Genomic DNA, 115,343 nt, shown 5'->3' with positions numbered 1-115,343 from the left:
GGCAGAGCGGGCGATCGCACGCTGCGTTGATTCAGAAACTCTGGCTTTAGAATGCCCAACTGCTGGCTCTCAGTAACGCCCGCAAGTCTAGTCAAAATTGCGGAGATTGCCAGGATTTGCTTCGGCTTTGATGCATCTTGGCGTGCTTAAAACCGGGACGATATTGCCCCTCAATCCGGTTTCAGTCCAGCCGTTGGAAGTTTCTGCAACGCATACTTGGCGTGGCAAATGTTACCACCTCATCCCGGATGGGCACACTGGATTGGGGCGCAGCCTCAGCCCGCCCCTAGCACATCACCCCTGCAAAAGCAGCCATGACGATTGCGTATCTGGTGAATCAATATCCCAAGGTCAGCCACAGCTTTATCCGGCGAGAGATCCTGGCGCTGGAGGCGGCTGGCACGCCCGTTGCTCGCTTTTCGGTGCGCTCCTGTAGCGGCGAACTGGTCGATCCTGGTGACCAGGCAGAGCTACACAAAACTCAGGTGATCTTGTCGCGGGGTGTTTCTGGCTTGCTGACCGGATTAATTCAAACGGCGTTGGCTCACCCCGGACAGTTTCTAAAAGCACTTGCCTTTACGCTAAAGATTAGTCGTCGGGGTCAGCGCGGGCTGGCTCATCATCTGGCTTACCTAGCAGAAGCCTGCATTTTGCGACGCGAGTTTGAGATCCAGGGAATTACGCATGTCCATGCTCATTTTGGTACGAACTCCACAACCGTAGCCATGTTGTGTCACGCGCTGGGCGGGCCGACCTATAGCTTTACGGTGCATGGCCCCGAAGAATTTGACCGACCAGAGGCGCTGCTGCTACCCGAAAAGATCCGGCGGGCGGCAGCGGTAGTGGCGATCAGCGCCTTTGGCAAAAGTCAGCTCATGCGCTGGTGTGAGGCTGCCGACTGGCGCAAGATTCAGGTGGTTCACTGCGGCGTAGATGAAGAATTTCTCACTCAGGCGGCGACCCCGGTTCCCGAAACGCAGCGGTTGGTCTGCGTGGGGCGACTGAGTGAGCAAAAGGGACACCTGCTGTTGCTGGAGGCGATCGCCCCCCTGGCGGCCGAGGGTATTCCCTTCAAGCTCGTGCTGGTGGGCGATGGCGAACTGCGTCCCCAGGTAGAGGCGGCCATTGCTCAGTATGGTCTGGAGTCTTACGTCGAGATTACGGGCTGGGCCAGCAGCGCAGAGGTGCGGCAGCAGCTTCAGACTGCCCGTGCGCTGGTGCTGCCCAGCTTTGCAGAAGGGCTGCCCGTCGTGCTGATGGAGGCGCTGGCGCTGGCGCGTCCGGTTGTCAGTACCTACGTAGCGGGGATTCCCGAACTGGTGGAGCCGGGGCGATCGGGCTGGCTGGTGCCGCCGGGTGCGGTAGAAGACCTGACGGCGGCGCTACGGGAGGTGCTGCAAGCAGACACAAAGACGCTCAGCGCGATGGGACATCATGGGCGATCGCGCGTGGTTCAGCAGCACAACGCCGCCACCGAAGCTCGTAAGCTGGCCGCCCTATTCCAGCAGATTGAAGCCGAAGCGCGATTGTCTGAGGCGATCGCCCTACCTGACCTGTCCCAACCGATCCCCGAAGGCTAGGCATTGCCTGTGGTTGCTCCTATGCTGTCTGCCCCAACCTCATCTGCTGCCTTCGCTCAACAGCATCTAGCCTGCTTGGAACGCGACCAAACGTCTCTCTGCCCCTTCTCATGGAATTCGCATGGCCTCTTCTGCCTCTCTCAACCGACTAGCCCTCAGCGGCGTGATCTGGACTATTGCAGGCTACGGAGCCAGCCAGGTCATGCGCTTTGGCGGCAACCTGATCCTGACGCGGCTGCTGTTGCCGGAATATTTCGGACTGATGGCGCTGGTGAATATTCCCATCATCGGGCTGCAACTGTTTTCCGATGTGGGCATCATTCCCAGCATTGTGCAAAACAAGCGCGGCGACGAACCCGCGTTTTACAACACGGCCTGGACGCTGCAAATTGTTCGGGGCTTTGGGCTATGGCTGTTTTGTCTGGCGATCGCTTATCCCACGGCCCAGTTCTACAACGAGCCGCGCCTGCTCTGGCTAATTCCCGTCGTCGGGCTGACCACGATTCTCAATGGGTTTGAGTCCACCGCCGTTGCCACCCTGCGTCGCCACGTTGACCTCGCCAAAACCATCAAATTTGACGCGCTAATGCAGGCGGCCTCCCTAATTTTCATGATTATCTGGGCCGGATTCAGCCCGACGATCTGGGCGCTGGTGGGCGGCAACCTGGTGGCGGCAGCCCTGCGAACGGCTCGAAGCTTCTGGCTGATTCCGGGCTATCGCAACCAACTGTGCTGGGACAAAGACTCGCTGCGAGATCTCTTTAGTTTTGGCCGCTGGATCTTTATCTCTACCGCGCTGACCTTTCTGGCAACCCAGGCTGATCGTCTGATTCTGGGTAAATACATCTCCATCACCATGCTGGGGATTTACACCATTGCCTTTACCCTGTCGGACATTCCCCGGCAGGTGATTGGTGCATTGGGAACCAAGGTGATTTTTCCCGTGGTGTCGCGCACGGCAGATCTGCCCCGGCCTGAACTGCGGGCCAAGATTTTGAAAAAGCGCTGGCTGCTGCTGATGGGGTCGGCGCTGCTGCTGTCGGGCGTGGTGGGCTTTGGCGATTTATTCATCCTGACGCTGTATGACAACCGCTATCGGGATGCCGCGTGGATGGTGCCTGTGATGTCCTTTGGGCTATGGCACACGCTGCTGTATAGCACCATGAACCCCTGCCTGCTGAGCGTGGGCAAATCAGTTTACGGCGCTTGGGGTAATCTGCTGCGGTTTGGGGCGATCGCCCTTGGGATTCCCTATGGGTTTGATGCGGCGGGGCTATGGGGTGGCGTGCTGGCCATCACCTTTAGCGATTTGCCGATGTATGGCGTGGTGCTATACGGACTGGAAAAAGAGCGGCTGGGCTGCTGGCGGCAGGATGTGCAGGCGACGGCCGTGTTTTTGGGACTGCTGGCGGCGGTGCTGGGGCTGCGGCTGGCGCTGGGTTGGGGGCTGCCTGCCTTTGGCGGATCGGTGTAAATCCTGAGGAGCGATCGCCATGAGTCCAACAGTTGCCCTGGTGATGTACGGCTGGATTCCCATCGTGCTGTACCTGTTCACGCGCTATTCCCCCCCGCGGGCCGTCATCATCAGTTTTGTAATCGCGTGGCTATTCCTGCCGCAGGCGGCCATCGTGCTGCCCAGCATTCCCGACTACACCAAAATGTCGGCGACTTGCTATGGCATTTTGCTGGCAGTGTTTGTGTTCGACTCAGGACGATTTAGCACCTTCAAACCCGGCTGGATCGACGGACTGATGGCGCTGTATTGCATCAGTCCATTTGTCTCGTCAATGGCCAATGGGCTGGGGGCCTACGACGGCGTTTCCAGCAGCCTGGAGCAGGTCGTGAGTTGGGGGCTACCCTACTTTTTTGGGCGATTGTACCTGAGTAACCTGGCGGGCATGAAGCACTTGGCGATCGCCATCTTTGCGGGTGGCCTAACCTATATTCCCTTCACCCTCTACGAATCGCGCTTTAGCCCCCAACTTCACCGGATGGTCTACGGCTATCACGCCCGCGCCGACTTTTCTCAAACCATGCGGATGGGCGGCTATCGCCCTACGGTGTTTATGTCCCACGGGCTAGCGGTGGGAGCCTGGATGATGGCGGCGGCGCTAGTGGGCATCTGGCTCTGGAAAAGCGGCGTGCTGAAAAAGTATTGGGATCAGCCGATGAAAACGCTGGTGCCCGTCATGGTGGTCAGCTTTCTCAACTGCCGATCGACGGGAGCCTACCTACTGCTGGTGTTTGGCCTGATCATCCTATTTCTGGGCAGCAAGCTGAAAACCTACATTCCGCTCATCTTCCTGGTCGTGTTCATCGGCACGTACCTCTACATGGGCGCAACGGGCTACATCACGCCCGATCGCCGCGACAGCATCGAAGAATTTGTCACCAAGACGCTGAATGCGGAACGCGCTCAATCGCTGATCTTCCGGTTGGAAAACGAGGAACTGCTGAGCGAGAAAGCCCGCCAGCGGCCTGTGTTTGGCTGGGGCGGCTGGGGGCGGGCCCGCGTCTACGATGACTACGGCAAAGACATTTCTGTGACGGACAGCCTGTGGATCATTGCCTTTGGGAATCAGGGCGCGTTTGGGCTGATCACGCTGTTCAGCACCATGATCGTCCCGTCGTTTCTGCTGTGCGTCAGTCGCTACCCGCCAAAAGTTTGGGCCCACCCGCTGGCGGCTCCTGCGGTCTGCGTGGCAGTCGTCACGATTCTGTTTGCGCTGGACTGTGTGCTAAACGCCATGCCCAATCCTATTTTCACCCTCTCTAGCGGCGGCATTGCGGGGCTGGTGCTGAAACCGGAGCCGCTGCGAAAACGAGTGCCCAAACGCAAACCCGCGGGGCGATCGCTCCCTCGTCGAAGGCAGAGCATACCGCTCGCTTCACCCTAGATTTGGGAACGCTAATTGAAAGACTTGCGATGTGCTGCGACTCACTTTTTTGCTGCTCCTGAGGTTATTTTCATGCAAAAGATGATGCCATCATCTCTGCGCGTTTTGTACGCGGCTGGGCCCGGTAACGTGATTGGTACGTATCAGCACTGGAGCCAGCAAAAAGATGACCCATCGCAGGTGTCTGTGACGTACTCCGGACAGTTCTTTGAAGTCTGTCGCGAACTCAATGCGAATGCTTATGTGATTTCTTCGTGTCGAGATAAACGAACGCTTCGGGATGGCGCATTTATCCTAGAACATCGACCCATTCCCTTTCGGAAGGCAACGGGGCTGCTCTACCACGCAGGGCAGATTTGGTATGGGCTGCGGCTGGCGATTACAGCTGTGCGGTTCCGCGCTGATGTGGCGGTTGTGGCTGATGGCACCACCCACTGGTTTATGCTGTCGCTGCTGCCCCGGCTGGGGGTGCAGGTAATCCCATCGCTGCACTGTGTCCTGTGGCGCAAGTTTTTGCCCATGCGAAAACTTGAAAAGACCGCGCTCAGGTGGGGAAAACGCTTGTTTCAGCGGGATTGTCGCGCAATTTTGGCGATTTCTGATGATATCGCTGAGCAGGTCGCCATGATCACCCATCGTCAGCATCGCACCATCTCCATCTTTACCCCTGTTTATCGGCGGGAACAGTTTGCCCTGCTGAAGCCGCCTGACGAAGCGCGATCGCCCTTCCGCGTGCTGTTTGCGGGACGCATCGAGCCAGAAAAGGGCGTGTTTGACCTGCTGGACATCGCCAAGCAAACGCGCAGCCTCAGCCCCAATATCGTATTCGACCTGTGCGGCGATGGCTCGGCGCTGGATGCCCTGAGACAGGCAGCGGCCACAGCGGGATTGGCGGATTCCTTTATCTGCCACGGCCACTGCGACCAGTCCGCTATGCGGCGGCGCTACGAAGCATCCCATGCCGTCATCGTGCCCACCCGCACCGACTTTGTGGAGGGCTTTAACAAAGTGGTGGTGGAAGGGGTGCTGGCGGGTCGTCCGGTGGTCACGTCCGCTGCCTGCCCTGCCCTGTCTGCTGTGCGCGAGGCGGTGGTCGAAGTGCCGCCAAACGATATCGCAGCCTACGCCGAGGCGCTGGTGACGCTGATGGGCGATCGCGCTTTCTATCAGCAAAAGCAGCAAGCCTGCCTCAAGCTGCAAGACCGTTTCTATGACCCCAAGCGCGGCTGGGCTGCCCGATTGAAAACGCTGCTGCTGACTTGCAAATCGCAAAACTATGGTGCGAGTGCGCTGCAACCCGAATATCGCGAAACCTGACCGCAGTCCTGGGAATCGAATCCGAACAGCGCAAATCCAGAACCAAAGCACACTAAAGCACATTACGGAGCAACCCTATGTCATCTGTCGCCCATTTGCCTGACACGCCACCGGACACGCTACCGAACACGTCTTTGCCGGATAGAACCCCGGACATCACCCCGGATATCACCTTTGTCTGCTGCGTCGAGTCGGGCTGGCTGGAAACCCAGACCGTGCGGATGGTAGAGAGCCTGCGGCGCTGGGGCGGGGCCTTTGCCGATGCGCCCGTGGTGGCAGTCACGCCCCGCTTTGGGCCGCCGCTGTCGGGCAAGACGCTGCGGGCGTTTGACCGCCTGGGTGTGGAATACCTGCGTTTTCGCGCCCCCAATCCCTACGCCTGGAAAAGCTTTTTGAACAAGCACTACGCGATGGCGGCGGTTGAGGAACGCTGCACCACGGAGTTTCTGGGCTGGTTGGATAGCGACCTGCTGATTTTGGGCGAACCCGACCAGCTCCGCCTGTCCGACGACGAAGACTTTGCCGCCTGCGCCCCCGACAAAAACATCGGCACATCGGGCCCGGACGACCCGTTTGAACCCTACTGGCGCGAAGCTTGCAAGGTAGCAGGGCTGGAGCTATCCGATTTGCCGTGGGTGGTGACGGAGCGCGAGGGCATCAAAATCCGCCTGTACTGGAACAGCGGCGTGTTTGTCTATCGCCGCGCCACGGGCTTTTCCAAAGTCCACCTGGACACGACGCTGAAGCTGCTGGATGCTCACATTGCCTCCGCCAAGGCGGGCGTGTATTTCACCCAGCACACCCTGGGCATGACGATGGTGAAGATGGGCCTGCGCTGGCGATCGCTCCCCCATTCACACAATTACGGCATGGGCACCAAAACCCATGCCCAGTGGTATGACCCCGAAAAGCTGCGGCAAGCCAAGATCTTGCACTATCACGATGCGATGTGGATGCCGTTTTGGGACACGTTTCTGCAATGCCTGAACGACACGCATCCCGATGTAGGAACCTGGCTGGCAGCGCAGGGGCCCCTGGTCAACAGCGCCCCGCCCCAGTGGAAACTGCTGAGCAGGGGGCTAAATCGGCTACGCCAGCAAAAGGCCGCCGAATATCAAAAGCTCTGTACCGTGATTTGACGGATGAGTGGATTGATACCGTGATTTTAGCCGCTGTGTGATTTAATCTCAGTGGATCGAAAAGGACGGGTTCCGGTGCATTGATCGACCCATCGCTAGCCCAAAGCAACCCAGTTGTGCGCGTTTTTGATCAACCCCTATGACTCAATCTTTACCCCTGACCCCAGCGACCCGCCTGCTGGTGGTGATTGTGAACTATCGAACGCCCGACCTGACCATCGACACGCTGCGATCGCTCGTCCCCGAAATTCAGGCCATGCCCGATACCCGCGTGGTGGTGACCGATAACCTCTCGTCAGATGACTCGGTCACAAAAATCGGAGGGGCGATCGCCGCTGAGGGCTGGGACTCTTGGTGTACCTTTATGCCCCTCCCCAAAAACGGTGGCTTTGCCTATGGCAACAATGCGGCGATTCGGCCAGCGCTGCAATCAGAACACCCGCCAGACTATGTGCTGCTGCTCAACCCAGATACCATCGTTCGTCCGCGGGCACTGCAAGTGCTGGTGCAGTTCATGGACGAGCATCCCAGCGTGGGGATTGCGGGCAGTCGGCTAGAAGATCCAGACGGTACGCCCCAGCGCTCGGCCTTCCGGTTCCACACCCTGCTGAGCGAAATCGACAGCGGGCTGCGGCTGGGCGCGGTCAGCCAACTGCTAAACCGCTGGACCGTTGCGCCGCCTGTCTCAGACGAGACGTTTCAAACCGATTGGGTCGCTGGAGCCAGCATGATCATCCGCCGCGAGGTCTTCGATGCCGTCGGGCTAATGGATGAAGAATATTTCATGTACTACGAAGAGATGGACTTTTGCCTGCAAGCCTATCGCGCCGGGTGGCCCTGCTGGTATGTGCCAGAGAGCCACGTCGTGCATCTGGTGGGGCAAAGCTCCGGCGTGACCAACCAAAAGCAAGCGCCCAAGCGTCGCCCGCAGTATTGGTTCGATTCCCGCCGCCGCTATTTCGTGAAAAACCACGGCTGGCTCTATGCCGCTGCCACCGATGCCGTATGGGCCAGCACTTTTGCTCTCTGGCGGCTGCGGCGCGTCCTCCAGCAAAAGCCCGATGCCGACCCGCCCAATTTCCTGTCTGATTTCATCGCCAACAGCGTGTTTTTGAAGGGCGCAGATATTAAGCCCGCCCGCTGTTCCTGAGATGGCTTCGGCGGAAAGTCTGGCTGGGTTTTTCAGGTAGCGTTGAAAAATAGCGTTAAAGCGCTAGTCCCCCAAAAAAACTCTTTGAAGGGCTACTGCATACACACAAGTCTTCTACGCTTGAGCGGCGATGTGTTGATCCCCCCTGACCCCCCTTGAACGATCCCCCTTAACCCCCCTTGAACAAGGGGGGAACTGAATCTCTCCTAACCCCCTTTAAATAAGGGGGGAACCGAACCTGGAGTGCCCCGAAGCAAGGAGAACTGGCTTGGAAGTCCCCCTTATTAAGGGAGATTTAGGGGGATCTTTCAGAGCCTGACGCAAAAAGATGGTGTACATAGTCGCTTGCTAAGGAGGGAGTCGAGCCGCCCGATCACAGTCCCCCTGATGAAGGGAGATTTAAGGGAGATCAAACGCCGACTTCCTAAGCCGACTGCCTAAACAGAACCCTCACTGCATACCCTAACCCCAAATTTCATCTATGGTTGCTCATCCCGACCCCTCTATCCCCTCGATAATGTCTGCTGCTTCGGATGATGCGCCGCTGTCGCTGTGGCAGCAGATCAAAGAAGACTGGATCGCCCACGGCCGCGACTGGACGAAGCCGGGATTTCGCGCAGTGGCAGTGCATCGCTTTGGCGTGTGGCGCATGAGCATCAAGCCGAAGCTGCTGCGGGCCCCCTTCAGCATTCTCTACCGGGCCATGTTTCGCCATGTTCGCAATGTCTACGGGATCGAACTGCCTTATACGGTGCAGCTTGGGCGGCGCGTGATTATTGAACACCAAAGCGCAATCGTGATTCATGGGCAGACGGTGATCGGCGACGACAGCGTGATTCGTCAGGGCGTGACGATGGGCAACCGCTATCTCGATCGCCCCACCGAAGCGCCCCGCCTCGGCAAGCGGGTGAACGTTGGCGCGGGGGCGAAGATTCTGGGTGCGGTGACGCTGGGCGACGATGCTAATGTGGGCGCAAACGCCGTGGTGTTGAAGGACGTACCCGCAGGCAAGACGGCGGTGGGCATTCCTGCCAAGATTATCGACTAGCGGGGGCAAGGGCTAGCGGGGGCAAGGGCTTGGCAGCCAAGTAAGGGACGGGCTGGTGCAACGGCGATCGCCCCTAGTCTGATAGGCTTGAGGGAATTGTTTTAGGGCTTCGGGGGCCGCTGAGCCGTGCCATCGTCTGATCTGGAAGAAAAATCTTCACTGCTGCCGCTCCAGCGCGTTTTGGGCAGCTTGCGGCACTATCCCTGGCTGACATTGGGCGGGCTGCTGAGTGCGCTGCTGCTGATTGCGGCCTACGCAGCAACACCGCAACTCTTCCGCTGGGCCATTGACCAAGGGGTCGCGCAGCGCAATCTGCGCGTGGTGCTGTACGGGGCGGGTGGGCTGGTGGCGGCGGCGATCGCCCGGGGCGTGTTCAACTTTGGGCAAAGTTTCTGTGCCGAGGCGCTGTCGCAGGGGGTCGCCTACGATCTGCGGAACCGTATTTTTCAGAAAATTCAAAACCTCAGCTTTAGCTACCACGACCAAGCGCAGACCTCGCAACTGCTGACGCGAGTGACCAGCGACATCGAGCAGGTGCGGACGTTTCTCAGCACCAGCCTGATTCAGGTGATCAGCGGCGTGGTGACGCTGGTGGCGATCGCCATCATTCTGCTGATTATGAACTGGGAACTGGCGCTGATCACGCTGACGGTCGTGCCCGCGAGTAGCTGGCTGATGGCGCGGTTTTTGCGGCAAAACAGCAGCCTATTTCGCCAAGTGCAGGAACAGTTGAGCAATCTAAACGCCGTGCTGCAAGAGAACCTGATCGGCGTGCGCGTAGTCAAGGCGTTTGTACGCGAGGACGTGGAAACGGAGCGCTATTCCCACCTGAATCAAGACCTGGTGGCGGCGAACCTGAAAACAGTGCGGTCAATTCGCAACACGTTTCCGTTTATCTTTTTGCTGAGCAACCTGGTGACAGTGGCAGTGATCGGCTATGGCGGCGCGGCTGTGATTGGCGGCCGTTTTTCGGTAGGCGAACTGGTAGCGTTTAACTCCTACCTGCTGCTGATTTTGCAGCCGATTTTGCTGATTGGCTTTGCGGCCCCGGCGATCGCCCAGGCAGCGGCTTCGGCAGAGCGCGTGTATGAAGTAGTGGATGCTGAAATCGAAATTCGCGATCGCCCCAAAGCGGTTCCGTTTGTCACCTGCGGCGGCCGCATCACGTTTGAGAATGTGTCGTTCCGCTATCCCGGCTCTAGCACGCCCGCCCTCCGCCATGTGTCTTTCGAGACCCGGCCCAACGAGCTAATCGCCATCCTGGGCATGACCGGATCGGGCAAAAGCACCGTGGTTAACCTAATTCCCCGATTTTACGACGTGACAGACGGAGCCGTGCGGATTGATGGGCGGGATGTGCGCGATTTCACGCTGCAAAGCCTGCGATCGCGCATCGGCATCGTGTTTCAGGAAACGACGCTGTTCTCCGGCACAATCTTGTCCAACATCACCTACGCCAAGCCCCACGCCACCCTAGAAGAGGCGATCGCCGTGGCAAAAACAGCGCAAATTCACGACTTTATCATTAGCTTGCCGGAGGGCTATCACACCCTCGTCGGGGAACGGGGCGTGGGGCTATCAGGCGGGCAAAAGCAGCGATTGGCGATCGCCCGCACACTGCTGACCGACTACAACATCCTAATCCTGGACGACAGCACCTCGGCCGTGGATGCCAAGACCAGCGCCGAGATTCAAGCCGCCCTCGACGACCTGATGCGCCGCCGCACCTGCACCTCCTTCGTAGTAGCCCAGCGCATCAGCACTGTCCGCACTGCCGATCGCATTCTGGTGATGGACAAGGGGCGACTGGTGGCCCAGGGCACCCACGAGGAACTGCTGAAAACCAGTCCGCTTTACGGCGTGATTTTGGAATCCCAGGTGAAGAAATCCGTCGTAGCCTCCGCCTAAACTGCCCATCTCAACTATCTTGTCCAATGCTTTTGCCCCGCCCCCCGTCCTGACACCCAGATCAATCCCAGATCAATTCTTACAGCGCTTCTCACAAGCGCCAATGCCCGGAGACCTCATCAACGCCTAGTCTGGCAATCCCCAATCCAAAATCCAAAATCCCCAATCCAAAATCCGAAATCCCCAATCCAAAATCCAAAATCCCCAATCCAAAATCTCCAACCTGTCTCCAAATGGGCATCAGCGGGTAAATTGGGAGGGCAGATAGTCGTTTGGAGCCGCGACGGATAATCGCGAAGCCGAATTGCAAGACTGGGAGGACAGGGAGCGATGGAACCACTCAACGCCGCACAGCGCAGGGCATGTTTTCAACAGGCGGGCGATCGCGCTGGGGTTCATGCGCCGCTGCTGGCGGCCCTCCACGCGGTGCATCAGGCTCCAACCCTGAGCGATGGTGAAGTCGGCCTCGGCATCTCGCCTGCCAACCAGGTGGCGCTGACAGAGGTAGAAACGCTACCTGGACAGGCGCAGGTCGTCGCCAGCACGGTTCGCAGCATCACCGATCGCCTGATTGCTCAGGGCTGGCAAAGCGCTGACCTGTGGGACGTGGATCGGGGGCGCTATGGCGATCGCTTTTTGACCGCCTTGGCGGAGGGCTATTTGCCGCCGCCCAACGACACCCACGCCGCCCAGCTCGAACCCTGCGACGGCGGGGCGCTGCTGCGGGCCTATGTCCAAAGGGTGGAAGCAGACCATCTGGCGGCGGGTTTGCCGTCTAACCTGGCGTTTGTGGATGGGGCGCTGCTGAATTTCCTGGAACAAGTGCCTGCAACCTATCGCGGGCTAAGCCACGAGCGAGACGGACTGCTGGAGGCAGTGCGACTCTGGCGGAAGTTGGACAGCCAATCAGCCGCCATTCACTCGCTCTTGCCCCGTGGGTCAACCTCTGAGCCAGACGCGCTGCCTGCTACGGACCGCCTGGACATCGCCTTGCAAGACCTGAGCCGCCGCCTGCCGCTCAACTACGCGGGCTATCCCCATCAGCGGGAGGCGCTGCTGCGGCTGGTGCAGTGCTGGCGACAGTTGCCCAGCCGAGAAGCGGCGATCGCCTCTCTAGAAAAGAAAGATCCCCTTTCCCCAGATTTGACCACGCTAGACCCGGCGCTGATGGCTTTTGTGCAGCGGCTTCCGGCGCATTACCTGGGCAAAGGGGAACAGCGCAATGCCCTGACGGAAACCTTTCGCCTATGGCAAGGCCTGGATTCGCGCACGACAGCCGTGCGGACGCTGGGTGTAGATCCAGAATCCTTGATGAGCGCCAGCCCCGCTGCGTTGCTGGATGCTGCTCGCCAGCTTGATCAGCAGCTTCTGCGATTTGTCCAGCGGATTCCCGCTGCCTATCGCCAAACCGACGCTCAGCGCGTGGCCCTGCTGCATCTGGTGCAGACCTGGCGGGGGCTGGAGACAGGCGAGACCACCGTGCGATCGCTCGTGGATGACCTGCGGCAGTTGCAATCGGCACGTCCCGGCTCTCCAGACGCAACGCCTGCACCCGTACCCGACCTGCTGCCCGTGCTGCAAACCGAGTGGACGCTAGACACGATTCAACTGCACGGGGCGATCGCCCCTGGCGGACGGCTGACCTGGGCGGAGGCGACCCAAGGCGGGCTGTACCTGCCGAAAAATCTGGCGGCGATGCGGGCGATCGTGCAGTTGGCGACGGCGATGGAACAGGTGGCCACGCGATTAGGGCGATCGCCCCATATCATCGCATGGCACTGTTCTCCAGAGGCAGCCAGAGCCTTGCCTGGCCCCAGTCCAGAGCAGCATACGCTTGGCAGTGCCCTGCTGTTCTACTGCGACGGTCTTACCGGGCAGCAGATTTACTGGACGCTCGATCCCTGGTGGACAGGTGGGCTAGGGCGGTTTACCCAATATCCAGCGCTGGTCTACCTAGAGAGCAGGGGGGCGATCGCCAGCCCAGAGCCAGATCACCGCGTCCGCTGGGTTTACTAGAATCAAGCGCTTCTAGAGTTAAGCGTTTCTAAATTAGGCTTTTCTAAATGCCCAGCATCAGGCATTTCCAGTCAACAGCACCAGCCAAAGTCAATCAGACGCTCAGGACGCTTTGGTGGACTTGGTGCTGCGCGTGGTGGATGCCGCTTTTTGGGTTGTGGACTTGGCAGGGGTGGATTTTGCTGCCGTTTTTTTGGCGGGCGCTGGTTCGGTTGGCGTTACCTCAGCTTCGGCCTCCGCCGTCGATTTAGCAGATTTGGTTGTCTTCTTCGCAGCGGCCGCCTTAGTTGTGCTGGATTGAGCCGTGCTGGATTTAGTTGTACTGGATTTAGCCGTGCTGGATTGAGCCGTGCCAGCCTTTGCGCGGGTTGTTTTGGTGGTTTTGGTCGCTGTCTTGGTGCCCGAAGTCTTCGTGCCTGCGTCGCCAGTTTTGCTGGAACGGCGCGAGGTTTTCTTGGTGGCGGCTTTTTCTGCCAGCGCTTTCAGGGCCGCTTCCATGCTGATGGACTCGGCTTTTTCGCCTTCAGGCAGGGAGGCGTTAAGTTTGCCGTGCTTGATGTAAACGCCGTAGGGGCCGTTGTAGAGGTTCACGGGTTCGCCGTCTTCCGGGTGGGGGCCTAATTCTCGAATCGGAGCCGCGGCCCGTCCGCGTCCGCGCCCTGCCTTCGGTTCTGCCAGCAGTTCCAGCGCTCGCTCCAGGGTAATCGTCAGCACGTCGTCGTCGCCTTTGATCGAGCGGTAGTCCTTGCCGTTTTTGCCCTGGTCGTGGACGATGTAGGGCCCAAAGCGACCCAAGTTCGCCTGAATCTTGCAGCCCGTTTCCGGGTGCATCCCCAGTAAACGCGGCAGCGCCAGCAGGTTCACCGCCTGCTCCAACGTTACATCTTGGGGCTGCACGCCTTTGGGCAGCGAGGCGCGCTTGGGCTTGGGGTTTTCATCCGTTACATCGCCAAGCTGCACATAGGGGCCGTAGGCTCCGATCAGCACGTAAATCGGTTCGCCCGTTTCGGGGTGAAATCCAAGCTTGTCCGGCCCTTCGGTTTTTTGACGCAGCAGCACTTCGACCCGCTCGGCATCCAGGTCAGACGGCGTAAAGTCTTGGGGAATGGTAGCTTTAACCGGCCCCTCCTCGGTTTCGGTTTCGATATAGGCTCCGTAGCGGCCAATGCGGACTTTGGCATCCAGCCCCTCCAGATCCACGCTGCGGGCTTCGGCAGGGTCGATCTGGCTCTCGCGCTGCTTCACCTGCCCGTCTAGCCCGGTTTCGCCCAGGTAAAACTGTTGGAGATAGGGCAGCCAGTCGGCTTCGCCCGTGGAAATGTCGTCTAGCGTGCGCTCCATGCGAGCGGTAAAGCTGGTATCTACCAGGTCGGGAAAGTGCTTTTCGAGCAGGCTGGTGACGGCAAAGGCAGTGAAAGTGGGCACGAGACTGTTGTTCACCATTTGGGCGTAGCCCCGGTCGATGATGGTGCCGATGATGCTGGCGTAGGTGCTGGGGCGACCGATGCCTTCGCTTTCCAGCGTTTTCACTAGGGACGCTTCGGTGTAGCGGGCGGGCGGCTGGGTTTCGTGGGCGATCGCCTCCAACTCCTGACAATTTGGATGGTCGCCCTCCCGCAGCACAGGCAGGATCACTTCCTGGTTTTCGATTGCCGCATCGGGATCGTCCGATCCTTCCACGTAGGCCCGGAAAAAGCCGGGAAAGTCAATGCGTTTGCCCGTAGCGCGGAATCCCGCATCTTCTGCCTGGATCTGCACGGTGATATTCGTCTGGCGAACTTCTGCCATCTGGGTGGCCACCGTGCGCTTCCAGATCAGGTCATAAAGCTGAAACTCGCGCCCGCTCAGGCCCGTTTCCTGGGGCGTGCGGAAGGTGCTACCTGCGGGACGGATGGCTTCGTGGGCTTCCTGTGCGCCCTTGCTCTTGGTGGAATAGCGGCGCGGTTCGGGGCTGAGGTATTCGCTGCCATACATCTGTTGAACGCAGCTTCGAGCGGCGGCGATCGCCTGTTGCGACAGATTCACCGAGTCGGTTCGCATGTAGGTGATATAGCCCTGTTCATAAAGGCTCTGAGCCACGCGCATCGTATCACGGGCCGACAGGCGCAGCTTTCGGTTGGCCTCCTGTTGCAGCGTCGAGGTGGTGAAGGGCGGCGAGGGCTTGCGTGTCGAAGACCGCTCTTCTAGTCCTGTGACAGTCCAGGTTGCCGACTGGAGGCGATCGTGCAACGCCTGGGCCTCTGCCTCACCCAGCAGCAGCACATCGCGTCCGGCGATGATTTGTCCCGTCGATTCGTCAAAATCTGCCCCCGTGGCAATGCGGCAGCCACCCAGGGTCACCAGTTTCGACTCAAAGCTGCTGCCGTCTTTCTCCAGCGTCGCCTTCAGATCCCAGTAAGACCCTTTGCGAAAAGCGCGGCGCTGCCGTTCGCGGTTGACCAATAGGCGTACTGCAACCGACTGAACTCGCCCTGCCGATAGACCCCAGGCAATTTTTTTCCACAGCAAGGGCGACAGCGTGTAGCCCACCAGCCGATCTAGAATGCGCCGAGTTTCCTGGGCATGAACCAGTTGCTCATCCACATCGCGGCAGTTTTGCAGGGCCTCGCGGATGGCTTCCTCGGTGATTTCGTGGAACACCATGCGCTTCGTGGGCACCTTGGGCTGGAGCAGTTGCAGCAGGTGCCAGCTAATGCTTTCTCCCTCGCGGTCTTCGTCCGTCGCCAGGATTAGCTCGTCGGCCTGTTTTAGAGCCTCTTTCAGAGCCTTGACGACTTTCTTCTTGTCCTGCGGCACGATGTAGAGCGGCTCAAAATCTGCGTCTACGTTGACCCCAAGTTTTGCCCACTCTTCGCCCTTGACCGAAGCGGGAATGTCGCTCGCCGACTGGGGCAAATCTCGCACATGGCCCATCGATGCCTCGACCCGATAGCCCGGCGGCAGGTAGTTGCGGATGGTTTTCGCTTTGGTGGGGGATTCGACAATGACGAGAGTTGACATGGATCTCAGTCGTGCTAAGAAAAAGGACGCAGATGGAGAACGTATCGGTAACGCTTCGATCTGGTGGGGGACGGGCGAGGACGAGACAGATAGGCGATTACAGACAGGCGATTACAGTCTGTTTGACTGATGCCTGTTCTCTACTTATAGACCATAGCCTTGAAAAGTAGGGAATCTCAAATCGTAAGGATTTTACAAGAAGGAAATCTTTTGGGGGCTATTAGGAGAAACAACGGGGATTATCGGCCGAGCCGCACGTAGCGCACAGATTTGCGCGGTATGATCCATTAGAAATGGAAGGAAATGGAACGAGCCTGACCTGCAATGCAGGCGGTTAAAAAGCAGTTTGCCCACAGAAAGCGGATTCGGCAACCACGTTTGAACGTTTTTTCGGTTTGAACTTTTCGGTTTGAACGTTTTGTCGAGTGTTTCGTTCAAGCGCTTTTGTCTAAACTGCCCATGATTCTGATAAGGTCGTCTTGTTCCGTCACGTTTTCAACTTTGCGCCGTTTACGCTAGACCCCCTATGGACTTTTCCACGCTTGTCGGCCAGCTTAATGCCGGAACCATTCTGCCGGAAGGGATTGTGATTGCCACGCTGATGGTGGTGCTGATCGGAGACTTGATTGTGGGGCGATCGTCGGCTCGATGGACTCCCTATGTGGCGATCGCCGGACTGTTGGCGGCCGTTGTGGCGCTGGTGCCGCAGTGGGATATCGCCGAACCCGTTTCGTTTCTGGGGAGCTTTAGCGGAGACACCCTGAGCGTCGTGTTTCGCGGCATCATTGCCCTGTCGGCGGCGCTGACGATCCTGATGTCGGTGCGCTACGTAGAGCAATCGGGCACATCGCTGGCCGAGTTCATCGTGATTTTGCTCACGGCGACGCTGGGCGGCATGTTCCTCTCTGGGGCCGATGAACTGGTGATGGTGTTTGTGTCGCTGGAGACGCTGAGTATCTCGTCTTACCTGCTGACGGGCTATATGAAGCGCGACCCCCGCTCCAACGAGGCGGCGCTGAAGTATCTGCTGATTGGCGCGGCCAGTTCCGCCATTTTCCTCTATGGCTCGTCGCTGCTGTATGGGCTGTCGGGTGGGGAAACGCGACTGGGGGCGATCGCCACCAACGTTGCGATCGCCGGGCTAGAAGACTCCATTGGCATTGTGATCGCCTTGGTGTTTGTGATTGCGGGCATTGCCTTCAAGATTGCCGCTGTTCCCTTTCACCAATGGACCCCAGACGTGTACGAGGGGTCACCAACGCCCGTAGTCGCGTTTTTGTCAGTGGGTTCAAAGGCAGCGGGCTTCGCTTTGGCGATTCGCCTGCTGGTAACGGCCTTTCCTGCTGTTTCCGATCAGTGGCAGTTTGTGCTGACCGCCCTGGCAATTCTCAGCATGGTGCTTGGCAACGTGGTAGCTCTGGCACAGACCAGCATGAAGCGACTGCTGGCCTATTCCTCGATTGGTCAGGCCGGCTTTGTGATGATCGGGCTGCTCGTGGGTACTCAGGCCGGCTATTCCAGCATGGTGTTCTACCTGCTGGTGTACCTGTTCATGAACCTGGGCGCGTTTTCCTGCATCATCCTGTTTGCGCTGCGGACGGGCACAGACGAAATTACCGAGTACAGCGGTCTGTACCAAAAAGACCCGCTGCTGACGCTGGCGCTGAGCATTTGTCTGCTGTCTCTGGGGGGCATTCCGCCGCTGGCAGGCTTCTTTGGCAAGATTTATCTATTCTGGGCAGGCTGGCAGGCTGGGGCCTATGCGCTGGTGCTGGTCGGCCTGGTGACGAGCGTGATCTCCATCTACTACTACATCCGCGTGGTGAAGATGATGGTGGTGAAGGAGCCGGATGAAATGTCTGAGTCGGTAAAGAACTATCCGCCAATCCGCTGGACGCTGCCAGGAATGCGCCCGCTCCAGGTAGGCATCGTCACGGCGCTAATCTTCACCTCGCTGGCGGGCATTCTGTCCAATCCGCTGTTTACGCTGGCGAATGACTCGGTTGACCGCACGCCGATGCTGCAACCCGCGCTACGGGTTGAACGGGCCCTGATGGCGATCGCCCATCCAAATCCTGTGGAGTAGGGCTGCGTCCGCACTCCGATGGAAGGGGAAGCGCGAAAGAGGAACAAGGAAGAAGGAAGAGCGAAGAGCGAAGAATGAAAAGTGGGTGGCTGATCGCTTGGCGATTGGCCACCTGCTTTTTGTGGTTACGGTTTTTCGGTTACGGTTTTGCGATCGCAGTGCGAGACCGCACAAGATCTGCAAAATACAAAAATTACACCAGGAAAATCACACGACGGTCAGGTCGCCCTGCACATCCAGCCGCTTAAAGTTGCCCAGCGTTAGGTAGCGTTCGGTCAGCGTTTCGGCGATCGCCGGGGTCACCCAGCCGATCTGCTTGAGCAGGTGAACCGCGACGGCATACTTGGCCCGCTTGGCTCCGTCCATCACCTTGATCGCCAGCCCCATGCCTTCGCCCACGCGACCAATGCACTGAATCCCCTCTGCACCCGACTTGCTCACCAGCGCCCCTTCCGACAAGCGCATCACTTCTGTATCAAATTCGCCCTCGCCTGCCACCAGAATGGGGTGATGGGTCATCGCTCGCACAATGCGTTCCAGATCCAGGCTGCTGCCCGACGCAAGCTGGGCAAACAGCGTCGCCATCTGCCCCAGTTGCATAAAGTAGGTGGGTGCGCCGCAATCGTCGTGGGCGGAGATAAATTCCGCCGCAGGCATCCGCAGCAGTTCTGATACCTTGGACAGGATCAGCGTCTGCACCGGGTGGTTGCGCTGCAGATAGTCGGAGGTGGGATAGCCAAGCTGGCGGCAGACTGCTAACATGCCCGCATGTTTACCAGAGCAGTTATGCTCTAGCGGGCTACGCTTGCCATCGGGAATGGGGCATTGCAACATTGACGGGTCAACGTCGCAACGCCAAAGAATGTTGAATACCTGACGCACCTGCTCAATCGTGCCGCGATGGGAACTGCACATAATCGCCAGATCGCGATCGCTCAACCCAAAGCGCTCCAGCGTGCCCGTGCTGGTCACTGCCATCGCCTGAAACGGCTTGAGCGACGATCGCACAAAGGAAGCCGTCTCCGCACTGCCCGCGACGGACAGCACGCGACCACGATTGTCTGCGACTGCCGCCTGCACCAGGTGCCGCGACTCGATAATGCCCTCTCGCAGCAGCCGAACTTCTAGCTCTGCGGTCTGTACTCGTTTTCCCCTAGTCATTCCTGGCCTTAGCCATTTCCAGTAAATAAAGTCCAGCGTCTTCCGCCTCTAGGACTGTGACACACTGCGTCCACCAGCGCAATAGAAACGCCATGATGTGTCATGAGATGGCTTGACAGCAGGTGTGGTGGACGGCAGATGTTTTGGATCGAGGCGATGCCAGTCAACGATTCTCGCGAGGGAGTCACGTCAACGAGCTACGATGCGAAAGAATGCCCCAGATAATGCTACTAAGAACCAGCAATAGCCCAAAGATGGCAAACGTGCGCCAGAGCCGCTTCATAATAGGCTGAATTTGGTAGCTCACGATCAGGCGATCGCGCTGCAACACCTCTTCGGGCTTCGTCCAGGTCTGTCCGTCATACCAGCCCGATTCTTCATAGAACACGGTTTCCTTGGAAAGGCGATCGCGCACATACCACCAGCCCAGCGTCAGCCGCACTAGCGCCAGCAGCGGAATCACGCAAGCCCCTACCGCCGCGCTCAGGGCAAACAGCGCTGGATATTTCGCGGGCGGAAAGCTGACCGCCGCCACAGGCCCAGACACCGCCCAACTCAAGCTCCAGAGAATCAGAATCGGCTTGATGTAGTGCCAGAGGTCGAGCGTCGCCCAGCGAAAAAACCAGGACTCCTGCAAGTCCTGAAACTCATTGATGGGTTGCTGCTCGGAGGGAACCGGGCAGACGGGCAGAGAGGATTTCATGGGCAACAGTTGGGCTGCATCCTAGCGCGAGGTGGGAAACGGTGAACGAAGTGCGCTGACTTCTCGCGTCATCCGCACTGAGTCTGGTTCCAAATCGGATTCTGAAAACAATCCTGAATGCAGTCTACTGTAATCCACGAATCTGGTGTAGCTAGGAGCAGACAGAAGGCAGGAGGCGGTGCCAAAAGTCACGCTGCACAGGGCTTTTGTGATTTCCAGGCTCCTCGCTACCTTGTTTAACCCCAGCCGCCTAGGACAGAGGGCACTCGACCCAGCGAGATTCTAGTTAAATGCTCCGGACTGAAAGACGCGGGTCAAATGCCCCTTCTCAAGGCCGGCCGTCAAACGCTCCCCTAGCCTTTTGCAGAGGGGCTTGCGCTTTGCAGTGCCGCAAAAGACAGCCGCTCGGCGTGTCCCCAAAACGCTTCCAGGTTGTAGAACTCGCGGTCTTTTTCAAGGAAGATGTGGGCAATCACATCGCCGTAGTCGATGAGTACCCAATTGCCTTCGGCTTGCCCCTCGATTCGCACGGGCACTCGCTGGAGTTTTTCCTTCACCGTTTGCTCAATGCTGTTGGCGATCGCCCTCACCTGCACATGCGAAAAGCCCGTCACCAGCACAAAATAATCTGCCAGGTAAGACACATCAGCCACCTTCAGCAGCACAATGTCGCCGCCTTTGCGGTCGTCGGCGGCCTGGGCGATCGCCAGCGCTAGGTCATCGCTGCTGGAGTCGGTTTCGAGGGTGAGGTGAGGGGCGGATGCATCGGCAGCCAACCGAGTAGAAAGCAGGGCCTCTAGCGGAGATTCATGGGTCATCAAATGTTCAGTACCTCTAGGTTTGATAGGACAGGGTTTGATAGAACCGGGTTTGATAGAACCGGGGATTCAAGACTGGCTAAATCGAGATTGCAGGCAGGATAGCAAAAAAACAAAGTTTTGCATTGTGTGATGAACAACGAAGCAGCGGGCAAAAAATCAAGTTGCGGTAAATCTTGGAACCGATCAAGTTGCAGGGCGATATGCCTCGGCAGCGGGGCTGCGCCATCGCCCCGAATCTGCCTGGAGAAACCAGTTTCGGGTTTGCAGGGCGCGGGGATGAATTAAATGTCCAGCGTCCAGCAGGTGTTTGAAGGTATAGTCGCAGGTCATCCAAACTGCTTGCGTTAAATTTTGCTGACTCACGGTTCGCAGATGACGCAGTTCGTCGGTGTTGCCGCGACCCGGTTCTAGCGTGTCTGCCAAAAACACAACACAGCTAAGGGCGCTCATGCCGGGACGACCGAGAGTATGGTTGGCGATCGCCGCCAACACGTCGGCATCGGTCACGCCAAATTCTCGCTGCGCCACGATCGCCCCCACGTCGGCATGGAGCAGGTGGGGATTGGCTTCATCTACCGGATCGAGCGGCAGCCCCGCCTCGTCCGCAATGCTCAGCAGCGTTTGGGGTTTGAAGTATTTCGCCAAATCATGCAGCAGTGCTGCCAGGGCTGCCCGCTGTGGATCGAGATTATGAACATGGGCCAGGGCGATCGCCATCTGCTCGACCCCAAGCACATGCTGCACCCGCGAGGCTGGAACCTGCGCCTCTAGCCAGCTCAGGATGCGGCTCCGCAGCGTGTCGTCGTCTAAATCAACCATGCTGGATTCATGCTGCTTGAGGATGCATAGGAATGCATAGATTTGCTCACTGTCCCCTGCCAGATGAGTCACCAGATGAATCAATTGTAGCGCAGGTTACGAGATGGCTGGCTTACCGCTAGGATTGGCGACGGGCTGGCTCGGTGGAATTCGTGGGGCTGTCAGACGTTGATCCGCTGGGCATGGAACCGTTAGCGGTTGAACTGTTAGACGTTGAACTAGGTAGTGAATTAGGCACTGAACTAGGCACTGAACTGGGTGATGAACCATTGGGCAGCAGGGCGGCGGGTGGCGTGGCAGTGGGCGTAGGGGGTGGGGCGATCGCCGCTGTTCCTGGCTCTGTCAAACCGGTCAGCGAGTGGAATAGCTGTTCATAGGCGGCGATCGCCTGCTCAAAGCGATAGTGCTGGAGGGCATACTGTCGCCCTTGGTGAGCCCACGCGGCCCGCTGCGGCGCATCGTGATAGACCGAGCGCAGCATTTCTGCCAGTTGCTCTGGCTGCTCCGGCTGCACGACCGTTCCCGCCTCGCTGTGCAGCACGAGTTTTGCCAGCTCACCCTCCATCGGGGCCGAAGCCACCACTGGGCAGCCGCTGGCCAGCAGCAGTTGAAACTTCGACGGCATGTTAAAACTCACCACATTTTTGCGCTGCACCACCAGCCCTACATCGGCCGCTGCCATCAGATGGGGCAATTGTTCTCGCGGCTGAAAGTCAAAAAACTGCACGTTGTCTGCATGGCACTGCCCCGCATAGTCCTGCAACTGCTGACAGGCTTCGCGCTCGCCCACAATCGCAACGATTAAATCGGGCAAATCGCGCAGCAGCGCTGCGGCCTCAACCACCGTTTCCATGCCCTGCGTCAGAGCAATGTTGCCTGCATACAGCACGATAAATTTTTCTTGCAAGCCGTGCTGCCGGCGGAATCGGTTCTCGGCTGGCGGCATCGGGCGAATAAAGTTTACGTCTACCCAATTGGGAATACAGGTTAACTTTTGGGGCGACACGCCCTTGTTTATCAGGTTTTGAGCAAAGCCGTCGGCAATCACGGCGATCGCCGTTGCGGTGCGGTAGGCAAATCGCTCAAGCGCCTCGAACGCGCGAATGGCCAGCCGATTTTTCACAATGCCCAGCCGCACCGCCGCTTCCGGCAAGATATCCTGCACGTTTAGCACCACCGGACAGCGGTAAATCTTCCCTAACAGCGCCGCAGGCACGCTGACGGGCAGCGGCGGAGTGGTCAGCAGAATTACATCCGGTCGAAAGCCCCATAGCGCCTGCACGACGCTCGTAATCACAAAGCTGCCATCCAGCAGCACCCGCCCCAGCAGCCCCGGTCGCGGCCGAATCCAGACATAGCAGCGCTGTACTCGCACGCCGTTTTCTACCCGCGTTTGATACAGCCGTCCGCGATAGCCAGGGTAAATGCGCCGCTGCGGATAGTTGGGCATCCCCGTCACCACGCGCACCTCATGTCCTCGCTGTACTAGGCCTTCGGCTAGCTCGGTCATCAGCGGCGCAATTCCAATCGGCTCTGGAGAATAGTTGTAGGAATAGATCAGAATTCGCATGTAGCCAAAAGCGCCAGCAGAATGAGCATCCTAACGCAGAAGCCAAGGAGACTGAAAAACTGCTGTCAGGGATAAATAGCTCTCAGGGATAGATAAATCAAGGTTGCCCACGCGCTGTATTCAGGCGTGCTTTCTGGGATTCGATACAAAGATTCAATGCAGGAAGATTCAATACAGGAAAATCAAGACTGAGGCGATCGCTAAAATCAACTTGCAATCTGGCGATTTGCCTACCGCCTTAGCTCAAAGCCCCGTAAGTGTTCCGGCGATTCATATTGCACTGCCACGTCTTTTACGACCGCTGTCGGTGGCCCCTGATGGCACCAGCGAATCATTTCCTGAACGCGATCGCCCGGCCCCTCAAACACGGCCTCAACGCGCCCATCTGCTAGATTTCGCACCCAGCCGTTGATCTTGAGCAGTGTTGCCGTATCACAGGTCGAAAAGCGGTAACCTACCCCCTGCACTTTGCCCGAAATCCAGACATGGGCCCGCACCCAGTCGCCTACAGCCCTCACAGCCCTTGGTGGTTGTGCATGTGTCATTGGTTGGTTGCTCCTCATCCAAAACCCTTGTGAGTTAGCCAGGGTTGACCTGATAAAGAACTACTTCATAGAGAACTACTTCAACCCTCTGACAACGCGCTCCTGATCCCAATCCCGAACCCTCAATTGCCCTCGCGTTAGCAATTGCCATACCCCAACCTCCAACCGCTAGTTCGGGAACCCGTACACCCCAAAAAGTTGCAGAGGGGCCCACCTGCCAGGTAAATTAGCACTCAGGAGTTGAGAGTGCTAAATTCTCGACTCGATAGCAACGGCTCGATTGCAGATTGGCATAGGGCAGATGGCTTCTGCTGAGCTTACGGAGCTTGTTTCCCGATGGGCGATCGCTCTGGCAAGTGTCCGGTTCAGCCTTTCAATATGAACGGGAATGCGGAGCGCGTCAAGGGCAAAGTCCTTGCAGCAGGTCTGTCTGGTCAAACAAGCCAGCAATTGAGCAAGATTCTTTCAACCTAACTGCAACTTTATCGTCTGGAGAGACTATACGTATGGCTGCTGTGTCCTTGAGTGTTTCCACCGTTAAGCCATTGGGCGATCGCGTGTTTGTAAAGGTCAGCGCTTCCGAAGAAAAGACCGCAGGCGGCATTTTTCTGCCCGACACCGCTAAGGAAAAACCTCAAGTCGGCGAAGTGGCGCAGGTGGGCCCCGGCAAGCGCAACGACGATGGCACCCGCCAAGAGCTAGAAGTGAAGGTGGGTGACAAAGTGCTGTACTCCAAGTACGCAGGCACCGACATTAAGCTGGGCGGCGAAGAGTACGTGCTGCTGAGCGAGAAAGACATTCTGGCGATCGTTTCCTAAATTTTGGATTTTGGGTTTTGGACAGGCGGCTGCGGTTGCAAGCCGCATGTGTTCCGAGGCCTAGCCCGAAATCGAATCTGTTCAACTGTAAATTCTCAATCGCAAATCCAAAATCGAAACTATGGCTAAGCGCATCATCTACAACGAAAACGCACGTCGCGCTCTGGAAAAGGGCATCGATATTTTGGCAGAAGCCGTCGCAGTCACCCTCGGCCCCAAAGGTCGGAACGTGGTGCTAGAGAAGAAGTTTGGCGCACCCCAAATCGTCAACGACGGTGTGACCATTGCCAAGGAGATTGAGCTAGAAGACCATATCGAAAACACGGGCGTTTCTCTCATTCGTCAGGCTGCATCCAAGACCAACGATGCTGCGGGCGACGGAACGACCACTGCGACCGTGCTGGCCCATGCAATGGTGAAAGAAGGTCTGCGGAACGTGGCGGCGGGGGCCAATGCAATCTCGCTGAAGCGCGGTATCGACAAGGCTTCTGCGTTCCTGGTAGACAAGATTGCAGAACATGCTCGTCCGGTGGAAGACTCTAAGGCGATCGCCCAGGTTGGCTCTATCTCTGCGGGCAATGACGAAGAAGTTGGCGCGATGATTGCCGAAGCGATGGACAAAGTGGGTCGCGAAGGCGTGATCTCGCTGGAAGAAGGCAAGTCCATGACGACCGAACTGGAAGTCACCGAAGGGATGCGCTTCGACAAGGGCTATATCTCGCCATACTTTGCCACCGACACCGAGCGCATGGAGGCCATCCTGGATGAGCCGTTCATCCTGCTGACCGACAAGAAGATTACCCTGGTGCAGGATCTGGTGCCCGTGCTGGAGCAAGTAGCCCGCGCTGGTCGTCCGCTGCTGATCATTGCTGAGGACATCGAGAAAGAAGCCCTGGCAACGCTGGTGGTGAACCGTCTGCGGGGTGTGCTGAATGTGGCTGCGGTCAAGGCTCCTGGTTTTGGCGATCGCCGCAAGGCCATGCTGGAAGACATTGCCGTGCTGACGGGTGGCCAGGTGATCACCGAAGATGCGGGTCTGAAACTGGACAGCGTGAAGTTGGAAAGCCTGGGTAAGGCTCGCCGTGTCACCATTACCAAGGACACCACGACCATTGTCGCCGAGGGCAACGAGGCTCAGGTCAAGGCTCGCTGCGAACAAATCCGTCGTCAGATCGAAGAAACCGATTCTTCTTACGACAAAGAGAAACTGCAAGAGCGCCTAGCCAAGCTCTCTGGTGGCGTGGCTGTGGTCAAGGTCGGTGCCGCAACCGAAACCGAAATGAAGGATCGCAAGCTGCGTCTGGAAGATGCCATCAACGCAACCAAAGCTGCGGTAGAAGAAGGTATCGTTCCTGGGGGCGGCACTACGCTGGCTCACCTGGCTCCCCAATTGGAGGAGTGGGCTAAGAGCAACCTGACGGCGGAAGAGCTGACGGGTGCGCTGATTGTGGCTCGTGCCCTGTCTGCGCCGCTGAAGCGGATTGCCGAAAACGCAGGTCAGAACGGCGCGGTGATTGCTGAGCGTGTGAAGGAGAAGGACTTCAACGTGGGATACAATGCCGCTACGGACGAGTTCGTGGATATGTTCTCTGCGGGCATCGTCGACCCTGCGAAAGTGACCCGTTCTGCGCTGCAAAACGCCGCTTCGATCGCGGGCATGGTGCTGACGACCGAGTGCATCGTGGTTGACAAGCCCGAGCCCAAGGAAGCGGCTGGCGCTGGCGCTGGCGGCGGCATGGGCGGCGACTTCGACTACTAAGTTCGTTCAACGACTCAGTTCAACGGCTTAGTTCGACGAGTTAGTTGGAACATTCCCAGGCGCTACGCTGCTGGTGTAGCGCCTGGGAGCCGGACTCAGAGTTGGAGGTCAAGAACATTCAGCGAAAAGAGCGATCGTTCCAAGCGGGCGATCGCTCTTTTCTTAGTTTTCTTCTAGTTCTCCTTTAGTTCTCCTGCCATGCCCTATTCCCTTTAGTTTGGACTAATGGTGAAGAGGAAGGCAGTCAATGAGAAGCACCGACTGCCGTAAGGTCAATGAAGTACAACCAACATTGACCCCATGATTTTCAACGAACTTCAGCAATTTCGCCAAACGTTGTATGCCAGCTTGGGAAACGCCAGAGATGCCCTGTTTGATCTGATGGATGCCGTGTTAGTGAGTGCGTGCATCGTGTCGTTTGTGAGGCTATCGCAGAGTCCTGTCTTTCGTCGCCAGTGGTCGAGCACCTATGAAGCGTTGCGCGATAGCCGCCTACCCCGATCAAAGGTGCTGAAGCTGTTGGTGCAGCAGATACCGACTCAGCAGCAACCGTTGTTGGCAGGTGATGCGAGTCGGTGGAACCGTCCTGCTGCCAGGCGTTTGAAAGACCGCACCTTATCAGGCAGAACAGGACATGCCCCGATAGCCGGACAAAACTACAGTACCTTAGCCTGGATTGCTGAAGACAGGGGCAGTTGGGCATTACCATTGCGGCATGAGCGCATCACCAGCTTTGAAACACCCGCCAGTAAAGCGGCATTCCAACTCAAACAAGTGACTCGGCAGTTAGCGGTGCGTCCGTTGGCGATCTACGACCGAGGGTACGGCAATGCCAGTTTTGTCAACCAAACGGCAGGGATTGAGGCAGACTTGCTGCTGCGGGTTACATCCAATCGATGTGTCTATGGCGCGCCCCCAGCGTATCGAGGGCGAGGCGCACCTGCCAAGCATGGACATAAGATGAAACTCAATGACCCTGACACTTGGAGTGTCCCGGTCGAAACCGTTGAAGTCGATGATCCCAACTGGGGACGAGTGCGGGTCAGTCGTTGGAGTGCATACCATTTCCGCAAATCCCCCAAACGGGCAATGGAAGTGTTGCGCGTGGAGGTGCTGGAGACACAGAGCAGCACGCGACGCTTGGCTCCTTTGTGGTTAGTTTGGCTGGGTGAGCAGATGCCTCCGTTAGAAACCCTGTGGTTGCACTACCTCCGTCGCTTTGCCATTGAACACTGGTATCGCTTTGCCAAGCAGAGGCTATATTGGACACATCCCCAGTTCAGTTCTGTATCGGCAACCGAACAGTGGAGCAGCCTGATGCCGTTGCTCAGTTGGCAGTTGTGGTTAGCGCGAAAGGACTGTACTGACCACCCCTTGCCCTGGCAGGCACCGCAAGAAACGTTGACTCCGGGTCGGGTCGCACAAGCGTTTGCAGGCATTTTGGCAGCGATTGGCACCCCTGCTCCTGCGCCTAAACCTCGTGGTAAATCGCCAGGACGAGGCAAGGGGCACAAGCCAACTCCTCGTCCCTGCTATCCGATGGTCAAAAAACGAGCCTCGAAACGCAAGACATCCGAACAATCCCTGAACAGTCCGGTTGCAACAGCAGCTTAACTGCGAGCAGGATTGTATCCAATTCCTTAAGTTCAACTGTTATGAACGGTTGAGCAGATTCTTTATGGCATCCTGTTGAGCATTATTGTGATGCCAGTTAGTCCAAACTAAAGTGGGAATAATCGCCGCGCCAAAGCTGGCCGCACTGGTGGCAAAACTAATGCCGCCGGGGACGAGTTCCGCAGGCAACCGCCGGGGAACCAGCCAGATCGTCGCTGGAAAAATCGCCGCCAGCGCCAACCCAATCATCGGCAGGCTGAGCCACTGATCGGGCAATTGCCACCAGGCGAATAGCCCAATCAGCAACAGCGTCAGCGACAGGCTGATCATCCGCACGGCCCCCACCCGTCGCAAACAATAGTCCAAACCAAACCGCCCCACCGTTAGCCCCAGCCAGTAGGCCGCCACACCGTAGCCCGCGGCCATGGGGGACATGCTGCGCCCGACGGATTGCACGGTGTAGGCCCAATTGCCGATCGCCGCTTCCGTGCCCACGTAGACCAGCAGCAGTAGCCCCGTCAGCAGAACCGCCGGATGCCGCAGCGATCGCCCCAGATTTTGCGCCGCACTCGCTCCTTCGGAGGTGGCCACACCTCGAAGATGCATCGGCGGATAGCGAATCACCAACACCGCCAGCAGCGCCACAATCAGCAGCCCCACCACCCCCGTCAGCACGACATACACCTGTCGCCAGGTCATCCCCATCGCTAGCAGCGTCGTGGCGATCGCCGGGCCCGACAGCGCCCCCACGCCGTAAAACCCATGCAGCGTGCCGATCAGCGATGCGCCGCGTTCGTCCTGCACGATGTAGGTGTTTACGCCCGCGTCGATCAGCCCAATGCCCAGCCCCAGCAGCGTCCCGGCTGCCACCATCAGTCCCCACACGGGCGAGGTCGCATAAATCGCCAGCGCCAGCGTCAGCGTGCCCGCCGCCATCAGCAGCATCCGCGCCAGCCCCAGTCTGCTGCTGATCAGGCTGCTGGTAAACGCTGCAAAAATGTAGCCTGTAATCTGGCTGACGAATAGCAGCGTGACGCTGGCGGTTGTTAGGCTATATTCCTGCAAAATCGACGGCAGCAGCACCCCCAGCCCGCCCTCGGCAATGCCAATGGCAATGAAGGCATAGAAGGCGAGCGCCACCCCAATCCAGCGCGGAGATGGCTGAGAAGACAGTTGCGCCATGAGAGATCCTGAAACGAGGTCTATGCCTTGCTCTCGCGCATCTGGCGAACAAACTGCTCAAACAGATAATCGGCATCGTGGGGGCCGGGGCTGGCTTCGGGGTGATATTGCACCGAGAACATCGGCAGCGTCTTATGGCGCAGGCCAGCCACCGTGCGATCGTTCAGGTTCAGGTGGGTAATTTCTACCTCGGCATCGGGGAGCGACTCCTGGGCGATGGCAAAGCCGTGATTCTGGCTGGTAATTTCCACCTTTTGCCGCAAGCCCGCTGGCTGGTTTAGCCCGCGATGGCCAAACTTGAGCTTGAAGGACTCGCCGCCCATCGACAGACCGAGAATCTGGTGGCCCATGCAGATGCCAAAGACAGGCTTTTGGGCCTTGAGCAAGGCTTTGGTGGTTTCAATGCCGTCGGTGTTGGCGGCGGGGTCGCCCGGCCCGTTAGACAGGAAAATGCCGTCCGGGTTGTAGCTCAGGATGGTTTCGGGCGGCGTGTCGGCAGGCACAACAATCACCCGGCAGCCGTAGCTGGCCAGCCGCCGTAGAATATTGCGCTTTACGCCAAAGTCAATTGCGACCACGGTCAGCGGCTCTGGCGATTTTGCTACGCCTTCGCTAAATTCCCACTCTGGCGGGGTCGGCTCGCTCCATTCGTAAATTTCCCGCGTGGTCACGTCCTTGACCAGGTTTAGCCCGGCCATGCTGGGGGCTTCCTGCACCTGCATCAGCAATTCCGCCGGGTCGAGAATTTCGGTGGAGAGGCCGCCATTCATCGCGCCGACGGAGCGCAGCTTGCGGGTGAGGGCACGGGTGTCGATGCCGTAGATGCCCGGAATGTGGTGCTGCTTGAGGTAGTCTGGGAGGGATTGGGTGGAGCGCCAGTTGCTCGGACGGGGGCAGATATTGCGGGCGATCGCCCCCTTCACCTGAGGCCCCGCCGATTCCTCATCCTCCGGGTTCACCCCCGTATTGCCTAGTTCGGGATAGGTAAAGGTGACAATCTGCCCGCGATAGCTGGGATCAGTCAGGACTTCTTGATATCCCGTCATACCCGTGTTGAACACCACCTCGCCGATGCTGGTGCCCGCCGCGCCAAAGGAAAACCCGCGAAACACCGTGCCATCCGCCAACACCAGCAGCGCCGGGGGAGCCGTTACCAAACCCATATCCCTTCTCCCAAACAAGACCAAAATTCCAGCAAATCATACACCGGGATCATCGGTTTGTAATGGTCGTTGCCAAACTTGTTGGATTTGCTTGCTGGCCGGCTTGCTGGTCTGCATTAGGCTTTTGTGGGCGTGAGGCTGCGTCGGCAGGGCGAGTGTTCAGGTTTGCGCTGCGTCGTCGCGCTCTAGGCGCACTTCCACTTCCCGCTCCACATAGTCCCATTCCTTGCTAGCCCGCATCCGCACCAGCAGTTGATCAAACGCGGCAGTGTGTTCTGGTGCAAACTCAAACCAGGTGAGGAAGTCGAACGGTTCCCCTAGGTCGCGGCAGTGGAGCAGGCGACGGGCCACCCCCGGCAGATACTCCAGCCCGACGGCCGTATGGTGAGACTGTTCCTCAAAAATGGCACGGCGCTCGTCTTGCGCCATGTCCCACCACTGAGCCGATTTTTTAATGGGGATCAGCACAGCGGAGACGGCTTCTGCCCGGTTGAGGTCGGGCTGCACTGCACGGAGCGTATCTAGTTCATCCCGCTTGGCATAGCGGACATTGCTGGCAAAGCTGCGAAGCACCCAGGCGCTGTCGGGTGGCGGTGGGGCGATCGCCCCGTTTACAATATCAAGCCGCTTCACTGGGGCTAGGCCAGCCCCTGCGACTGGTCGAACCTCTTGCACCCGCCACAGTCCTCGCGTTCCGCCAACAAACGAGTATTGATTGCCCATAGAGTTTCCCTTTAGTTTGGACTAATGGTGAAGAGGAAGGCAGTCAATGAGAAGCACCGACTGCCGTAAGGTCAATGAAGTACAACCAACATTGACCCCATGATTTTCAACGAACTTCAGCAATTTCGCCAAACGTTGTATGCCAGCTTGGGAAACGCCAGAGATGCCCTGTTTGATCTGATGGATGCCGTGTTAGTGAGTGCGTGCATCGTGTCGTTTGTGAGGCTATCGCAGAGTCCTGTCTTTCGTCGCCAGTGGTCGAGCACCTATGAAGCGTTGCGCGATAGCCGCCTACCCCGATCAAAGGTGCTGAAGCTGTTGGTGCAGCAGATACCGACTCAGCAGCAACCGTTGTTGGCAGGTGATGCGAGTCGGTGGAACCGTCCTGCTGCCAGGCGTTTGAAAGACCGCACCTTATCAGGCAGAACAGGACATGCCCCGATAGCCGGACAAAACTACAGTACCTTAGCCTGGATTGCTGAAGACAGGGGCAGTTGGGCATTACCATTGCGGCATGAGCGCATCACCAGCTTTGAAACACCCGCCAGTAAAGCGGCATTCCAACTCAAACAAGTGACTCGGCAGTTAGCGGTGCGTCCGTTGGCGATCTACGACCGAGGGTACGGCAATGCCAGTTTTGTCAACCAAACGGCAGGGATTGAGGCAGACTTGCTGCTGCGGGTTACATCCAATCGATGTGTCTATGGCGCGCCCCCAGCGTATCGAGGGCGAGGCGCACCTGCCAAGCATGGACATAAGATGAAACTCAATGACCCTGACACTTGGAGTGTCCCGGTCGAAACCGTTGAAGTCGATGATCCCAACTGGGGACGAGTGCGGGTCAGTCGTTGGAGTGCATACCATTTCCGCAAATCCCCCAAACGGGCAATGGAAGTGTTGCGCGTGGAGGTGCTGGAGACACAGAGCAGCACGCGACGCTTGGCTCCTTTGTGGTTAGTTTGGCTGGGTGAGCAGATGCCTCCGTTAGAAACCCTGTGGTTGCACTACCTCTGTCGCTTTGCCATTGAACACTGGTATCGCTTTGCCAAGCAGAGGCTATATTGGACACATCCCCAGTTCAGTTCTGTATCGGCAACCGAACAGTGGAGCAGCCTGATGCCGTTGCTCAGTTGGCAGTTGTGGTTAGCGCGAAAGGACTGTACTGACCACCCCTTGCCCTGGCAGGCACCGCAAGAAACGTTGACTCCGGGTCGGGTCGCACAAGCGTTTGCAGGCATTTTGGCAGCGATTGGCACCCCTGCTCCTGCGCCTAAACCTCGTGGTAAATCGCCAGGACGAGGCAAGGGGCACAAGCCAACTCCTCGTCCCTGCTATCCGATGGTCAAAAAACGAGCCTCGAAACGCAAGACATCCGAACAATCCCTGAACAGTCCGGTTGCAACAGCAGCTTAACTGCGAGCAGGATTGTATCCAATTCCTTAAGTTCAACTGTTATGAACGGTTGAGCAGATTCTTTATGGCATCCTGTTGAGCATTATTGTGATGCCAGTTAGTCCAAACTAAAGCTTACAACACCTTCAGCAGATTTTTGCGATGGCGATGATAGCGGCTGGCGGCCAGGGCGATGCCCATAAAGCCCCACAGAATCATGCCCGACAGGCCCAGCATGACGCTGCTAAAAATAAACTGAAAAAACACTGCCAGCGAAATGCCCCGTGCAGTGCTGGCAAACGGGTCGGAACGGGCAGCAGAATCTTTGAACAGGCTGACGAGCAGGAAGATCACTCCCCCCAAGTAGGGCAGCGCACCCGCCCAGCCCAGCGTGAAGAAAATGTCGAGAATGGCGCTGTCCAGCACAATCATTTCCAGCTTGCCGTTGCGCTCATTCACAATCCACGTACTGCCCATGCCGCGCCCCAGTCCCCGCGTAATGGCCACGTTGAAGTCGCGGTCGTGGTTGCGAGAGCGATCGCGAAAACTCTGGTCGCGGGCGAGGTTAGAAATCGACTCGACCCGTTCGCTAATCACCTCATCAAACGGCTCCATTGCCGTCAGCGGCGTGACGCACAGCACCAGCACCAAAATCGTGACCACCAGCCGCATTTGATACTTGGGCGTGGTAGAGGCAAAGGCCGCCAGCAGCCCCGCCACCCAGCCGCCCCAGGCCGAGCGCACCATGCTGAGCAGAATAGACAGGTAGCCGCTGACGGCTGCTGGAATACCCAATACGCTGCGCTCCGAAAACAGCAGCAGCAGCCCTGCCATCATCACCACCGCAAACGGACCGGGCGAGTGCATGGTGCTCCAGACGCGGATTTCAAACGGTTCGGGCTTGCCAAAGCTGACCAGCTTGGTGCGAATTAGCCAAAAACCGTCCCACGGCGGCGCAACCATGAATTGGTAGATGCCGTACAGCCCTGTGAGCAAGACACACCAGAGAAATACACGCTGGAAATTGCTGCGGTAGCTGGGATAGTCGCGCCAGTTTGCAAACAGATGAAAGCCAAACAGAATTGGGCAAATCCAGTCTAGGAAAGAGCGAACCACGGCAAGCGGCGGATTATCGAGAATGAGTCCGATCAAAAAGGCATAGACTACACTCGCCATTGCCAGCACAAAGGGCAGTCCGCCAATTTTCGACGTGCGGGGCAGATAGCGCACCAGCGTTAGCACGCTGACAAACGTGACCAGATAGGGCGCAAGCAGAATCACGCCCTTTTCATCCCAAAAGCTGTTGTAGTCGCTGACGCGCCGCAGCAGCGGTGTGAGAAACCAGACCCACCAGGCAAACCCAACGTAGAGCAGCGGATAGCGGAAGTAGAGCAACACCGCCACCAGCAGCGCCGAGGCCGGAAAAAACAGCCGCACCAGGCTCCCTGCCCCTACCAGGGCCCCCAGCGTGGCAATGCCAAACACCCCGGCGATCGCAATCCATCCGGGTAAGGACTGACTGGCACTCGGCTGCGGACTCGAAATGACTTCCATAGGCAAAACGCAGGCAAAACGTTGGCAAAACGCAGGCAAAACGGCAGGCGGCTCACGCACCCTCACACACAGAAGACATACTCAGTCAACCCATCCAACCACCCAACCCCCAATCCAAAATCCACAATCCCCAATCCAAAATCCTTCTCTACCCTCCCATCTCCAACTCCTGCCCCCCAACCCCCGTTCCCAGACCCCGCTTTCGGCTTTTCCACCAGGTCTGAACGCCCTGCCAGCGCCCCTGCATGGCCGCCGCCCACTGACGCATGGCTAAATCGCGCTGTTGCGGAAAATAGCGCACCAACTGGGCCAGCCCAAAGGCATCCCGATGCCCCAGTAGCACGGCGTAGAGCAAGAATATCCCTCTTTGCACAGGTGGCAAGTGTTCCAGCAGCGCCAGGGTTTCGTTGTGGACGGCGTTTTGGCGGGCGATCGCGCTGAACTGGTGGCGCTGGTCTTCGTCATGCCGGGGGGCGGGGTAGTGATTGACCAGGACTGCGGGATCGTAGACCAGTCGCCAGCCGTCGCGCCGCAGCGCCAGACTAAAGGCCAGTTCAAAGTGAACCTGGGCCCCAGAGCCGCGCATCCGGGTGTCGAATCGTCGGTGGGCGATCGCCGTTCGTCGGAAGCTCATGTTCACGCCTTTGAGAATATCGACCTCTCGCGCCGCGCCCATGCACAGGTGATGGTTGCCGATGGGCCGACCAAACCATTGCAGCTTGCCCACGGTGCAGGGCCGGCCGGTCAGAGATTCGGGCAAGTGCTGGATGCGATCGCGCCCGCCCAGTCCGCCCAAGTGGGGATCGGCCAGGAAATGCTGCTCGATGCGCTGTAGCCAGTCCGGGTGGGGCGCAGCGTCGTCGTCTGTAAAGCAAACCACATCGCCCTGGGCAGCGTCCAAGCCCCGATTCATCGCCGCTACTACTCCCGGCAGAGCCACGCTCAGCGTTCGCAAATTGGGCTGCAAGTTTCGCAAGGGGAAACTCTTCTCAGACGCTAGAAAACTCCAGGTGTCGCAATCCGTCTCGCGCACCACCACGATCACCTCATCGGGCGATCGCACTTGCTCAGCCAGGGCCGCCAGACAGCGCCGCAGGTCGTCAGCGCGGCAGTAGGTGGGAATGATGACGGTAAGTTTCATGGTTGGCAGTTTGGGGATGATCAGCAGCGGCAGGGCAGCACAGCGCGTCAAACAAGTCCAAATATTGCTGCGCCATTGCGCTCCAGGTGTGGGCTTCGGCGCGGCGACGGGCCGCCTGGCCCAGTTGCGATCGCCGCGTGGAGTCGGCAATCAGCGCGTTCAGCGTTTGGGCCAGATGCTCCACGTCGTTGGGGTCGGGCAGCACCACGCCGCAGTCGGGGGTGACGATTTCTGCGCCGCCCGTGGTTGCCGCAGTCACCACTGGCAGTCCGGTGGCCATGGCTTCTAGCAGCACGAGCGAACAGGCTTCGTATCGGGATGGAAAAATGAACAGGTCGGCGGCTTGCATCAGATCCTTGAGGTCGCGGCGATAACCCAAAAAATGAACGCGATCGCCCACCCCCAAATCCTGTGCCAAGCGGGGATAGGGGCTGCCCTGCAGATCGCCCGCCACTGCCAGATGCAGCCCAGCCACCTGAGCTAGGGCGCGAAGCACAGTGTCTAGGTTTTTGCGCGGCGTTTTGATATCTCCTGCAAATAGGCCCATCGGCACGTTCCCCGGCAGTCCCCAGCGATCGCGCTCCACAGAACCCGGCACAAACTCTGTGGCATCCACTCCGTTTAGCACGACTCGAATCTTCGACGCAGGCACTCCTAGCCTCAGCAGCCCCTGCTTGACCTGCTGAGAAACCGCCACCAAAACCGTCGCCTGTTGAAATGCCTGTTTTTCCCAATGGGCATTCAGGAGGGTGTAGAGCCGCTGATACAGACCCCGCAGTCCAGGAGGGTGATTGGCGGACGATTCCCGCAGGGATTGCTTCGCGAATCGCAGCCAGTCATGGTGGACAAAATGCACCGCGTTGACCCCTGCCGGAAAATCGGTAATCGCGCCGTTGAGCTTAATCACATCGAACTCGACCGCGTGCTTTGTCAGCCAGCGCCGACTGTGCCAGGAAAACACCAAGTTTCTTAGCAACTCGGTCGGCAGCCCCTCGGACGGAATTGCCACCCAAGTCACCCCCGGATGCGGCACCAAGTCTGGCGCAACCTCGCTGGCCAGCAGCGTTACCGAATGCCCTACTGCCAGCGCGTGCTGCACAATGGCGTAGTTGACGCGCCCCTGCCCGTCTCCTGGAACCACCCGATGCGTCACAATGCAAAGTTTCACTCGCGCTGCCTCCAGCTATGCTAAAGCGGCAAATATCGGTGTTTGATGCAGCCATAGAGTTCGCCGCCGCGCCAGCAGCCTTCCATCAGCACCTTGCACAACGAAGCGCGATCGCGCAGCGAGGCAATCAGGCGAACCGGAAACAGCGCCACCGTTTTGACGATCGACTTCCAACTCAAGATTTGCGGCATTCCCTTGTTTCGATGCTTCTGATAAAGGAATGGTTCTGTATATCCAAACTTGAAGGCTCGGCGACAGACGCTCCGAATGCTGCCGCGCAGCCGAAAGTGAACGATCGCATCAGGTGCATAGCTCAGTTTGAATCCAGCCTGCTGCACGCGCCAGGAATAGTCCACATCCTGAAGCCGCAACAGCGTTTCATCAAATCCATGAACCGCATCATGAACAGCATGACGAATTCCTAAATTACACCCGCTGGCAAATTTTAGGTATCCCGACTCAAACAGCTTCAATCCATTTTCGTAGCTATAAGCCCGTACTAGCCAGGGTTCGTTGAGCCGCCAATATTCCATATACCCGCCGACCAGATCGGCTTTCTCCAGGGCAGCAGCCATCGCAGCAACCCAGCCTGCGCCCACCTCATCATCTCCATCACAAAACAGCAGAAACTCGCCCCGTGCTGCTGCCGCCGCCACGTTGCGGGCATGGGCGCTGCCACCAACCCTAGAGGCATCTACCACACGCAGATTGGGGAGGCGATCGCCAAACTGCTCTGCAATAGCCACAGTGTCGTCTGTAGACCCATTATCTGCCACGATGACTTCCCACGGCTCTGCGTACTGTTGGGCTGCCAAAGCCGCCAGTTGGGTGGCAAGAGTAGACGCATTGTTTAGGCAGGGAATGATCACGCTAACTTTCATGGGCTGGAATTCGCGAATGGGGTAGATGCTAAAAGTGAATTAGTCAGAATGGGCAAAAAAGTTGGACTCACAAGGCGCTAACGAGCGGTGTTCTTAAACGCGTCTTGAATGCTCTGAGAGATGCGGATCGACTCGACTCGATTGAGACTCAAAAAGTGATCTGAATCGTCTTCGTGCGATCGCTCCATCAGCACCAGCGAACACAGCAAGCTCAGCATCAGCGCAACCAAGGTTCTCATATTAAACAGCCGACCCCTGAGCGACTGAAATAGATGAACTCGGGCTTCAGACGGACGATTCGCCAACAGCAGCCCAATGCCCAAGGTTGTTTGGGCGTGCAGCAAAATCTTCTTGAAATGAGGTCTAAATGGACGCAGGTTGCTGTCTTGAAGAAAGCGCTGATAGCAAAAGATTTCTACTTTAGCTTTAGAAATTTTGGCTAGCCCATCTCGTCGGCCGCTCAAAAAGGTATCCGTGTTTGGATGTTCTCGATGGTAAACCAGCTTGTCGGCAAGGTAATATGCAGCCTGCCCATCTTTGCAGCACAGATAGGTAATGTAGAGGTCGTGCATCCTATCCACTTCCGATGGAATATTCGCCCAGTCGATTGACACTCTCCGAATCACAGCGCCCGCAACGCTGGGGACAGATTTGTGAACCAGACCAACCTCGACAAAGGGTTGGTAGAGTCCGCTCTGGAGGCGATCGCGCCGATAGGCTCGCGTCATCCTGCGCGTGGCAAAGGCGCTGATTTTTCCCGTCTCGTCGATGATGAACTGATCGCAGAAAGCAATCGTTGCTTCGGGGTATTGTTCCAATAGCGGAACCAGCCTCTCTAAAAAGCGATCGCTCCAGAGGTCATCATCATGCAAGAAGGCTAGATACTTGCCCCGCGCCATTTTGACAGCATTTATCGCGTTGGCAAAAAGTCCCAAGTTCTTCTCATTTCGCCAAAAACGAATTCGGGAATCATCAAAGGATTCAATGATCGCCTTCGGATCTTTGGGGCTGCAATTATCGGAAACAATAATTTCAATATTTTGATAGGTTTGCCGAACTGCACTTTGAAGCGCCGCCCGCAGAAAAGTCGGACGATTATAGGTCGGAATAATAACGCTCACGAGTGCAGTTTGATGATTCATCGGCTTACGCTTTAATCGGTTTCTTTAAGTTCCTTGTCTCTGCTTGTCCATGCCCCTGAATTTTATTAACAGCGGTTTCAAAGCCCTTTTCAAAATTCTTTTCAAAGCCGTGACCTGAACCCGTCTCAACCTTAGGATGCCTGCTGAATTTGGTAGTATTTCCAGAAGCGATCGCGCCGATCAATTAATTCTCGGTAGCCGCCTTGCTCGACAATTCTTCCCTGCTCTAGCACCACAATTTTGTCGGCTCCTGAAATTGTAGAGAGTCGATGGGCGATCGCCAGCACGGTTCGCCCTACCGAGAGTTTTTCGAGCGCTTCCTGAATCAGTCTTTCAGACACCGAATCCAGAGCGCTGGTAGCCTCGTCCAAAATCAGGATTTCTGGATTTCGTAACAACGCACGGGCGATCGCAATTCGCTGGCGCTGCCCACCCGATAGCCGAATGCCGCGATCGCCCAGCGTTGTTTCAAACCCCTCCGGCATTTCTAGAATAAACTCCAGCGCGTTTGCCAACCGTGCGGCTTCATACACTTCGCTATCGGTGGCCTGTTCAGAGCCGTAGGCAATATTGCTGCGAACAGACGCATTAAAAATGAACGTATCCTGACTCACAATCGCCAACCGATGGCGAACGGAATCGATCTCGAACTCTCGTAAATCAATCCCATCTAAAAGCACCCGCCCAGCGGTTGGGTCATAGAAGCGAGAAATCAAATCTGCCAGCGTAGATTTGCCAGAACCCGATGCCCCAACCAGGGCCGTGGTTTTGCCTTTTTCGATGCAAAGATTAATATCTTTTAACACCAGATGATCGGGGTCATAGCCGAAATCAACAGCTACAAACTCAATCCCATGAAACAATCCAGGAAAACTGCGCGTACCGTCTTCAAAAAATTGCTTGCCTTCATCGCTCAAGAGCCGCTTGATATTTTCTACAGACCCCATCATGGTGCTGAGGTGAGAAAACACACCCAGCAAGTCCTGGCTGTAGGGAACCATGCGAAACAGAATAAATAAGAACGTCAGCAAGGACGCAACGGGCATGATGCGATTGGTGAGCGCGAGGATAATCATGCCCACCAGCACAAAGGTCGCCGAAGCCTCTGCCAGCGGACGCACCAGGCAGGACAGGCGATAGACCGTTTTCCATTCTTGAACCAGTCCTGTGCTGGCCTGATAAAACCGCCGCCGTTCAAAATCTTGTGCAGAAAAGGCCTGTACAGTGCGGATTCCGTTGATGAATTCGATGGCGATGGAAGTCAGTCGTCCGCTGGCTTGAGAGGTTCTGGTACTTCGCCGCCGTACCCGTTTGTTCAGCTTAGAAAATCCGAAGGCCAGTCCACCAAAGAGGAGAATCGAAATGAGTGAAAGCTGCCAGGATAGTAAGAGAATGGCGATCGCGTACACCAGCAGCGTAAAGGCACGGGTCATCAGAAATGACATTGCCCCAAAAGCATTTCTGATCCGCTCCATTTCGCTGGTTAACACATCGACCAGTTCCCCCGATCGAGTCTGAGAAAAATAGCTGAGACGCTGCGATTGAAGCTGCTCAAACACGCGCTTGCGGAGTCGATCGATGAGGGTGACTTCACTCGTCAGCGTGTAATATTGCGCCAGATAATTAAACACGGCCCGGATGCAGGTCGCCGCCACAATCAGTCCAGACACGCGATAGATCCGCTGGGTAACTGGGGCGTTAACCCCTAATACCCAAACATCAAACCATTCAATTCCAGTCTGGACAGGCGGTGCATCCGGTGAGGTAAGACTTTGCAGAAACGCCAGCAAAAACCCCAGCCCAAACCCTTCTGTAATAGATGCCAAAAGGGCAAAGCAAACTGCGGCGATCGCCAGCCAGCGAAAGCTTTTGAACTCCCTCAAGATCAAGTGGTTTTCTTGCCAAAACCGAGTTGCTCTTAGGGGCTTGCGAACCAGTTGAAGCAGTTTGAAAAACATGGGCGTAGCAACAAAACAGCTTAGTTATCCCGGATCTCTACGCAGTCTTTATAAAGCTCCTTAACCTCCTTTGCTAGGCGGCATCTCGTCCTGCGGATTCGGCAGTTTCGCGGTTAGAAACGGACTCGGCAAACAGGGCCCCCAGTCCCGACGGGCGACCGTAGGCCACCTGAGCGCCCTTTACATCGTTGGCAATCATTCCAATCACATTCAAGCCATTGAGCGCCGTGGCTGCCTGAATCAGGCTAGACTGGGAGACGCTGTCGAGACGAGCGACGACGGCAACGCCTTCGCAAAGCGAGGCGGTTTGAATCGCATCCACCACGCCCAGCACAGCGCAGGAATCCAGAATCACTAGGTCATAGTCTTTTTCAAACGCTCTAATCCAGTCCCGCAGTTCGTCGGAACTGAGCAGGCGCACCGGATCGCTGGACAGCGGCCCCGCCGTCAGCACATCAGTATTTGCGCCGATGCTGTGCAGTAGGGGCTGCCGATCTTCTCCGCTGAGCAGGGTGGAGAGTCCCTGACGGTTGGGCAGGTTGAGCTGGTGGTGCAAGCTGGGCGATCGCAGGTTGGCATCAATCAGCAGCACCCGCTGATGCAGTCGTGCCGCACTCAGGGCCAGCCCAATCGACACCAGCGTTTTGCCTTCATTCGCCAAAGCAGACGTAATAGCGAGCGATCGCAGGGCCGACACCGGACTGCTGCGCCGCAGGCTCTTGTAGACCAGATCCATCGACTCTCGAAACAGCGGCCACTGGGCGGCTTGCAGCATGGGCAACGCAGCGGGCGATCGCCCAGACAGCGGCAACTGACCCCCCAGCGGCCAGCGCTGACCGACAATGCTGCGCGGCAGCCTTGGCACCATGCCCAGCGGCGGCAGAGCGACCGTTTCTGTCAGCTTTTCGGGCGAGTGGATGACATCATCCATCGACTCGCGCAAGAACACCGCCATTGCGCCCAAAAACAGCCCCAGCACCGTTCCCAGCAGCAGATCGGTCAGCACTCGTGGCCCCGTTTTGATGCCCTGTTCTGGCGCTTCCACCACCTGCCAGTTATAGCCACCGCGCCCAATTTCAATGGCCAACTCTTGACGCGCTTTCAAAAGCTGCTGGAGAGTTTCGCGCTTGGTAGTGATGTCGGGCTGGAGGCGGTTGTATTCGGCAATCAGTTGCGGAAACTGGTTTAGCTCGTTACGAAGCTGGGCTTCGGCCTGGGCCAGACTTTGATCGCGAGCCTGCAAGCCCACCAGGTTGGTCTGCGTGGCCACCAACTGCCCAGCCAGCCCCATTTCCACCTCGCCCATCTGAGCTTCGGTATAGAGTTTGTCTTCAGAAAGCTCAGCGCGATCGCCCAGGATGCGTCTAGCCTCTTGCTGGAGCAGCGCCCGCTCTCGGTCAAGCTGCTGCGTTAGGCTGCGGACTGTAGGCGAGCGATCGGTATAGGTCACCAACTGCTCCGCCAGCGCCAGTTCAGTTTCTTGCAGCGAGGTCAGCAAGTTGCGAAATCGCTGCGACTGGCTCAGGCGCGACGCGACGATCGCCCCCTGGGGCGTGCGGGCAAGCTGCTGCTGGAGGTCACGAAACCGCATCTGACTATCCTGGAATTCGGCCTGGATGGCGCGGCGCTGTTCGGCGATCGCATTCAGCGCCTTCGCAAACTCCGTAGCCTGCTGCTCTGGGTCGATAATGCCCTGCCCTTCGCGGAAATCTTCGAGCGATCGCTCTGCATTCGCCACCTCCTCCCGCACTGTAGGCAGTTGCTCGTCAATAAACGACAGACCGTTGCTTAGGCGGAGCTTCTGCTGCTCCAAGTTATAGGCCAGGTAGACATTTTTCATCACCTCCAGCACCCGCTGCGACTTCAGCGGATCGCCGCTGGTATAGTCCACCTGGAGAATTTTCGTCTCAATCTTGTCCTCGGTTTCCAGCACGCGGCTCACCGCCAGACCCCGCTTCAAGTCCTCCAGCCCCAAGTCAGGATACTCAGAGCGCAACGCCTCCACCGCCCGCCCCAGCAGGATGGGACTTTGCATCAGGCGAATTTGCGTGGCGTAGTCAATTTCGACTGCGGCTGGAGCCGTGAACAGGGTCTCTGGCACAGCCCCCCGCAGATTCGCCTTCTGCTCGTAGTTCGACTCCACCAAAAGCTGCATCGAACTGCGATAGGTCGCGTCCTTGCGGGCTGACAGCAAGGTTGAAACCGCCATCGTACTCAGCAGCACCCCCAGCAGCAACAGCCGCCGCCGCATCAGCGTGGCAAAAAGCTGCCCATAGCCGAGTTCCGAGTCGGCTGCTCCATTCAGTTTCGCCTCAAACATGATTCTTCATCCCGCATGAACTCAAAATCTGGAACTCCGGTAGTGACCTTTATGACGACCTTTCTGGCTGAGCTTAATCACTGAATCTAGACAAACGCCCTCAATGAACACTCTGGACGAATATTTTTGCAGCACACGCTGAAACAAAAGAACACCTTGAAACAAACCCCTTCAGCTAGGCTCATCTAGGCTCATCGAGCCAGACTCACCGAGCTAAACGCAACCGCTCGGCGATCGCACACCCCGTCGATAATTTCCCCAATCTTGTCAAAAAAGACCTTCTTGGTAAATCGACTCAGCGCGTGATCCCGAATCCTGGAATAATCCCACTGCATCCGCACCGCCTCTAGCAGCGTCGTCTCCAGCGAAGCAGCCGTCTGCTCTTGAAAGAATAACCCCGTCAGCCCTGGAATCTGCGTATCCAGCACGCCACCCGCGCCATAGGACACCACGGGCGTACCGCTGGCATTCGCCTCCACAGGCACCAGACCATAGTCTTCCAGCGCCGCCACCACCACCAGCTTCGCCCGCGCCAGCAGGCTAGCCCGCTCCTCATCGCTGACGTAGCCCAAGAACTGGATATTTCTGGCGCTCATGCTTTCCAGGCGCTTGCGATCCGGCCCCTCCCCCGACACCAGCAGCGGCCAGCCCAGCCTGCTAAACGCTTCCACGATGACATCCACCCGCTTGTAGCCCAGCAGCCGCGCCGAAGCCAGATAAAAGTCATCCTTTTTGTCCGAAAACTGAAACAGGCTGGCATCAATTGGATAATTCACCGTCACCGCCGGACGGTTGTAAAGCGCCTCAATTCGTCGAGCCACTGTGTTGGAATTGGCAATGTACAAATCTGGTTCCTGAGCATAGGCCAAGTCTGCCTTTCTCAGGATCTTAAACACCACATCGATAGCAGGATAAAACGTCTGAAAATCTCGATATTCGCGCAGATAGTTTTGCGTATCCCAAAGGAATCGAGGAACGTTATGACAAAAGCAAATGTGCTTTGCGTGGGCCCCTTTTCGCACGGCTTTTGCAAAACTGGTGCTGCTGCTCACGATCAGATCGTAATCTCGCAAATCGAGCGCTCGAAATGCTGGGTAATAAAACGGAGCCAGCAGCCTGAAATACTTCGAGGCATTGGGCATCGCCTGCAAAAGGGTGGTTCGCACTTCGCGATCGCCCAGTTCGATCGTGCGCTCCGGGTCATACAAAGACGTGTAAATATCTGCGTCTGGAAAATATCGGCATAGCAGTTCAAAAACCCGCTCTGCCCCGCCCCGCTGAGTTAGATAGTCGTGTACCAGCGCAACTTTCATGGTTAGAAACTCTGTATCTAGCTAGTTCAATATCCCAGCCATGAGCAAAACGGGAAGCATTTACATAACAGTCAAGGCATCGATAAAGCGCGGATTGTTCAACCCCAATCAGCAACCTGACCTGATTTCAATATTTTTTAAGTCGTCAAAGTTTTAGAGCACCCTTTAGATCACCATTTAGAACGCTATTGGAACCCCGATTTAGACCATTAAGGCCAACGTCATAGAACCAGCGCAGCAGGCTGTAGAACAGATGCACTTTCCAGCATTATTTCCAGCATCAATATCATTTGGTGCTAGAAGTTATGTAGACTAACCGGAACTCGCAAAAGTACGATGTCGTCGCCAACAAAGGTTCACATAATCTTCATATATAAGGGCAAGATCATGAATTTTTCATGAAGTTATCAAGAAGGCACGACTCTCTTCGGAGGTTCAAAGCCCTGAGGACAAACACTTTCAGCTTTTATCACTAGTTTTTATCTTCCGGTCTGAAGTTCATGTTTTTTTAACGGGAAACGACCGGGTATATCCGAATAATTACTGAGATCATCAGATACATCCTCAATGGCGATCGCCCCAATTTTCTAGTTTTGTACTAGTCCAATGCATAGCCCATGCAAAAGCGGCCAGGGAAAACCGTCTGCTCCCTAGCCGCTTTTTGGCACTGTTTTTTGACAGTGTTTTTGACAGTTATTCTGAGTTGCTAATCGCTACCGTTTCCTATTCAGAACATTAGGAAAAACCTGGCTATTGTCATCCGATACAGCATTTTTGGCAGCCAGAAATTCTCACATTCAAAAGTTCTCACCTTACAGTCATCACTCCCAGACAAAACATCTACAAAACCGGCTCGCAGTGAACAACCTTGCTAAGTTTAGAGCTAATTTGTAAAGGAGCCTGAAAGCCTTATTAATCAAGGATTTCCGAGAAACCGCTTTTCCTGGGCAAACATGACCTCAAAGCCACACATGCCAAGAGTTTCAGGCTTCTTAAGATTTGCTTCATAAATTAGCTCTTAGAATGGTCTCTCTAGGCAAAGTAATTGCCGACTGACAATACTCCTGCCTGGGCATCGCCCGCACTCAAGGCGATCGCTGTAACGTTGATCAGCAAATCACGACCAGCAGAAAAGCCCGCTTGATTATCGTTCACCGAAAGATAAGTACGGTTTCGCCATTCAAAGAAGACCGCTTGGTTTGCCAGGGGTCGCTGATTGCCTCGTCGGGCCAGGTTTTTGTCGAGGTATGCGGCTTGGACTGCTGCTTCGAGCGATCGCCCAGTTTTCACCCCGGCATTAAACAACCTGCGGGATCGCTGTTTGCGTCAACAGGCTGCTGGAACGAGTCTGTCAGCAAAGTTGCTGCCCCCGTCTAGTGCCTTTTCTGATTGCGTTGTTGCATTCCAAAAGAGTTTGTATGCACACCAGACTTCTGTTAAAATGAAGCTTCGGCATCTTGGAGAGATGGCTGAGTGGTCGAAAGCGGCAGATTGCTAATCTGTTGTACGGTTCGAAAGTCCGTACCGAGGGTTCGAATCCCTCTCTCTCCGTTCTAGATTTATGAACCTTGGGCATTGCTCAGAGAGGGCTGGGTCACGTCCTAGCGATCGAGCGCACTCAGCAGTTGAGCCGGTTGAAATTGCTGGAAGTGGGCGATCGCTTCTACCCGCTGAACGAAGCCTTAGCTATGTCTATTAAGCTTTTTTGCACTTTTCGTTACATTTGTTGACCGCATAAGCATTGGGCATCGTTCCGGGATAGTCTAGATCCGGCAACGGTGAAAACCGGATGCAGCATCAGTGCTGCGGATGTTTCGTCGATCATTTCCTTTACTTTTAGCAACTGTTCTTTTTCCATCATGGCAACGTCTCCCTCTCCCGAAGCGACTTCTCCGTCTCCCAGTTCCGTCTCTACGAACGCTGCGGTTAATGTAATGCCCCCTGCGGATTCGCGGGAGCGTGTCAGCACAGCGCTGAAGGCGCTGCAAGACAGCATCTGTCAGGGACTAGAGGCACTAGACGGCGAGGGCAAGTTTCAGGAAGATGGCTGGGTGCGCGAAGAGGGCGGCGGCGGGCGATCGCGCGTGCTGAAGGGCGGTCGTGTGTTTGAGCAGGGCGGTGTGAATTTCTCAGAAGTGTGGGGCAAGGATCTGCCCCCATCGATTTTGGTGCAGCGCCCAGAAGCGGCGGGGCACGGCTTCTATGCCACGGGCACGTCGATGGTGCTGCATCCCCGCAACCCCTACATTCCTACGGTTCACCTCAACTACCGCTACTTTGAGGCGGGCCCAGTGTGGTGGTTTGGCGGCGGCATTGACCTCACGCCCTACTATCCCACCCGCGAAGATGCCGCCCATTTCCACAAAACCATCAAAGCGGCGTGCGATCGCCATAACCCGCACTATTACCCCGCCTTTAAGCGCTGGTGCGACGAGTACTTCTACCTCAAGCATCGCGGTGAAACGCGCGGTGTGGGCGGCATTTTCTTCGACTATCAAGACACGCAGGGCATCCTCTATCCCATTTCCTATCCCGGCTCCCACAGCGACACCCCCGCAGCCGACTACAGCAAGCAGGTCGGCCCCGTGCAGGGACGCACCTGGGAAGACCTATTTGCCTTTGTGCAGGACTGTGGCAACGCCTTTTTGCCCGCCTATGTGCCCATCGCCGAACGGCATCAGCATGACGAGTATGGCGATCGCGAACGGAATTTCCAGCTTTATCGGCGCGGGCGCTACGTCGAATTCAACCTGGTCTACGACCGGGGCACGATTTTTGGACTACAAACCAACGGCCGCACCGAATCAATCCTCATGTCGCTGCCGCCGCTAGTGCGCTGGGAATATAACTACAAGCCGGAACCGGGCACACCCGAAGCAGAGCTATACGAGGTGTTTCTGAAGCCGCAGGACTGGGCTGAGTGGAACGGTTAGGGCATCAAAAGCTGAGCATCTCCGGGTCGTGGCTCTAGCGGCAGGGGCTGAGTGGAGCCACGACCAACGGGGGGCGCGTTCTGCTGGGGAGTTTCGGCGGACATGCTAGAGGGTGTCAACTGGGGCGGCGGATTTAGCACGCTGGGGTTAAAAAAGGCAACGAGCGTGTTCACCAATGCGTCGCGCTGGGCGCGGGTGAACTGGTTGACCACGGCGGTGTCTGCCTCTAGAGGATTGGTAGTGAGATTAATGGCCCCAGGATAGGAGCCGGGAACCATCGGCTCGTTGATGCCCAGGTAATCCGCGAGGGTCAACTTCCAGTCAAACCGGGAGATGGGCGATCGCCCTTTAATCAGCGTGTGGTATCGGATCATCCGGCTGAGGAAGGTATCTTCGGGATCGACGGCTCCCGTGCGCTGAGAGATGTAATTATTTTCGAGCGGTATCTCTGGCAGGCGGCGATAGATCTCCTCCGCCACGCGGCTGGGAATGGGAACGCCATACTGCTGGGCGATCGCCCGTTGTGCCCCCAGCGGCGAGTTGGCATAGCGGGTCTGGGTTGGCGCAATCAGCCCCATCGCCAGCAACATGCCTGCCGCAATCAGCAGTGCGGCAATTAACCGAGAGAGCAGCCGAATCCGGGTTTGTCGGCGTGAGCGCGATCGCATGGTCTCCCCTCCACATTCCTTCCAACTGAGCTTACGCTATTCACCAATAATTTCTGGTTGAGTTAGCTCGTCCGACATTTCAATAATGGCGCGAATCACGGGCTTCATCTTGGGATCATCCAGGCTGTCAAACTCCTCGAAGCGGCGGCGCTGAGCGCGGTTGGCCACCTGAACTGTGATGCGATAGCGATTGGAAGCCGCGTTGATGAGATCCTCAGCCCGACGCATTAAATGGCTGGAATCAAAATGAGACCGTTTCATAGCTGCCAATCCTTAGAACGAGTAAACAGAACAAGTAAACAAGTCAACTAAATCAAGTCAACGCGCAAACCAACTGACGTACTCCAGTGTAGCCAATCGAGTCGCGGTTGATGCCGACCATCAAACCAAAGTTGCGCTGAGAGTAGCGCAAGGCTCATCAATCCATCGCTCTATGGGCACTCTGTTGGCAAAGGTATTGAATTCAACCACTGGGCAATCACTGGGCAATCACTGGGCAATCACTGGGCAAAACCTCTGGATCTCTGGATTAAGCTGGATTAGCTGGATCAACGTGATAGAGCAAAATCTCTGGACAAAATCGGAGCAGGCATAGTTTCGGAACCTAACCGCATGTTAAAATATGCACCAATTATGAGATCTGTGTTGGAGAGGTTATTTCACTCATGGAAGCGGCTCTGTTACTCGCAAAACTGCCCGAAGCCTACGCAATTTTCGACCCCCTGGTAGATGTGCTGCCGATTATTCCCGTGTTCTTCTTTTTGCTGGCGTTTGTGTGGCAAGCCGCCGTGGGCTTCCGCTAAGCTGCTTTGCCTAAGCTGCTTTACCGAGGTTTTGATTTTCTCAGGTTCTTTGAAGGGGGTGGGGACAGGTTGGTTCCCGCCTTTTTTCATGCCTTTCATGCCGTAGTTTTTTGTGTCCTGAGGGTCTGCCCCAGTTAGCTGATTCGCCCAGTCCACCCGATTCGTTTACACAAGGAACTTTCTAATCCACATCATCCGCTAGTGGTCGCCTGCCAGTAGCCTGCCAAGGGGACTTTGCTTCTGTATGCCAGTTTTGAGCGCCCAACGTCTGAGAAAAGTCTATCGAGACAAGAAGATAGAAGTGCCCGCCGTGCGAGACGTATCGCTGGTGCTGAGTGCGGGCGAGGTGCTGGCGTTTCTGGGCCCCAACGGGGCAGGCAAAACCACCACCATCAAGATGATTGCGGGGCTGATTTTGCCCGATGCGGGCCAGGTGCAAATCGTTGGGCGCGATCCGCACCGAGACAGTCGGGCGCTGCGATCGCTCGGCGCAGTGCTGGAAGGAAACCGCAACCTCTACTGGCGCTTGACCTGTGAGGAAAACCTGGAATACTTTGGCGTGCTGCGGGGGTTATCGCGACGGGTGGCGCATCAGCGAGGAAAGGCGCTGCTGGAGCGGTTTGGGCTGACGGAAAAGCGCAAAACCGTGGTGCAAGCTTTGTCGCGGGGGATGCAGCAAAAGCTGGCGATCGCCGTTTCGCTGATCCACGACCCGCAACTGCTGCTGCTGGACGAGCCGACCTTAGGGCTGGATGTTGAGGCGACGCAGGCGGTGAAGGCACTGGTGCGAGAGATCGCTGCCGAAGGCCGCGCCATCCTGCTGACCACGCACCAGCTTGACATTGCCGAAGAATTGTCCGATCGCGTTGCCATTATCCGTCAGGGTGAAATTGTGGCGGAGGAAGCCACCCCTGAGCTAATCCGTCAGTTTTCTGGCTCTGCCTACCATATTGAATTGGAGAGTCCGCTCACGGGCGATCGCCTGCAAAAGATAGACGCGCTGGGGGTTTTAGTGCAGGGTTGCACCCTCACCGTCCCCGATTCGTCCCTGCTGTATCCAGTTCTGGACATCCTCAACCCCCTGCCCCTGCTGAGCATCACCCGAGACGAAGCCAGCCTCACCGATATTTTTCTCAAGCTCACCCGCCTCAAAGCTTGAGCAGGAACTGCATACGAACTCTGCATACAAACTCCGCATACGAACTCTGCACGCTATTGCTGCACAGCAACACCGCAGCAGAAAAATGTGGGGCACGTCCTGACCTGCTCCATCTCCGGTATTTCCTGTAGAAATGATGCGAACCAAAGTCGCAATTCTTACTCGAAAGGGGCTGAACTGCTTTCAGTTAAGGGGATACACGCGCCCTCACTGTTACATCCCAACTCAGCTTTCATTAATTCTTTATGCCGCCCCTACAGATATCTTTAGCATTCATCCCGCATAACAGTATTGGAGACTGTTGAAGCATAGAAGACCGTTGGAGCCATTTCCAAATCCCCCGGTTCCAAAGGCGGCAACTGATGCCAATCGAGCCAATCGAAACCAATCGAGCCAATCGAAGCCAATCGAGCCAATCGAAGCCAATCGCAGTTGTCAATTGCAGTCAATGCAATTGCGGTAAGTGCAGTAAGTGCAAAAGTCAGAATCATGCGGAAGCTCGTAAACCCTAATCAGGCAACCTTCTAGCCCTGCTCGCCCCAGCATGACAGCGAAAGTTCCCTGACCCTCTAGCGTCTGAACCCCCAAAATCCCGTTTTGCTATGACTATTTCCGTGCTAATTCCCCCGGTACAAGCCATCTCATCCCCCATCCCGCTAACAGACCTGGCGCTGCTGCATCGGTCGCTCCAGCCTCAGCTTGAAGCAGTGATTCAGACGGCAATGCTCCAAGGAGACTTTGTGTTGGGTGGGGCGCTGCTCGACTTTGAAATCGCCTTTGCCCGCGCCTGTGGCAGTGAGCATGGCGTTGGGGTCGGCTCTGGGACGGATGCGATCACCCTGGGGCTGCGGGCCTGCGGCATCGGGCAGGGCGATGAGGTGTTGCTGCCTGCAAATACCTTTGTGGCGACGCTGATCGGCGTGCTGCAATCGGGCGCAACCCCGGTGCTGGTGGACTGCGAACCTGATACCGCACTGATAGATCTGGTGGCCGCCGAAAAGGCGATTACGCCCCGCACACGGGCCATCATCCCGGTTCACCTCTACGGGCAAATGGTGTCGCCTCGTCAGTTGCTCGATTTGTCTAGCACCTACGACCTGATGATTTTTGAAGACGCAGCCCAGGCGCATCTGGCGGAGCGCGAAGGCTATCGTGCGGGTTCCGTTGGCATGGCGGCTGCCTTTAGCTTTTATCCCAGCAAGAACCTGGGGGCGCTGGGCGATGGCGGCATGGTGGTAACGCGGGAAGCGCAGATTGCCGAACGGCTGCGATCGCTCCGCAACTATGGCGCACCCTGCAAGCACTACCACACCGAGTTTGGCGTAAACAGCCGCCTAGACACGCTGCAAGCCGCTGTGCTGGGCGTGAAGCTGCCCCACCTGCCCCACTGGAACCGCGATCGCCTGCGGATTGCCCAGCGCTACGACGAACTGTTGGCCCCCCTCCAGTTTGCGGGAATCCAGCCCATCACCAATGTCAGCGGCGGCGGCCACGCCTATCATCTCTACGTGGTGTGTGTAACCAATGCCTGCCCTCTAGAGCGAGTTGCTTTACAAGCTGCGCTAGAGTCTCGCCGCGTCAGCACAGGCATCCACTATCCCGTACCCTGCCATTTACAGCCCGCCTTCCGCTATCTGGGCTATAAACTGGGAGATTTTCCCAATGCCGAGCGGCTGAGCCATCAGGTGCTATCGCTGCCGATTTACCCCGGCATGACAGACGCTCAGATTCAGCGCGTCGTCGGGGCGATCGAGGCGGCGGTGAGTGCGCCGTTTTCGGTGTCGTGCTGAATCATGGTGGGATGAGACGTGGGATGCGGGAGTGATTGGATCGTCGGGGCACTGGGACGTTGGAGCGTTTTAGTAGTTTCAGTAGTTTCAGTAGTTTAAACAGTGGAATGCTAGAGTAAACTTCTAAACCTCGTCCTTTCCCGCATCCCTGCATCACCTCCCGCACGGGCACTACCATGCATCCTCGCTATTCTGGCTCTGGCATCTGGCGATCGCCCTCTCGATTTCGAGGCTGGCTGCTGCTGGGGCTGCTGGGGCTGCTCTACGGGCCGCTGCTGCTGCACTGGGCAGAGGGCTGGCTGAACAAGACCATCAGCATTGAGCATGAATACTATAGCTGCGGGCTGCTGGGGCTGCCGCTGGCGGCGTGGCTGGGGTGGCAGCGGCAAGGCGACTGGGAGACGCTGCCGGAACAGCGCATGGGCTGGGCGCACGGCCTGGGGCTGGGGCTACTGCTGCTGGGGCTACGGCTCTATCTTCACCCTGTTGCCGAAGCAGTGAACCTGTCGCTGCCGCTGGTGCTGACGGGGCTATGCCTCTGGCTCAAAGGTGCGGCGGGGCTGCGGCTGATGGCGTTTCCGCTGCTGCTGGTGGCGCTGGCCACGCCGACGGCATTTCCCTATCTGCTGACCCCCTACATCCTGCCCTTGCAACAGTTGATTGCGATCGCCGCTGGGTTTATGCTGCTCCAAATGGGCATGGATGTGTGCGTGGATCAGGTGTATGTGTATGTGAACAATCAGGTGGTGGAAATTGCGCCCTACTGCGCGGGGCTGAAGCTCCTGTTTACTGGGCTATACGCGGGGCTGATCCTGCTCTACGCGGCCGAGGGCTGGCGATTTACGAGGCAATCCTTACGGGAATCGCGCTTCAAGGCGGCCCTGTTTCTGCTGGGGATTGTGGGACTGACGGCGATCGCCAATATCTTGCGAAACACAATGCTGGCCTACCTGCACGGCACCGAACAAAAACTCGCCTTCGACTGGCTGCACGAAGGCTGGGGCGGTGACCTCTATTCTGCACTGACGCTGGGCGGGCTGCTGTGGGTTTGGCGCGGGGTCGAGTGGCTGGGCGATCGCTGGCAGCCTGCCCCAGTAGACCAGACTCCTCTCGCTGAAGGGCCTCGTTCAGAACCGCTGCTGCCGCGCCGTTAGGAGAAATCGCCGTGAAATCAATCCCCGCGAAACCCACCCTATCCCGCCCGTGGCGCGGCTGGGTGGCGCTGCTGCTGGTGGCGATCGCCCTGGCCGCTGCCCTCCCCGGCTACTTTGGCAAGCCGTGGCCCTGGACACAGCCGCCCCAAATGGCGCATCTGGAGCAAGTGCAGGCATTGCGGCAAAGCGGGCTGGGCCTTGCCGGGTGGCAAACCGAGAGCCGCGAGGAGATTCGCATCGGCGTGCGGCGCTGGTCAATGCAGACGATAGTGCGGGAACCGTCTGGCCCTTTAGCCACACCATCGAGCGAGTCTCCTGCATCTGCAATTCTGCTGCTGCGATCGCCCATGCGGTCGGCCGATGCCCCCGAAATCGATTGGGTCAGCTTTAGCGGCGAGTTTGGGCTGCGGGTCGATTCGCGGCGAAACTTGCGCTTTTCTGTCAACGCTTCTGATGGCCAGCCCATTCTGGTCAATACTCGATTTTCGCGCCACTGGAACGCCGAGCAGACCTACGCCGTCGTGCAATGGTATGCCTGGCCGACAGGCGGCAGCGCCGATCCGGGGCGATGGTTTTGGGCCGACCAGCGAATGCAGTGGACGCAGCAACAGCGGATGCCCTGGGTGGCGATCGCCCTGCTGCTGCCGATGGAGCCGCTGGGCAACCTGGAGGAATCCCACGCCGATGCCGAGTTATTGGCAAAGGCCGTACAATCAGCACTGATGGCGGGTGCATTTCGATGAAGATAGAGTCATAGGACTTACGCAGTCGGACGATTGCGAGAAATCGTCCAAAATTCAGAAACCTTATTGCAAATGCGTAGTCCTGAGTCAAACTGTAGTCAAATCCAGCCAATACTAGCCAGGATCGGCTGTGTGTCTCGATCTGGATTGGGTGGAGTTTATCCTGCGTGTTTATGACCGCTCCCGCGACGTGTTTCCCCTGGGCGATCGCCCGTTTGCCTGGCTGGTCTGGTCTGCCCCTGATCTTGCTGACCATCTGGGGCGCTTCTGTCTGGGGCGCTTCTGCGACCGCGCAAACCGTAGACATCCCGGTGCCGCCGCCCTCGCTCGATCGGCTTGATATCAAAAAAGACCCGCCGCCGCCCAACAGCCCGCCGCCCGCCGCTCGTACTCGTCCGCCTGCCCGCCCCACGCCCCTTGCCGATTTCAACCGCTATCGACTGGGGCCCGGCGACTCAATTTTTGTAAACGTGCTGCGGTTTCCCGACCTCAGCTTTCAGGGCACGCTCGACCTAGAAGGAAACCTGCTGGTGCCGCTGGTGGGGTCGCTGCGGCTAGACGGACAAACTCTCAACAGCGCCCGCTTACAGATTCAGCAGGAACTCAACCGCTTTGTGGTGAATCCGCAGGTAGACGTGATTTTGGTCGCGCAGCGGCCCGTGCGGGTGACGGTGCTGGGAGAAGTGTTTCGGCCGGGCTATTACCCCATGGAAAGCCCACAACTCTCTACCGCGCTGCTGGCATCAGGCGGCACGACGCGCCAAGCCGACCTGCGGCGCGTGACCATTCGCCGCACTGCCCCAACGGGAGCAGCCCTAGAGCGAACCTTCGATCTGTATACGCCCCTGCGCGACTCGACTGCGCTGCCCGCTGTGCGCCTCAGCGATGGCGACACCGTTATCGTACCTGCCCTCACCGCTGCCAACCGAGACGGCTACGACCCCGACCTGACCGCCCGCTCTACCCTCGCCCAGCCGCAGATCAACATCCGCGTGCTGAACTATTCCAACAGCCTGGGGGGCCGCGGCGGCGGACGGGCGATCGCCAACATTACCCTACCCAACGGGAGTGATTTCCTCGATGCGATCGCCGCCATTGGCCCCAACCCCGACACCGCCGACCTGCGCGACATCGCCCTGATTCGCTACGACCCCGACCAGGGCCGCGCCATCCGCCTTGACTTCAACGCCCGCCGGGCCCTACGCGGCGACCCCGAAGAAAACCCCCGTCTCCAGCACAATGATGTAATCATCATCGGGCGCAACCTGATCAGCCGCGTCACCTATGCACTGAATGTCTTCACCCAGCCCTTCCGCGATGTGCTGGGCTTCCTGCTGTTTTTCGACCGACTCACCGAAGCTTCGGAAAGCCTGTTTGAGCCATAATTCAGCCTAAGACTTCCGTAAGATGCGTTACGGTGGGTATATAAAATTGAACGTCCAATTTCTGCAAAATGCAGCCAGGGTCAGCATCCCTTCCTCCCTAAGTCTCTATAGTGTACATGCAAGTCTTCTATGTTTGAGTGGCAATGCTTTGATCCCCCCTAGCCCCCCTTGTTCAAGGGGGGATCGAACCCAGAGTGACCCGCAGCAGAGAGAACTGGATCGAAAGTCCCCCTTTAATAAGGGGGATTTAGGGGGTCGAAAGTCCCCCTTATTAAAGGGGATTTAGGGGGATCGTTCAGAGCTTGACGCAAACAATCGAGGCGTATACACAGTAGACCCAAGCCTAGAATGATGGGCAGCGTCGTCTCCCTGTCCCCCTTCGCCTGAGTTAGTCCCGCCGCAATCCGCAATCCCCTCAATGGTTTCCCCTCTAATCAAGCGATATCTCGTAGCGCTAGACCGCCACAAGTGGGCCGGGCTGACAGGGTTTGCGCTGGTGATGGGGCTATCGGGCGTGGCTGCACTCCAGCCCGCCCCGCCGACCAGCTACATCTCGCGGGGGATGCTGGGCTATGCCGCGCCGCCCGTCACCGTTAGCCAGACCAACACCGCCCTCCAGCAGCAGGCCCAGGTGATGACGGCAGAAACGCTGCTGTCGGACTTTGTAGTAGAAACCGCAGTGCAGCAGCTTGCCACCCAACAGGTGAGGACAGATGCTTTTATCATTCGACGCAACGCCGCGGTAGTCGTTAATCCCCGCCCCGAAGGAGAAAATCGCAATCGGAATGCGGAGGAAGTGGGGCTGCGGGTGCTGGTGCAGTATCGCGACCCAGACAATCGCGTAGCCCAGGCAACGGTGGTGGCACTGATGCAGGCAATGGTAGATCAGAGCCGCCTGTTTAACCGCCAGCAAATCCAGCAAATCATCGACAACCTGAATCGGCTGTTGCCTGTGGTGACGCAGGAGTTGCGGCTGGCGGAGCGTGACCTGGAAGAATATGTGCGCGTCGAAGGGCCTGCAATTCAAGCCGCGCAGGACGGTCAACTGGTGGGCGCAATTACCGCTAGCCAGCAGCAGCAGCGCCAGATCCGGCTGAATCTAGAGGCGATCGCCGCTCAGATCCGCAGCCTAGAATCGCGCTTGGGACTTTCCGCCGACCAGGCCTATACCTCCGCCGCCCTCAGCGCCGACCCCATCATTGCCGACCTGCGGGCCAAGATTTACCAAAACGAGCTACAAACTCAGTTGCTCTCGCGCAACCTGCGCCCCGAACATCCCACCATGCTGGACTTGAAGCACCAGCAGCAGTCCTTCGAGGCGCTGTTGCAGCAGCGGGTGACCGAAGTGATCGGTGGCAACCAGCTTGCTGCACCCCTCGCTAGCCTGTCCACGATCCGCCAAGGCAGCAGCCTCGACCCTGCCCGCCAGCAGTTGGCCAATACGCTGGTCAACCTGCAAACCGAACGAGAATCCCTCCAGCAGCAGCTTGAAGCCCTCCGCGCCGCCGAGCAGGAACTCCGCCAGGAATATACTGCCGTGCCCAACCGTCAGGTGGAGCAATCGCGGCTGGAGCAGCAGGTCGTGCTGAAGCGAAACTTCTACGACCAGATCCAGGCAAAGCTGGCGGACGTGCGGCTGGCGGCGGAGGAAACCGTCGGCAGTCTAGTAGTCGTGCAGCCGCCTCAGACGGAGATCGCCAACGCCGAAGGGCGCAACAGTCTGGCGATTTTACTGGTGGGCGGGCTGGTGGGGCTGCTGGTGGGCAGCGGGTTAGTCATGCTGCTCGATTCGCTGGATGCCACCTTCCACACGCTGCCCGATCTGCAACTGGCGCTGCGCCAGCAGGAAGTGCCAATTTTGGGTTTACTACCTGATTTGTCCGGAGTTGCCGATACGGAGGACATGCCGCTGGTGCTGAAGGCAGATTCGCCCTACCTGGAGCCGTATGAGCGGCTGCGGGGCAATCTACGGCGGGCAGCGGGGACGGGCGGTCTGAAAGCTGTCGTGGTGACCAGTCTGCTGGGCGGCGAGGGCAAAACGGTGACGGCTTACAACCTGGCGATCGCCTCTGCCCGCGCTGGCAAGCGGACACTGCTGATTGAAGCCGATCTGCGATCGCCCTCCCAAGCCACTGCCCTGCGCGTTGCGCCAAACCCCGACAGCCAGCTAGAGCCGCTGCAACACTTCGACCGGGGTGAATTTAGCCTGGTGCCTGAGATAGAAAACCTTTACATTTTGCCAAGCCCCGGCCCCCAGCGACAGGCAGCCGCTATTCTAGAATCGGGCGAAGTCAAGCGCCTGCTCGAAGATGCCTGTGGTCGATTTGACTTGGTGGTGATCGACACGCCCCCCCTCAGCCGCCATACCGACGCGCTGCTGCTAGAGCCACACACCGACGGACTCTTGCTGGTGACCCGACCCGGCATCACAGAAGACGGCCTGCTGACCGAAGCCGTCGATCAGTTCATCGAGTCAGAAACCATCCAGTTTTTGGGCGCGGTGATCAACGGTGCAGACGTGCCTGTGCGTTCCTTCGGCCCCACAGAACCAGAGCTTGAGCCAATTGAAGATCAGCCCGACCTGTTTCCCCCGGCTGCCGCCGAGCCCGACACGCTCTCTACCCGCCTGACCCGCGCTGGAAAGCGATAGCCCCGCCGCGGTCTCAATCTCACCAATCGCCAATCTTCTCACTCCTCAATCGCTCGCCAATCCAAAATCCAAAATCTACTCGCCCCACCATTCATTCCCCTTCCTCCGGTGACTCTATGCTGAAAAGACTCTTGTTTGTGGTAATGCTCGTCTGCTGTCTGGTCTGCGTTTCCGTTGCTCCCGCCCAGGCCCAAGCCACCCTCAGCGTTGATTCTCGCGTGCATCTCAAGGGTGTCGGCCCGGTGCGCGTGGGCATGACGGTCAACGAGGCGAAGCAGGCGGCGGGCATCCCTCTAGTGCGGGCAGAAAATGCTTACAGCGAGGGGGATGCATGTTATTTTCTGAATGCTCAAGGAATTTCGGGTCTGAGCTTTATGGTTACGGATGGGCAGATTGCGCGGGTGGACGTAGGCAGAAATAGTCCAATCAAGACCCTCAGCGGCGCGGGAATTGGCAGCACCGAGGCGCAAATTCAGCAACTTTATCCGGGTCAGATCGTCTCTAATCCCCATGAGTACTTTGAAAATGGAAAGTATCTGACCTTTGTGCCAAAGGATGAGGCAGATAAGAGCTTTCGGGTGATTTTTGAAACGAATCGGGGGCGGGTGGTCGAGTATCGCGCAGGTAAGCTACCTGAGGTGCAGTATATCGAGGGCTGCGCGTAGTCGAGAGCGTCTTTGGGTCGTTGTGAGGGTCGTTGTAACTTCGGGTGATCATGTGACTTTGGGTGATCATGAAAATGATGCAGCTTAGGCAGCGTGAACGGATTCGTCGGAGTGTGGGCATGATCCTGGCATCCTGCATGGCGATCGCCCTATCCGCAGGGGCCGCCCTGGCCCAGGTCGGGCGCGTCACCATCGACGGACTTAGTGTTCGCACTGGCCCCGGCGAGAGTTATCCCATGACCAACGTGTTTCGGCGGGGCGATCGCGTCGAGGTGATTCGCCGCGATGGGGATTGGGTCTACGTGCGGGGCGATCGTGGGGCGGGCTGGGTGCAGCGTCGCCATCTGTCGGTCGAGGAGGGCAGTTCCTCTAGCAGCCGTCCGCCGTCTAGCTCAGACGTGGTCTATGAATCGCGGGGCCGCATTGAAACCCGGCGCTATCGCACGTCTGGTGTGGCGGAAATCATTCGGCTGCGCCGCGATAACGAAGTCAGCCTGCGGCTCCGCAGTTCCCGCGCTGTGCTGGAATATGTGGGAGAGGTGGGCGAAACCCTGGGGGGCGACTCGGTGCTGCGCGTTCGTTATTTCCGATCATCGGAATTGGGCGATCGCTACGTGCCGGCCCGTGGCACCTGCGACCTGCAAACCCGCGAGGACGACCGCAGCCGCGATCGCATCCGAGAAATTTACTGCGACGTGCAGCCCGACGACCGCTACAGCGAATACTGGGAATACGCCGCCAGTCGGTTTACAACACACTGATAGGACTTATGCACTTGCGATAAGCCCTTTGGGTTTTGGACAATTTCTCGCGGGTGCAGCCCGCGAGAAATTGTCCAACTGCGTAAGTCCTAACTGAGTTCGATTTCGCAAAATCGCGACTAGCGGGCAGCCAGCACAGGAGACTGCACAGCCGTTTCCAACAGCCCCTCAATACCAGACACGACGTAAATCGGTGTTTTCAGCCGTTTTTCCAGATCTGCCACCGTCGTATCGTCCAAAAACCGCGTGTCGCCATGTTTCAGCATCAGCGACGGCAGCAGCACGCCATCTCCCAGATCCCGCCCGGCTAGCGCCAGCGCCAGGTCGTGCCCTGTCAGTAGCCCCGTCACCGTGATGGACTGCCCCCAATAGTCGCTTCGCAGCGCCACCATCTCCACGGTCAGTCCGTCCACTTCGTTCAGGCGTTTGAGAATCGGCTGAAAGGCTCGCTCAACGGCATTGCCCACCACCCACACCCAGCGGCGCGGCGGACTCACAGATTTGGGCAACTGACGAGCGGCTATTTTGAACTGCTTCAGGAATTGACGAATCGACCCCACGCCGTTGCCAATCTGCGGATAGTCTTCGTAGTGGGATTCGGGCGGCAGGTCTTGTCCTGCAATCAGAAACCACTCATCTGCCAGCCACACGACGTTAGAGCCAAATTTAGCCCGGAACTCTGCTTGGAGCGCCTGCACTTGGGCGATCGCCCGACGGGCGTGTTCCGGTGTGACTGGAATTAATTCATCTTCGGCCGGGCGAAAGCGGGTCAGCCCGACGGGTACGACCGCAGCGGAGGCAAGGGCGGGAATATCGCCCGTGTGGAACGAAGCCAGATCTCGCAGTGTCTGCTCCAGATGCACGCCGTCGTTGATGCCCGGACACACAACGACCTGAGCGTGAATTTGCAGCCGATTTTTCTGGAACCAGCGCAGTTGGTCGAGAATTTGACCCGCTCGGTGATTTTTTAGCAGGCGAATGCGAACTTCTGGCTCCGTCGCGTGAACCGAGACATAAAGCGGTGACAGGCGCAGTTGGGCGATGCGATCCCACTCGCGCTGGGGCAGGTTGGTCAGCGTCAGGTAGCTGCCATAGAGAAAGCTGAGGCGATAGTCATCGTCTTTGAGGTAGAGGGTTTGCCGCATTCCGGGCGGCTGCTGGTCGATAAAACAAAAGGGGCAGCGGTTGTTGCACTGGATCAATCCGTCAAACAGAGCCGACTCAAACTCCAGCCCCAGGTCTTCGTCGTAGTCTTTTTCAATCTCAATCTGGTGCGTCTTGCCCGCAGCGTCCAGCACTTCTAGCTCCAGCACCTCATCGGCGCAGAGGAACTGATAGTCGATCAGGTCGCGGGGAGCCTGTCCGTTAATCGACACGAGGCGATCGCCCTGCTCAAACCCAATCTCTGCGGCGATCGAGTCGGGCAGCACGCGGGTAATCAGGGCAGGCTTGATGGCGGCATCGCTCATGGCAGGTTGAGAGAAGGGAGGGTTGGCGTGCAGGGGGGTTGGCAGATCAACCCCGTCTTCGATCATTCCATGATCCCTCTTATCCCATCATCCCCTGATCGCACCATCCTCTGCCGCTCCATTTGATTCACGCCCCTATTCTCGAATCAGCCCTGCTACCAGCGAGAGCAAAATCGTGGTCCCAAAGGCGAGGCGATACCAGACAAAAACCCAGGTGCTTTTGCGCTGGAGATAGCGCAGCAGCCAGGCGATCGCCAAGTAGGAAAAAATAAAGGTGGAAATAATCCCTACCAGCAGCGGCAGCAGCCGATCGACGTTGTCAAAGGCTTTGGTGGACTGATAGAGTGTGGCGATCGCCAGGGTAGGAATTCCCAGCAAAAACGAGAAGCGAGCCGCAGTCGGTCGCTGTAGCCCCAAAAACATGCCCGTCGTCAGGGTGGAGCCAGAGCGAGACACACCGGGCACCAGCGCCAGCGTTTGCCCCAATCCCACCAGCAGCCCGTCCAAAATTGATAAATTATCGAACCCGCGCTTGCGGCTGCCAATTTTCTCGGCCAAGCCCAACAGCAGAGACATCGCAATCGACACCACCGCAATCACAAGCGCACTTTCGGGGATAGCATCGCGAAACAGGTAGCCAAACACCAGTGCCGGAATCGTGCCCACAGCGATCCCCACCAGAATCTTCCACTCCTCGCGCTGCCAGTCCTTTTGCTGGAGGGCAGTCCACGCGCCGCCGAGAATCTGGCGAATGTCTTGCCAGAAGTACATCAACACAGCAATTACGCTGCCAAACTGGATTGCGTCTACGAAATACTTTTCGCCTACGGCCGACCAGCCCAAGATTTTTGTAAAAATCAGCAGATGCGCGGTGCTGCTGATGGGCAAAAATTCTGTGATCCCCTGCACCAGCCCCAGCACAATGGCCTGGAAGGTACTGGTCAAGAGACCCGGCTCCGCAGCGGCATCTGGAGCAGCAGATTGGGCGATCGCCAGCGGGGGCCAGCCCTGTGCAATGCCTGCGACTCCTTGCTGCATCCCTTGAGAAACGCCTGAGACTGTTGCAAAGGGTTCACCCTGCGTGAACACACGCCAAGCCGAAAGCAGAGGCAGGTTGATCAACTCCATGCGCTTAATCTCTAAAACTCCACCACATCTTAGCCGAGTCAAGCGCAATTCCTCGGCTTCCAGTCCCCTTGCTTGGTAAACAGGCTGTAAATCTCAGTAAATCCTTTATAAAGTCCTGGATAGAATCCTGTACGAAGTGCCAGCGCTAGGGCCATGATCGCGAGGGCTAAATCCTAGGCACTGTTTTAAAACTTTCTAGGTCATTGATTGCCCTGAGTCGATCCCCCTCCTTAAAAAGGGGGACTTCCTTAAAAAGGGGGACTTCCGGAGTGGCTCGGCTCGGTTCCCCCCTTGTTAAGGGGGGCTAGGGGGATCGAAGGATTTTAAAACACGCCCTAGCCGGACTCAATAATCTGCCTAAACCAACCCCCTGTCTACATCGCTCCAAGGCTTTCCTCAATGTGTTAAATAACGTAAACTAAATGAAAAGCATTAAGAATCGTTGGTATTAAAGTTGGTTTCCATTACACCGCGCGATCGCTCTCTTTACCTCACCGAGTCCATCGTTGAATCTACTGCCGACTCAGCCGCTGAATCAGCGATTCTGCCGGTTCGTTTGCCGTTCGTGCCTTCGGGTCTGCCTGCTGCCCTCCCCAGCGATCTTGCTGCAGAATCTCAAGTGGCAGAGCGTCAAGCAGACTACACGACTCATCTCGCAGTTTTTTCGGCATCTGTCTTTTTAGTCTCGGTTCCGGTGTTTTTCCAGGCACCGCTAGTGCAGCTATTTCCCTGGCTGAGTCTGGGGATGACACTGCTCTGGGTTGGACTGGGGCTATCGCTCTTGCGCCAGCCGACCACTAAACTTTGGGGTGACTTGCTGATTGGCTTTGCCTGGACCTGGCTTGCCGGGTCGATTTATTGGGGCTGGCTGCGCTGGGAGCCGTTTTATCATCTGCCCGTCGAGGCGCTGGGTCTGCCGTTCATCTTGCCTGGCCTCCACAGGGCAAAACACAAAATAGGGCGCTGGTTCTACCTGGGGTCACTGCTGGGAACCGCAATTACGGATCTGTATTTCTACCTGGTCGATCTGGTTCCCTATTGGCGACAATTAATGCAGTCAGACGCAAGTGCCGCCGGAACAATCCTTCAGGCAGCCCTTCATCAGATGTATACGCCCTGGGGTGGTGGCTTTGCGCTGCTGCTAGTGGGGCTGCTGGTGATGCTGGGGTTTGCGCCTTTACGGTTGCGATCGCTCCACGGGTGGAGCTTTGGAGGAGCGATTTTGAGCACTCTTTTGGTAGATGGCTTATTCTGGTTAGCGGCGACTGCTGCCTGACTGAGGATATGATTTGAGTATCCTGGGCTAACTTAGTAGTGTGGCTTTGGTAGCATTGCTAGGGTCGCATGGTTGAGTTGCAGGAGTGAGTTAGCTGATTGTCGTTGCAGGTTATGGGCGCAAATGCTGGATATTGCGAAGTTTCCAGGCAAATGGGTGTCCTGAATTGCAGCGCATCGTTGGCAGAGTGCTACAAGCCTCTCTTAAGCCTCTCTGAGAGACTTGAGGGTTTGTTGACATGGTGCAAACGGGCTAAGACCACTGGCGGTTCTCACTCAGGGTGATTTAGAGCTTCGATGGAGCCTCTACAGAGCATCTGCAAGGTTGTTTCTGGAGCGCCTCTGGCTCGGCTGGCCCTTCGCTGACACAGCGTGCCAGACTCACCAGGATGCATCTCTTTGGGAAAGATTTAGCGGTTTCTCATCTTTGTCAGTGACTGCCCAACCCATTCCCCATCTGATATTACGAACCGACGCTGGCAATCGTTACCTCTCACTTACGAACAACAACTGTTGGACGATTGGACGAGGAGACGATAACAATTTTGTGCTGCCCGATCGCTGGATTTCGCGCAACCATGCCATGCTGCAACGCATGGAGACAGGCGAGTTTTACCTGATCGATTTGGGCAGCCGCAACGGCTCGTTTGTGAACGGTCGGCGGGTGAGCGTGCCCGTAACGCTCCACAATGGCGATCGCCTCACCTTTGGGCAAACCGAGCTAGAGTTCTACTCTCCCGAACTGTCGCACCTCCATGACTCCTCGGTCGGTATCGACTCACAAGAATTTACCGCTACTGCCACCCTCCACGTCCGGCGGCTCATCTCGGTGCTGGTCGTCGATATTCGCGACTTTACGGTGATGACGCGCCAGCTAGACGAAAAAATTCTCTCAGAGGCGATCGGCACCTGGTTTCGCTGCGCGGGCGACATCATTCGCGAATATGGAAGCTGGGTCGATAAATACATCGGCGACGCGATTATGGCAGTCTGGATTCACGGGGCGCAGGGCATTACGCCCGACGAGATGGTGCGGATTGCTCGCGCCCTCAGCGCTCTGCACAAAATGACCAGCCGCCTGCATGAGCGCTATCCGCTGCCGTTTCCACTGCGGGTGGGCGCAGGGCTAAACACGGGCTATGCGATGGTGGGCAACACGGGTACGGGCGATCGCCCCGACTACACCGCCCTGGGCGACACGGTGAATGCCGCCTTCCGTCTGGAATCGTCTACCAAGCAAATTGGCATGGACGTGGCCCTGGGGGAAACGACGTATCAATACCTGGCCGGGGCGATCGCCAACCCCAATTTGTTTAAGCAATACACCGTTAGCCTCAAGGGCTACGACACGCCGACCGTCACCTATGCTGGCTCTTTCGCCGACCTGGATACGTTTTTGAAGCTGAGCAGCAAGATCTAGGGCGATACTCCCCCCAAAGTGGTAGTCTCTAATTATGAGGCTGTTAAAGCTGTGTTGTTGAGAGTTATAAAGTAGCTCTTATAGGCTGCTGGTTTATAGGCTGCTTTACAGGCTGCTGATTTGGAGAACTGTAGTTGGAAGGGATTCGACTGATGAAGCGACTGGTTGGCGTGTTGATGATTCTGGGTCTAATGCTCACCTCTTGGGGGTGGCTGGGTTCGCCTCAGACGGCGATCGCGGCCTCGCTCAGCCCCCTGTCCTTCAATCCATCGCCCGTGCTGGCAGAACAGCAATTCCGCAATGCGATGGATGACAAGCTAGCGACCGACTTTGGCAAAAAAATTGACTTGAATAACACCAACGTCCGGGCGTTCATGCAGTATCCTGGTATGTACCCGACTCTGGCCCGCATGATCCTCAAGAATGCCCCGTTTGAAAGCGTGGAAGACGTGCTGAAAATGCCGGGGCTGACCGAGGCACAAAAAGAAATTCTGAAAAACAACTTCAGCAACTTTGTTGTTAGCCCGCCGCTCGATGCGCTCGTAGAAGGGGGCGATCGCTTTAACAACGGCATTTACCGCTAGGCAGACCGCAGTTGTCCTCGTCGTCTTCTTTTTCTCGCCAGTTTGATGTCTTAGTCGTTGGCGCGGGAGCAGCCGGACTTTATACGTCGCTGTGTTTACCGACCCGCTTTCGCGTCGGACTAATCACCAAAGACGAGTTGCTCACCTCGGCTAGTGAATGGGCCCAAGGCGGCATTGCTGCGCCAATGGCGGCGGATGACTCGCCAGAGCTACACATCGAAGACACGCTGCGGGCAGGCGCAGGACTGTGCGATCGCCAAGCTGTGACCCTCATGGTGCAACAGGCTCCCGACTGTATCCGGGATCTGTTGGCTATGGGGGTTTTGTTCGATCGGCATGGGGCTGATCTGGCCATGACGCTGGAGGCGGCTCACTCGCGACGGCGGGTGCTACACGCGGCAGACACCACCGGACGGGCTGTGGTGTCTATCCTGGCGGAACAGGTGCTTCAGCGCCCAAACATCCACGTCATGAGCCAGAGCTTTGCGCTCGACCTGTGGCTAACAGAGACGGGCGATCGCTGCTTGGGTGTAGTAGCGATGGTCGAGGGGCAACTCTGTCGGCTAGCGGCTGGAGCCGTGGTCTTGGCGACAGGAGGGGGTGGCCAGGTCTTTGCCCAAACCACCAACCCCGCTCTCAGCACAGGCGACGGCGTGGCCATGGCCTGGCGGGGCGGCGCAGTGCTGCGGGATTTAGAATTTGTCCAGTTTCATCCCACGGCGCTCACAAAACCGGGTGCGCCGAGATTTTTGGTCAGCGAAGCTGTGCGCGGCGAAGGGGCACACCTAATCGATGACGAAGGACAGCGATTTGCCTTTGACTATCACCCTGAGGGCGAATTGGCTCCACGAGACGTGGTAAGCCGCGCAATCTTCAGCTATCTACAGAGTCATCATCCCGATCCGGCGCATGGGCATGTCTGGCTAGATCTGCGCCCGATTCCGCCTGAAACCATTCAGCGGCGCTTTCCCAACATTGTGCAGGTTTGTCGGCAGTGGGGAGTGGATGTGTTTCAAGCGCCCGTGCCCGTCGCGCCAGCAGCTCATTACTGGATGGGGGGCGTGCTGACCGATCTCCACAGCCAGACCTCGATTGCGGGGCTGTATGCTGTTGGGGAAACGTCCAGCACAGGGGTACACGGCGCAAATCGCCTGGCCAGCAACTCGCTCTTGGAGTGCCTGGTGTTTGGGGCGCAACTTCGGCATGTCGCACTGCCTGAAAATTGGCTAGCGGCGATCGCCCCCAATGCCCCCAGTATCCCCAATACCTTAAAAAGTTCGCCGAGCCTGGCTCCCAGCAGCGCCATTGCCGACTGGGAGTCTCAAAAATTAGCGATTCAAACCATTCGCCAAAACCTGCCGCCACTAGTCTGGCAAGCAGCAGGCATCTGTCGAGAGCAGCAGTCGCTTGAACGGGCGATCGCCCAAATTCAGGAGTGGCGGCTTCAGTTTTCTGAGATGCCGCTGAGCCAGTTCCTTAGTCGCTGCCCCGCTCACCTGGATGCCCCTGTTTCTCTCGCTAAAGCAGGACTCGCGCCTACGCAGATTAGGAACTGGGGAGAAACGCGCAATCTCTTGGACGTAGCCTATCTATTGGTGAAAAGTGCTTCCTTCAGAACTGAGAGCCGGGGAGGCCACTACCGCTCGGACTACCCCCATACAGAAAACACGAATTGGCAGGCCCATACGCTGATTCGGTCTGAGCGCTGGTGGAAAATGCCGATTAAGCTCTAGTTAGGCGCTTAGGTCAGATGCCCGCAGACTGAAATAAGGCACCGACAAGCTCTTAACCTCTTGACCCAAGGAGCTGCGCTGAAACCTCACAACGCCTTACGCCAACTCTGCATCGCCATCAAGATCAAGCTTTAGTCTACCGAGTTCCAGAGCCTTGAGAACTCTGGGGGCCGCCCTGCACGGGTGGGTCATAGGAAGAGTTTTGAGGCCGAACCAGATTTCGCATCCGACCTGTCGAGGGATTCACTGCATCAGGCGAACCCAAGCGCTGGAACTCCAGCCTACTGTCACTGAGAGTAGACCAACGCTCGACTGGGTAGGTCGTTGCAGAAGAAGCTGCTGCAAGGGAAAGCCCGACCGCCAGTAAGACTGAATTTGCAAACCTAATGGAGCTACCCATAGAACCTAGTGACAGACAGTAGATTCACGAATTACACACCACAGTATAGCTGAATATCGCAATTTTTATAAGTATATCTGCTGAAATCTTTATTCTTAATTGCTGGCTAGGGCTAATGAAAAGCCCAAAAAATAAGTGCTTGGAGGGTCAGACCCCTCATTCATGAGTAATTATAGAGTCAAGAATCATTTTATACCAACTCTGAAATACATGAGTATTTTCACGGATTAAAGGACACATCTCGTGCTACGAACTTTTGGCGATCGCCCTCGCTGGAATCCCAAAAAACTGCCTAGTCAACTAGCCAACAATGGGATGACGAGGGTTTGAAATGAGACCCCGCTATTTAGGTTAGGATTGGTGTTGATATACCCAATGGTATTCACGGCCACAGTCACCCATTTCGGATCTTCACGAAAACTTAATAGCACTTCTTATAACTTTTAACGTTTTATAGAAGCTTTTAATGTAAGTAATATCCGTTACTTAAATCCTGCCTCTGCGTACTAGCTGGTAGAAATTACTGACTGTACGTGTCTGACATAGCAATAGGAATGAGATTGGTAGATCTCCCGTAGATGCCGGACTGGCAATCCAAAATCAAAAATCGATATCACTCTATCTTCCGTGAATTTTGGAAATGAAAATCTATCCGTGGATTGACCTCACGGCTCTGCTTTTGGAGTGAATTGGAGTGAAATTAACGAAATCTGACGGTCTGAAGCGGGCTAGGGCATTGGGTCTGGGGTAGAGCGATCGCCCGGCAAAGCAACACTATCGCTGGCCGGCACATTTGCAGGCACGCTTGCAGGCAGCGCGGGCGACGTTCCCTCCGCAGGCAGCGTCAGAACGGGTTCGGAGACTGGCAGGGCAGACGGCACGACCGGAACGACCGGGGGCAGAGGCGCAGGCAAAGGCGGTGGAGTGGTGCTGGCAGATCGATCTAGCTGACGCAGCATCTCTTCCTGCTCTCGCAGCCGCAGTTCATGAACCTGTCGCCGCCAGGTATCTGCTTGAGTGCGGGCTTCTTCATGGAGCGATCGCCCCCAGGTGATCTGGTTTGCCTCGTCTATAGCCACTTCGAGCGATCGCACATCGCCCTGGCGAGCCAACTCAGCCGCACGCGCCAGCCGGGGGCGATCTTCAATCGCTTCGATTTGCTGTCGCCAGGTGTTGATCAAAGACTGGGCCTGATCATATTGCGGCGTGCCGTAAAGTACCTGCTCTGCGGCACCTACTGCGGCCCGCAAATCCTCAACTCGGCCACCCTGAGCCAACTCCTGGGCCGTCTTTAATCGTTCTGCGTCTGTCTTTGTTTGCTCAGTTTCCCACTGACGGATCAGATCGTTCAGCCCGCCTCCCTTGCTGGCTGAATTGGGCGATCGCCGCGCGGTTGCTTCACTTTCACGAGACGATTGCAGCAGCCGCATTAGCGCTTGATACTGGGTAGTTGCCCAATATTGATTGCCCACGGTTAACAGCATTCGGGCCGCAGACATGGCCGCAAACCAGTTTTCCTGATCGATCTCGGCTTCGACCTCGCTGTAAATTTTCTCAGCCTTGGCCCAAATTGCTTCCCATTCTTTGATTTTTGCTTCAGCCGTCGCATACGTAGCGACGTGAAACGGAACCCGCTTGGCGATATCGCGGGCCCGGTCGAGGGAACCTGCCTGAAACTCCGCCTCCCCCAGTCGCAGAATATCCTGAGTCCATTGCTCAATCAGGCGATCGCTCTTGTCGCGCAGCGGATCGTCTGCATTAACCTGGTTTGCCAACTGAATAGCGCGTCGCAGATCTTCAACCGTTTGTTTATTCGCTAAAATCTCAGCACAGTAAATCCGAGTAGAGCCAGAGTTGTTGCTTTGGGCCACATTCCAGCAGCGGGGCAGCACAGGCAGCACCAGCAGTTCCCGCACTGCCATCGAGCCGACCCCGACAGGCACCAGCAGCAGCAAGAGGCCAATTGCGCTCCAGACCCAAATCGAGTCTACCGCCAAACGAGCGCTATCTGGCGCGTTGGGGAGTGTGCCCGATGGCGATAGTTCGGGAGCGGACGGCTGAGGTTCGGACGGAACGGGAGCCATGAGAAAACCGTGCAGCGCCAAATCGCGTAATGGAAGATACCCGCTATTTTAACGATAAATCTTTTGTCTCATGGCGGGCTGGACGGGCTGAAACGTTTAGCTATCAAGGAGTTTCGCAATGACAACACCAACTCTGCATGTTGCTGCCCGGATTGTGGCTCAGGCGGAGCAGGATGCCGCGCTGCGCTTAGTGCTGCTGGAACTGGTGGATCAAACGCGGCGAGCGCCACTCACCGGTCGGGAGATGCCGTGCAATCTGCCCTGGCCAGGAGCGAATCGCTGCTGGCGATCGCACCTGAGATCGTGAGCTACGTCAAAATTTCAGCGTAGGCCTGGCTCAGTATCCGGCGGATTTCCCGATGCGTGCTTGCGCTCGTGCAGTTGCAGCAGGATATTGGCATGAACCTCGCGGGAGATGGGGTAGAAATAGGCCAGCCCAATGCCCAGCAGCAGCACGATGGCCGGCAGCGGACCGATCATCACGCGGATGGCGGTGAGTGCCGAGTCTGGCTGAATGGGGGTTGCTTCTCCGGCAGTGCTTTCGATAAAGCCAGCGGTATCCAGCGCCAGCCCGACCAGGAAGAGAGCGATCGCCAGCCCCATTTTTTGCAAAAACACCATAAAGCTATAGAACACGCCCTCGCGCCGCTGTCCGGTGTGCAGTTCGTCCAAATCAATCACATCGGGCACCATCGACCAAGGAATCAGGTAAGCCGTAGACACACCCATCCCGGCTAAAATTCCCAAAAAATACATCCAGCCCACCTGTCCCGGCTGAAGGAAAAACAGCCCAATTTCTGCCATCACCCACAGCACCATGCCCAGGATGTAGACCGCTTTTTTGCCCACGCGCCGCGAAATTCGCTCCCACACCAGCAGCATTGCCAACGCCGTTACCTGCACCGCCATCACGACCTGGGTGTAGACCGCGTTCGACAGACCCATCCAGTCGCGCACGAAGTAGGGAATGATGGTGACGGTGTTTTGCAGCGCCAGCCAAGAGCAAAGGTAAATACCAATCACAAACAAAAAGGGGCGATTGGCAAAGGCCACTTTGAGCTGCTGGAGGATGGGCATTTCCTGGGTGCTGGTTTCGACTGCGCCGCGAAGCTGTTGTCGCCGCGTCACATGGCCGTAAGTCCCAAACACACACCAGAAAAAGGGCAGCACCGAAATCACCGCACAAATTGCGCCGATCGCCCGATATTGCTGAGCTACGTCGTCGGGAATGGCGTTGAAAATGGCCAGCACGATTACCAGCGACAAAATGCTGCCGCCGATGGAAAAGATAAAGCGAAAACTGTTGAGGCTGGTGCGCTCGTCGTAGTCGTCGGTGAGTTCTGGAGTGAGGGCGGTGTAGGGCAGGTTGACGACGGTGTAGAAGGCGTTGAACAGCACTGAAACCGCGATGTAGTAGGCCACCAGTGCCCATAGGTTTGTGGTGGGATTGTCGGAAAAACGAGGCACAATCCACTGCAAGAAGAAGAAAATGCCGAAGGGAATCGCGCCTGCGACGATCCAGGGATAGCGGCGGCCCCAGCGGCTTTGAGTGCGATCGCTCAGAATCCCCACAATCGGATCATTCACGGCATCCCAGATTTTGCCGACCAGCAGAATACTGCCTGCGATGCCCGCCGGAATGCCCGCCACGCTGGTAAAAAACACCAGCAAAAACACCGCCAGGATATTTGCCGTGATGGCGGTTCCCAAGTCTCCGGCTCCATAGGCCAGCTTGGTGCCAAAGCTGAGGGTGTCTTCGGGAGATTTGGAAGATTTGGACAGTTTGGAGGCAGACTCGCTCATCGGCTTGAAAACCTAAAACAGGGAAAGAAAACAGAGAAGGAAAACAGGGCGCTGAGGAGATCGGGGAGAACGGGCTGGCGATCGCCCACCGTTCTTTGCAACCGCTGGTTGGACAACTGCTCTGGCAACCGTTCTAGCAACGCGGCAAGTCACCCGTCGAGGGACTGGATTTGTGCCAGTGGCTTGATTTTATCCAGCAAGTTGTAGGATGCTCATCATCTAGGGAATACGCGGCGGGCGATCGCCTGCTCTGTCGCTCGCTGTGGGGGCAGTTCTAGTATGCGGACTCCTGGTATGTAGACTCCTAGTATGTAGACTCCTGGTATACAGACTGCTGGAGTGCAGCCCCAATCTTGCAACTTGAATCCTTTTAATCCTAAGGTAATCCTGCCCGTTCGCTCGTTTTCGTCCCACTCATCCTCTGCCGTCTTTCCCATGTCAGATCTCTACGTCTCGTGGCCCGACTATCATCGCCTAATTGAACAGCTTGCCGTCAAGGTTTATGAATCCGACTGGGAATTTAACCAGATTGTTTGCATTGCCCGGGGCGGCCTGCGGGTTGGCGATTTGCTCTCGCGGGTGTTTGACCTGCCGCTGGCGATTTTGTCTACAGCTTCTTATCATGGGCCAGGAGGGCGATCGCGCGGTGCAATCACCTTTTCTCGCGACCTGGCCATGACTACGCCCAATCTGGGCAGCAATGTTCTGCTGGTGGATGATCTGGTCGATTCAGGCATCAGCCTCAAGCGCAGCGTCGAATGGCTAAATCACAACTACGGCTTCTATATTGACGAGATGCGGACTGGCGTTCTCTGGTACAAAGCCTGCTCCATCTTTCAGCCGGATTACTACGTAGACTATCTGGAAGATAACCCCTGGATTCATCAGCCCTTCGAGTATTACGAAAACACCACTGCCGAAGCACTGGCCGCAAAGCTGTCAGCCCCGGCCTAGTTCGTCCAGCGTTGGCAAGCCTCTGCGAAACCGACTCTGTAAAGCTGTGCTGTAAGGTCGCTGTAATTAGCGGTCTGTGAAAACAATCTGTGAAAGCAATCTGTAAAAACGATTTGTGAAAAAGCGCGTTACGCTCACGTTTCCCAAGCGCTCGGTTCACATGCCCGTCACCTATCGGCTGGCAAAGGATTTTAACGTGGCTGCCAACATCATCCGCGCCCAGGTCGCGCCGAATCAAATCGGGACGCTGGTGGTGGAGCTGTCGGGCGATATTGATCAGCTAGATGCGGCGCTGGACTGGCTGCGATCGCAGGATATTGGCATTTCCACCGCCAGCCGCGAAATCCTGATTGATGAAGACCTGTGCGTCCACTGCGGCCTCTGCACGGGAGTCTGCCCAACGGAAGCGTTGAGCCTCGACCCACAGACCTTCCGGCTCAATTTCGGGCGATCGCGCTGCATTGTTTGCGAACAGTGCATCCCCACCTGCCCGGTGCAGGCAATCTCCACTAACCTGTAGGTAATCTAGAGCGTGCTTTAGAGCTAATTTGTAAAGGAGCCTGAAAGCCTTGTTAATCAAGGATTTCCGAGAAACCGCTTTTCCTGGGCAAACATGACCTCAAAGCCACACATGCCAAGAGTTTCAGGCTTCTTAAGATTTGCTTCATAAATTAGCTCTTAAAACCCTTTGATCCCGCCTAGCCCCCCTTAAAAAGGGGGGAACCGGGCCGAACTACTCCGGAAGTCCCCCTTAATCTTTGATCCCCCCCTAGCCCCCCTTAAAAAGGGGGAAACCGGGCCGAACTACTCCGGAAGTCCCCCTTATTATTAAGGGGGATTTAGGGGGATCGACTCAAGGCAATCAACGACCTAGAAAGGTTTAAGACACTGCCTATTAGGTAACCTAATAGAAACGCAGTTCAGCGTTTTACCCTATTGTTCCTGCTCTGGGCCATGCTCTGGGTTTCTCTACCGCTGCTGCTGGCAGCCTACACTAGCTTTAGCTGGTTTCTCTACCAAAACACCGAAAACTGGGTCGCTTGGGCGCTGGCGGTGACCTTTGCAGTCGTGCAGGCGCTCTTACTCACGGCCTGGTCACGAGGACTGCGGCGCTTCTTCAGAAATTGGCTCCGATCTAGCCTGGGCTATTTTTCGCTAGTGCTGCTAGGAGCCATGTCGATCGCCGTCATCCTCGTTTGGTATCACGTCTTTGAATACATCCTGGTGGTAGTTGCGGCGGAGATTCTGGCACGGCTCGATTTGCAGCAGGCCAAGCTAGGCCGCTGGCAGTCCCTCGGCGTGCTGACTGCGATTTCGGTCATAGGGTTGTCCATTGGGTGGACGGCTGAAACGACGCTGCCTGCTCCCGCAAACCGACTGCTCCAGGTCTGGCCGTTGGGGAGGTAACTGTCCCCGCCAGTTCGACTACAGCCTCGGAACCGCTGCGCCAGTTCTCAGGTGCAAATCCCTCTGTAAGTCCCTTAGAAATAAACAGCAGCCCCGACGAACCCGACGAAGCTGCTGAGCGCATGAGGAGTGAACACTCTTAATCTAAGCCGGGAAACGCTCTCCCAGAGCGACGTTACGGTTTTTGATACGGGGTGGCGCGGCGCAGCAAATGCTGGGGGTTGCCCCCAGACGGATAGGAGCATCCCACTTTCGATGAAACAGTCAACTGGCGAGCTGTCCATTGAGGTAGGCACAGCGCAGACTCAACATGGCATTAACGGAGGCCGTATTCCAGCGAGCACCCGAAATTTGGAGGCGTCGCCCAATCTGTTTGACAGCCGATTCTACGGCTCCTGATCCAATAGAACAGAGTTGCTCAGCCTGGTAGAACCCATAATTCACGATGCGAGAGCGATGGGTGCTCAGATAGGCTTCAAAATTGCGGGCTTGCTTGCGCCGACAGTCGGCAAAGAGGGCCCTGGCGGCTTCCACTTGACCTTGCCATAACAGCATTTCCGCCGCTGCTAAGCGCTTGAGCGACCCACCGACTTTGTAGAGGTTTTCTTTGAGATGGTACCAATCGAGGATTTCCCAACGGGTCTCAACGGTGGTGAGTTGAGCAAACAGATTCCACACCCCAGCGTGACCATCGCCCAGACAGACCAGTGGGGAGAGCAAGCGTTGAGCGCTGAGATAATCAATCAAGCTGTCATTGTCTTGGAAGAAGGCGTTGTAATCAATCCCCTCCACCCGCACCGCTTTGTAGTCTCGCCACGGGCTATCGGACTCTAGCAGGTCACGCAGACGGACTTTGCCGCCATCAATGCTGACCTCACTGACGCCTTGTTTAGCCTCGGCAGACTCGAACGACTGACGCCCCACCAGACGTTGTTGGGTCGAGTGCCCGACCCGCATCCCGGTCAGGGCTACGATGTCATCCTCTGCATCTTGAAACGATTCGTTGGCACTTAAGCGTAGGTTGGCTTTCTCTAGGCCACCACTGAGACGGCTGTAAGCCTTTACGCCTAACCGTTCTGCCTGACTTTGACGAATCTCAAGGACCCCTACCAAACTCTTCAATCGGCGAACCCGGCCTCGGGCGGGGTAGGCTTTCTGGTTGACAAAAAAAGGGCAACTCGAGGGCTCACCTCCTCTAGCATTTGCCGTCGTACAGTCTGCTCGATGCCTTCTAGACTATCGAGCCCCTCTCGGTTGCTATTGCGATACAAAATCTCGGCGATCTCTGCTGTACAAGCTTCCAATCGCTTTTGGTCTTCAGGTGTCCTGGTGAGTCATCCCTGGGGCTACCCTCCCATTCTCACCCTTCGCACTGTTTTCGCGAAAGTGGGATGCTCCCTTTGCTTTGAAGCGAGTGATGTGCCGCGTTTCTATCAGGATTCTCCCTTGCTGTATCGATGGTTAGAGGGTTGGCTCTACGGCTGCACGATTGTTGGGAAACGTCCGTTTGGGTCAGGCGTGGCGGAGTTGATGGATTGGGAGAACAGCGCAATTGATTTTCCAAGGGGCAGCAATGCGGTTGAGTTTTTGGAATCTCTGCTAGCGGATCAGGATTTTTTACAGCAAAACTCCCTCCGAAATCACTGTGAGTGCCTCTTGCGGCACGACTGGCGCTATCGCCTTCGAGATCTGTTGGCGATCGCCAGTTTGCCTTTTCCTGCGAGGCTGGACGCAGAAATTCAAGCGCTGCAACAAAAGGGCGATCGCCTGCTGGAAGAATGCCGCATCCCGATTTATTTTTAATGATTCCATTGCTCAACTTAGAGGCTTAGATTCAAGTAGTTCTCGAATGCTTTGAAGTTCTGAGAGAATCGCCCGCAATAGCTTGTGGGTGGTGGTTTCTGCTGATTCTTGAACATGAATTGTGACTTGTTTCATTCCAAGGATATCGGCTGCAAAGCGGGCGACTTCATTGGGGTGAAACAGGATGGGATCTTCGAGCGTTTGGCGCAATTCCGGGTTGAGCCGCGATGGGTCATAGGGCGGATTTAGGGTATTTGGGTCGGTGTTGGCATAGCGATAGACCGAAGCACGGGAACGATTCAGCACTTTTTGGGCAGCTTCGACGGTCAGCAGTCCTTCGGGGGTGGTGAAAACTCGGTTGTCCATGAATTTGCAGACGAAAATTTTTAAGAATTGCGTTTGTCTTAATTTTATCCGATTCGTCTTACATTGAGTCTACATTTAAGAATAACTATCTCAATGCTAGTCTTTTGATTGGATTTATTGTCTTATTTTAAGTCTAATAAAGAGACTTATTTTCTCTTTATTGGACAAATTTTAGTAGATTTTTATTTCTCTAATTGAAAAAGCAGTTGCGTTTGTCTCTTTTTGGACAAGCACGCTCATTGTTAGACCTATAAAAAGACTTTTAATCTTAAAATGAGTCCTGAAAATGGATTTTTAGTCTCAAATTAATACTCTTTAGGGATATGACTCGACTCCGCTATTCGGATCTGACAATTGAAGTTGCAATCAAACTTCTGCGCTCTTCCGCACGGGCTGTGTTAGGGTTGAGGCGGCAAAACGCCAGAGTTTTTCACCGGAGCAGGGCGATCGCTACAACGTTATCGGTTCAGAAGACTAGCGTTGCCTGACCGCCCAACACGGGTTAAAAAATAGTCCAAATTAAGTCCAGAAAATACACTGCATCTCCAAAAGTCCTGCCAATAAAGAACTCCGTCGATTTGAGTATTTGCGTTATCCGCAGCTAGTCAAAGCGACAAATGACCTGCCGCAACAGGTACTTCAGAACTGCGCTGCAACCCATCAAGTGGGTCAACATCAATAAATCGGGCTGTAGGGTGCTGTTTTGCGTAGCTGCACCGCAAAATCTTGACCCTTTACGCTAGCGCTAACACATCCTACAAAAGGGTATCCATTTACTGTCAACGACCCTGAAGCGAGTTTCTAAAGCAAGTGAAGAATTAGCAGTCACAAAATCCTTGTTCTTAAAAGGGAGTCTTTGAAAAAAGTCTTTACCCCACTATGCAGGGAAATGTTGCATAACATTTCCACTTAAATGTCTGAAATTAAAGCTTATAGAAACCAAGTCTCTCTTTAGATAAGAGCGAACTACGTCTTCAGATGGTCTTACTCACAAGACAGATTCGATATTGTTTAGCTATGAACGAAAGGGCATTCAAAAGCCTGTTGAACTTTAGGAGATTATCTATGAACCTTCTAGCTTGGATCGTGTTGGGTCTGGTAGCCGGTGCGATCGCCAAAGCGATTTATCCGGGTCATCAAGGCGGCGGTATTTTAGGCACACTGCTGCTGGGTGTGATTGGTGCATTTGTGGGTGGTAGCCTTTACAACCTGATCACGACAGGCACTCTAGCGCTCACGGCTACCGGACTTAGCATTGGTGGTGTTTTTATTGCCGTGCTGGGCGCGATTATTGCACTGTTTGTTTACTACTCCGCGACTCGTCGGGCTGTCTAATTACAGTCCTTCGCCAGCAGCATGATTTAGGGCAACTGTTAGGATGGTTGCCTGGTTGCCTGACACAAGTCCCGAAAGCCCAGAAAATTCGTTGTCTTGGGATCGAAGCCCATAGCTCCTGAGTTGGAGCCGGAGGGCTTGGTCAGAGGAGCTTTTGGGCCAGCGTCCCCTACGAGAAATCAGGGGTTTCCAGAGATGTGTCAGGCAGTCAGGATGGTTGCCCTACGTCATTTTCTGAAATTGGTTTTTAGACACCACTTTTATAGCCGTCGATTTTGAGTGTTGAGATTTTGATTTTATTGCCCGTCAATTATATTAAGTGCCTTTACCTATTTCATTGGCAGCGCCACTGAGACAGGCTAATACAAGCTGCTCTTTTTCAGCAGTAGATATTTTGGAACAGATATTTTTTTAGGTATATCGATAGTTTTCACCCTTCTTCTTGAGCTATGTCAACCGACCTACTAATGAGCGAATTCCTTCAGCAATCTAAATCTTCTAAATCTGAAGCAGAAGCAAAAGCCGAGTCCTTAAGGCAGGAGTTGCGAGACTTTGTGCTGGATGCGGAAGATGATGTGGCGATCGCCCTGCTTGACTGACAAAACAGGTTAAAGCTGGAACGAAAGCCATGCGGGAAGCAGAGCATGATTTAGGCTGAGAAGTAACCACACAAACCAGTCAAATCAATGTCACCGACTTCCCGTCTTTATGATGCGTTGAATGATTTTCTGCGTCAATGCGACATGCAGTGGCAGGATGCTCGCCATCTGCAAACACTGTGCTGGATGATCATTGGCATGATTGGAAGCCAAAACGTTCATCTCAATGGATTTGGGGTGTATGTGAGGAGTCGCGCTCAAATGGCTCAATCCCACCAACGCCGGTTTCGCCGCTGGTTGTCGAATCGGCGGATCAATGTCGCGTCCGCTCATCATGCGCTGATTGGGCAGGCTCTGTCCAACTGGCAGACCCAACGACTCTACTTAAGCCTCGATACAACGGTCGTATGGAATTGTTTCTGCATCGTCTGGGTCGCAGTGGTGTACCGAGGAAGAACGGTTCCGGTCGCTTGGAAAGTGGTGGCGCAATCAAGCAGCACCGTCAGGTTGTGGACGATTCAACGGGTACTGCGGCAAGCGCAACGGCTGATGCCCGAGGGTGTCGCGATTGTCCTTTTGGCAGACCGAGGGTTTGCCGATGGCAAGTTGATGAAATACCTCCGGGAGAATCTGGGTTGGCATTTCCGCATCCGCATCAAACGCTCCTTCCAATTTCAGCACCAAGGGCAGTGGCGCCAGGTATCGTCGGTTCAATTGCAACCAGGACAAGCTTACTTTACGCCTGCAGTGTCGGTGGGTAGAACAAAGCCCTACGACAATGTTTACCTTGCCTTTGCCCACGACAAACTCAGCAGCGAGAATTGGACAATTGTGAGTGATGAGCCGACGAACTTGCAGACGTTTGCCCAATATCGACTGAGATTTCAGGTGGAGGAGTCGTTTTTGGATTTGAAGTCCAACGGGTTTAATCTCGAAGCCTCCAGACTCAGAGACAAGGTTGCCCTTTCCCAGTTGTGTGGGGTAATCGCCTTGACGATGCTGTTCTTAGTTCTCCAAGGGGTGCAAGTGGTCGCATCCGGCAAGCGTCGCCAAGTCGATGCTCACTGGAAGCGCGGCATGAGTTATCTCAAGCTGGGCTGGAATTGGATTCGGCTGGCTATCACTCACCAGTGGAAGATTCACGTTTATCAGTTCCTCTCCTGTTCACCTGACCCTCAACCTGCCATCGCATCAAGGCGACAACACGATGACTCCCTAAAGCGTGAATTCACTGTCCTCAGCCGTATTCCAGCTTCTTAGTTTTGTCAGTCAAGCAGGGCGATCGCCCTAGAACGCTACAGCGCTGATCAGCTCCGTCATTGGGCAGCCACAAACCTCCAGGGAATCAGCCGCACCGATTTGGCGATTGACATGTTTTTGACGGAGGGGCAGGTCAATGGGCAATCCGTGCTAGATATTTTTACTCAGAATATCTCTAATCGATCGCAGGACGATCAGGCGTTAGTCGAATCCTGGAAACGGACCTTTAACGGACTGTTTATGGTGTTGCAAGCTGAGGGCGATCGCTACGAGGTGATGAACTTTAGTTTGGACTAATGGTGAAGAGGAAGGCAGTCAATGAGAAGCACCGACTGCCGTAAGGTCAATGAAGTACAACCAACATTGACCCCATGATTTTCAACGAACTTCAGCAATTTCGCCAAACGTTGTATGCCAGCTTGGGAAACGCCAGAGATGCCCTGTTTGATCTGATGGATGCCGTGTTAGTGAGTGCGTGCATCGTGTCGTTTGTGAGGCTATCGCAGAGTCCTGTCTTTCGTCGCCAGTGGTCGAGCACCTATGAAGCGTTGCGCGATAGCCGCCTACCCCGATCAAAGGTGCTGAAGCTGTTGGTGCAGCAGATACCGACTCAGCAGCAACCGTTGTTGGCAGGTGATGCGAGTCGGTGGAACCGTCCTGCTGCCAGGCGTTTGAAAGACCGCACCTTATCAGGCAGAACAGGACATGCCCCGATAGCCGGACAAAACTACAGTACCTTAGCCTGGATTGCTGAAGACAGGGGCAGTTGGGCATTACCATTGCGGCATGAGCGCATCACCAGCTTTGAAACACCCGCCAGTAAAGCGGCATTCCAACTCAAACAAGTGACTCGGCAGTTAGCGGTGCGTCCGTTGGCGATCTACGACCGAGGGTACGGCAATGCCAGTTTTGTCAACCAAACGGCAGGGATTGAGGCAGACTTGCTGCTGCGGGTTACATCCAATCGATGTGTCTATGGCGCGCCCCCAGCGTATCGAGGGCGAGGCGCACCTGCCAAGCATGGACATAAGATGAAACTCAATGACCCTGACACTTGGAGTGTCCCGGTCGAAACCGTTGAAGTCGATGATCCCAACTGGGGACGAGTGCGGGTCAGTCGTTGGAGTGCATACCATTTCCGCAAATCCCCCAAACGGGCAATGGAAGTGTTGCGCGTGGAGGTGCTGGAGACACAGAGCAGCACGCGACGCTTGGCTCCTTTGTGGTTAGTTTGGCTGGGTGAGCAGATGCCTCCGTTAGAAACCCTGTGGTTGCACTACCTCCGTCGCTTTGCCATTGAACACTGGTATCGCTTTGCCAAGCAGAGGCTATATTGGACACATCCCCAGTTCAGTTCTGTATCGGCAACCGAACAGTGGAGCAGCCTGATGCCGTTGCTCAGTTGGCAGTTGTGGTTAGCGCGAAAGGACTGTACTGACCACCCCTTGCCCTGGCAGGCACCGCAAGAAACGTTGACTCCGGGTCGGGTCGCACAAGCGTTTGCAGGCATTTTGGCAGCGATTGGCACCCCTGCTCCTGCGCCTAAACCTCGTGGTAAATCGCCAGGACGAGGCAAGGGGCACAAGCCAACTCCTCGTCCCTGCTATCCGATGGTCAAAAAACGAGCCTCGAAACGCAAGACATCCGAACAATCCCTGAACAGTCCGGTTGCAACAGCAGCTTAACTGCGAGCAGGATTGTATCCAATTCCTTAAGTTCAACTGTTATGAACGGTTGAGCAGATTCTTTATGGCATCCTGTTGAGCATTATTGTGATGCCAGTTAGTCCAAACTAAAGTGATGAATTGGCTCACGGAAAAATACTACTGGGCAAAGCCAGATCGGCTCCACTCTTCAGAAGAACTTTCTCGCCTCAGCCTTGGTGAGATTGTCGTGACCCGCCTCTGGCCCGAAACACCAGATCAGTGGATATTCTCCGGCCCCTTGATGCTGCTTGGAAAATTAGGAAAACCCAAGCTCGCAGTCGCCATTGGCAACTTCAAAAACTGGTTTCCCAATCAGCTCTATGGCGACGCACCAGAGCTATTAGAAGAAGCTTGGACTTCCGTAGAGCGATATCGTCAATACTTTGTGGAATTCTTTGGAACAAATCGCATAACCCTGCCGGGGCAAGAGTTGAACAAGCAGCTCAAAGCTTATCAGGACGAAATGACTCAACGCCGCTTGGGAGAAGCAGGGATTGATGCCTCTAAATCCTTAAAAGAACTGGTCAACGAAGCAGGTCTTTCGGAAGAAGATGTGGCGGAGTCGGCAGAGCTACTAGGAGAAGAAAGTGGAGCAGTCAACCACCTGCTCAATAGCAATCAATCTATCAAAATGGTGATGCCGCCGATCAATTTGCCAGATGATCTGCGTTGGGCAGAAGCGGTGACTGTGTTCGTCCATCCCCGCTGGGGTCAAGCCTTTTTGCAAGACTATGCGCGACTGACCCAACTGCTTGAATCCACAGATGAAGCGGCAACGGCAGGAGCAGACCAAATTCTTCAAAAATATCTGAAAGAAGATGCAGTGAACACCTACGTTTGGCACTGCATGGCAGAAGACTATCCCCAGCCATTGACGGAGGCTTTGCAACGCTGCCTCGATCGCCCATCGTTTACACTGGATGAACTGGACGAGGTTCTGGTAGGCGCTGGTAAATCTGTAGAACCCACGCTGCCGGAGATAGCCAGTGTGCCGATGCATTTGCAAACGCTGTTTGAAGAAGCTTTGCAAGACGTGACCCGCAGTTCTTCCAAGAAAAAGGCAAAGGGTAAACCAAAGCAAAAGTCTGGGTTTGGAGGCCGCTGACTTCGGCTTATTGACCCGCCTCACGTCACGCATACGGAGCATACATAGCGTGTTGAGCGGGTTGCAGGTTCAAGCACCGGCAGCGAAAACGGTTTCAAACCCCGAATCAATGTTTCAATAAGAAACAGGACTTACGCAGTTGGACAATTTCTCGCGGGCTGCGCCCGCGAGAAATTGTCCAAAACCCAAAGAGCTTATCGCAAGTGCGTAAGTCCTGAAGAAAGAACAACCCAGTTTGATGGTGAAGGAGAATAGTTGCAATGGGATTTGTTGCTTACGTGCTAATGCTGGCGATCGCCTTTGGTGGCGCAATTGGTTTGTACTACGCGCTGCGGACAGTGAAGCTGATTTAGGTTGCCTTGAACAAGCGGATTGAGCGCAATCACCCTCGCAGCGATCCGCCATATCTTGATACGCCACATCTTTCCGCCATATCTTATAGAGATCCGCCGTATAGCGATCCGCCACCTGCATTCCCCAAAAAAGCTGGCCCTTCAGCCCATGCGGCTTGAAATGCCAGCTTTTCTGCGTGGAATCACTCCCGCTCGCGCTGGCGCTCCGGAGCCGACAACCCCTCATTCTTATCCCCCGACTGACTCTATGCGTGCATTCAAGCATCTCGACACCATTACCGCGCTGTTTGTCGCAGTGCTGTTAATCTCCAACATTGCCTCCACCAAGATTTTGACCCTTGGTCCGCTTACCTTCGACGGCGGCACGATTCTATTTCCCCTCAGCTATATCTTTGGCGACATCTTGACTGAGGTCTACGGCTATGGGCGATCGCGCCGAGTGATTTGGCTGGGCTTTGTGTCAGCGCTGGTCATGGCAATCACGCTCGCCATTGTGGGGGCGCTGCCACCCGCCGCCGACTGGGGCAACCAGTCCGCCTATGAAACCATTCTGGGGCAAACGCCGCGCATCGTGGCAGCAAGCCTGATTGCCTACATTGCGGGAGAGTTTTCCAACTCCTTCACGCTGGCAAAGCTCAAAATTCGCACGGCAGGACGCTGGCTCTGGCTCCGCACCATCGGCTCCACGCTAATTGGGCAACTGCTCGACACCGGGCTATTTGTGCTGATCGCCTTCACAGGGGTCGTGCCAAACTCCCTGCTGTGGCCGCTCATCGTGTCCAATTATTTATTTAAGTGCGGCGTGGAAATTCTCTTCACCCCTGCCACCTACGCGATTACAGGCTGGCTCAAGCAGGAGGAACAGGAGGACTACTACGATCGCAACACCAACTTCAATCCGTTCCACCTGTCGCAAACGCACCAATAAACCACGAAACGAAGCCTCGGCAGACCAACAGTCGTTAGCCAATGTTAGCCGATCAAAAAAGCGAGAAAACAAAAACACGATGGGTAGACCCTTGCTGAACTAGAGTCTGCCCATCGCGTTTGGGTGAGATGAAACGAGAATGAATCGAACCAGGCGTTTGGCTACTGCACCATGCCACCCGATGCCTGGAACCGAGCGCGAGCCCGCTTGTAAGCCTGCGTCGCACGAAGTTGGTCTTGGCGGGAACCACCACTTTGAACCTGGTTAAGTTTGGCCTGAGCCTCAGTAAAGGCAGTCCGCGCCTCTTCCTGGTTGATCGCATCACCACGCTCTGCACCGTTCACCAGGATCGTAACCTCGTCCTGATCGACCTCTGCAAAGCCACCCATCAGGGCGATCGCCACCCAGTCCTTATTCGCACGGACGCGCATCACGCCCGTATCCAGAGCCGTCAGCATGGGCGCATGTCCGCTCAGCACGCCAAGCTGACCCGTAGTGCTGGGCAGAATCACTTCCTCTGCCGGAGAATCCCAGACCGTTTTGTCTGGCGCAATGACTCGAACAGTTAGCGGCATAACGTTGAATTGGGGTTAGAGAATCAAAAGCGAGTCGAAGGAAATAGCGTTAAAGAAATAGCGCTATGGATCATCTCAAGCCAGGTATGTACAGCGTAAACTGCACATACCCAGCGATTCAAAACATTACTTGCCTTCAGACTTCATCTTTTCGCCCTTGGCGATCGCCTCGTCAATGTCGCCCACCATGTAGAAGGCCCCTTCCGGCAGATCATCCAGTTCACCCGCCAGAATCTTCTTAAAGCCCTGGATGGTTTTATCGAGTGTCACGTACTTGCCAGGGGCACCCGTAAACACTTCCGCCACAAAGAACGGCTGCGACAGGAACTTTTCAATCTTGCGGGCGCGGGCCACCGTCAGGCGATCGTCTTCCGACAGTTCATCTAGACCCAGGATCGCAATGATGTCCTGAAGCTCTTTATAACGCTGAAGCGTTGCCTGCACCGCACGAGCCGTGTTGTAGTGGTCATCGCCCACAATATCCGGCTGGAGCATGGTTGAGGCAGAATCCAGCGGGTCTACCGCCGGATAAATGCCCTTGGAGGCCAAGCCGCGAGACAGCACTGTAGTTCCATCTAGGTGGGCAAAGGTCGTTGCTGGGGCGGGGTCGGTCAAGTCGTCCGCAGGCACGTACACCGCCTGAATGGAGGTAATCGAACCTTCGCGGGTCGAGGTAATCCGCTCTTGCAGCGCCCCCACGTCAGTACTCAGCGTCGGCTGATAGCCCACCGCAGACGGCATCCGGCCCAGCAGCGCAGACACCTCAGAACCTGCCTGCACAAACCGGAAAATATTGTCAATAAACAGCAGCACGTCCTGCTTGTTTACGTCCCGGAAGTATTCTGCCATCGTCAGCGCCGACAGACCCACCCGCATCCGCGCTCCGGGCGGCTCATTCATCTGGCCATACACCAGCGCAATCTTCGAGTTGGCAGGGTTGTCCTTGTCGATTACACCCGACTCAATCATCTCGTTGTAGAGGTCGTTGCCTTCGCGGGTGCGTTCGCCCACGCCGCCAAACACCGACACACCGCCATGCTGGGTCGCAATGTTGTTGATCAGTTCCATCATGATCACGGTCTTGCCCACACCAGCGCCGCCGAACAGACCAATTTTGCCCCCCCGGCGATAGGGAGTGAGCAGGTCAACCACCTTAATCCCGGTTTCAAACACCGAGGGTTTGGTTTCCAGGTCGGTCAGCTTGGGAGCTTCGCGGTGAATCGGCAGTGTTTCCTGCGTTGCCACATCACCTTTGTTATCAACCGGCTCACCCAGTACGTTAAAAATTCTTCCCAGCGTTGCCGTTCCCACAGGCACGTTGATGGGTGCGCCCGTGTCTACTGCCTCCATGCCCCGCACCAGTCCGTCGGTTGAACTCATTGCCACGGCGCGGATTTGGTTGTCACCTAGAAGCTGCTGCACTTCGCAGGTAACCGAAATTTCTTGCCCAGCGGCGTTTTGTCCTTTAACCGTCAATGCATTATAAATCTGAGGCAGGCTGCCACTGGGAAAGCGCACGTCTACGACGGGCCCAATGACCTGAGTAATGTAGCCAATATTAGTTTTCTCTGCTGTGGTGACCATGCTTTCGCCTATCGTCTGATCAGCTTTTTGAGGGGTTCGTGACAGCTTTAACATAACGTAAAATTGCCACTTTTCAGATTATCACTAAACCTGTCACAAAAAGTTCTCAAAATTTTTAGAATCTCCAGTGACGACGCTCTGTAGCCACCTCATCAGAGCTGCTTCAGACCTTCACCGACTGTTCAACCAGTCCCCCAAATCGCCAATAATGAGGATAATTGCTAGGTGCTAGCCATCTGGCAACCTGGCTTGCGTAAAGGATCTATGTATCTATCCTGGACGGTAATTTGAACCTTCCTTCTTTTCTCTGGCTCTGGCGCATTGCGGCCTGGTCGATGGGGCTATCGCTGTTGACCTATAGCCTGCTGGGAATCAGCGGGGTTTGGATGCGGCGTAGTCGTCGTCAGGCGTTCCCCAGACCAGGGTGGCTGCGATCGCTCCACCTGGCGTTAGGCGGGTTGCTGGTGTTGCTGGTGCTGCTGCTGCTAACGATTGGGCTGGTGGGGACGCTGGGCTACTACGGCAGTCTGGGGCATTCGGTGCATCTGGTCGCAGGGCTGACGGTGGTGGCGCTGGTGCTGCTGTCTGCGGGTAGCGCCATGCAGATTGGAGCCGAACGTCCCTGGGCACGATCGCTCCATGTAGGCACGAATCTGGTTCTGTTCCTGGGCTTTATCGCCGTCTCTCTGTCGGGCTGGAGCGTAGTGCAAAAATACCTGCCCTAGTTTTTTCACCTCTGAGTTCTATGGCTACCTCTTCTGCTGAATGGCAATCTCCGCCGTTGCCAGAGTTGCCGCAGGCATTCCGCATTTCGCCGCTGATCCGCTTGACGCTGCTGCTGTTCTATGTCGCGCTGACGGTGCCGCTGCCGTTTTTGGCAAAGGTGACCCAGGCGCCCGTGCCGCCGAGTGCGCTGGCAGTAGCGCTGGGGCTGGGGGCGATCGCTCTCTATGCCGCCCTCAGCGAGCGAGTGATCGTAACCAACACGGGGATTCAGGTTGCCTATCCCCGCTGGGTTCCCGATTTATTGCGAAAGGGCTGGAGCCTCGACTGGTCAGAGATTACATCACTCAAGCCGCGCTCCACCGGCCAGGGCGGGCTGGTTTACTACTTTTTGACTCAAGCAGGCGAGGCAAAGCTGCTGCCGATGCGGGTGGCAGGCTTTGCTCGGCTAGTGTCGCTGGTGCAGACCAAGACAGGCATTGACACGACCGACGTGCGCCCACTGTCTCAGCCGTGGATGTATCTAATTTTGCTGGGGCTGACGCTCCTGCTGCTGTTGATAGACGCCTGGACAATCTGGACCGCGCTGACTGTTGGGATGCCTGCTTAATGCCCAATGCCAGAGCGAATTTCCGGGATAGACCTCTGTTCTGGATAGACCTCTATTCTTCAGTTTCCAGAACTTCTGACGAAGACCGCTCCGGCGCGAGAGGCTCATCCTCGTCCTCTGGCCAGTCGGCGATCGCCTGCACCACAAACGGCAGCCCAGCGCCCCGCAGCCCCCGACGAATCCGCTCCGGCGTGTCCTGAAACACCACAAACAGCGGGTGAGTTTCTTCAGCCGCTTCACTCAGAATGTGCTTGTGACGCGGCGGCATCAGCCATTCATAGCCCTTGTCGAGAAGCACTTGGGTGCGCCGCCAGCGGCTCAGCAATTCCGAAAAGTCCTCATTGGGACGATAGATAAAGACGAAGATTTCTGGCCCGGTTTTCACCTGCCATTCGGGGTCGCACATCAGAATCGCCACATCGCAGGGCAACCGCAGTACCTCACCTGCCGACACCGTTGCCCCGCCCGATTCTGCCGACACACCCGCCTGCCGCACGCGCACCACAGGCAGCGGAATTGTAATCACGCTGTCGTCAGGGCGGCGCATACTGGGCACAGTTTCCAAGTAGGGGCGATATTGCTTGAGTAGGGCGATCGCCCCCCGATGGTCGCTATACTCAGCTAGCAGTTCTTCATAGCGCAGTTGCAGGTTCGCCATAGGATTAGATGAATCGAAGGAGGGCGATCGCTCCAGTTTCGTCCGCCCTCTCTCTGCATCTTGCTTGAGTTCTTACTAAAAGATAGGTTGTCCGGGCAAGAAGCAGCGCTTGTGTGTCCTCGCCTGTTCTTTTGCCTATTTAATTTTGCCTATTTAATATTGTCCATCACCGCAAACATCGGCAGATACATCGCCACCAGAATCGACCCCACCATGCCACCCAAAAACACAATCATGATTGGTTCCATGATGCTAGTCAGCGCCTTTACAGCCTGCTCCACTTCGTCCTCATAGAAGTCTGCCACCTTCATCAGCATCGAGTCGATCTCGCCCGTTTCCTCACCAATACTGATCATCTGGATCGCCATCAGTGGAAACACCTGCTCCCGCTGGAGTGCCAGACTAATCATGCCGCCCGACTGCACCTCCTTTCGCGCCTCATCCACGGCGTTAGAAATTACCTGATTGCCTGCCGTATCGCGCACAATTTCTAACGAAGTCAAGATTGGAACTCCAGAGCGAGAAAGCGCCCCAAACGTCCGGCAAAAGCGAGCCGTCGCGCTCTTTTGCACCAGATCGCCAAACAGCGGCATCTTGAGGAAAAAGCGATCCATTGTTTCCCGACCCACGCGGGTTTTGTAATACTGGCGATAGGCAAAAGCCCCCAGAATCACAATAATCACCAGCGCGATCAGATAAATCGGCGTTCTCAGGAAGTTACTAATATTCAGCATGAACTGGGTAAACGCAGGTAGCTCTGCGTCCAGTTCATCAAAAATATTGGCAAAAATGGGCAGCAAGAAAATTGTCATGCCCAAAAACACCAGAATAGCAATAATTCCTACAGTCACCGGATACGCCATTGCAGACTTGATCTGGTTCTGCAATCGGGCAATGTCTTCCAGCAGTTTAGACAGCCGATTCAGCACGTCATCCAACACACCGCCGACTTCGCCAGCCTGAACCATGCTGACATACAGGTCATCGAAGCACTCCGGATGCTTACGCATCGAATCCGACAGGTTCGTTCCCTGCTGCACATCTGCACTAATGGCCTGGAGCGACTTTTTCAGCTTGGGATTGGGGCACTGATCTGCCAACACTCCCAGACCGCGCACCAGCGCCACGCCTGCGTTGACCAATGCCGCAAACTGGCGAGAAAAAACAGCTTTATCCTTAACCGTGACCTTTGCAAAAGAGTTTTGAATGTCCTTGAGATCAAGCGTGTTGAGCTTTTCAAACAGACTGCGATCCTCAGCCAACTCTTGCACAAACAGGCCCTGTTCCCGCAGCGTGGTTCGCGCTTCAGCGGGAGAGGCAGCGCTGATTTTGCGTTTTACTGGGTTGCCCTTAGAGTCGCGGGCGCGAACAACATAGGTTTGCATAGCGGGGAGGGAGATAGATACGAGACGACGTAAATCAGGAAGTTCGCCAACGGTCGAACGGCAAGGCTGCTAATCGGCAAGGTTCTTGAGTTCCACTTTATCCAAAACCTAATTTTTCGATACCGATTTCGATACCTAGCAGTTTAGTGAAATTCGCAAAGAATGACACAACTCTAGCCAAACTTTGAATCAGCAGGACTTATACACTTGTGATAGGTTTCCTGGGCTTGGAACGATTTCTCGCGAGCGCAGCCCGCGAGAAATCGTCCAACTGCGTAAGTCCTATCAGTAGAAAAACTAGAGGAGCATATGAGGACACTTTGGACGAACAGCATCCTGATGAAACCAGTTCCTCAGGATGGAACACGTCCTTCGGGCTGCTGTTCTAGCTGTTCTGGAGTATGTTCTACACTGCCAGAACGGTGCTATCGAGTGCCCACGGGCGCACCCGGACGCGCACCACCCGGCGCGGGTTGCTGCATTGCGCCGCCGATCAGCCGCTGGAGTTCGTCGGGGCGAGAGGTTTTCGACATAGCCGATTCAAACGAGATTGTGCCCGCTTTGTATAGGTCAGCCAGCACCTTCTCCAGCGTGACCATGCCCAGTTTGCCGCCCGTTTGAATAGCGGAATAGATTTGGGCGGTTTTGCCTTCGCGAATCAGGTTGGCGATCGCCGGAGTAACGACCATGATTTCCTGTGCCATCGCTCGCCCAAATTCACCGGGCTTCGGATTCTTCTTAGGCACCAGCGTTTGGCTAAACACTGCCACCAGCGAGTTGGAAAGCTGCACCCGCACCTGCTGTTGACGCTCAGCCGGGAACACGTCGATCATCCGGTCAACGGTCTGGGAAGCAGAACTGGTATGCAGTGTTCCCATCACGAGGTGTCCAGTTTCGGCCGCCGAGATCGCCAGTGAAATCGTCTCCAGGTCCCGCATCTCGCCCACCAGAATCACGTCTGGGTCTTCCCGTAGAGCCGCCTTCAGCGCGTTTGCAAAGCTCTTGGTGTCTTCCCCAAGCTGCCGCTGGTGGATCAAGCTTTTAACAGGTTCATAGACAAATTCAATGGGGTCTTCCACAGTCAGAATGTGTTCTGCACGGGTGCGGTTGATCAGGTCGATGATGGCCGCCAGCGTCGTGGTTTTTCCGGAACCCGTCGGCCCCGTCACCAGGATCAGTCCTCTGGGCTTTTCCGCCATTTCGCGCACCACGTCCGGCAGACCTAGCTTCTCGAAGCTAGGAATTTTGGAACTCAGCGCCCGCAAACAGGCGGCGTAGGTGCCCCGATCTTTGTACACGTTCACCCGGAAGCGGGCCAGACCTTTCACACCGTAGGAGCAGTCCAGTTCCCAGTTTTGCTCCAGGTTCTTTCGCTGGGTGTTGTTAAGCATACTGAAGATCAGCCGCTGGCATTGCTCCGAGGTCATCGGCTCGTCGTTGATGGGGGCGAGGTGGCCATTGATGCGGAAGTAGGGCGGCAATCCAGCCGACAGGTGCATATCCGACCCGCCCATCTCAATCAGTTGCTCCATCAAGTCTTCGATCATCAATTCCATGTGGGTGGCTCCTTCTATGCAGGGTTGTACTTAAGTTGTACTTAGTAAGACAAGTTGGGAACAGCTAGCGCTTAGGGCAAGTAGCACTTAGGGCAAACAGCGGCGCTAATCCTGGAAGCGGGGGGTAGTGCAATAGGGACAATCTAGCCATTCGGGGCGTAGCTCAGCAGCACAGTTGCGGCAAGTCAGCGAACTCTTGCGCTTGGCTTTGAGTTCCGCCTCCAATCCCGTATCGGTAAAGGTGACGCGCTCTACCTCTTCAAGCGTTGTGCTGCCCTCGCGCACCAGGTTTAGGCTATAGGCCAGCAAGGTCTTCATGCCCTCGTCTACTGCCACTTCCTTGATTCGCTCGGTGGGTGCGCCTTCAGTAATGAGAGTCTGGATTTGCTCCGTTACACGCATGACTTCGTATACCCCGCAGCGTCCTTTGTAGCCACTGCCCTTGCAGGTGGGGCAGAGGGTGTTTTGGGCGCGGGCGGACTGAATTTCGTCAGGTGACAGTTCGTTGGCCTTATAGAAGGTCACTTCTGCTTCGCGAGAAGCCGACAGGCCAAAGCGGGCCAGTTCTTCGGGGCTAGGGCTGTAGGGAATACGGCAGTCGGGGCAGACGCGGCGCATGAGGCGCTGAGCCAGCACGCCAATCAGCGAACTAGACACCATAAAGGACTCTACGCCCATTTCTTCGAGACGGGCGATCGCACTCGCAGCGTCATTCGTGTGCAGCGTTGTCAGCACCAGGTGTCCCGTCAGTGCCGCCTCGATCGCCGTCTTCGCCGTCTCCTTATCCCGAGTCTCACCCACCAGAATCACGTCCGGGTCTTGCCGCAGAAAGGCTCGCAGAATCGAGGCAAAGTCCATCCCTTTTTCGCGGATCACCTGCACCTGGGTAATCCCCGGTAGGGAGTATTCAATCGGGTCTTCGGCAGTGCTGATGTTCACGCCGGGACTATTGCGCTCCGCCAGGGCAGAATAGAGCGTTGTCGTTTTACCCGATCCAGTCGGCCCCGTCACCAGGATCAGACCAAAGGGACGCGATACCATTTCCTGCACAATTTGCAGCGTTTCTGGGTCGGTGATCAGTTTGTCCAGCCCCAGCTGAGTAGCGGAGTTGTCGAGAATCCGCAGCACCACCTTTTCGCCGTAGCGACTGGGCAACGTGTTCACCCGGAAGTCCACCTTGCGCCCGTCAAAAATCCGGCGAATGCGCCCGTCCTGGGGCATCCGGCGTTCGGCAATGTCTAGATCAGCAATGATTTTGAAGCGAGCGGTGACCGCCGGAACGATTTTCTTGGGCAGCGGCTCCAGTCCCTCCCGCAGCACGCCGTCTTTGCGAAAGCGAATGCGGAGATGTTCTTCCTGCGGCTCGATGTGGATATCGGAAACCCCTTCCTGAAGCGCCTTCACCAGAATTTTGTTGACCAAGGCGATCACAGGGGCCGCGTCGGCATCCTGAAGGGCAGCATCCAAGTTGGCTTCGATATCGTCGGGTGGTTCCTCCAGATCGAGGTAATCCAGCCCTTCAAGATCTGCCTTCACATCCACCTTGGACTGAAATTCGAGCTGCTTCTGGCGTTCGACCTGCTCATCTAGATATTGGGAGATGATCCGCTGATAGTCTTCAACCGTGATCACCATCCGCATTAGCCCCAGACCCTGCGGACGCAGAATGCGGTTGAGGTCGTCTTGTGCAGCCAGATCATCGGGATCGACCATTGCGATCAGCACTGCGGGCGGTTCGCTTTCGGTGCGCGACAGAGGCACAAGGCGATAGCGACGGCACAGATCGACGGGAATGAGACTATCGATGAGTTGCCCAACCTGGGCAGTCGAAATTTCGTTGATCTCCGGATCGAGGGATTCAACTCCGTAGAGAATTTTAAGTTCAAAAAGCTGTTGCTTCTTATATTGGCGCAGCAGGTCAGGCGGCAACTGCTGACCTGTAATCATCTCCAACACATCCGTCAGCGGTCGCCCTGTTTTGCGGCTTTCCACCAGGGCTTGCTGCATTTGGTCGTTGTTGACGTAGCCCGCCTGGATGAGCTTGTTGCTGAAGGGCGAAAAATTATGCTGGACAACAAGGGCACGACGTTGGGATGAAGAGTTAGCCATAGCTGCTGCTGAGAGGTTTATAGCCTGTATAGAGTATTGTCCCAGCGCTAATGCCAGAGGGTGTCTGGGGCTGCTGGAGGAAGCAAGAGTGAACCTGCGGTTTACAAGTTCTAAAGCTGGGTTATGGGAACTGGATTATGAAAGGCAAATTGGGCATTCCGAACGTTGGCTGGAGAGCCTGACTGGATTCGTTACGACGGGCGATCGCCAGATTCACCCATTGCCTATAACCCGTCTGAACAAATGCCCTGAACGAGCGTGGACTATCACGAATGCCTCCAGTATTCCCCACATAGGTCAATAAACTATCGTCGTTAGGGTACTCTGGATTAGGTAGCTGATGGGCTGGTGAATCGATGCATTCTGTATAGCACAGCCCAGACTCATCCGTTACACAAACTGAGATAAACGGTTCAGACCTGATGGTTTGCCCGTTTGGTTGAGTTGTATAGGTACGGGCGATCGCTCTGATGTTTCTGATATTAGGGATATTGGGAATAAGAGATATTTCGTCTGTCGCGTCAGAATTCTTAAAACCTGAGGCACAATACATAAAAAGTAGAAGCGTTGCAAGAGTACATCAAGAAGAAGGGCGACGAAGGGTTAATTTCAGAAAGAAGATGAGTAGGCTAAGAAGCCAGGTTCTACAACAGGCTCGATTTCAGACTCTTGATTGAAAGCTTCCGAAGGGGCTGCTCAAGGCTCGACCCCGAAGCAACAGCCCCTTCGACTCAGATTTTGTCCAGTTCACAAAACGACATCCGTTAGGCAAGCATGATCGAAGAAGAGAAGCAACCGATGGAGGGTGATGACGTGTCCGCTGAAAGCAATGGCGTGGAAAGCGAAGTCATGAATACCGAAGCAGTCGATCCGTCTGCCTCGACGGTCGAAGCATCGACTGAGCCTCAGGTGGAGGTCGTCGCGGAGGTTCCCAGCGGAGATTCTTCGGCGCTCGTCGATGAGCTAAATCAAAAAGTGGCGACGCTAGAACAGCAGCTTGAAGAGTGGACAAATCACTGCAAGCGGATTGCGGCGGATTTTGAGAACTTCCGCAAGCGCACCCAAAAGGAGAAGGAAGACCTAGAGCAGCAAATTAAGTGCAAAACCGTTGAAGAACTGCTGCCTGTCGTCGATAACTTTGAACGAGCGCGATCGCAGATCAAGCCCCAGGGCGACGAAGGCATGGCGATTCACAAAAGCTATCAGGGAGTCTACAAAGATCTGGTAGAACGGCTCAAGCGCATCGGCGTTTCTCCAATGCGCTCTGAGGGCAAAGAGTTTGACCCAAACCTGCACGAAGCCGTCATGCGGGAGCCGTCCGAAGAATACGCTGAGGGCACGGTTATCGAAGAACTAGTGCGGGGCTATATGCTGGGCGATCGCGTCTTGCGCCATGCAATGGTCAAGGTTGCCGCCGCTGTCGAGCCTTCCGACGACAGCAGCAGCGCCGACACGTCATCTGAGGGATAAAACCAGACCAAGACTCCGCTCAAGAATCTTCTAGCTGACCACTGTGTATAACTGATGTGGATAGCTGACCATTGTGTAGTAGACGAACTGTGTGAGAGGTGAGCGCTTTTCAACAATCGTCCTGAGCGACTCAATTAAACCTGACTAAGCCAAGAGGTCTTTAGCAAAATCCAGGTAGACTCGCTCCAAAAACTCAGCCTGAAAAGCCCACCATTCGGCAAATCTCCTGTTTTTTGCGGAGCCTCTAGAAATATTTTTAAGCGCGACTGATTAAATTCCCGAACAATTGCGGAATACTTGCTAAGAGTTGAATCAGCTTCTGGTCTCCGACTCATTCACTTGAAATCTGATAGCCGCTACTAGCTAAATTATGGGAAAAGTCATTGGCATCGACCTGGGCACAACGAATAGCTGTGTTGCTGTCCTGGAGGGCGGTCAACCCGTTGTCATTTCCAGCTCAGAGGGAGGACGCACCACTCCTAGCATTGTTGGTTTTGGCAAGAACGGTGAGCGGCTCATAGGGCAGCTCGCCAAGCGTCAGGCTGTGACCAATGCCGAAAACACCATTTTCAGCATTAAACGGTTTATCGGGCGACGCTGGGACGACACAACCGACGAGCAAAGCCGAGTCCCCTACACCTGCGTCCGGGGGAAAGATGACACGGTAGACGTGCAAATTCGCGGACGTTCCTACACACCCCAGGAAATTTCCGCCATGATCCTGCAAAAGCTGAAGCAGGACGCTGAAAACTATTTAGGAGAACCAGTCACCCAGGCGGTTATCACCGTACCGGCCTACTTTACAGATGCCCAGCGCCAGGCCACCAAAGATGCAGGCACTATTGCAGGGCTAGAAGTGCTGCGGATTATCAACGAGCCAACTGCTGCGGCTCTATCCTATGGATTGGACAAACAGGATCAGGAACAAAGCGTGCTGGTGTTTGACCTGGGCGGCGGGACGTTTGATGTGTCCGTGCTGCAACTCGGTGACGGTGTGTTTGAGGTGAAATCCACCTCTGGCAACAACCACCTGGGCGGCGATGACTTTGACAATGTGCTGGTTCAGTGGCTCATGTCTAGCTTCCAGCAGCAAGAAGGGATCGACCTCTCTAGCGACAAGATGGCGCTACAACGCTTGCGCGAAGCTGCGGAGAAAGCCAAGATCGAGCTTTCGAGTATGCTCACGACGACCATCAACCTACCGTTCATTACAGCCGACGAAACTGGGCCAAAGCACCTGGAAATGGAGCTGACCCGCGCCAAGTTTGAAGAACTGGTGAATGATCTGGTCGAAAGCACGCTTGAACCTGTCGAGCAGGCGCTGAAGGATTGCGGACTGAGCGCGGATGATTTAGACCGCATTTTGCTGGTAGGCGGCTCTACTCGGATTCCAGCAGTTCAAGAAGCCATCAAGAAGTATTTCAACGGCAAAGCTCCCGATCGCTCTGTCAACCCCGATGAGGCGGTTGCACTGGGTGCGGCAATTCAAGCAGGCGTTTTGGGTGGTGAGGTGAAAGACCTGCTGCTGCTGGACGTAACCCCACTCTCGCTGGGGATTGAAACACTCGGCGGCGTGTTTACTCGCATCATCGAGCGCAACACCACAGTTCCCACTAGCAAAACCCAGACCTTCTCCACAGCAACCGATGGACAGACCTCGGTCGAGATCCATGTTCTGCAAGGGGAACGGGCGATGGTGAAGGACAACAAGAGCCTTGGGAAGTTCCAACTGACGGGGATTCCGCCTGCCCCACGTGGCGTACCGCAGATCGAGGTGTCCTTTGAAATCGATGCAGACGGTATTCTGCAAGTCAGCGCCCGCGACAAGGGCACAGGTCGGGCGCAAACGATCCGTATCACCAACACAGGCGGACTCAGCGAGTCTGAAGTGGAACGGATGCGGATGGAGGCAGACCTCTATGCCGAAGAAGATCAGAACCGTCGTCTGCTAGTGGAATATCGCAACCAGGCCGATATCCTGTTCAGCAATTATTGAGACGACGCTTCGCGAGAATGGCGACTTGATTCCCGAAGCGTATAAAGCAGAGGCTGCTGAAAAAGTGGCAGAACTGCGAGCGGCGGTCGCCGATCGGACGCTGGATGTAGACACCATGAAGGCTCGCTTGGATGCGCTCCAACATGCCCTGTTTGCAATTGGTTCGGCGATGTATCAACAAGCTATGCATCATGGATCAGATGCGAACGGCAACTATGCAGGCTATGGCAGTGACCCAGACGGCTATGACGATCCCACGGTTGCCTGGCCCAACGGCAGTGGAGAACCGGAACTTACAGAAGCAGTCAACGGAGACGACTTCAGCTTCGAGACAGACGAAACCGTGACGGCTGACTACGAGGCCGTGGATTAGGACAGCGAATCGCGTATTCCCGCTTGAGGGGCATTGGTTGCGCTGCACGTCTCAGGGGCGTTGACTCCCGAAAGTCTCTGGTTTGCCAATTTCTCCGGGTTGGCAGAGGCTTCAAAGGCTAGCCGCTGCTACATGGGGGGATTGGTTCGGTAATGCCCACTTCAATGACAGGGTGCGATCGCAAACAATTCGTTACGATGTAGGATGTGGGGAATTGGGTGGCCGAATCGCCTGTTTGTACGGCGCTGACCTGTTTCCCCGACTCTATTCACGCCAAATTACTCAACCCCCAGCAGCGTTCTATGGCCCGTGACTACTACGACATTCTGGGTGTCTCTCGCGATGCCGACAAAGAGGAGCTAAAGCAAGCCTATCGACGGCTTGCCCGCAAGTATCACCCCGATGTCAACAAAGAGGAAGGCGCTGAAGAACGTTTCAAAGAAATTAACCGCGCCTACGAAGTGCTTTCAGAGCCAGAAACTCGCGCCCGCTACGATCGCTTTGGTGAGGCAGGCGTTGGCTCTGCGGCTGGCGCAGGCTATCAAGACTTTACCGATTTAGGCGGCTTTGCAGATCTATTCGAGAGCTTCTTTGGAAACTTTGCGGGTGCGGCTCCAGGTCAGCAGGCCCGTCGTCGCAGTGGACCCACCCGTGGCGAAGACCTGCGCCTTGACCTGAAGCTAGACTTTCGTGAGGCCATCTTTGGCGGCGAAAAGGAAATTCGCATCAGTCACCTAGAAACCTGCACCAACTGTAGCGGATCGGGCGCAAAGCCGGGGACACGCCCCAAAACCTGCACAACCTGCGGCGGCGCAGGGCAGGTGCGGCGGGCCACCCGAACTCCCTTTGGCAGCTTTACTCAGGTGTCTACCTGCCCCACCTGCAACGGCAGTGGGCAGATGATCGAAGAAAAGTGCGACGTGTGTGGCGGCAGCGGACAGAAACAGGAAGCCAAAAAGCTCAAAATTACGATTCCCGCTGGCGTGGACAATGGGACGCGGCTCCGCATTTCTTCTGAGGGAGATGCAGGAATGCGGGGTGGCCCACCGGGCGATCTTTACGTTTTTCTGTTTGTCAACGACGACGCGGAATTCCAGCGGGACGGCATTAACATTTTGTCGAACCTGAAGATTAGCTACCTGCAAGCGATTCTTGGCTCGAAGTTAGAGGTAAATACGGTCGATGGGCCCGTGGAAACCATTGTTCCGCCCGGAACCCAGCCCGGAACGGTGATTACGCTTGAGAATCGCGGCGTGCCTCGTTTGGGAAACCCCACTAGCCGGGGCGATCATCTGATTACGGTTCAGGTTGATATTCCCACTCGCGTTTCGGCAGAGGAACGGAAGCTGCTGGAGGAGCTTGCCAAGCTGCGGGGCGATCGCATCGGCAAGGGCGGCATGGGCTTCCTGGACAATCTGTTTCACAAGTCTTGAGCAGGATGCATGACGGAATCTTCCCCAGTCCCAGATATCCAGCTTGACCTGCGCGGCACGCCCTGTCCGCTAAATTTTGTGCGAACCAAGCTGCGTCTAGAAAAAATGCCTGCTGGGTCGCTCCTAGAAGTGTGGCTTGATCCAGGAGAGCCGATGGAGCAGGTGCCCGATAGCTTGCGAATGGAAGGATACCCGATCGAGCAAGTGCAGGAGCGACAAAGCGGAGACGGCGCTTATTTTGCCCTTAGTATTCGCCGTCCCTAGTTATAGGTGCAGAGTTATGGGTGCAGATTGCCAGCCCCAGTCGCTCGTTGAGGCCACGGTTCAGCAGGTGGGGTCGCAACGGATCACGGGTACAGTGCTGGCGGTGCAGGCTAATTACTACTTTGTGCGGCTGGACCCAGGCTGCTATCCGCCAAACACCGGGGATATGCTGCTATGTACCCGGCGATCGCGCCTGCGAAAAATCGGGCAGCAGGTTTGGGTGGGCGATCGCGTCGAAGTTGAAGAACCCGATTGGGCCGGGCAGCGAGGGGCGATCGCCCAAGTGTTTCCTCGTCGCTCCGAACTGGATCGTCCGCCCATTGCCAATGCCGATCAGATTTTGCTGGTGTTTGCCCTGGCAGAACCCGCACTCGATCCCTTCCAACTCAGCCATTTTTTGGTCAAGGCCGAATCCACAGGGCTATCGGTGTGCCTGTGTTTGAATAAATGCGACCTGCTGACGGAGGTAGAACTGGTGGCGTGGGGCGATCGCCTGCGACAGTGGGGCTATTTGCCGCTGATGATTAGCGTGCGCGAAAATATTGGGCTAGACAAACTTGCCCCTGACCTGGCAAAACAAATCACCGTCGTCTCTGGCCCATCTGGCGTCGGCAAATCCAGCCTGCTAAACGCGCTGATTCCAGCGGTCAATCTGCGTGTGGGGGAAGTCTCCGGCAAACTCCAGCGGGGCCGCCACACCACGCGCCACGTCGAACTGTTTGAGTTGCCAGCGGGCGGGCTGCTGGCCGATAGTCCTGGGTTCAATCAGCCCGATCTAGACTGCACTCCGGGGGAGCTGGCCCACTACTTCCCAGAAGCCCGCCAGCGAATGGCGCAAGCCGCCTGCCAGTTTAGCAACTGCCTGCATCGGGAAGAGCCAGACTGCGCCGTTCGGGGCGACTGGGAGCGCTATGAACACTATCGGATTTTTCTAGAAGAGGCGATCGCCCGTCAAGAGGCCCAGGAACGCACCCGCCATACCGAAGCCACCACCAAACAAAAAAGTCGCCAAGACGGCCAGACCGAAATCGAGCCAAAGCTAGAGCGCAAGAAGTATCGCCAGCCCTCACGGCGAGTTGAGAAACAGCGTCTCAAGAACTGGGATGCAGATGGTGCAGATATAGATGTAGACTAGCCGAACTCTGAGAAATCCAAGACAAACGTATACGCCAAGACTTTCGCGATAAAGGCGACTTTAGGACATCTTATTGCAAAAAATTAGAGGCGATTTGCAGGCGCTAACCGTTTAACCCCTCATTTCGTTCCAGGACTTACGCACTTGCGATAAGCTCTTTGGGTTTTGGACAATTTCTCGCGGGCTGCGCCCGCGAGAAATTGTCCAACTGCGTAAGTCCTGTCTTCGTTAAGTTCGCGTTAGTATGCGTTTGCTCTGCTGAGAAATCCCCAGCGATTTGGTAACCGCAAGACTAGCCACGAGCCTGCGTGCTGAAAGCGATTGCCAAGTACTTAACATGCCTAACATAAAACTATTTCTTGGATGCATATTAAAATGGTTGACTTAAAGATAAGTTTTGTAAAGAAAAGTTCAGCATAAAATCGTAGAGTCAACCTCTAAACCGCTTAAACTTTTATGTTAATTCTGCAATCATTGTTGGGAAACCTGAAGAAATAATAAGCCGTGTTCAGCCAAACACAGCATGAAACCTGACAAGCCTCTATGGAGAATACTGCAAAGCGTTGCCAGGACTCCCATGAGATAGCGAACCCTGAGTCCTGGTTAACCTAAAGGTCTATCGACTGAGCCTACGCCTAGTCTTGCCTATCCGGCAGTGAATCTAGTGTCCGTCTACTTGCTGTAACAGATGATGACGTGGAGGGTGATGAAATGTTGAATAATGACTAATATCTTATCGATCAGCTATAGTTCCTAACAATTGTTTCTCTGTTGGTTCCTCTAATGCACTGTTCTATTCTGTAAAGTCGATTCCGTTAGACTCACAGCTACCCTGACTGCCTGACACATCTCTGGAAACCCCTGATTTCTCGTAGGGGACGCTGGCCCAAAAGCTCCTCTGACCAAGCCCTCCGGCTCCAACTCAGGAGCTATGGGCTTCGATCCCAAGACAACGAATTTTCTGGGCTTTCGGGACTTGTGTCAGGCAACCAGCACAGCTACCTTCTCGAAATCTCCTCATCAGCTTGTATTGGTTTCTATGCTTATTGCCCCTGTTTATCTTGCATGAGTCCTAAAAGCGCTGACTCAAAAGCCCTGACTCATAGATCTAATCTGCGGCTGATAAACTCATAGAAAAGACCATTTGAGGCAGTTTCAATAAGCAATCAGGGGCTTCTAGAGGTAGGGTATGCAAACCGGCAATTTTTTCTCAAACACGCTATTCTATGAACCAACAACAACTAGAACAACTGCGAGCCTACTGTAGTAGCGATGCTGCTTTTGAGCAACTCCGGCAAAATCTATTGAATTGGGCAGATATTTCTAAGGCGGAACAACAGAAAGCACTGTTTCGAGTAATTACAAAAATTCGCGAATCCTTAGATCTAAACACAATTTTTAAGACGGCCGCAATTGAGGTTCGCCGCCTTCTAAGTGCAGATCGTGTCGCTCTTTTTTGCTTTGAACCTAATTCTGGTTGGAATGATGGCGAGTTTTTAGCAGAAGATGTTGCCCCTGAGTTTAAATCAGTCTTATTAGAAAAGGTTCACGATCACTGCTTTGGTGAGCGATACGCAATTGATTATCACAAAGGACGAATACAAGCCGTTAGTGATGTTCGATCTGCAGGTCTGAAAGAGTGTCATATTGAGATTTTAAGTCACTTTCAAATTTGCGCCAATTTGGTTGTACCAATAATAAAAGAAGAAACACTTTGGGGTCTACTTTGCGTTCATCAATGCTCAGGTTCTCGCACCTGGACATCTGACGAAATCGAGTTTGCCAAGCAGGTTTCTACACATCTTGGTGTCGCACTTCAGCAAGCCAGTTTACTGGACAAAGTACGCTTTCAGTCAGAGCAGCAGAAAGCCTTATTTAAGGTGGTTTCTCGAATTCGAGAGCCAATGGATTTGGCAACTATTTTTAGAACGGCTGCAACTGAATCTAGACAGTTGCTTGGGGCTGATCGAGTTGCAATTTTTCGATTTGCGCCTGATTCTAACTGGAATGATGGAGAGTTTGTATCAGAGAGTGTTGGGCAGGGCTATGCATCAGTCTTAGCGGAAAAGGTTCAGGATCACTGTTTTGGCGATCGCTACTCTGATGCTTACCATCAGGGACAATTTCAGGCAGTTGCTGATATTTATTCAGCAGGTCTTCAAGCGTGTCATATTGACGTACTGTCACGCTTTCAAATCCGTGCCAATTTGGTTTTACCGCTTTTGCAAGGAAGTTATCTGTGGGGCTTATTGTGTGTTCATCAATGTGCTGAACCGCGCTTCTGGGAAGCGGAAGAAATTGAATTTGCTAGGCAGATTGCAGCCCAGCTTAGTGTCGCGCTAAAGCAGGCAGAACTACTGGCTCAAGCTCAACAGCAATCTGTGGAAACTGCGGCTGCATTAGATCATCTCAAAAAAGCACAAACCCAGTTGATTCAAAGTGAAAAAATGTCAAGCTTGGGGCAGCTTGTAGCTGGGGTTGCCCATGAAATTAATAATCCTGTTAACTTCATTCACGGCAATATAAGCTACGCTCGCCGCTATGCCCACGACCTCATGGAGTTAGTTAAACTTTACCAAAAGCATTATCCAGAACCTGTTAACGCAGTGGGCGATCGCGCTGAAGAGATTGATCTGAATTTTCTGATAGAAGACTTCCCTCGAATTTTAGCTTCTATGCAAGTTGGGGCTGAGCGAATTCGCAGTATTGTGTTATCCCTTCGGAATTTCTCACGGCTGGATGAAGCGGAGATGAAAGTAGTGGACTTACACGAAGGACTAGAAAGCACACTCCTCATTCTGCAATATCGCTTGAAACCCAAGTCGGTTTCTAACCCTGCGAACAATATTCAGTTGATTAAAGAGTACGGACAGTTGCCGCTAGTTGAGTGCTATCCTAGCCAGCTCAATCAAGTATTTATGAATTTGCTCAGCAATGCCATTGATGCCCTAGAGGAGCAGATTGGAGCAAGAGAAAAGGCAATTCAAGAAGGAATGAGTAGTGACGTCGATAGTCTGCGCCAACCCACCATTACCATCCGAACCAAACTGTGCGATCCCAGACCGTGCGATCAATGCGATCAACTGCACGAACACCATCCCCTTAAGGGCGATCGCCCCCAGTACGTTTGCATTTGCATCGCCGACAACGGCCCTGGGGTTCCTGAAAAACTACAACCCAAACTATTCGATCCCTTTTTCACCACCAAGCCTATCGGAAAAGGTACAGGGCTAGGACTCTCAATTAGTCAGCAAATTGTCTGCGAACGTCATCATGGCACGCTGCAATGCATCTCGCAGCCTGATACGGGTACAGAATTTCACATAAGAATTCCGATTCATCAGCACAAGGTCATGCAGGAGAATCTCAAACCCTCAGGCGCACTGAACCAAGCAGAACAGTAGCTATGGAGCCATCACCATTTACCCCAACGTCCACAGCAGCCCGACCCAAGAGTTTCAAACGGAATAACCTTTGAATTTGAAGCTTAATCCCTGATTGCCTGACACATCTCTGGAAGCCCTTGATTTCTCCTAAGGGGACGGTGACCCAAAAGCCCCCCCTTAACCAAGCCCTCTGGCTCCAATTTAGGGGTTATGGGTTTCGATTCCAAGACAACACAGTTTCTGGGCTTTCGGGACATGTGCCAGGCAATCAGGCTCAATCCTCGAATATAAGCGTCGTGGAACAAATCCTAAGCCACTGAACCCTGCTATGGCGACTCACCCTGAGTGACTTACCTTAATAATCCGCATCTTCCTCGTATTCCACGACCTTTTGCCGTTCGGGAATATTCAACTGCGGTGCGCGATAGGGCTGGGGGTTGTCGTCATCCTCCCACACGTCGTCCAGTTCTTCTTTCATCGGAGGTTCATAGGCATCGGCATCTTCATAAGCCTCTGCATACTGTTGGCGACGGGGCGGATCGTTCCAGTTATCTTCCGGCTCATCGCGGTAGAGCGGCTCTGGCTGGCGCTGACGCAGCGGCTCCTGGATCGGGCGGCGGGGTTCTTCCCACGTATCGTCATCCCAGGTCGATTCGCGGGCAGGCGCACGCATCGGCTGAGGCGCAGGGGTACGCACACCCGTCGGCAACTGGTTAGACGTAGACACCGGCATAATGTAGTCTTCTTCGTCGCGCTCCCACGGCGGACGACCAATGCCGATGCGCTCCAAAAAGCCCACGCTAAGCTGCGACATCTTTTGCTCCGCGCCCTCAAACACAATCAGGCGATCGGGGCCGCTGCTCACCACCTCTTCGATCGACAGTTCGTAGGTGCTAACCACCTGATCGGGAATAAAGGGAAACCCAATCGAGGCGATCACAATAGACTCAAGCTGACCATTTTCGACGTTGAACCGGAAGCCCCGCACCTTGCCCAGCAGTTCTCCCGTCTCAGTGATCACTTCGCTGTTGATCAGGCTGCTATATGCTTCTGTGTCAACTTCATCCTCTACCGCAGAGTCGTCATCGACTAAAATCACGTCGCCGATCTGGCGAATGTTCGCAAGATACATCATCTGCTGCGTGCCAGACACCACGCCCGATAGGATGCTTTCCCGCAAACCGATGGCAACCACCTCGCGGCGATCGACATCCACCCAAAGCTGGCTCACGACACCCAGGCGCTTGCCGGTGTCGCGGGTGATGATTTGCGTTCCAAGGAGGTCTGAGCGTTGGCGGATTTGTTCAGATGTCATTGTCGAGTCCTAACCTCGAACTGGTTGAAATAGTTCGATTGAAATATGAATACAGTAGATACGGTCAGATATCAATACTAAGCCAATCTTAACCAAACTCGAACGTTTGGTAAGTCTGTCTTGAGTTCGGAAAGCCGCCCTTGGGGGTAATGGGGCAAGAGACGGAAAAAACGAAAAGTGAAAAACGAAAAACGGAACCTCTTCGCCCTTCGCCCTTCTCTCTTCATTCTTCTCTCTTCGTTCTTCGTTCTTCGTTCTTCCCTCCTCCCCTCCTCCCTCACCCCGAAACGTTCTGCTGCAAGTCGATGCCCAGCACCTGCGTATAGGCTCCCCGCGCCTGGGTTACGCCGATGGTGCGCTGGGCGGCTTCGATCATTGGGCGGCGCAGGCTGACAACGATGAACTGAGCCTGCTGGGCCTGGTGCTTAATCATCCGGGAAAGACGCTCCACGTTTGCGCCATCCAGGAACATATCCACTTCGTCGAAAGCGTAGAAGGGTGAGGGACGATAGCGCTGGAGAGCAAAAATGAAGCTGAGGGCAGTGAGGGATTTTTCGCCCCCAGACATAGAGGCGAGGCGGCGGACGGGCTTGCCCTTGGGATGAGCAACCAGATTTAGCCCACTGCCAAAGGGATCGTTGGGGTCGTCGAGTTGCAAATAGCCATCGCCGTCGGACAGTTCGGCAAAGATGGACTGAAAGTTTACGTTCACCGCGTCGAAAGCCTCCTTGAAGGCTCGCTGACGTAGGGTGGTGAAGTTTTCGATGCGGAGGAGCAGCTCGCTGCGCTCTTCGTCCAGCGTGCCGAGCTTTTGGCTGAGGTCTTCCAGACGCTCCTGGGTGCGCTCGTATTCTTCCAGGGCCAGCATGTTGACAGGTTCCATATTTTCGATGCGGCGCTGGAGCGATCGCAGTTCGTGCTGCAATTCGCCCAGGTCGGGCAGCGGATCGGGCAACTCTGGTAATGGGTCTGGTAACTCCGCCCGCTTTGCTTCTAGCGCTGCCTGGAGCGTGGCCAAGCTTTCGCGGCGGGTCTGCTGGGTTTCCTGGAGTTTTTGGCGCTGCCAGTCGGCCTGTTGCTGAGCGGTTTGGCGATCGCGCAAGAGGCGTTCCGTGCGATCGCGCTCCTGTTTTTCCGACGCGAGGGAGGCCTCCAGCGAATCCAGCGCCGCACGAGTCTGGGCGATGGTCTGGCTGAGGGCGGTCTGCTGAGTCCCCAGCGCAGATCGCTGCTGCATCTGCGTCGTCTGCTGAGTACGGAGATCGTGCAGCCGCTGATTTAGCTGGGCGATTTTTTCCTGGAGGCGCTGCCGCTGAATTTCCAGGTCTTGAACCCGCTGTTCGGCAGATCGCAGGGCAAGCTGGCGATCGCCCAGTTCTGCCTCCTGCTGACGAATAGTGGCTTGAATCTGCTGCCACTCGCTGTGAGTCTGGGATTGCTCCAGGTCTGCCAGGACTTGTCGCTGGCGCTGGAGTTCGGCTTCCTGGGCGGGCAGGTCGCGTTCCAACGTTTGCAGGCGCTCTTCGGCAGGGCCAAGCTCCTGGCGGTTTTGCGAAAGCTGGGTGCGAAGCTGCCCTTCTTGGGTCACCAGTGCTGCCAGTTGGGTCTGGAATTGGTCTGCCTGGAGTTGCACTGCACGCTGCTGCTGGCGGGCTTCGTTGAGCGCCTGGGTGTGGGTGCGGACGGCTTCTGTGCCCTGGGCGATCGCCCTTTCACAGCGCCGCAGAATGGTGTCGATTTCCGAGAGGCGATCGCGCAATGTGGCCGCTTCGGCCGATTCTCCCGGCTGCACTGTGCCAAATCTCAGAGAGCCTTGCCGCTGGGACACGCTGCCGCCCGTCATCGCGCCGCTGGTTTCCAGCAGTTCGCCGTCCAGCGTCACAATGCGATATTTGCCCAAGTGCGGTCGCGCCTGTTCTAGCGTGCGAAAGACCACCGTGCTGCCAAAGACATAGGCAAACACATCCTCAAAGCGGCGATCGCAGTCAATCAGGTTCACCGCATAGTCCACAAACCCGTCTGGTCGGTTACCCTTTGGGATTTCCGTAAACTGCGGCACGCGGATTTTGTTCATCGGCAGGAAGGTGGCTCGACCCGCCCGCCGCTGCTTCAGCAGGTCGATGCACCGCGCTGCGATCCGGTCGTCTTCCACCACCAGATTGCCCAGGCGGCCGCCCGCCGCAATTTCCAGCGCCAGTTGATAGGGCGAATCGACTCGCCCCAGTTGTGCCACCAGCCCGTGAACCCCGTCAATACCTGCGCTCAAAATCACCTGGCTGGCTCCGGTGCCCTGGGCCTCCTGCATCGCCTGAGTCTGGGCTTCCAGACGGTCAAGCTGGCGCTGTTTGTCGCGCTGCTCGTTCAGCAGACGGGTCTGGGTGTCTTGCTGGGTCCGGAGGTCTTGCTCGGCTTCGGTAAGCGCTTGAGCGAGTCGCTGCACCTGGGTTTCAGCCTCGGCCCGCTGCGCTTCAACGGTAGATTGCTCGGACTGCTTTTCAGCCAGCGATTGGGCGATCGCCCCCAGCGCTTCCGTCTGTTCCTGAATCTTGGCGCGGAGCTGCGACACTCGCTCTTGCAGCCGCGCCTGCTCCGTGCGCTGCGGCTCAATTTGGTTCAGCAACTCCTCCATCTGGCGACGCAGGGCGGCTTGCTCCTGCACCCAGGCCTCCGACGCTTCAGCGATCGCGCTGGACTGTTCCCGGCTAGCTTGCAGGGCCCGCTGAGCGCGATCGCGGGCCGCCTGGAGGGCAGCAATTTCCTGGGTTTCGATGCGCTGCTGATCCGCAGAAGCCTGTTCTAGCATCTGCATTTGCTCCTGAAGCGCCTGCTGCGCCTGGGCAATCTGCGCCATCGTGTCGCGGTTCGCCGTCAGGAGGTCCTGCTCTTGCCGCTGGAGCTGGCGCAGTTCGGCTTCGTGCGTCGCTAGGGTGGATTGCAGCGCCAACTGCTCGTCTTCGCCCAGCGCCTTCACCCGCGCATTCAGCCGCTCTAGATCAGCGGTAATTTGCTGAATTTCGGTCGCCAGCGCCGTCAGTTGTGTAGCAGTTTCCGCCAGAGCGCGATCGCCCTCCTCGATCTGCTGCTGGAGCTTCTGCGCCTGGTCTTGCTGACTCTGCCAGTTCAGCACCACTTCCCACTGGCTTTTGGACTGAAACTCGGCTTTGAGTCGCTTATATTTCTCTGCCTTGAGGCGATCCTGAGCGAGGCGATCGCGCTGCTCGATTAACTCCCGCTCCACAATGCGAAACTTCTCTTCCCGCTCCTTCACCGCATCCAGCTTGTCCTTTGCTTGGGAAATCTTGCGGTCAAACGCCGCCACGCCCGCCAATTCATCAATAATTTCCCGCCGTTCACGGGGATTCATGGAAATAATGCTGGTGACGTCGCCTTGCAGCACCACGTTATAGCCTTCGGGATAAATCCGAAAGCGGTGAAGCTGCTCATGCAGTTCGTTCAGCGTGCAGGGCTGTCCGTTGATGTAATAGTTCGAGGTGTAGGTTCCCTGCTGCGTCACCCGCAGCTTGCGCGTCACGCTCCATTCGTTGAAAGGAACCATCACCGGGGCAACACCAAGCTGGCTGGCATCCGGCTTTTTGCCGCTGCCGTTGCTAGGACTGCCGCTCCCGTGATTGCCGTGATTGCCATGATTGTCATTCAGATATCCGTTCTGGGGGGCGGCATCTATCTGTCCATTGCCTTCACCAAAGGCCAGATCAGCGCTGGGCAGAGGATCGTCATCGCCCTGGTAGGCCGCGATGTCTTCTTCATCCAGCGCAAAGGTAACGGTGACGCTGGCTTCCACCGTGCTGCGGCCGCGACTGGCCACGCTCTGGTTCACCAAATCTGGCAGGCGCTCTGCCCGCATTCCTTTGGAACCCGCCAACCCCAGCGCAAACAGCAGCGCATCCAGAATATTCGACTTGCCCGATCCGTTTGGGCCAGAAATCACGGTAAACCCCGGCAGCAACGGAACCTGCGTTGTGCCACCAAAGGATTTGAAGTGAGACAGTTCTACGCGCTTGACGTGCACAAAGGGGCAGGAGCAGAGAGGTTAATACGAATATACTAATCCGCTGGACTACTGAACACCAGTTTTAACAAAAAAACTTGGCCTTGAGCCAGGAAGCCACCATAAAGTTTAAGAGAGGCTTCATGCTTCCCCAGACGCAGTGGCCAGCCGCTAGAGTAGCGGAGGTTCAGCAAACAATCTCTCTTCATCAGCCCCTTCTTCCCCAACCTCGCCCTATGCCCGTCTATCCCGGAATCTCCAGCGAAGCCTTCCGTCACCCGCTCGATCAGCAGGCCGAGCAGACGCTCCGCAGCGTGCCGGGGTTTGACCTGGTGGCACGGCGCTTTGTGGAATTCGTTTATGAGCGGCCGCGGCAGGTGTTTTTGTTGGGCAATGCCATCGAGGTGGGGCCACGGCAATATTCCACGCTGTTTCAGATGTTTCGGGAATGCCTGCGATCGCTCGATATTGCGCCAGAGCCGACGCTGTTTGTCTCCCAATCGCCGATGGTAAACGCCTACGCGCTGGGGCAAGAGCGGCCCTGCGTGGTGCTAAGCACGGCCCTGCTTGACCTGAGCGACGAGGCCGAGATAAAAGCCGTCCTAGCTCACGAACTGGGACATCTAAAATGTGGACACACGACGCTGACGCAGATGGCAAGCTGGGTCATCACCGCTGCATCGGGATTGGCAGAGATGACCTTTGGGCTGAGCAGCCTCGTCAGTACGGGGCTAATCCTGGCCTTTTATGAATGGCTGCGGAAGGCGGAACTGTCGGCCGACCGGGCGGCGCTGCTGGTAATGGACGACGTAAAGCCCGTGCTGCAAAACATGATGAAGCTGGCAGGCGGCAGCAGCCGCTATGCCCACGAGCTGAGCCTGGAAGAATTCTCGCGCCAGTCAGAGCGCTACCAGAATCTAGATCAAGACGGCATCAACCAGGTCTACAAGTTTCTGCTGTATAACAACCTATCGCAGGGATTTTTTCAGACGCATCCGTTCACCGTGGAGCGGGTGCATTTTCTGAAAGAATGGTCGGAATCGGAAGAACTGCGGCAGATTCGCGCAGGCAACTATCGCCGCGCTGGAGAGCCGACAGTGGACGCAGAGCCGCCATCCCCCAGTAGTGAATCGTCGTCCACGGGCGAGGCCGATGTGGAGCGGCTGCGGCGCGAAGTGGCAGAGTTGCAGCGAGAAATTGACCGCATCCGGCGATCGCGCTCAGAATAACAGGGCTTGAACCCCCAATCCCCAATCCCCAATCCAAACTCAACCGTGCCCCAGCCACTCGGCAAATTCCACAGCAAAGCGATCGCCCAAAATCGCCTCTCGAATCCGCTGGGTAAAGCGCACCAGTTCCGTGATGTTGTGAATGGAGATAAGCGTAAACGCCAGAATTTCGCGGGCGTGCAGCAGATGACTGATATAGGCGCGGGTGAAATTTTGGCAGGTGTAGCAGGGGCAAGTGTCGTCTAGCGGCGTGAAATCGCGGCGAAAGCGGTTGTTTTTCAAATTCCAGCGATCGCCCTGCACCAGCGCCGCACCGTGTCGCGCCAGTCGGGTCGGAATCACGCAGTCAAACAAATCCACCCCAGCGGCGATCGCCCGCACCATTTCTTTGTGCGTGCCCACGCCCATCAGGTAGCGCGGTTTGTCTTCTGGCAGCAGCGGAGCCGTCACCTGCACAATTTTCTCGATCAGTTCCGGTGGCTCCCCGACGCTGACACCGCCGATGGCATAGCCGAAGGCCTCATACTGGGCGATCGCCTCGGCCGCTTCCTGCCGCAAATCAGGATACACACCGCCCTGCACAATCGGGAACAGCGCCTGATCCGTCCGGGTGTGGGCCACAAAGCACCGTTCCAGCCAGCGCATCGTGCGATCGGTTGCCCGCTTCACTTCGTCCCAGGTCGCCGGGTGGGGCGGGCACTCATCAAAGGCCATAATCACGTCGGCCCCCAGCGCGTTCTGAATTTGAATCGAGCGCTCTGGCGTAATCTGGATAATCTTGCCATCGCGGGGCGATCGAAAGGTCACGCCTTCATCGGAAATTTGGCGCATCTCGCTCAGGCTGAAGACCTGAAACCCGCCCGAATCCGTCAGCATTGGCCCATCCCAGCCCATAAACCGATGCAGCCCGCCTGCCTCGGCCACCAGATCCTCCCCCGGCTGCAAGTGCAGGTGATAGGTGTTTGCCAGCACCATCTGTGCGCCCGTGCCCCTCAGTTGGGCAGGCGTGACGGTTTTCACGTTGGCCAGCGTGCCCACGGGCATAAATCGCGGCGTTTCAACCACACCGTGGGGCGTATGAAACACGCCTGCCCGCGCCTTTGTGACGCAGCACCGCGCCTGACACGTATACGAAAAATGACTGCCCAAGAGCTGCTCTAGCGTCCGCTACATTGAAAAATTTTCTTCGTCGTCAATCCGGACATCCCACCCCGCAGACAGGACTTCCGTGACCACTGCTTCTAGGGCTGCTGCGTTTAGCCTGCGACAGTTTTGGTCATCCAGCGGGTTCGACAGGGGCACCAGCCGCAGTAGGCGATTGTCTTGCACCAGATCAAAGCAGGCTTCGCCCTCTGGCAACTGAGACATCTGCAAGTAATCGAAGCTCTGGACGTTGAGATAGAGCGTGTGGTTTGCCACCAGGCTAGAACACTGGGGATCGGAAAAAACTTCCATCACGTAACCTTCGCACTCGCTGCCGGGGATTCCGTCCTGGATGTAGCAGTAGCGGACTTGGTGGAGATCTGCCAGGAGCCGCTGCATGTCTTGCTTGTTGACCAGGATGCCTGTGTCCACAAGGCAAGGGGCAGGAAGTCGGGGGTTACTGGATGGTGAATCGTGACTCATAACAAGAAAACCTGCGATCGCACCAGAATCCGAATCTGGAGTGAGCTAAAGGAACTGGAACAGCGAGGTGGCTGCGTCCATGCAGCCTAGACCAGAGACAGAGAAAACCGTAAAACCCTGAGAACAGTCGCCCAGAGTGAGAGAACCCGCCATAGCCAGGAGCCATAGCCAGCGAGACGGTAAATCTGGCAATATTTCAGCTAACCTGACTGAGCCTGAGTAGATCATATCTCAAGATTCCTTGCCTGATGGGAGGGGGAATCTTGGGATGGGCACTCACAGCCAGCTTGAACCATTTTTAGCGTCATTTTGGGTGTCAATTTTGACAGTCCTCAAGCCTTGACCCTTGTTTGCTCCTGACCTCGCCAAATTTTATGTAGGTTAGGACTGACGCATTTGAACGATTTCTCGCGGGCTGCGCCCACGAGAAGTCGTCCAAAACCTGGGAAATTCATCGCAAGTGCGTAAGTCCTATAGGTTTCATGTAGGTTTTATTGTGGTTAATTGGAACTTGCCTAAAGTATGGCGCGGCTTGAGCAATGTGAGTCAGCGTCATGGCTGATGCGGATCTAGATCAAATGTGCTAGCCACGGGTACTGATTGTCCTGTCTACAGGCTGAGCGAAGGAGGCAAATGGCTTGAGTCAGTGGGGTTCTACGCTAAGCGCAGCGATTGTGAACCTGGCGCAAACGCTGGCAGGGGCGATCGCCTTCTATACCTGCCTGCCCGTGCCCGACTGGATGCATCCGGCTTTTCCGCAAGTCGCCCGCATGGCTCCCGTGGTTGGTCTGCTGATTGGGGCGCTGCTGGGGCTAGTGGATGCCAGTTTGCATCAGTTGGGAATGCCCGTGCTAACCCGCAGCGTGGTGGTAGTTGGGCTATGGGTGGGGGTGACGGGCGGGCTGCATTTAGACGGTGCAATGGACACCGCTGATGGGCTGGCCGTCCTCGACCCGCAGCGTCGCCTGGCGGTGATGGCCGATAGCCGTGCCGGCGCGTTTGGTGTGATGGCGGCGATCGCCCTTCTTCTGCTCAAAACCGCTGCCCTGACCGATCTGGTAGACCCCGCCCTGCCGCGCCCGCTGTTGCTCGCACTGGCGGCGGGCTGGGGGCGCTGGGGTCAGCAAGTGGCGATCGCCTGCTATCCCTATCTCAAGCCCACCGGCAAAGGAGCCTTTCACAAAGCCGCCCTGCCCAGTCCTGCCCACACCCTACCCAGCCTGCTGCTGCTGCTCAGCCTCAGCCTCTACCCCGCCCTGGCAAATCCTGACCCGTGGCGCTGGAGCCTGATTTTAGGGCTGGGTGCTGGGGCGATCGCCCTCCTGCTTCCCGCCTGGTTTCATCGCCGCCTGGGAGGACATACGGGCGACACCTACGGCGCGGTCGTGGAATGGACAGAGGCGTTGGTGCTAGTGTTGTGTACCCTGGCTTAAGGAGTGTTGGAGCGAAGAATGAAGAGAGAAGAACGAAGAGGTTCCGTTTTTCGTTCTTCTTTCTTCGTTTTTCGTTCTTCGTTCTTCATTTTTTCCCTCTCTCCCCCCTCGTCCCTCTATCCCCCTAACCTTCCCTCCCATGACTACCCCCCTCTCTACCTGTGTCGCTGCGCTCCATCTGCCGCAAATCGAGCGCCACGTTTTTATCTGCGCTGATCAGACCGTGCCCAAGTGCTGCGACAAGGGCGACAGCCTGGTGGCGTGGGATTATTTGAAAAAGCGACTAAAGGAATTGGGACTAGACCAACCCACGGGCGATCGCCCCACCTGCGTTTTTCGCACCAAAGCCAACTGCCTGCGGGTTTGTCAGCAAGGCCCCATTTTGGTGGTCTATCCCGACGGGGTATGGTATCACAGCGCCACCCCGACCGTGATTGAAGAAATCATCCAGAAGCACCTGCTTGGCAATCAAATCGTCCAGGACTACGCCTTCCTAGTTCACCCGCTACCTGCGCCATCCGATGAATTGAAAACACATGGCAGGTTGAATCTGGACGCGCTACAGTCAGAAAGCAAAGATTAATCTATTAATTTCAACATTGCTTAACTATGCGGATTTCCCGCTTGCGCTCAGTATGATGTAGACAGGTCTACTGAAGGGCGGAATGTCTTCACGAAGCCTTGACTTCGGCACAAAGTCAGGCCAGGCAAATCAGGCAACGCAAATCAGGCAATACAAAATTTCTTCAGGTTCTTGGGCTAAGTTGTGCGCTCTGTGGATCTACTGGGTATCATTTATTAGCACGATTCATCTCAACTCAGGCATGGCGAGTGATGTAGCATGACAAAGGAAGCCAGTGTGGGAGAGCACAAGCGACTTTTATTAATTGACGACGACCCAAACCTCATTCTGCTCGTAAAGGACTACCTAGAGTTTCGGGGGTATGAGGTCATCACCTCAGAGAACGGTCAAGAAGCGCTAGAAGTGCTGCAAAAAGAGACACCAGACATGATCATCTGCGATGTAATGATGCCGCAGATGGATGGCTACTCGCTGGTGGAGCAAGTCAGAAAAGATCCACGCACGAGCTGGATTCCAGTGCTGTTTCTCTCTGCGAAAGGGCAGAGCCAGGACAAAATCAAGGGCTTGAACACTGGCGCTGACGTGTACATGGTGAAGCCCTTCGAGCCAGAAGAACTGGTTGCCCAGGTAGAGTCTTCTCTCAAGCAAGCCTCTCGATTGATTCAGCGGCAGGACAAGGGGCTGGACAGCGCCCCCAAAATTCAGGTGCCCTTCGACGTTGAGCTAACGCCGACCGAGCTGCGGGTGGTGCAGTTTGTCGCCCAGGGCATGGCAAACCGAGAAATTGCCGAGAAGCTGAACGTGAGCCAGAGAACGATTGAAAGCCACGTCAGCAACATGCTGGGCAAAACAGGACTACACAACCGCACTGAACTGGCTCGCTGGGCGATCGAAAACAGTATGGCGTAGCTTTATAGGTTGACTTTATGGGTCTTTAACTTGTAGGTCTTTAACCTCTAAGCCTTCAACTTCGAGTACGGTCGCCATCGGAAGGCGGCCGTACTTGTTTTTTGTAGGTTTCATGACCGAAGTAAGATTTTCTTAATGTTTTTTATGGAAAACCGGTGTTGCTTCTGAAAGCCATGCAGCAGAAGGGCTGATGTGGCAGGCTTAGGATGAAGAACGGATGAAGACAACGGATCTCAACCGTAGAAGTACGGGTCTTGCTTGACATCCCAAAATAAACTCTGCTTAATACTAAAAGTTTCGATCACTACGCCTTCCCTCAGTGTCGCTACTGGTCTTGGTTATGATGACTGAAGCCGCTGGCGATCGCCCGCCAAGCTTGTCTAGCTTGGTGACCGTTCAACAGCAGGCTGATTTCGCTATGTTGTCTGGGTCACTCATTCACAGGTCGTGCGGTTGCTTAGGCACTTTGCACGACAGCATCAGCACCTCGCCACTGATTCTTTTCAGTGGTCATTGCTAGGCGCTGTTTTTGAAACGCATCGAAACTGGCTAGACGCTGCGTCTACAGGCTGCGTTTCGACAGTTTTGCTTGGACAGACTGGTTTTGTCCGGTCAAACCTAGCAAAGATAGAATAAATCTAAAGAGGTCTAACGTATGGGTGCAGTCAGATCAGCGGTTTAGTCCCTGGTTTGGCTGGCTAAGCTTGCGAGAAGCTGAAGGCGCATTCCATCCGCCGCAGATAGGTTTATCTCGCTAAGGCGCTCACAGATCCTCTGAAGGGCGAGTTCTCGCACGGTGCGCTGGTCGAGCATCCAACATTTGAGACTCAAAACTTAAGACTCAGAAGATTCGATGACCGCTCTTTGAACTCTCTAAGCTGAACTTTCTAAGACAGTTTCGAGAAGTCCCGCTCTAAGTTCAGACACTCTCACGTTTAACCATGAACTCAAACACCCCTAGCAACACCCTCTTTCCAAATCAAGAAGCAGGTCGAAAGCCAAGCCTCTGGCATCGCCTGAAACTGTGGATTCGTCAAGACATCGTGGCAGACGATCCGTGGGACGTAGATACCTATTTTCCCGAAGAAGACCAGGCGGCAACTCTTCACCAAGAGACGGTCGAAAAGTAGAGAACTGAGGCTAAGGGACGGCGCTCCGCAGTAGTGTTGGATTTAATTTCACTTTAATATCTACGCTGAGCTTGAATCATACAAGTCTCATCGCCCTCTAGAAAAGCCGTTTCTGCCAGAGTTCACACTACTTTTACAAATTCATGCAAATTGTAATGCGAGTTTGTAGATGGCTCACTCGGTTCTCCTGTGTTCCAGGAAATTGCAAGCGTCTGGGCAGCTTCTCCAGAAGCGCAGGACATAGACAGATATAAAAACGAGAGGTCTTGAATTGGAATCCCGATTCAAGACCTCTTTCAGTTAGAGCAGCTTGTGGAGTAGCTTGCTAGCACAACGGTTTCGACGTGGCAGCTAGCTCATGTAGTCTTGCAGCGCCTTGACCTCCAGCGGCTCGGACTGGAGAGAGCGAATCGCAGCCGTGCTGGCCTTGGCTCCGGCGATCGTGGTGACAACAGGAATTTTATAAGACAGGGCAGTGCGGCGAATTGCGCGATCGTCCACCTGAGCCGTCTCGCCCAAGGGCGTGTTGACCACAAGCTGAATCTGCTGGTTTTTGATGGAATCCATCACGTTAGGACGACCCTCATGCACCTTCAGCACCAGATCCACATCCAGTCCATTTTCTTTGAGGACGCGGCGAGTCCCCTCCGTCGCCACAACGTGCAGCCCCAAGGCCTGCAAATCCTTCACCACAGGCACAGCAGCCTGCTTGTCGCGGTCGTTCATCGAAACGAAGACCGTGCCCCCCAGCGGCAACACCTGCGAAGCCGCTAGCTCTGCCTTGGCAAAGGCTTTGCCAAAGTCGGTGTCAATGCCCATCACTTCGCCCGTGGAGCGCATTTCGGGGCCAAGAATAATATCCGTGCCGGGAAACTTGGAAAAGGGCAGCACGGCCTCTTTCACCGCAATGTGCTGGGGAATGATTTCCTGCGTGAAGTTTAGCTCCGCCAGGGTCTTGCCCGACATGACCAGGGATGCCAGCTTGGCCAGGGGCTTGCCGATCGCCTTAGACACAAAAGGAACGGTGCGCGAGGCGCGGGGGTTGGCTTCCAAAATGTAGACCACATCGCCCTCGACCGTGCCTTGGATGGCGTACTGTACGTTCATCAGACCGACGACGTTCAGCGCTTTGGCGAGTTTCGTCGTCCAGGTGCGGATGGTTTCCAGCGTGTCGGGGCCAAGGGTGACGGTGGGAATCGAGCAGGCAGAGTCGCCAGAGTGAATGCCCGCTTGCTCAATGTGTTCCATGATGCCGCCGATGACGACGTGGCCAGTAGCATCGGCGATCGCATCCACATCCACCTCGATCGCGTTTTCCAAATACTGATCCACCAGGATGGGGTGATCTGGCTCGACCTGCACCGCGTAGGTCATGTAGCGCTCCAGGTCTTTGTCGGAATATACAATTTCCATCGCCCGACCGCCCAGCACGTAGCTGGGGCGCACCACCACGGGATAGCCAATTTTCTTGGCCACCTCCAGCGCTTCGGCGGTGCTGCGGGCGATGCCGTTGGCGGGCTGGCGAATCTCTAGCTCCCGCA

The 115,343-nt window shown here is 55.9% G+C and carries 92 protein-coding genes, 1 tRNA gene and 1 pseudogene (1 of these 94 only partly in view); 55 read left to right on the top strand and 39 right to left on the bottom strand.

Translation table 11 applies throughout. The features are described from left to right. The first annotated feature begins 314 nt into the window (after positions 1-314). From HPC62_RS13210 to HPC62_RS13170, 9 genes are all read left to right on the top strand, one after another. Positions 315-1,580, top strand: coding sequence for a glycosyltransferase (locus HPC62_RS13210; RefSeq protein WP_172356392.1), 1,266 nt, complete (start codon positions 315-317; stop codon positions 1,578-1,580). A gap of 121 nt (positions 1,581-1,701) precedes the next feature. After that, positions 1,702-3,054, top strand: a complete 1,353-nt coding sequence (locus tag HPC62_RS13205) for an oligosaccharide flippase family protein (protein ID WP_172356390.1) — start codon at positions 1,702-1,704, stop codon at positions 3,052-3,054. A gap of 19 nt (positions 3,055-3,073) precedes the next feature. Further along, positions 3,074-4,477 carry an O-antigen ligase domain-containing protein gene (locus tag HPC62_RS13200; RefSeq protein WP_172356388.1) on the top strand — a complete coding sequence of 468 codons (1,404 nt, stop codon included), beginning with the start codon at positions 3,074-3,076 and terminating at the stop codon, positions 4,475-4,477. Positions 4,478-4,549: 72 nt separating this feature from the next. Then, a complete protein-coding gene (locus HPC62_RS13195; protein WP_205369872.1) occupies positions 4,550-5,794 on the top strand; it encodes a glycosyltransferase family 4 protein in 1,245 nt (414 codons plus the stop codon). 77 nt (positions 5,795-5,871) lie between these two features. After that, positions 5,872-6,933: a hypothetical protein gene (locus HPC62_RS13190; protein WP_205369873.1), complete on the top strand. Its 1,062-nt coding sequence runs from the start codon at positions 5,872-5,874 to the stop codon at positions 6,931-6,933. 139 nt (positions 6,934-7,072) lie between these two features. Beyond that, complete coding sequence (locus HPC62_RS13185; RefSeq protein ID WP_172356386.1) at positions 7,073-8,083, top strand: glycosyltransferase family 2 protein; 1,011 nt, start codon at positions 7,073-7,075, stop codon at positions 8,081-8,083. 517 nt (positions 8,084-8,600) lie between these two features. Beyond that, complete coding sequence (locus HPC62_RS13180) at positions 8,601-9,131, top strand: serine O-acetyltransferase (protein WP_205371439.1); 531 nt, start codon at positions 8,601-8,603, stop codon at positions 9,129-9,131. A 126-nt stretch (positions 9,132-9,257) separates the two neighbouring features. Then, complete coding sequence (locus tag HPC62_RS13175) at positions 9,258-11,039, top strand: ABC transporter ATP-binding protein (RefSeq protein ID WP_225906661.1); 1,782 nt, start codon at positions 9,258-9,260, stop codon at positions 11,037-11,039. A gap of 330 nt (positions 11,040-11,369) precedes the next feature. After that, a complete protein-coding gene (locus HPC62_RS13170) occupies positions 11,370-13,055 on the top strand; it encodes a peptidase M15A (protein ID WP_172356382.1) in 1,686 nt (561 codons plus the stop codon). A 102-nt stretch (positions 13,056-13,157) separates the two neighbouring features. Here the strand turns inward: HPC62_RS13170 and topA are convergent, their stop codons facing one another. After that, positions 13,158-16,055 (bottom strand): type I DNA topoisomerase, encoded by a 2,898-nt coding sequence (gene topA, locus HPC62_RS13165; RefSeq protein WP_172356381.1) that lies wholly within the window; start codon positions 16,053-16,055, stop codon positions 13,158-13,160. 526 nt (positions 16,056-16,581) lie between these two features. Between topA and HPC62_RS13160 the strand changes: the two genes are divergently transcribed. After that, the gene (locus tag HPC62_RS13160) at positions 16,582-18,141 is read left to right on the top strand and encodes an NAD(P)H-quinone oxidoreductase subunit N (protein WP_172356379.1); all 1,560 of its coding nucleotides are present in this window, start codon (positions 16,582-16,584) and stop codon (positions 18,139-18,141) included. A 207-nt stretch (positions 18,142-18,348) separates the two neighbouring features. On the opposite strand, the gene HPC62_RS13155 is transcribed toward HPC62_RS13160, so the two are convergent. From HPC62_RS13155 to HPC62_RS13130, 6 genes are all read right to left on the bottom strand, one after another. Then, complete coding sequence (locus HPC62_RS13155; RefSeq protein WP_172356377.1) at positions 18,349-19,302, bottom strand: asparaginase; 954 nt, start codon at positions 19,300-19,302, stop codon at positions 18,349-18,351. A 184-nt stretch (positions 19,303-19,486) separates the two neighbouring features. After that, a complete protein-coding gene (locus HPC62_RS13150; RefSeq protein ID WP_172356375.1) occupies positions 19,487-20,005 on the bottom strand; it encodes a CGLD27 family protein in 519 nt (172 codons plus the stop codon). A 353-nt stretch (positions 20,006-20,358) separates the two neighbouring features. Continuing rightward, complete coding sequence (gene rsfS, locus HPC62_RS13145) at positions 20,359-20,823, bottom strand: ribosome silencing factor (protein ID WP_172356372.1); 465 nt, start codon at positions 20,821-20,823, stop codon at positions 20,359-20,361. Positions 20,824-21,009: 186 nt separating this feature from the next. Beyond that, a complete protein-coding gene (gene yqeK / locus HPC62_RS13140; RefSeq protein ID WP_216655252.1) occupies positions 21,010-21,645 on the bottom strand; it encodes a bis(5'-nucleosyl)-tetraphosphatase (symmetrical) YqeK in 636 nt (211 codons plus the stop codon). A 118-nt stretch (positions 21,646-21,763) separates the two neighbouring features. Further along, positions 21,764-23,215 (bottom strand): glycosyltransferase family 4 protein, encoded by a 1,452-nt coding sequence (locus tag HPC62_RS13135; protein ID WP_172356370.1) that lies wholly within the window; start codon positions 23,213-23,215, stop codon positions 21,764-21,766. A 230-nt stretch (positions 23,216-23,445) separates the two neighbouring features. Beyond that, positions 23,446-23,760: an acylphosphatase gene (locus HPC62_RS13130; RefSeq protein ID WP_172356369.1), complete on the bottom strand. Its 315-nt coding sequence runs from the start codon at positions 23,758-23,760 to the stop codon at positions 23,446-23,448. 506 nt (positions 23,761-24,266) lie between these two features. Between HPC62_RS13130 and groES the strand changes: the two genes are divergently transcribed. The 3 genes from groES to HPC62_RS13115 all read left to right on the top strand — a co-directional run bounded on the left by groES (position 24,267) and on the right by HPC62_RS13115 (position 27,951). Continuing rightward, positions 24,267-24,578 carry a co-chaperone GroES gene (gene groES, locus HPC62_RS13125; RefSeq protein ID WP_172356367.1) on the top strand — a complete coding sequence of 104 codons (312 nt, stop codon included), beginning with the start codon at positions 24,267-24,269 and terminating at the stop codon, positions 24,576-24,578. A gap of 121 nt (positions 24,579-24,699) precedes the next feature. Next, the gene (gene groL, locus HPC62_RS13120) at positions 24,700-26,337 is read left to right on the top strand and encodes a chaperonin GroEL (protein WP_172356365.1); all 1,638 of its coding nucleotides are present in this window, start codon (positions 24,700-24,702) and stop codon (positions 26,335-26,337) included. A 300-nt stretch (positions 26,338-26,637) separates the two neighbouring features. Continuing rightward, complete coding sequence (locus HPC62_RS13115; RefSeq protein WP_172353244.1) at positions 26,638-27,951, top strand: NF041680 family putative transposase; 1,314 nt, start codon at positions 26,638-26,640, stop codon at positions 27,949-27,951. Positions 27,952-27,990: 39 nt separating this feature from the next. On the opposite strand, the gene HPC62_RS13110 is transcribed toward HPC62_RS13115, so the two are convergent. The 3 genes from HPC62_RS13110 to HPC62_RS13100 all read right to left on the bottom strand — a co-directional run bounded on the left by HPC62_RS13110 (position 27,991) and on the right by HPC62_RS13100 (position 31,019). Then, positions 27,991-29,133, bottom strand: a complete 1,143-nt coding sequence (locus HPC62_RS13110) for an MFS transporter (RefSeq protein WP_172356363.1) — start codon at positions 29,131-29,133, stop codon at positions 27,991-27,993. A 20-nt stretch (positions 29,134-29,153) separates the two neighbouring features. After that, positions 29,154-30,296, bottom strand: coding sequence for a glutamine-hydrolyzing carbamoyl-phosphate synthase small subunit (gene carA / locus HPC62_RS13105; protein ID WP_172356361.1), 1,143 nt, complete (start codon positions 30,294-30,296; stop codon positions 29,154-29,156). Positions 30,297-30,455: 159 nt separating this feature from the next. Further along, entirely contained in the window at positions 30,456-31,019 is a 564-nt protein-coding gene (locus tag HPC62_RS13100; RefSeq protein WP_172356351.1) for a chlorite dismutase family protein, read from the bottom strand. A 99-nt stretch (positions 31,020-31,118) separates the two neighbouring features. On the opposite strand from HPC62_RS13100, the gene HPC62_RS13095 reads away from it, so the two are divergent. After that, positions 31,119-32,432 (top strand): NF041680 family putative transposase, encoded by a 1,314-nt coding sequence (locus HPC62_RS13095; RefSeq protein ID WP_172356349.1) that lies wholly within the window; start codon positions 31,119-31,121, stop codon positions 32,430-32,432. Positions 32,433-32,546: 114 nt separating this feature from the next. Here HPC62_RS13095 and HPC62_RS13090 read toward each other — a convergent pair whose 3' ends face one another. The 9 genes from HPC62_RS13090 to HPC62_RS13050 all read right to left on the bottom strand — a co-directional run bounded on the left by HPC62_RS13090 (position 32,547) and on the right by HPC62_RS13050 (position 45,193). Then, a complete protein-coding gene (locus tag HPC62_RS13090) occupies positions 32,547-33,965 on the bottom strand; it encodes an O-antigen ligase domain-containing protein (protein WP_172356347.1) in 1,419 nt (472 codons plus the stop codon). 148 nt (positions 33,966-34,113) lie between these two features. Next, positions 34,114-35,106: a glycosyltransferase family 2 protein gene (locus tag HPC62_RS13085; protein WP_172356344.1), complete on the bottom strand. Its 993-nt coding sequence runs from the start codon at positions 35,104-35,106 to the stop codon at positions 34,114-34,116. Next, entirely contained in the window at positions 35,066-36,274 is a 1,209-nt protein-coding gene (locus HPC62_RS13080) for a glycosyltransferase family 4 protein (RefSeq protein WP_172356342.1), read from the bottom strand. Before HPC62_RS13080 ends, HPC62_RS13085 begins: the two co-directional genes overlap by 41 nt. A gap of 20 nt (positions 36,275-36,294) precedes the next feature. Then, positions 36,295-37,155, bottom strand: coding sequence for a glycosyltransferase (locus HPC62_RS13075; protein WP_172356340.1), 861 nt, complete (start codon positions 37,153-37,155; stop codon positions 36,295-36,297). A gap of 77 nt (positions 37,156-37,232) precedes the next feature. Next, positions 37,233-38,297, bottom strand: a complete 1,065-nt coding sequence (locus HPC62_RS13070) for a glycosyltransferase family 2 protein (RefSeq protein ID WP_172356338.1) — start codon at positions 38,295-38,297, stop codon at positions 37,233-37,235. 131 nt (positions 38,298-38,428) lie between these two features. Beyond that, entirely contained in the window at positions 38,429-40,255 is a 1,827-nt protein-coding gene (hepA, locus tag HPC62_RS13065; RefSeq protein WP_172356336.1) for a heterocyst formation ABC transporter subunit HepA, read from the bottom strand. 73 nt (positions 40,256-40,328) lie between these two features. Then, positions 40,329-42,575 carry a GumC family protein gene (locus tag HPC62_RS13060; RefSeq protein WP_172356335.1) on the bottom strand — a complete coding sequence of 749 codons (2,247 nt, stop codon included), beginning with the start codon at positions 42,573-42,575 and terminating at the stop codon, positions 40,329-40,331. A gap of 191 nt (positions 42,576-42,766) precedes the next feature. After that, positions 42,767-43,888: a glycosyltransferase gene (locus tag HPC62_RS13055; protein ID WP_172356333.1), complete on the bottom strand. Its 1,122-nt coding sequence runs from the start codon at positions 43,886-43,888 to the stop codon at positions 42,767-42,769. A 1,032-nt stretch (positions 43,889-44,920) separates the two neighbouring features. Then, positions 44,921-45,193 carry a bluetail domain-containing putative surface protein gene (locus tag HPC62_RS13050; RefSeq protein ID WP_172356309.1) on the bottom strand — a complete coding sequence of 91 codons (273 nt, stop codon included), beginning with the start codon at positions 45,191-45,193 and terminating at the stop codon, positions 44,921-44,923. A 154-nt stretch (positions 45,194-45,347) separates the two neighbouring features. On the opposite strand from HPC62_RS13050, the gene HPC62_RS13045 reads away from it, so the two are divergent. Both HPC62_RS13045 and hemF read left to right on the top strand, forming a co-directional pair. After that, positions 45,348-45,439: transfer RNA gene (locus HPC62_RS13045), tRNA-Ser, on the top strand. A gap of 308 nt (positions 45,440-45,747) precedes the next feature. Further along, a complete protein-coding gene (gene hemF, locus HPC62_RS13040; RefSeq protein ID WP_172356306.1) occupies positions 45,748-46,821 on the top strand; it encodes an oxygen-dependent coproporphyrinogen oxidase in 1,074 nt (357 codons plus the stop codon). On the opposite strand, the gene HPC62_RS13035 is transcribed toward hemF, so the two are convergent. Continuing rightward, positions 46,818-47,489, bottom strand: coding sequence for a hypothetical protein (locus tag HPC62_RS13035; protein ID WP_172356304.1), 672 nt, complete (start codon positions 47,487-47,489; stop codon positions 46,818-46,820). The two genes, hemF and HPC62_RS13035, sit on opposite strands and share 4 nt — an antisense overlap. 36 nt (positions 47,490-47,525) lie before the next feature. Beyond that, positions 47,526-47,750 (bottom strand): DNA-directed RNA polymerase subunit omega, encoded by a 225-nt coding sequence (locus tag HPC62_RS13030; protein ID WP_068509385.1) that lies wholly within the window; start codon positions 47,748-47,750, stop codon positions 47,526-47,528. Between the two features lie 404 nt (positions 47,751-48,154). On the opposite strand from HPC62_RS13030, the gene HPC62_RS13025 reads away from it, so the two are divergent. Then, positions 48,155-48,292, top strand: coding sequence for a photosystem II reaction center protein K (locus HPC62_RS13025; protein WP_068509389.1), 138 nt, complete (start codon positions 48,155-48,157; stop codon positions 48,290-48,292). A 244-nt stretch (positions 48,293-48,536) separates the two neighbouring features. Continuing rightward, positions 48,537-49,451, top strand: coding sequence for an ABC transporter ATP-binding protein (locus tag HPC62_RS13020; protein WP_172356302.1), 915 nt, complete (start codon positions 48,537-48,539; stop codon positions 49,449-49,451). Positions 49,452-49,717: 266 nt separating this feature from the next. Here HPC62_RS13020 and HPC62_RS13015 read toward each other — a convergent pair whose 3' ends face one another. Further along, positions 49,718-49,942 carry a hypothetical protein gene (locus tag HPC62_RS13015; protein ID WP_172356300.1) on the bottom strand — a complete coding sequence of 75 codons (225 nt, stop codon included), beginning with the start codon at positions 49,940-49,942 and terminating at the stop codon, positions 49,718-49,720. A 111-nt stretch (positions 49,943-50,053) separates the two neighbouring features. Between HPC62_RS13015 and HPC62_RS13010 the strand changes: the two genes are divergently transcribed. From HPC62_RS13010 to HPC62_RS12980, 7 genes are all read left to right on the top strand, one after another. Then, the gene (locus HPC62_RS13010) at positions 50,054-51,241 is read left to right on the top strand and encodes a DegT/DnrJ/EryC1/StrS family aminotransferase (protein WP_172356298.1); all 1,188 of its coding nucleotides are present in this window, start codon (positions 50,054-50,056) and stop codon (positions 51,239-51,241) included. Between the two features lie 176 nt (positions 51,242-51,417). After that, positions 51,418-52,395: a cyanoexosortase B gene (gene crtB, locus HPC62_RS13005; RefSeq protein ID WP_172356296.1), complete on the top strand. Its 978-nt coding sequence runs from the start codon at positions 51,418-51,420 to the stop codon at positions 52,393-52,395. 11 nt (positions 52,396-52,406) lie between these two features. Next, positions 52,407-53,138: a cyanoexosortase B system-associated protein gene (locus HPC62_RS13000; RefSeq protein WP_172356294.1), complete on the top strand. Its 732-nt coding sequence runs from the start codon at positions 52,407-52,409 to the stop codon at positions 53,136-53,138. Positions 53,139-53,311: 173 nt separating this feature from the next. Next, complete coding sequence (locus tag HPC62_RS12995; protein ID WP_172356292.1) at positions 53,312-54,523, top strand: polysaccharide biosynthesis/export family protein; 1,212 nt, start codon at positions 53,312-53,314, stop codon at positions 54,521-54,523. Positions 54,524-54,941: 418 nt separating this feature from the next. Beyond that, entirely contained in the window at positions 54,942-57,173 is a 2,232-nt protein-coding gene (locus HPC62_RS12990; RefSeq protein ID WP_172356290.1) for a GumC family protein, read from the top strand. Between the two features lie 116 nt (positions 57,174-57,289). After that, a complete protein-coding gene (locus HPC62_RS12985; RefSeq protein ID WP_216655251.1) occupies positions 57,290-57,838 on the top strand; it encodes a hypothetical protein in 549 nt (182 codons plus the stop codon). 74 nt (positions 57,839-57,912) lie between these two features. Continuing rightward, positions 57,913-58,599 carry an SH3 domain-containing protein gene (locus HPC62_RS12980; RefSeq protein ID WP_205369499.1) on the top strand — a complete coding sequence of 229 codons (687 nt, stop codon included), beginning with the start codon at positions 57,913-57,915 and terminating at the stop codon, positions 58,597-58,599. 119 nt (positions 58,600-58,718) lie between these two features. Here HPC62_RS12980 and HPC62_RS12975 read toward each other — a convergent pair whose 3' ends face one another. Continuing rightward, the gene (locus HPC62_RS12975; RefSeq protein ID WP_172356286.1) at positions 58,719-60,068 is read right to left on the bottom strand and encodes a TIGR03279 family radical SAM protein; all 1,350 of its coding nucleotides are present in this window, start codon (positions 60,066-60,068) and stop codon (positions 58,719-58,721) included. A gap of 135 nt (positions 60,069-60,203) precedes the next feature. Further along, positions 60,204-61,106 carry an undecaprenyl-diphosphate phosphatase gene (locus HPC62_RS12970; RefSeq protein ID WP_172358934.1) on the bottom strand — a complete coding sequence of 301 codons (903 nt, stop codon included), beginning with the start codon at positions 61,104-61,106 and terminating at the stop codon, positions 60,204-60,206. A gap of 544 nt (positions 61,107-61,650) precedes the next feature. Here HPC62_RS12970 and HPC62_RS12965 point away from each other — a divergent pair. The 4 genes from HPC62_RS12965 to nadB all read left to right on the top strand — a co-directional run bounded on the left by HPC62_RS12965 (position 61,651) and on the right by nadB (position 66,208). Continuing rightward, complete coding sequence (locus HPC62_RS12965; protein ID WP_225910544.1) at positions 61,651-62,472, top strand: DUF3120 domain-containing protein; 822 nt, start codon at positions 61,651-61,653, stop codon at positions 62,470-62,472. Positions 62,473-62,904: 432 nt separating this feature from the next. After that, positions 62,905-63,891, top strand: a complete 987-nt coding sequence (locus tag HPC62_RS12960; protein ID WP_172356284.1) for an adenylate/guanylate cyclase domain-containing protein — start codon at positions 62,905-62,907, stop codon at positions 63,889-63,891. A gap of 152 nt (positions 63,892-64,043) precedes the next feature. Then, a complete protein-coding gene (gene psbU / locus HPC62_RS12955) occupies positions 64,044-64,475 on the top strand; it encodes a photosystem II complex extrinsic protein PsbU (protein WP_172356282.1) in 432 nt (143 codons plus the stop codon). 11 nt (positions 64,476-64,486) lie between these two features. After that, complete coding sequence (nadB, locus tag HPC62_RS12950; protein WP_172356280.1) at positions 64,487-66,208, top strand: L-aspartate oxidase; 1,722 nt, start codon at positions 64,487-64,489, stop codon at positions 66,206-66,208. A 1,128-nt stretch (positions 66,209-67,336) separates the two neighbouring features. Here the strand turns inward: nadB and HPC62_RS12945 are convergent. After that, entirely contained in the window at positions 67,337-68,692 is a 1,356-nt protein-coding gene (locus tag HPC62_RS12945) for a hypothetical protein (protein WP_172356278.1), read from the bottom strand. A gap of 118 nt (positions 68,693-68,810) precedes the next feature. On the opposite strand from HPC62_RS12945, the gene HPC62_RS12940 reads away from it, so the two are divergent. Continuing rightward, positions 68,811-68,999, top strand: coding sequence for a hypothetical protein (locus tag HPC62_RS12940; protein WP_172356276.1), 189 nt, complete (start codon positions 68,811-68,813; stop codon positions 68,997-68,999). A gap of 14 nt (positions 69,000-69,013) precedes the next feature. Here HPC62_RS12940 and HPC62_RS12935 read toward each other — a convergent pair whose 3' ends face one another. Further along, positions 69,014-70,495: an MFS transporter gene (locus HPC62_RS12935; RefSeq protein WP_172356274.1), complete on the bottom strand. Its 1,482-nt coding sequence runs from the start codon at positions 70,493-70,495 to the stop codon at positions 69,014-69,016. A gap of 435 nt (positions 70,496-70,930) precedes the next feature. On the opposite strand from HPC62_RS12935, the gene HPC62_RS12930 reads away from it, so the two are divergent. The 3 genes from HPC62_RS12930 to HPC62_RS12920 all read left to right on the top strand — a co-directional run bounded on the left by HPC62_RS12930 (position 70,931) and on the right by HPC62_RS12920 (position 72,856). Further along, on the top strand, positions 70,931-71,449 hold the full coding sequence (locus tag HPC62_RS12930; protein WP_172356272.1) for a phosphoribosyltransferase: 519 nt from the start codon (positions 70,931-70,933) through the stop codon (positions 71,447-71,449). A 115-nt stretch (positions 71,450-71,564) separates the two neighbouring features. Then, positions 71,565-71,969, top strand: coding sequence for an NIL domain-containing protein (locus HPC62_RS12925; protein WP_172356270.1), 405 nt, complete (start codon positions 71,565-71,567; stop codon positions 71,967-71,969). A 434-nt stretch (positions 71,970-72,403) separates the two neighbouring features. Further along, entirely contained in the window at positions 72,404-72,856 is a 453-nt protein-coding gene (locus HPC62_RS12920) for a hypothetical protein (protein WP_172356268.1), read from the top strand. A 264-nt stretch (positions 72,857-73,120) separates the two neighbouring features. On the opposite strand, the gene HPC62_RS12915 is transcribed toward HPC62_RS12920, so the two are convergent. Further along, a protein-coding gene (locus tag HPC62_RS12915; protein ID WP_172355000.1) for an ISKra4 family transposase occupies positions 73,121-74,160 on the bottom strand; the annotation gives its coding sequence in 2 pieces (ribosomal slippage) (positions 73,121-74,028 and positions 74,028-74,160; 1,041 coding nt in all). Positions 74,161-74,275: 115 nt separating this feature from the next. Here HPC62_RS12915 and HPC62_RS12910 point away from each other — a divergent pair. Next, positions 74,276-74,659, top strand: coding sequence for a glycosyltransferase (locus tag HPC62_RS12910; protein WP_172356266.1), 384 nt, complete (start codon positions 74,276-74,278; stop codon positions 74,657-74,659). 12 nt (positions 74,660-74,671) lie between these two features. On the opposite strand, the gene HPC62_RS12905 is transcribed toward HPC62_RS12910, so the two are convergent. Next, the gene (locus HPC62_RS12905) at positions 74,672-75,025 is read right to left on the bottom strand and encodes a resolvase (RefSeq protein ID WP_172356264.1); all 354 of its coding nucleotides are present in this window, start codon (positions 75,023-75,025) and stop codon (positions 74,672-74,674) included. A gap of 1,065 nt (positions 75,026-76,090) precedes the next feature. Between HPC62_RS12905 and HPC62_RS12900 the strand changes: the two genes are divergently transcribed. From HPC62_RS12900 to HPC62_RS12865, 8 genes are all read left to right on the top strand, one after another. Continuing rightward, positions 76,091-76,360, top strand: a complete 270-nt coding sequence (locus HPC62_RS12900; RefSeq protein ID WP_172356262.1) for a GlsB/YeaQ/YmgE family stress response membrane protein — start codon at positions 76,091-76,093, stop codon at positions 76,358-76,360. Between the two features lie 449 nt (positions 76,361-76,809). Beyond that, a complete protein-coding gene (locus tag HPC62_RS12895) occupies positions 76,810-76,959 on the top strand; it encodes a hypothetical protein (protein WP_172356260.1) in 150 nt (49 codons plus the stop codon). An 87-nt stretch (positions 76,960-77,046) separates the two neighbouring features. Then, positions 77,047-78,219, top strand: a complete 1,173-nt coding sequence (locus HPC62_RS12890; protein ID WP_172355768.1) for a transposase — start codon at positions 77,047-77,049, stop codon at positions 78,217-78,219. 111 nt (positions 78,220-78,330) lie between these two features. Next, positions 78,331-78,516: a hypothetical protein gene (locus HPC62_RS12885; RefSeq protein ID WP_172356258.1), complete on the top strand. Its 186-nt coding sequence runs from the start codon at positions 78,331-78,333 to the stop codon at positions 78,514-78,516. Positions 78,517-78,590: 74 nt separating this feature from the next. Continuing rightward, positions 78,591-79,904 carry an NF041680 family putative transposase gene (locus tag HPC62_RS12880; protein WP_172353244.1) on the top strand — a complete coding sequence of 438 codons (1,314 nt, stop codon included), beginning with the start codon at positions 78,591-78,593 and terminating at the stop codon, positions 79,902-79,904. Between the two features lie 115 nt (positions 79,905-80,019). Beyond that, on the top strand, positions 80,020-81,030 hold the full coding sequence (locus HPC62_RS12875) for a hypothetical protein (RefSeq protein WP_172356256.1): 1,011 nt from the start codon (positions 80,020-80,022) through the stop codon (positions 81,028-81,030). A gap of 260 nt (positions 81,031-81,290) precedes the next feature. Next, positions 81,291-81,383 (top strand): cytochrome b6-f complex subunit PetL, encoded by a 93-nt coding sequence (gene petL, locus HPC62_RS12870; protein WP_068514956.1) that lies wholly within the window; start codon positions 81,291-81,293, stop codon positions 81,381-81,383. 247 nt (positions 81,384-81,630) lie between these two features. After that, positions 81,631-82,311, top strand: coding sequence for a queuosine precursor transporter (locus HPC62_RS12865; protein ID WP_172356254.1), 681 nt, complete (start codon positions 81,631-81,633; stop codon positions 82,309-82,311). 161 nt (positions 82,312-82,472) lie between these two features. Here HPC62_RS12865 and atpC read toward each other — a convergent pair whose 3' ends face one another. Both atpC and atpD read right to left on the bottom strand, forming a co-directional pair. After that, positions 82,473-82,886 carry an ATP synthase F1 subunit epsilon gene (atpC, locus tag HPC62_RS12860; RefSeq protein WP_172356252.1) on the bottom strand — a complete coding sequence of 138 codons (414 nt, stop codon included), beginning with the start codon at positions 82,884-82,886 and terminating at the stop codon, positions 82,473-82,475. Between the two features lie 126 nt (positions 82,887-83,012). Next, complete coding sequence (gene atpD / locus HPC62_RS12855) at positions 83,013-84,470, bottom strand: F0F1 ATP synthase subunit beta (RefSeq protein ID WP_172356250.1); 1,458 nt, start codon at positions 84,468-84,470, stop codon at positions 83,013-83,015. A 287-nt stretch (positions 84,471-84,757) separates the two neighbouring features. Here atpD and HPC62_RS12850 point away from each other — a divergent pair, with 287 nt between their 5' ends. Continuing rightward, positions 84,758-85,195: a DUF4079 domain-containing protein gene (locus HPC62_RS12850; protein WP_172356248.1), complete on the top strand. Its 438-nt coding sequence runs from the start codon at positions 84,758-84,760 to the stop codon at positions 85,193-85,195. Between the two features lie 20 nt (positions 85,196-85,215). Continuing rightward, entirely contained in the window at positions 85,216-85,803 is a 588-nt protein-coding gene (locus tag HPC62_RS12845) for a hypothetical protein (RefSeq protein ID WP_172356246.1), read from the top strand. A gap of 52 nt (positions 85,804-85,855) precedes the next feature. Here the strand turns inward: HPC62_RS12845 and HPC62_RS12840 are convergent, their stop codons facing one another. The 4 genes from HPC62_RS12840 to HPC62_RS12825 form a co-directional block, all read right to left on the bottom strand. After that, positions 85,856-86,461 (bottom strand): hypothetical protein, encoded by a 606-nt coding sequence (locus HPC62_RS12840; RefSeq protein ID WP_172356244.1) that lies wholly within the window; start codon positions 86,459-86,461, stop codon positions 85,856-85,858. 149 nt (positions 86,462-86,610) lie between these two features. Further along, positions 86,611-87,846 (bottom strand): type II secretion system F family protein, encoded by a 1,236-nt coding sequence (locus tag HPC62_RS12835; RefSeq protein WP_172356242.1) that lies wholly within the window; start codon positions 87,844-87,846, stop codon positions 86,611-86,613. Positions 87,847-88,271: 425 nt separating this feature from the next. Next, on the bottom strand, positions 88,272-89,402 hold the full coding sequence (locus HPC62_RS12830) for a type IV pilus twitching motility protein PilT (protein ID WP_172356240.1): 1,131 nt from the start codon (positions 89,400-89,402) through the stop codon (positions 88,272-88,274). Positions 89,403-89,507: 105 nt separating this feature from the next. Then, on the bottom strand, positions 89,508-91,511 hold the full coding sequence (locus HPC62_RS12825; RefSeq protein ID WP_172356238.1) for a GspE/PulE family protein: 2,004 nt from the start codon (positions 91,509-91,511) through the stop codon (positions 89,508-89,510). Positions 91,512-92,285: 774 nt separating this feature from the next. Here HPC62_RS12825 and grpE point away from each other — a divergent pair. From grpE to HPC62_RS12790, 6 genes and pseudogenes are all read left to right on the top strand, one after another. After that, positions 92,286-92,981: a nucleotide exchange factor GrpE gene (grpE, locus tag HPC62_RS12820; RefSeq protein WP_172356236.1), complete on the top strand. Its 696-nt coding sequence runs from the start codon at positions 92,286-92,288 to the stop codon at positions 92,979-92,981. Between the two features lie 370 nt (positions 92,982-93,351). Continuing rightward, positions 93,352-95,350: pseudogene (gene dnaK / locus HPC62_RS12815) on the top strand (molecular chaperone DnaK). Between the two features lie 302 nt (positions 95,351-95,652). Further along, complete coding sequence (gene dnaJ, locus HPC62_RS12805) at positions 95,653-96,783, top strand: molecular chaperone DnaJ (protein WP_172356232.1); 1,131 nt, start codon at positions 95,653-95,655, stop codon at positions 96,781-96,783. Between the two features lie 9 nt (positions 96,784-96,792). Further along, on the top strand, positions 96,793-97,047 hold the full coding sequence (locus HPC62_RS12800; RefSeq protein WP_172356230.1) for a sulfurtransferase TusA family protein: 255 nt from the start codon (positions 96,793-96,795) through the stop codon (positions 97,045-97,047). A 16-nt stretch (positions 97,048-97,063) separates the two neighbouring features. Next, entirely contained in the window at positions 97,064-98,182 is a 1,119-nt protein-coding gene (rsgA, locus tag HPC62_RS12795) for a small ribosomal subunit biogenesis GTPase RsgA (RefSeq protein ID WP_172356228.1), read from the top strand. 1,226 nt (positions 98,183-99,408) lie between these two features. Beyond that, positions 99,409-101,586, top strand: coding sequence for a GAF domain-containing sensor histidine kinase (locus HPC62_RS12790; protein ID WP_172356226.1), 2,178 nt, complete (start codon positions 99,409-99,411; stop codon positions 101,584-101,586). Between the two features lie 337 nt (positions 101,587-101,923). On the opposite strand, the gene HPC62_RS12785 is transcribed toward HPC62_RS12790, so the two are convergent. Together HPC62_RS12785 and smc are read right to left on the bottom strand one after the other, a co-directional pair. Continuing rightward, the gene (locus tag HPC62_RS12785) at positions 101,924-102,883 is read right to left on the bottom strand and encodes a PRC-barrel domain-containing protein (protein WP_172356224.1); all 960 of its coding nucleotides are present in this window, start codon (positions 102,881-102,883) and stop codon (positions 101,924-101,926) included. Positions 102,884-103,160: 277 nt separating this feature from the next. Beyond that, positions 103,161-106,913, bottom strand: a complete 3,753-nt coding sequence (gene smc / locus HPC62_RS12780) for a chromosome segregation protein SMC (RefSeq protein WP_172356221.1) — start codon at positions 106,911-106,913, stop codon at positions 103,161-103,163. A gap of 215 nt (positions 106,914-107,128) precedes the next feature. Here smc and HPC62_RS12775 point away from each other — a divergent pair, with 215 nt between their 5' ends. Further along, positions 107,129-108,121: a M48 family metallopeptidase gene (locus HPC62_RS12775; protein ID WP_172356219.1), complete on the top strand. Its 993-nt coding sequence runs from the start codon at positions 107,129-107,131 to the stop codon at positions 108,119-108,121. Between the two features lie 39 nt (positions 108,122-108,160). On the opposite strand, the gene tgt is transcribed toward HPC62_RS12775, so the two are convergent. Together tgt and HPC62_RS12765 are read right to left on the bottom strand one after the other, a co-directional pair. Continuing rightward, positions 108,161-109,270 (bottom strand): tRNA guanosine(34) transglycosylase Tgt, encoded by a 1,110-nt coding sequence (gene tgt, locus HPC62_RS12770; RefSeq protein ID WP_172356217.1) that lies wholly within the window; start codon positions 109,268-109,270, stop codon positions 108,161-108,163. 18 nt (positions 109,271-109,288) lie between these two features. Next, positions 109,289-109,747, bottom strand: coding sequence for a hypothetical protein (locus HPC62_RS12765; RefSeq protein WP_172356215.1), 459 nt, complete (start codon positions 109,745-109,747; stop codon positions 109,289-109,291). Between the two features lie 638 nt (positions 109,748-110,385). Here HPC62_RS12765 and cobS point away from each other — a divergent pair. The 4 genes from cobS to HPC62_RS12745 all read left to right on the top strand — a co-directional run bounded on the left by cobS (position 110,386) and on the right by HPC62_RS12745 (position 113,802). Continuing rightward, complete coding sequence (cobS, locus tag HPC62_RS12760; protein WP_225906618.1) at positions 110,386-111,180, top strand: adenosylcobinamide-GDP ribazoletransferase; 795 nt, start codon at positions 110,386-110,388, stop codon at positions 111,178-111,180. Positions 111,181-111,319: 139 nt separating this feature from the next. After that, a complete protein-coding gene (locus HPC62_RS12755; protein ID WP_172356213.1) occupies positions 111,320-111,763 on the top strand; it encodes a (2Fe-2S) ferredoxin domain-containing protein in 444 nt (147 codons plus the stop codon). A gap of 258 nt (positions 111,764-112,021) precedes the next feature. After that, positions 112,022-112,672: a response regulator transcription factor gene (locus tag HPC62_RS12750; RefSeq protein ID WP_172356211.1), complete on the top strand. Its 651-nt coding sequence runs from the start codon at positions 112,022-112,024 to the stop codon at positions 112,670-112,672. Positions 112,673-113,613: 941 nt separating this feature from the next. Beyond that, the gene (locus HPC62_RS12745) at positions 113,614-113,802 is read left to right on the top strand and encodes a hypothetical protein (RefSeq protein ID WP_172356208.1); all 189 of its coding nucleotides are present in this window, start codon (positions 113,614-113,616) and stop codon (positions 113,800-113,802) included. A 351-nt stretch (positions 113,803-114,153) separates the two neighbouring features. Here the strand turns inward: HPC62_RS12745 and carB are convergent, their stop codons facing one another. Beyond that, on the bottom strand, positions 114,154-115,343 hold the 3' portion of the coding sequence (carB, locus tag HPC62_RS12740) for a carbamoyl-phosphate synthase large subunit (protein ID WP_172356206.1). The gene runs 2,110 nt beyond the window's last position; the window shows 1,190 of its 3,300 coding nt (coding positions 2,111-3,300); the start codon falls outside the window, past its right edge; its stop codon occupies positions 114,154-114,156.

The organism is Thermoleptolyngbya sichuanensis A183, from assembly GCF_013177315.1.
Lineage (GTDB): Bacteria > Cyanobacteriota > Cyanobacteriia > Elainellales > Elainellaceae > Thermoleptolyngbya > Thermoleptolyngbya sichuanensis.
The sequence above is the reverse complement of the archived record's forward strand: the minus strand, read 5'-3'. Positions and strand labels throughout refer to the sequence as shown.

Excerpts from the sequence above, each read along its gene's own strand:
- HPC62_RS12830 (WP_172356240.1), bottom strand. The coding sequence starts at position 89,402 with ATGGAATTGATGATCGAAGACTTGATGGAGCAACTGATTGAGATGGGC.
- HPC62_RS12800 (WP_172356230.1), top strand. The coding sequence starts at position 96,793 with ATGACGGAATCTTCCCCAGTCCCAGATATCCAGCTTGACCTGCGCGGC.
- groES (WP_172356367.1), top strand. The coding sequence starts at position 24,267 with ATGGCTGCTGTGTCCTTGAGTGTTTCCACCGTTAAGCCATTGGGCGAT.
- HPC62_RS13075 (WP_172356340.1), bottom strand. The coding sequence starts at position 37,155 with ATGAAAGTTAGCGTGATCATTCCCTGCCTAAACAATGCGTCTACTCTT.
- HPC62_RS12880 (WP_172353244.1), top strand. The coding sequence starts at position 78,591 with ATGATTTTCAACGAACTTCAGCAATTTCGCCAAACGTTGTATGCCAGC.
- dnaJ (WP_172356232.1), top strand. The coding sequence starts at position 95,653 with ATGGCCCGTGACTACTACGACATTCTGGGTGTCTCTCGCGATGCCGAC.
- HPC62_RS12775 (WP_172356219.1), top strand. The coding sequence starts at position 107,129 with ATGCCCGTCTATCCCGGAATCTCCAGCGAAGCCTTCCGTCACCCGCTC.
- HPC62_RS12865 (WP_172356254.1), top strand. The coding sequence starts at position 81,631 with ATGCGTGCATTCAAGCATCTCGACACCATTACCGCGCTGTTTGTCGCA.
- HPC62_RS12745 (WP_172356208.1), top strand. The coding sequence starts at position 113,614 with ATGAACTCAAACACCCCTAGCAACACCCTCTTTCCAAATCAAGAAGCA.
- HPC62_RS13190 (WP_205369873.1), top strand. The coding sequence starts at position 5,872 with ATGTCATCTGTCGCCCATTTGCCTGACACGCCACCGGACACGCTACCG.
- HPC62_RS13180 (WP_205371439.1), top strand. The coding sequence starts at position 8,601 with ATGTCTGCTGCTTCGGATGATGCGCCGCTGTCGCTGTGGCAGCAGATC.
- HPC62_RS12750 (WP_172356211.1), top strand. The coding sequence starts at position 112,022 with ATGACAAAGGAAGCCAGTGTGGGAGAGCACAAGCGACTTTTATTAATT.
- HPC62_RS12845 (WP_172356246.1), top strand. The coding sequence starts at position 85,216 with ATGGCTACCTCTTCTGCTGAATGGCAATCTCCGCCGTTGCCAGAGTTG.
- HPC62_RS13150 (WP_172356375.1), bottom strand. The coding sequence starts at position 20,005 with ATGAAATCCTCTCTGCCCGTCTGCCCGGTTCCCTCCGAGCAGCAACCC.
- grpE (WP_172356236.1), top strand. The coding sequence starts at position 92,286 with ATGATCGAAGAAGAGAAGCAACCGATGGAGGGTGATGACGTGTCCGCT.
- HPC62_RS13100 (WP_172356351.1), bottom strand. The coding sequence starts at position 31,019 with ATGGGCAATCAATACTCGTTTGTTGGCGGAACGCGAGGACTGTGGCGG.
- HPC62_RS12975 (WP_172356286.1), bottom strand. The coding sequence starts at position 60,068 with ATGAGCGATGCCGCCATCAAGCCTGCCCTGATTACCCGCGTGCTGCCC.
- HPC62_RS12980 (WP_205369499.1), top strand. The coding sequence starts at position 57,913 with ATGATGCAGCTTAGGCAGCGTGAACGGATTCGTCGGAGTGTGGGCATG.
- HPC62_RS13185 (WP_172356386.1), top strand. The coding sequence starts at position 7,073 with ATGACTCAATCTTTACCCCTGACCCCAGCGACCCGCCTGCTGGTGGTG.
- HPC62_RS12890 (WP_172355768.1), top strand. The coding sequence starts at position 77,047 with ATGTCACCGACTTCCCGTCTTTATGATGCGTTGAATGATTTTCTGCGT.
- HPC62_RS13025 (WP_068509389.1), top strand. The coding sequence starts at position 48,155 with ATGGAAGCGGCTCTGTTACTCGCAAAACTGCCCGAAGCCTACGCAATT.
- HPC62_RS13115 (WP_172353244.1), top strand. The coding sequence starts at position 26,638 with ATGATTTTCAACGAACTTCAGCAATTTCGCCAAACGTTGTATGCCAGC.
- HPC62_RS12985 (WP_216655251.1), top strand. The coding sequence starts at position 57,290 with ATGCTGAAAAGACTCTTGTTTGTGGTAATGCTCGTCTGCTGTCTGGTC.
- HPC62_RS12785 (WP_172356224.1), bottom strand. The coding sequence starts at position 102,883 with ATGACATCTGAACAAATCCGCCAACGCTCAGACCTCCTTGGAACGCAA.
- HPC62_RS13090 (WP_172356347.1), bottom strand. The coding sequence starts at position 33,965 with ATGGAAGTCATTTCGAGTCCGCAGCCGAGTGCCAGTCAGTCCTTACCC.
- HPC62_RS12875 (WP_172356256.1), top strand. The coding sequence starts at position 80,020 with ATGAATTGGCTCACGGAAAAATACTACTGGGCAAAGCCAGATCGGCTC.
- topA (WP_172356381.1), bottom strand. The coding sequence starts at position 16,055 with ATGTCAACTCTCGTCATTGTCGAATCCCCCACCAAAGCGAAAACCATC.
- HPC62_RS13160 (WP_172356379.1), top strand. The coding sequence starts at position 16,582 with ATGGACTTTTCCACGCTTGTCGGCCAGCTTAATGCCGGAACCATTCTG.
- HPC62_RS12765 (WP_172356215.1), bottom strand. The coding sequence starts at position 109,747 with ATGAGTCACGATTCACCATCCAGTAACCCCCGACTTCCTGCCCCTTGC.
- yqeK (WP_216655252.1), bottom strand. The coding sequence starts at position 21,645 with ATGGTTGATTTAGACGACGACACGCTGCGGAGCCGCATCCTGAGCTGG.
- HPC62_RS12790 (WP_172356226.1), top strand. The coding sequence starts at position 99,409 with ATGAACCAACAACAACTAGAACAACTGCGAGCCTACTGTAGTAGCGAT.
- HPC62_RS13010 (WP_172356298.1), top strand. The coding sequence starts at position 50,054 with ATGACTATTTCCGTGCTAATTCCCCCGGTACAAGCCATCTCATCCCCC.
- HPC62_RS12905 (WP_172356264.1), bottom strand. The coding sequence starts at position 75,025 with ATGGACAACCGAGTTTTCACCACCCCCGAAGGACTGCTGACCGTCGAA.
- HPC62_RS12945 (WP_172356278.1), bottom strand. The coding sequence starts at position 68,692 with ATGGCTCCCGTTCCGTCCGAACCTCAGCCGTCCGCTCCCGAACTATCG.
- HPC62_RS12930 (WP_172356272.1), top strand. The coding sequence starts at position 70,931 with ATGTCAGATCTCTACGTCTCGTGGCCCGACTATCATCGCCTAATTGAA.
- HPC62_RS12835 (WP_172356242.1), bottom strand. The coding sequence starts at position 87,846 with ATGCAAACCTATGTTGTTCGCGCCCGCGACTCTAAGGGCAACCCAGTA.
- HPC62_RS12990 (WP_172356290.1), top strand. The coding sequence starts at position 54,942 with ATGGTTTCCCCTCTAATCAAGCGATATCTCGTAGCGCTAGACCGCCAC.
- HPC62_RS12895 (WP_172356260.1), top strand. The coding sequence starts at position 76,810 with ATGTCAACCGACCTACTAATGAGCGAATTCCTTCAGCAATCTAAATCT.
- HPC62_RS13210 (WP_172356392.1), top strand. The coding sequence starts at position 315 with ATGACGATTGCGTATCTGGTGAATCAATATCCCAAGGTCAGCCACAGC.
- psbU (WP_172356282.1), top strand. The coding sequence starts at position 64,044 with ATGAAGCGACTGGTTGGCGTGTTGATGATTCTGGGTCTAATGCTCACC.
- HPC62_RS13095 (WP_172356349.1), top strand. The coding sequence starts at position 31,119 with ATGATTTTCAACGAACTTCAGCAATTTCGCCAAACGTTGTATGCCAGC.
- HPC62_RS13070 (WP_172356338.1), bottom strand. The coding sequence starts at position 38,297 with ATGAATCATCAAACTGCACTCGTGAGCGTTATTATTCCGACCTATAAT.
- HPC62_RS13055 (WP_172356333.1), bottom strand. The coding sequence starts at position 43,888 with ATGAAAGTTGCGCTGGTACACGACTATCTAACTCAGCGGGGCGGGGCA.
- HPC62_RS13155 (WP_172356377.1), bottom strand. The coding sequence starts at position 19,302 with ATGACTAGGGGAAAACGAGTACAGACCGCAGAGCTAGAAGTTCGGCTG.
- HPC62_RS13195 (WP_205369872.1), top strand. The coding sequence starts at position 4,550 with ATGCAAAAGATGATGCCATCATCTCTGCGCGTTTTGTACGCGGCTGGG.
- HPC62_RS13020 (WP_172356302.1), top strand. The coding sequence starts at position 48,537 with ATGCCAGTTTTGAGCGCCCAACGTCTGAGAAAAGTCTATCGAGACAAG.
- atpC (WP_172356252.1), bottom strand. The coding sequence starts at position 82,886 with ATGCCGCTAACTGTTCGAGTCATTGCGCCAGACAAAACGGTCTGGGAT.
- HPC62_RS12840 (WP_172356244.1), bottom strand. The coding sequence starts at position 86,461 with ATGGCGAACCTGCAACTGCGCTATGAAGAACTGCTAGCTGAGTATAGC.
- rsgA (WP_172356228.1), top strand. The coding sequence starts at position 97,064 with ATGGGTGCAGATTGCCAGCCCCAGTCGCTCGTTGAGGCCACGGTTCAG.
- HPC62_RS12940 (WP_172356276.1), top strand. The coding sequence starts at position 68,811 with ATGACAACACCAACTCTGCATGTTGCTGCCCGGATTGTGGCTCAGGCG.
- HPC62_RS12970 (WP_172358934.1), bottom strand. The coding sequence starts at position 61,106 with ATGCAGCAAGGAGTCGCAGGCATTGCACAGGGCTGGCCCCCGCTGGCG.
- HPC62_RS13200 (WP_172356388.1), top strand. The coding sequence starts at position 3,074 with ATGAGTCCAACAGTTGCCCTGGTGATGTACGGCTGGATTCCCATCGTG.
- crtB (WP_172356296.1), top strand. The coding sequence starts at position 51,418 with ATGCATCCTCGCTATTCTGGCTCTGGCATCTGGCGATCGCCCTCTCGA.
- HPC62_RS12995 (WP_172356292.1), top strand. The coding sequence starts at position 53,312 with ATGACCGCTCCCGCGACGTGTTTCCCCTGGGCGATCGCCCGTTTGCCT.
- HPC62_RS12755 (WP_172356213.1), top strand. The coding sequence starts at position 111,320 with ATGACTACCCCCCTCTCTACCTGTGTCGCTGCGCTCCATCTGCCGCAA.
- hepA (WP_172356336.1), bottom strand. The coding sequence starts at position 40,255 with ATGTTTTTCAAACTGCTTCAACTGGTTCGCAAGCCCCTAAGAGCAACT.
- HPC62_RS13170 (WP_172356382.1), top strand. The coding sequence starts at position 11,370 with ATGGAACCACTCAACGCCGCACAGCGCAGGGCATGTTTTCAACAGGCG.
- HPC62_RS13135 (WP_172356370.1), bottom strand. The coding sequence starts at position 23,215 with ATGCGAATTCTGATCTATTCCTACAACTATTCTCCAGAGCCGATTGGA.
- HPC62_RS13015 (WP_172356300.1), bottom strand. The coding sequence starts at position 49,942 with ATGATTCTGACTTTTGCACTTACTGCACTTACCGCAATTGCATTGACT.
- HPC62_RS12885 (WP_172356258.1), top strand. The coding sequence starts at position 78,331 with ATGTTTTTGACGGAGGGGCAGGTCAATGGGCAATCCGTGCTAGATATT.
- HPC62_RS13035 (WP_172356304.1), bottom strand. The coding sequence starts at position 47,489 with ATGCGATCGCGCTCACGCCGACAAACCCGGATTCGGCTGCTCTCTCGG.
- HPC62_RS13130 (WP_172356369.1), bottom strand. The coding sequence starts at position 23,760 with ATGACACATGCACAACCACCAAGGGCTGTGAGGGCTGTAGGCGACTGG.
- HPC62_RS13060 (WP_172356335.1), bottom strand. The coding sequence starts at position 42,575 with ATGTTTGAGGCGAAACTGAATGGAGCAGCCGACTCGGAACTCGGCTAT.
- HPC62_RS13085 (WP_172356344.1), bottom strand. The coding sequence starts at position 35,106 with ATGAAACTTACCGTCATCATTCCCACCTACTGCCGCGCTGACGACCTG.
- rsfS (WP_172356372.1), bottom strand. The coding sequence starts at position 20,823 with ATGACCCATGAATCTCCGCTAGAGGCCCTGCTTTCTACTCGGTTGGCT.
- groL (WP_172356365.1), top strand. The coding sequence starts at position 24,700 with ATGGCTAAGCGCATCATCTACAACGAAAACGCACGTCGCGCTCTGGAA.
- HPC62_RS13030 (WP_068509385.1), bottom strand. The coding sequence starts at position 47,750 with ATGAAACGGTCTCATTTTGATTCCAGCCATTTAATGCGTCGGGCTGAG.
- HPC62_RS13205 (WP_172356390.1), top strand. The coding sequence starts at position 1,702 with ATGGCCTCTTCTGCCTCTCTCAACCGACTAGCCCTCAGCGGCGTGATC.
- HPC62_RS12935 (WP_172356274.1), bottom strand. The coding sequence starts at position 70,495 with ATGAGCGAGTCTGCCTCCAAACTGTCCAAATCTTCCAAATCTCCCGAA.
- HPC62_RS12900 (WP_172356262.1), top strand. The coding sequence starts at position 76,091 with ATGAACCTTCTAGCTTGGATCGTGTTGGGTCTGGTAGCCGGTGCGATC.
- atpD (WP_172356250.1), bottom strand. The coding sequence starts at position 84,470 with ATGGTCACCACAGCAGAGAAAACTAATATTGGCTACATTACTCAGGTC.
- hemF (WP_172356306.1), top strand. The coding sequence starts at position 45,748 with ATGGCAACGTCTCCCTCTCCCGAAGCGACTTCTCCGTCTCCCAGTTCC.
- HPC62_RS13110 (WP_172356363.1), bottom strand. The coding sequence starts at position 29,133 with ATGGCGCAACTGTCTTCTCAGCCATCTCCGCGCTGGATTGGGGTGGCG.
- petL (WP_068514956.1), top strand. The coding sequence starts at position 81,291 with ATGGGATTTGTTGCTTACGTGCTAATGCTGGCGATCGCCTTTGGTGGC.
- carA (WP_172356361.1), bottom strand. The coding sequence starts at position 30,296 with ATGGGTTTGGTAACGGCTCCCCCGGCGCTGCTGGTGTTGGCGGATGGC.
- HPC62_RS12920 (WP_172356268.1), top strand. The coding sequence starts at position 72,404 with ATGCTCTGGGTTTCTCTACCGCTGCTGCTGGCAGCCTACACTAGCTTT.
- HPC62_RS12825 (WP_172356238.1), bottom strand. The coding sequence starts at position 91,511 with ATGGCTAACTCTTCATCCCAACGTCGTGCCCTTGTTGTCCAGCATAAT.